The following is a 114,336-nucleotide window of genomic DNA, read 5'->3' on the forward strand; positions in this document are numbered from 1 at the left end:
GCTCGAGGCCGACATCGTGGTCAGCGCAACGGGTCTGAAGGTGCAGATGCTCGGCGGCGCGGACCTCGAGGTGGACGGCGAGACGCTCGCCACCCGGGATCTGGTGGCCTACAAGGGCGCACTGCTGGGCAATGTGCCGAACATGATGATCGTGCTCGGCTACACCAACGCCTCCTGGACCCTCAAGGCCGACCTGGCCGCGGAGTACTTCTGCCGCCTGCTGAACCACATGCGCGACAACGGTTTCAGCGAAGTGGTCGCGGTGCCCGAGGAGGGCGACCGGTCCGAGGCGTCGCTCATGGGCGGCGCGCTGACCTCCGGCTACATCCAGCGCGGTGACGGCGTCATGCCGCGTCAGGGCACCCGGGGGCCGTGGCTGGTGATCAACAACTACTTCCGCGACCGCGCCATGCTGCGCAAGGCTCCGCTGGAGGACGGTGTGCTGCGGTTCCGTCGCGGCGCCCGCAAGGCGGCTCCGGTCGCGGCCGAAACCCGTTCGGCCTGATCGGATTCCGGATCTCGAACCCGGCCGTGCAGGGTGCGGCCGGGTTCGTTGTTTTCCGGGGACGAGGGAGGTGGCCTAGACCGGCTGGAAGCCGCTGCCCACGCCCTTGCCGGCGTCGACCGCGGCGCGCACGGTGTCGAACGCGACGGCGATGACGGGGGAGTGCAGCGGATTGTTGGCGTCGGTGCAGCTGAACCGGAGATTGCGGGTGTCGCTGATCAGCGGCGCGGAGATCATGCCGACCAGCCTGTCACCGATGGTGACCGGCGCGCCCGAATCGCCGTAGCTGGAGCAGGCCTGCTCCAGCAGCCCCACCGGGCTCGACGTCCACACCACGCCACAGGCGTGCCCGCTGGTCCGGCCGTTCTGGCACACCACGCTCCAGGCGGGCGGCGTCGGCGCGAACCCGGCGATGGTGGTGCCGTCGAACGAGCGCAGCGGGGTGACCGCGGCCGGATCGAATTCGATGACCGCGTAGTCGAGTTGCGCGTCCGCGGCGCGGACCACCCCGACCACCCCGGCGTCGGGGAACTGCTCGCCGTGCACCGGCGTACCGGCCTCGGCGCAGTGTCCGGCGGTGAAGCCGACCAGTCGCCCGGCGGCGTCGTAGCCGATGGTGGTCAGGCTGCACTTGGCGGTGTGCCCGCCCTGGCCCAGCACCAGGCCCGAGCCGCCGCCCAGCGCGGCCTCGGTGTCACCCGGCGCGGCCTGTGCGGCCGGGACGGTCGACAGCCCGCAGGCCACGGCCACCGCCGCCGGTGCGATCCAGCGCTTCACCTGCATTGACCGACCCACCTATCCACCATTCGACTCGACGCGTATTGCTCCACGGTAGCCCGCGGGTTCAGCGCAGCCAGATCGGGCGCTGTGCGGCGAAGGGATCGGACTGGACGTGCGGCGCGTCCGACCAGATCATGGTTTCGCGCCGGTCGCGAGTGTAGCGGGGCCAGTCGGCGCCCGGGTCGGCGTTGCTGATGAACGCGACCCACGCCCGGTGTATGGCGTCGGCCAGCGCCTGCGGCGGATGCTCGCCGGCCACCGCGGTCACGCCCTGGGCCTTCAGCAGGTCGAAGGCGAACGGGACGTCGAGGCAGTGAAAGGACATGCCCTGGAACTCGGAGGCGTTCGAGGTCCAGGTGAACTCGTAGAGCCAGGTGGGTTGCCCGTGGCCCGCCCGCATCTCGGCCACCCGGTAGGACGGCATCCGGATCACGGCATCGCTCTGGGCCTGTCCCGCAAGCTGATCCGCCGACAGCCCCGGGTAGGCGAGGTGCCAGTCGGCGGCGCGGGAGGCGTCGAAACCGAGCGCGCCCAGGGCGCCGGGCAGCGTGGTGTCGGTGACCGGCGGCCGTTCCCCGGTCAGCGGCGCGGCATTGAATTCGTGGGCGGTGAAGCCGAGCATGAGTGGAACATCCTGGTCCGCACCGGATTTCAGCACCTCGCCGCTGGTGGCCGGGATGAGCGTGCCGTCCGCCCACGGGGCGAGGCCGAGCAGGGTGGCGGCCGTGCTGTCGGGTCCGGGCATGCGCAGCTTGTCCTCGAGGTCCTGCAACCCGGACTTGCTCAGGTCCCGCAGCGCGGCGGCGGTGGCGGGCAGGCCGGTGCGCTTGGTGAACAGGGCCGACATGGCCAGCGCGGTGGCGCGATCATTGGGCTGGGTGACCGCGCCGGACTCCGAAATACCCGCGCGGAAAAGACCTTTCGCGGACGGGGTGTTCATGAGCGCCCACACCGCGCCGCCGCCCGCCGACTGGCCCGCGATCGTCACCTTCCCCGGATCCCCGCCGAACGCGGCGATATTGTCGCGCACCCAGGCCAGCGCGGCGATCCAATCCAGCACGCCCCGATTGTCGGGGGCATCGTCGAGATGCAGGAAGCCTTCGATGCCCAGGCGGTACCCGACCGACACCAGCACCACGCCGTCGCGATTGAACGCCGCGCCGTCGTACCAGGGGCTGGCCGGGCTGCCCGCCACGAACCCGCCGCCGTGAATCCACACCAGCACAGGCAGTTTCGCGTCCGGATCCGGCTTCGGGGTGAACACGTTCACCGTGAGGATGTCATCTCCGGGAATCGACGGCTCCGGAATCGCGGTCACCTCGGACAACTGCTTGACCTGAGCGGTCGGACCGTACCTGGTGCAGTCCCGGGCCTCGGCCCACGCGGCGGCGGGCACCGGCGCGGCGAACCGCAGCGCGCCCACCGGCGGCTGCGCGAACGGGATGCCGAGGAAGGCGGCGCCGGTCTCCCGCCGCACCCCGCGCACCGCTCCCGCCGCGGTGGTCACGACCACCGTCTCCTTCCGCTTCTCGGACTCCGACGTCCCGCGCGCGCACGCCGCCGTGAAGGCCAGCGCCCCCGCTCCCAGCAGCAGAGTTCGTCGTCCGATCCGTTCCACGCCCATGCCAACCCCTGATCCCGAATTAACGTCAACACTTGAAGTATTTATCTGACACCCGGCCGCCCGCTGCGACTGGAACCCGGTCGCGCCGCCGGCGAGCCCGGCCGCCTCCCGGTAGCCATGACCGGCCCGGCTGCGTCTGCGGCGCCCGCGGCTGCCGGGTCACCTTCGCGGGCCCCGAGGCCGTCCTCGATTCCGCCGGCATCACGTCTCTACTCCACGACGAGAGCCTGCAAGCCGCCCAGTCCGAACTCCTCGCCCTGCTGAGACAGTCCGAACCCCAAGCACTCTCGGCAATGGACGCCGCCGCCACCGCCCTCGGCACGGCCATCCTCTCGATCACCGCCCTCCTCGACATCGACGAAGTCGTCCTCGGCGGCCTGCTGGCGGAGTCTGCGTGTCGCTGAAGATTCGCGGTGAACCGACGCCGAGTGGTGATTCGATGGCGGAATGGACCTGCGCCAGGATCTGAGCGGTACTGTCGACGGACTCATGCCGGAGTTGAAGGCACTGCTCGGGCACTTGGTGGAGATACCGTCCATCGCGTTTCCGGACTATCCGAAGGAGAATGTCCAGCGGGCGCACGATCTGATCGCCGAGGAGTTGCGGAAGTCTGGCGTGGGGGAGATTCGGGTGCTGGATCTGCCCGATACCTCGCCGGTCGTCTACGGACGGATCCCGGCTCCGGAGGGCGCGCCGACCGTCCTGCTGTACGGGCATTACGACGTGCAGCCCGCGGGGGACGAAAGTCTCTGGAACACACCGCCGTTCACAGCCATCGAGCAGGACGGGGCGATCTACGGACGGGGCGCGGCGGACTGTAAGGCCAATGTGGTGGCCCATATCGGGGCGTTGCGGGCGTTCGGGGGTAAGCCGCCGGTCGGGGTGACGGTGGTGATCGAGGGGCAGGAGGAGTACGGGTCGGTCTTCGACGACTATCCGGCCGGGCTCATGCTCGGCGTCGAGGATTCCGAATGCAATATGCACGGGTTCAACGAGCGGGTGCTGCTGAGCGAGTTGCGGAATGTGGCGCTGGCCGAGGCCGAGTTCTTCCAGCTCTTCGCCGACAGGATGCGCCGATGAGCGACACCGCGACCATCGAGGACGCTCCGAAGCCCGTGCGGCACAAGAAGAAGCGCGGCTTCCCGTCCACGTACACGATCCTGGCCGGGGTCACCCTCGCGGTGTGGCTGGCGGCCTTCGTGATTCCGCCGGGCGCCTACGACGTGGACGCGCAGGGCCGCCCGATCGCGGGCTCCTATCACCGCATCGCGGACGCCAAGGAGTTCTCGGCGCGCATCCGGGACTTGTTCCTGGCTCCGGTCAACGGGCTCTACGGCATTCAGGACGCGAAGACCTCGCAGGTCGCCCCGGACCTGAGCGGTTCGCTCTACGGCGCGGCCGCGGTGTTCCTGTTCGTGCTGGCGGTGGGCGCGTTCATCACCGTCGCCTTCGCCACCGGCGCGCTGGACAGCGGGATCGGACGCCTGGCGTTCAAGCTCCGCAACCGGTCGATCCTGCTGATCGTGGGCATCATGGTGGTGTTCGCGATCGCCGGCACCATCGAGGGATTCGCCGAGGAGACCCTGGGCTTCTACGCCCTGCTGGTCCCGTTGACCCTGGCCCTGGGCTATGACCGCATGACCGCGGTGGTCACCGGTGGTATCGCGCTGGCCAAGGTGCGCTACGACCGGTACGTGAAGTTCATCGTTCCGCTGATGGCCATTCTGTTCGTGCTGATCGGTGTGTTCCTGGCGATCGCCGCGTGGCTCGGCTAGCCGGTGCGGGGCTCGACGCCGGTGAACTGGGCCCAGCACTGCCGCAGGTAGAACTCCATATCGACGGCCGGGTCGATGAGCCACCGCGATTGCAGACCGTCGGACAGGGCCATGAACGCGGTCGCCATCACCTGGGGGTCGACGGCGGTCGGGACCTTGCCGTCGCGTTGCAAACCGCGGATCAGCTCGGCGAAGGCGGCGGTGCCCAGTTCGTAGTGCAGCCGCATGTATTCGTGCGCGGGATGGTTGGGGTCCGCGGCCGCGGCCTGCATGTGGGTGAAGAGTTCGATGAGCCCGGGGACCTGGGTGTTGTGTCGGATGAGCCGGATCAGCGCCTCGGGCGTGGCCTCGCCCAGATTGGCCGCGTCGACCTGATCCCGCTTGAGCAGCACCGCGACGAACAGTTCCTCCTTGGAACCGAAGTAGTGCAGCAGTCCGCTCTGGCTCAGCCCGACGGCCTCGGCCAGTTCGGCCACCGAGGTCGCGAGGAAGCCGCGTTCCGCGATGGTCTTCAGGGCGGCTTCGAGGATCTGCTCCCGCCGTTCGATGCCCTTTCCGTAGGGTCCGCGTTTCGCCACCGGTCGAGTCTAAGCGGATTGTGAGAGTTCCTTGTCCGTCAAAACCGTGAGTAGTACGGTTTTCGCCATGCGCTTACGCCGCCGCACCCTCGCACTGGCCGTCGTGGCCGCCACCGCCGGTCTCACCCTCACCAGCGCCCCCGCCTTCGCGCGGCCGGAGCCGCCCACGCACATCGCGCCGCTCGGACCCGACTTCCTCTGGGGCGTCGCGGCGTCGGGCTTCCAGTCCGAAGGCCATGCGCCGGACAGCAATTGGTCGCGCTACGCCGCCTCCGGGAAGACCGAGGACACCTACCGCGACTCGATCGACTTCTACGACCGGTTCGAATCCGATATCCAGCTCGCCAGGCAATTGGGCGTGAAGGTGTACCGCATCGGCATCGAATGGGCGCGCGTCCAACCCCAGCCCGGGGTGTGGGACGAGGACGGACTTCGCTTCTACGACAAGGTGATCGGCGCGATCGAGGCCGCCGGCATGCGGCCCATGCTGACCATCGACCACTGGGTGTATCCGGGCTGGGAGGCCGACCGCGGCGGCTGGAATCGCCCCGGCATGGTGGACGACTGGATGGCGAACGCGCGGACGGTGGTGGATCGCTACGCCTCCGGCAACCCGCTGTGGGTGACCTTCAACGAACCGGCCATGTACATGATCAACGAGGTCCGGCTGGGCATCCTGCCCGCGACCTCGGTGCCGATCATGCAGGATCGAATCGCGCAGGCGCACAACGCCATCTACGACTACATCCACCAGGTGCAGCCGGGCGCCATGGTCACCAGCAATGTCGCCTACCTCCCGACCGCCGAGGACCTGGTGAACGGCCCGCTGCTCGGCAGGATCGCGGCCAAGCTCGACTACATCGGGATCGACTACTACTACGGGGTGTCCCCGGACGCCATGACCTCGGGTTCGCTCTCGGAGATGTGGAAGAACCCGCTGCAGGCCGACGGCATCTACTACGCGCTGGACCACTATTCGCGCGCGTACCCCGGCAAGCCGCTCTACATCGTGGAGAACGGTATGCCCACCGAGGACGGCAAGCCCCGCGCCGACGGGTACACCCGCGCCGACGACCTGCGCGACACCGTCTACTGGGTCCAGCGCGCCAAAGCCGACGGCATGAACGTGATCGGCTACAACTACTGGAGCCTCACCGACAACTACGAATGGGGCTCCTACACACCGCGATTCGGCCTGTACACCGTCGATGTGAAGACCGACCCGGCGCTCACCCGGCGTCCGACCGATGCGGTTCCGGCCTATACCGAGATCACCGGCGCGGGCGGCGTCCCCGCCGGTTACCACCCGACCCGCGACCCCAAGACGTGCTCGCTGGTCGACGCCCCGTCCAGCTGCGCCGATCCGGTGACGCTGCCGCACTGACCACCCGGCGGTTCGCCGGATCGGCCGCGGGACACCCGCGCCCGCGCATCGGGTGTCGTCCCGGCGCGGCCGATCCGGCGAGCGACTCCCGCTCAGCGCAGCGCCGGAATGACCTCACGCTCGAACAGCTCCAGACCCGAAGTGTCATAGGCGGTTTCGGGGAAGTAGTGGATCGAGTAGCCCAGCCCCAGATCCTTGACCTGCGAGAGCCGTTCGACGATCTGCTCCGGCGTGCCGACGGCGGGGGAGTTGCGGAACAGATCCTTGACGTGCTGGGCCGCGCCCTCCACGCCGACGAACGGGGCCAGGCGGGACTCCAGCTGCGCCAGCCGGTCCTCGACCTCGGCCTCCGTCGCGCCGACCAGCGTATTGAAGTTGGAGCTGCGGGTGATGGCGTCGAAATCCGTTCCGACCGCGGCACAATGGCCGCGCAGCAGCTCCGACTTCTGCGCGAAGGTCTCCGTGTCGCCCGCGAAGTTGGTGTACCGCGCGTACTTCGCCGCGATTCGCAGCGTCACCTTCTCGCCGCCGCCGGCGACCCAGATCGGAATCCCGCCCTCCTGCACGGGAAGCGGCCGCACGATCGCGCCGTCCACCTGGTAGTGCTTGCCGTCGAGGGTCGCCTTACCCGTCGTCCAGGCCTGCCTGAAGATCTGCACACCTTCGTCGAGCCGCCCCAATCGCTCACCGGCGGAGGGGAATCCGTACCCGTAGGCGCGCCATTCGTGCTCGTACCAGCCGCCGCCGATGCCCATCTCCACGCGACCGCCGGAGATGAGGTCCACGGTGGCGGCGACCTTGGCCAGGTAGGCCGGGTTCCGGTAGCTGATGGCGGTGCACATCTGCCCCAGCCGGATGCGCGAGGTGCTGGCGGCCAGCGCCGACATCAGCGTCCACGCCTCGTGGGTGGCCTCCTCGGTGGGCACGGGGACGGTGTGGAAGTGGTCGTAGACCCACAGCGATTCCCAGGCGTCCCCGGAATCCGCGCGCGTGGCCAGGTCCCGCATCACTCCCCAGTGCGCGCCCGGGTCGATGCCGACCAGGTCGAGCCGCCAGCCCTGCGGGATGAAGATGCCGAAGCGCACGAGATGTCTCCTCTGTTCGAATCCGGTCCGATCGAATCGATTCCGGCATCCACTGTTCCCGTCGCCCCGCCCGGCGGCAACCGTTCTGCACAGCCCGCGCCGAACTACGGTGCGCCGCCGTCCGGGCCGGCGATATCGGCCGGGTCCAGCACTTTCTGCAGCGCGGTCGCGACGGTCTCGAGTTCGCGCGCGTCCAGCTTCTCCCCGAAGCGCCGTTCGATGCCCGCGAGATAGTGCGGCGCCGACTCCCGGAATCTCCGCCGGCCCTCGTCGGTGATGGCCACGAACGCCGAGCGTCCGTCGTCGGGATTGGCTTCGCGCCGGACCAGCCCCTGCGCCTCCATCTCGGTCACCAGCCTGCTGACCCGGGTGCGGCTGAGCACCACCCGCTCGCCCAGGTCGCTCATCCGGAGCCGGTGCGGCGCATCGAGTTCCAGCAGGACGTCGTACCAGCTCAGCGGCAGCCCGGTGGTGCGGCGCAGTTCGGCGTCGAGCTCGGGCACGAGCAGGGCGTGGACTTGGAGCAGGGCGGCCCAGGCGTGCACGGCCGGATGGGATCGGGAGGACACCGCCCCATCCTAACCGGTTGCGTGCGCGCGCACCTAAGTAGTAGCGTGCACACGCACACAAATTTCCATGAAAGGAACCCCCATGACCGCACTCATCACCCGCGAGGAACTCGCCCAGGAGATCGCCGCCGGAACCGTCACCGTGCTCGACGCCCTCGGCGGCACGTACTACGCCAAGGCGCATCTGCCCGGGGCGCTCGCGCTGATCGAGGCCGATGTGGAAACCGAAGCGCCGCGCCTGCTTCCGGATCGCGACGCCGCCATCGTCACCTACTGCTCGAACGCGGCCTGCCCCAATAGCCAGAACGTGGCGACCAAGCTGGAACGGCTCGGCTACACCAATATCCGCAAGTACCGCGACGGCATTCAGGACTGGACCGAAGCGGGCCTGCCCGTCGAAGGCTGAGCGGCCCTCGGGTATTCAGTCCTTGACGGTGATCGACAGCCGGGGCCGGGTGGCGTTGTCGGGGGAGACCCGCTCCCAGACCGCGTCCAGCATCGGGGCCAGCAGCAGCTCGCCGAACTGGCGCAGCAGCACGGCGACGATCTGGTCCGACTCCGGCTTGTCGGTCGAGGCCAGGCCCGCGGCGCGGAGTCCGGCGACCTCGCTGCGGGTCAGTTCGACCACCGCGTCCAGCAGGTGGATGCGGGTCTCGGACGGCTCGAGCAGCGACCGGCGGATGTAGTTCACCACGGCGGGGTTGGCGTGCAGCATGTTCCGCACCGCTTCGTCGCGGGCGGAGGCGACCTCGGCGTGGGTGCCGGTCGGCGGGATCGAGGCGACGGCCTGTGCGAAGTATTCGACGACCAGTTTGTCGACCGCGTCGCGCAGGCCGTCCTTGGTCTTGAAATGGTGCTGAACCAGCCCGAGGGTCACGCCGGCCTCGGCCGCGACCGCGCGCAGTGACACCCGGGAGTCGCCGTACTGGGCGAACAGGTCCATGGCGGCATTGCGGATGCGGGCCTTGGCGGTCAGGTCCTCGTTGGTGGCTCGTGGGTTCAGCATCGCCCCTCAACTTAGCGGTTCCAGGCCGTGTACCCGGCAATTGATGTGATTGACCGGTTCACGGTACAACTGTATCGTTCGCGATATGGAGGAACCAACGCTGCGGCCTCTGGCCGGAGTCGAAGTCGTGTCCCTGGCGGTCAACCTGCCCGGTCCGCTCGCCGCCGCGCGGCTGGCCGAGCTGGGCGCGCAGGTGATCAAGGTCGAGCCGCCGACCGGTGACCCGCTGGCCGCCGCCGCGCCGCCGTGGTACGAGCACCTGGTCGCGAACCAGCAGGTCGTCACCCTCGACGTGAAGCAGGACGCCGACCGCGCCAAGCTCGACGAGCTGCTGGCCACCGCCGACCTGCTCATCACCTCCATGCGCCCCTCCGCCCTGGCCCGCCTCGGGCTGGCGCAACCGCAGCAACGCTTCCCGGAGCTCTCGCTCATCGAGATCATCGGCCACGCCGACGAGCCCGAGGTCCCCGGCCACGACCTGAATTACCAAGCGGTGCACGGCACTCTGACCCCGCCGCACATGCCGAAGGTCCCGATCGCCGACATGCTCGGCGCGGAGCGCGCGGTCTCCACCGCCCTGGCCGCCCTGGTGCGCCGGGCGACAACCGGTGCGGGACAGCCGTATCGGGTCGCTCTGGAAGAAGCCGCGGCCCGTGCGGGCGACGCCGTGCGCTACCGCCTCATGGGCGACGGCGCGGTACTGGGCGGCGCGTTCCCCGGCTACGGCATCTACGAGTGCGCCGACGGCCACGTCGCGCTGGGCGCGGTGGAGCCGCACTTCTTCCTGGGCGCGCTGGCCACCTTCGGCGCCGACGGGACCCACGAGGCCTTCCGGAAGGCGTTCGCCGACCAGACCATCGCCGAGCTCGAGACCATCGCGGCTCGGGAGGACCTGCCGCTCAACGGCATCCGACGCAACAACGGAGAGTGACACCGATGTCCGAACTGTTCCCCGACTACCGGCCCACCTGGGAGACCGATCAGCACCGCGAGCTGCGCAAGCACGCCGCGGAGTTCTTCCGCAAGGAGGCCGTGCCGAACCGCGAGCGCTGGACCGCGCAGCACATGGTCGACCGCGAGTTCTGGAACAAGGCCGGGGCCGCGGGCCTGCTCGGCCTGGACCTGCCGGAGGAATTCGGCGGCGCGGGCGGCGATTACGGCATGCAGGCCATCGTCCAGGAGGAGCTGGTCTACGCCCACGACAACGGGTTCGGCTTCTCCGTGCACTCGCCGATCGTGTCGCACTACATCCACAACTACGGCAATGACGAGCAGCGCGCGAAGTGGCTGCCGGGCATCATCAGCGGCGACCTGGTGCTGGCCATCGCCATGACCGAGCCGGGCACCGGATCGGACCTGCAGTCGGTGCGCACCACCGCGATCCGCGAGGGCGACCACTACGTCATCAATGGCTCGAAGACGTTCATCTCCAACGCGACCCACTGCGATCTGCTGGTGATCGTGGCCAAGACCGACCCGTCCAAGGGCGCGGCCGGTGTCTCGCTCATCGTGGCCGAGACCAAGGATCTGCCGGGCTTCGAGCGCGGGCGGGTGCTGGAGAAGTTGGGCCAGCACGCGCAGGACACCCGCGAGCTGTTCTTCTCCGACATGCGCGTTCCGGTGGCGAACCTGCTGGGCGCGCAGGAAGGTCTGGGCTTCTACCAGCTCATGGAGCAGCTGGCCCGGGAGCGGCTGATCATCGCGAGCCTGTGTTCGGCGCTGGCCGAGGCCGCGGTGCTGGAAGCCCTGCGCTACTCCAAGGAGCGTGAGGCGTTCGGCCGCCCGATCGGCAAGTTCCAGCACAACGCCTTCACCCTGGCCGAGGTCAAGACCGAAGCGCTGGCCATCAAGACGCTGGTGGACTACGCGATCCAGCAGTACATCGACGGCAAGAACGACCCGTCGACCGCGTCCATGGCCAAGCTGTTCGCCGCGGAGACCTGCGACAAGGTGGTCGACCGCTGTCTGCAGCTGTTCGGCGGCTACGGCTACATGATGGAGTACCCGATCGCGAACATGTACACGGGTTCTCGCGTGAACCGCATCTACGGCGGCACCAGCGAGATCATGAAGGAGATCATCTCCCGCTCGCTGTGAGGCGGGGCCCGGCGGCGGGCGGTTGGGGGGGCCGCCGCCGGGGTATCCGGGCTCAGGCCGGGCGGGACCGGCTCACGATGGCCAGGCATGCCGCGCAGGCGGCGGCGAGGACGCCGAACATGGCGGGGTAGCCGACGCCGATGCCGTTGTGGCAGACCGCCATCAGGGCCGGGACGCCGAAGCCGAGGTAGCTGACCGCGTAGAACACCGCGGTCAGTCCGGCCAGGTCGTCGGGACGGGCCATGCGCTCGATCTCCAGCAGGCCCGCGACCAGCCCGCTGCCGAATCCCATGCCCAGGGCGACGGCGGTCAGGACGGTCAGCCACAGGGTGAGGGTGGCGGAAGCGGCTGCGGCGAGCAGCATTCCGAGGATGACCAGGCTCAGGGCCAGCATCGGCAGGCGCAGCGAGCCGGGGCGATCGATCTTGCGCGCCACCGACTGGATGCCGAAACCACAGCCGAGGGTGATCACCGTGATCAAGGCGGAGAACGCGATCGGGGCGTCGTGCACCTTGGGCATCATGAGCGTCGGCATGATGGCGTACGCCGCCGCCGACGAGGTGAACAGCCACAGGCACACCGGCAGCGCGATGGTCCGGAAGCGGTGATGCGCACCGACCGGGACCTTCAGATCGTCGAGAAGCCGCCCCGGATTCACCTGCGGCGCGATGGTTTCCGGCGCGCGGAACAGCAGCACCGCGGCCGCGCCGCACAGCGCCACATTGATCAGATAGGCGAGCGAGTCCGGCCACGGACCCCACTGCGCCAGCACGCCCGCCACACCCGCGCCGACGCCGAAGCCGCCGGTGAGGCTCATGGCCGAACGGCGCGCCCCGGTGCCTGCGGCGGTGTCGGCGGTGAACGGCGGCTGCGACAGCTCCTTGAGCCAGCTGCTGCCCACCGCCATGGCCAGGCCCAGCGCGATGCCGCACAGCACCCGGCCCGCGGAAAGCATGGGGACCGAATGGGATCCGAAAGCCAGCAGCGTCGAGCCGGTGGCCGCGATGAACGGTGCGGGCCGCATGAGCGGGCGGCGGCCGTAGCGGTCCGACAGCGGGCCGCCGATGAGCAGGGCGGGCACGATGCCCAGCACGTATTCGAACAGCAGCAGGTCGACGGTGGTGACGGGCAGTCCGTCGCGCTTGTACATGACCAGCAGGGGCGTGAATTCGTTGCCGCCCCAGGCGATCGCGAAGATGGCCGTCGCGACGCCGAGCCACGCCGTCGGGTGGGTGCCCAATCGATCGGCGCGGGTGTGGAGGCTGGTCAGGGTCGCCATCACAGGCCCCTCGGGGTGACGCCGTGCACGTCGGTGAGGTGTTCGGCGAGGGCCTCGGCGAATCCGGCGCCGTCGGCGGCGTCGATCAGATCCGCGAGGCGGGTGTGCTGCTCGATGATGCGGTGCGGGTTGGTCTCGCCGCGTCGCAGCGCGACGCTGTTCATCCGGCGCTGCCGTTCGCGCAGGGAGTCGTAGAAGCCGATGAGCAGCGGGTTGTCCGCGGCCACCACGTATTCGCGATGGAAGTCGGCGTCGGCGATGGCGAATTCCTCGAGGTCGCCGGCGTCGGCGAGTTCGCGCTGGCGGTCCAGGGATTCGCGCAGCCGGGGAATCAGGCCCGCGCGGGCGATGCGGGTGAGCGCGTCCACCGCACCGGTTTCCACGACGTAGCGGGCGTGGATCACATGGTCGGCCTCGTGCGAGGGGACGGGCACCACGAGGGCGCCGCGCTTGGGATAGAGCCGCATCCAGCCCTCGGTCTCGAGCCGCAGGAAGGCCTCGCGGACGGGGGTGCGGGAGGTGCCCAGTTCCCCGGCCATCTCGTTCTCGCTGACCAGCTCCCCGCCGGGGAGGTCGCCGCTGAGTATGCGTTCCTTGATTTCGCGGTAGGCCCGCTCGGCGGCGGAGAAAGTCTTGGACACGACTTGCATACTAGAGGGGTCGTGGGATGATTTGCCTGGATGTGGCGGGTTTCACGGGCCGGGATGAAAGAGTTGCGCGGTAACCCTCTCACGCGGAATGATTCACCTTGTTGGCAGTACGTCAGTAAGTTGCCATTAACTTCTGGGACGAGGAGGTCCGCATGGCGAACGATGCCCCCGCGCTGAACGAGGTCGTGAACGGCGGTCTGGAGTTCACGATTCCGATCGCGCACAAGATGGGGGTGCGGGCCGAGGAGGTGCGCCCCGGGTTCGCGGCCACCACGGTCCCCATCGAGGGCAACGGCAATCACTTCGGCGTCATGTACGCCGGTGTGCTGTTCACGGTCGCGGAGATCCTGGGCGGCGCGATCGCCATCTCCAGCTTCGACACCGCCAAGTACTTCCCGCTGGTGAAGGACCTGCACGTGTTCTTCCGGAAGCCCGCCGCCACCGATGTGCGCGCCGAGGCGTCGCTGTCGGAGGAGGAGATCGCGCGGATCACCGAGGAGGCCGACGCCAAGGGCAAGGCCGACTTCACCCTGACGGCGAAGGTGACCGACGCCAACGGTGTGGTCGTCGCCGAGACCCAAGGGCTGTACCAGCTGCGCGCCCACGGCAAGTAGGCCGCGACAAACGACCGAGCCCCGGGAATCGCTCCCGGGGCTCGGTCGTTGTCGGCCGTCGATCAGGCGACGATGATCCAGCCCTTGCAGCCGGTGCCCATGCTGCCCGGCCAGTCCGAGCCCGACACCTCGAACGGGATGGCGCCCGGCATCGGGGTGCCCAGGTCGACGGTGGTGGTGACCGCGCCGTAGGTGTCGGGCAGCGGGGTGCGCGTCCCGGCCATGTCGATCTTGGCGTCGTCGGTGAAGTTGCTGGAGGTGGTGATCTCCAGCGTGGTGGGTGTGAACGAGTGCGCCAACAGCGTGGTCTGGCCGCACTGGCCCTTGGCGTAGTCGAGCGTGATCTTCTGCGGCGTGGCGTCGGCGGCGGCCGGCGCGGCCAGCGCACCGGACAGGGCACACGCGGTTGCCGCCAGGGTGATGCGGCGGACGTAGACGGTCTTCACGAACAAAACCCCTTTCCTGTGGTCACAGCTGTGGATTCCCCCTGATCGATCGACGACGATCATGCCGTGACCGCGCCCCCGGCACGCGGCGGACGCGCGGAAGAATCCGGGCGAGTCCGCGGGGTCACGTGTTTCGGATGTGCAGGCGCAGCGGCAGGGTGCGATGGCGGCGCACGAAGATGCTCGGAAACCACTGCGGCGGGGCGTCTTCGACGAGGGTGAACGCGGTGGTGCGTTCCAGCAGGGCGGTGAGCGCGGCGGTGGCCTCCAGCTTGGCCAGCGCCGAGCCGACGCAGAAGTGGATGCCGCGCCCGAAGGCGAGATTGTTGGCGCTGCTGCGGCGGTCCAGGTCGAGGGTGTCCGGATCGTCGAAGCGGGCGGGGTCGCGATTGGCGGCGCCCCACTGCAACAGCAGGTGGCTGCCCGCGGGAATCTCGATGCCGCCCAGCGCGGTATCGGTGGTGACGTGCCGATGATGGCCTCGGAAGGGCGATTCCAGGCGCAGCGCCTCGTCCAGGAAGGCGGGCAGCAGGGCGGGTTCGGCGCGCAGCTCGTCCTGGAGGTCGGGGCGGGCGGCCAGCAGCCGGGCGGCATTGGCGATGAGGCCCGCCGTGGATTCGCCGCCCGCGCCGACCAGTTGGACCAGGATCAGCACGGCCACCACATCGGTGATCTCCCCGGCCGCGCAGGCGCGGGCCAGCACGCCGAGCAGGTCGTCGCCCGGGTTGCGCTGGGCGGCCGCGAATTCGGTGTGCAGGTAGCCGGTGAGTTCGGTGGCGGCGGTGACCAGGTGCACGAAACGGTCCGAGTCGACCACGCCGCCCAGCATCTCGGTGCTGTCGTAGGCCCAGGTGAGCAGTTGCGGCACCGCGGCGTCGGGGAGTCCGATGATGTCGGCGACGAGCGCCAGGGGGAGGCGGTCGGCCATGCCGGTCGCCCAGTCGATGCGATCGCCGTGCAGTTCCTCGGTCCACAGCCGGTCCACCAGTTCGGTGACAGTGGGGCCGAGGCCGCGAATCCGCTTGGCCAGCAAGGGTTGCACAAGTTTGCGCTGGGCCTGGTGGCTGGGGTCGTCGGCGGTGGCGAGGACGTGGACGGCCTGGCCGCCGCCGTCCATGTCGAAGGTGACGGGCGGCTGCCCCTCCTGCCGCAGGAGTGCGCCGGTGAGGTTCGAGGAGAAGTCGTCGCCTCGATTCACGGCCTCGGTCACCAGATCCCACGACGTCACCAGGTAGAAGTCGGTGCCCGGGATGCGGTAGACAGGGGATTGCTCGCGCAGCCGCCGGTACAGCGCGTAGGGGTCGTCGATGTGCGCGGGATCGAAGACGTCGAGCGCATCGGGTGAGGTGCGGGTCATGGGGCCACCGTCGTCCCGACCTGAATCGAGTGTCAACAAGCGTCTCGCGGTGAGACGGATCCGCCGTGCGGACCCGCCCGTACGCAGGAGTTTTCCCGGCTTCGTGAGACTTCGGACCCCCGTCTGGACCGGCCGACTAGTATCGAACGACTACGCGACAGCGCTTGCTGGCCCAGGAGGCTCGGGTGATCGTGCGTGAACAGGGGTGGATGAGGCGGGGATCCGGCGCGGTGTTCGCGGCGGTGGCGCTACTGGTGGTGATCTTCGCGGTGAACGGCCCGGTGGCGCGGGCCTCTGCGGGACCCGCCCCGGACACGGTCACCATCGATAGTGGTGCGTTGCACGGTGTCTCGACCCCGTCGTATCGCCTGTTCAATGGAATCCCTTACGCCGCACCACCGGTCGGTGCGCTGCGCTGGCGGCCGCCCGAGCCGGTCGTGCCGTGGCCCGGAGTTCGTGAGGCCCGCGACGCGGGCCCGAACTGCGCCCAGCCGACCGGGTTGGGCGGCCTGCGCACCACCGTCGAGGACTGCCTGTACCTCAATGTCTGGACGCCGCCGACGCTCCCGGCCGACGGCCGCGCCCTGCCCGTCATGGTGTGGATTCACGGCGGCAGCCTGCAGACCGGCACCGGAAGCATGTACGGCGCGGCCCCTGTGGTCTCCCAACCCGACGGGGACGTCATCGTCGTCACCATCAACTACCGGCTCGGGCTGTTCGGCTTCCTGGCCGCCTCGGCCCTGGACGACGGTTCCGGTTCCGGCGACTACGGCCTCATGGACCAGCAGGCCGCCCTGCGCTGGGTCCACCGCAATATCGCCGCGTTCGGCGGCGACCCCGATCGGGTCACCCTGGACGGCGAATCGGCTGGCGGCGTCTCGATCTGCGCCCACATGGCCACCCCGTCCTCCACGCCCCTCTTTCACGCCGCCATCCTCCAGAGCGGCCCCTGCGCGAGCCGATCCCTCCTCGACGCGGAGGCAGAAGGCGACGCCTGGGCCGCCGCCGCGGGCTGCCCCGCCACCGACGACGCGACCTGCCTCCGCAACCTCTCACCCGACATCCTGGTCGACCGCGGCCCCGACGACACCAACGTCGTCCACGGCAACGCCTACCTCCCCGAAAGCCCCCTGGCTCTCCTCAAATCCGGTGGCATGTCCCATATCCCCACGTTCGTCGGTTCCAACCATGACGAGGTGGCCCTCTGGGTCTGGATCAAATACGGCATCCCCCTCGGCCCCGCCATGACCCCCGCCGACTACCCTCGCCTCCTCGCCGCCAAGATCCCCGACCTGACCCCACCCCACATCGACCGGGTAATCAGCGAATATCCCCTCACCGACTTTTCCCAGCCCGCGTTGGCCCTCACCCGCGCCTGGACAGACCAACTCGTCTGCAAACTCATCTCCCAGGTCGCCGACCTCTCCCGCCAAAACCCCACCTACGTCTACGAATTCGACGACCGCACCGCCCTGGCCCCACCCAGCACCTTCCCCATGGGCGCCTACCACGCCGCCGAACTGCCCTCTCTCTTCGACCTGGTCCAAGCCGGCTTCGCACTCGACGGCGTCATGACCCCACCCCAACGCCGCCTCCAATCCGACATCCGCCGCTACTGGACCCGCTTCATCAACACCGGCGCCCCCGACCCGGCCGGCCTCCCCGCCATCCCCCGATACGCCCCGACAGCACCCACCTTCCTCTCCCTCCGCCCCGCCGGAAACCAGTTCTCCGACACCTTCACCACCGACCACCGCTGCGCCTTCTGGAACGATCTGATCGGGTAACCGCCGATCGAACGACGGTGTCGGAAGGCCGGTCAGGTGGAGTGGGCCAGGGCCTTGTACAGCCAGTCGTGGGCGCGGCCGATCGTGACTCGTGGGCCGAGGAGTTGGTCTGTCAGAGACCAATAGCGGTGAATTCGGGGGTCGGAGTCGGTGGCGTCGAGCAGGAGGTGCTCGCGGAATTGCCGGGTGTCGCGTTCGCCGCGGGCGGTGGCGTGGGCGGTGACGAATCGGTCGAGCTCGTTGCCGGAGCGCGGGGGAATGCCGTCGGCTACGAGGGGAACGACGTCGACCATGATCTCGCCCATCTCGTGGTACAGGGCCCGCGGGTCGCGGATCAGGTCGGGGCGATTTCGCCAATATTGGTGCCGGACAGCGTTGTTCAGGTCGATATCGGTGGCGAGGGCGGCCAGTTCGGCGTAGGCGACGACCTCGTCGACGGATGGTTCGGTGGGCGGCTCGGGGACGTTCCAGCACACCCAGCCGTCGCTGTCGCACCGCGGAATCGGCGTGAGAATGCGGTGCCAGAAGCGGATGAGACACTCGTGCAACGCATTACCGTCCTGTGCCGCGGCCAGCAATGCCAGCCGTTCGGAGCGTTGTGCCGGGGCGGCTGCCTCCATGGCTCGTACGGATGCGCGACGCCAAGCCAGCGACCTGAATTCGATATCGAGCTTTGCGCTTTCGGCGGCGATGGCCTCTTCCATCGATTGTCCTCCGTGCAGCACGCCGGTGATCGAGTCCAACCCGAGTCCGAGCGCCCGTAACCGCCGCACCAGCAGGAGCCGTTCGGTCGCACTCTCGGCGTCGAACATTCGATGCCCGCCGCCGCTGCGCTGGGATTCGAGAATGCCTTCGTCGCAGTAGAACCGGATCGTGCGCACCGACAGCCCCGAGTCGCGCGCCAATTCCCCGATGCTCATGCGCGCAGCGGGCTTTGTGTCGTCCGTCACAAGCTGTTGAACCTCCACCCCACTGGAGCTTTTAGCGTACTGGCACTGCTGTTCGGATCTATGTCGTCACATCGAGGAGAGTGTTTCGTGGCCAGTACCCAGGAAGAAATCGTCACCGGGATCGCGGAGATCGTCGAAGAGGTGACGGGAATCGATGCGTCCGAGGTGACGATCGAGAAGTCCTTTGTCGAAGACCTGGAAATCGATTCGCTGTCGCAGGTGGAGATCGCGGTCCAGCTGGAGGACAGGTACGACGTGAAGGTCCCCGACGAGGACCTCGCGAGCCTGCGGACCGTCGGTGACGCGGTCGCGTACGTCCAGAAGATGGAGGCCGAGAAGCCGCAGCTCGCCGCCGAAATGGAGGCGAAATACAAGGAAGGCCAGGCGAATTGAGCGTAATTCGCCACTGATCTGACCGCGGGCGTTCGGTGTCGCAGCCGATCGAGTCGTCTGCGGCACCGAACCGTCACGCGGTCTTCGACCCCGAACTACGCGTTACCGGTGCACACCACGTCGCTGACCGCCGTCGCTGACAGGTCGGCCGAGCCGACATTGGCCAGCATCGCCTGCGGGTAGATCTCGGCGAGGCTGTTGTAGGCGTCGCGCAGAGCGGAGGCGCGGTCGGGGCCCGTGCCGGTGCCGACTGCCAGGTAGTCGCTGTTGTCATTGCGGTAGACGAGCGCGCCACAACCGTTGGCCCACGTCACCATGATCCGGCAGTCAGCGGTGCCGCCCTCGGCGCAGTCCGCGATCGCGGCGGCCTGCGCCTCCGCCGCGCTGGGCGCGTTGACGCTTCGGCCGTAAGCCCACTCGTCATGGCTGAACGCGATCGCCCCGTACAGCCCCGCCGCATCGGCCGTACCGGCACAGATCGCCGACCCCGCCGCAAGACCGACCGCCGCCACCGCGACAACGGCCTTACCCATGAAACTCATCTAATTCATTCCCTCTTCGCACATGTACAGACACGGACCCGACAACCGCATCGGATCCTTCGGATCGGAGAATCATGTCCGATCACCCTCGAATTCGCCCAATGCATATCGCGCATCACAACGTCTACTGCGGAATCCCCATTACCTACATGGCAGCGCCGGATTCCGGCATCGAAATGATGAGTCTGCCGCCATTGGTCAAGCGCAAACGCGGCGCGGGACCGGCTTTCGGGGGACCACCCGCGTTTCGGCCGCTCGGTGCAGCCCTCGAGGCGTCAGAAGCCGAGGAAGGTGCGGACGGGGCCGGTGAGGATGCCTGAGATGAGGGCGTCCATGGCGGCGGGGTCGGCGGCGGTGGTGGGGACGGTTCGGGAGTCGCAACCCGGGTGGGCGGCGGGGTTTTCGGCTTGTTGCCGGAGCCAGGCGAGGGCGGCGGGAGCGCCCAGGAACCATTCGCCGGTGTGGGCGGAGGCGGGCATGGCGAGTTGTTCTCGACGGTAGGTGACGGGGGTGCCGGCGGCGCAGTAGGTGGAGACAAGGGTGTCCATGCTGGTGATGAGGCTGCCCTCGTCATCTATGGCGTTGTAGATGTAGAGGGGGGTGGTGGGGGCGGTGGCGCCCAGGGTGCGTTCCTCGAGGGCGGCGCTGATGGCGGGGTCGGTGAGGATCTGCTCGATGGGTTCGGTGAGGAACTGGTTGGCGTCGAAGCCGAGGCTGGACATCATGTTCTGGGGTGTGCAGTTGTCCGCGGCGTCCGCGATCTTCTGTTTCCCGGCGGGGGTGAGGTAGCGGTTCATGGCGGCGGTGAACACGGGGGAATCCTGCATGACTCCCATCAGCGCGATGGGGAGCAGGCCGCCGCCGACGGGCGTGCCGTTCATGGCGAGCATCGCGGCACGAGGATCGGCGACCGGTGCGCCGGCTGCCGTCCCGACCAGATTCAGTTCGGGCGCGTACCGCGGCTGTTCCTGTGCGGCCCAAGCACTCGCGATACCACCACCGGAGTAGCCCCATAGGAGCGCCGGGGTGCTGGGTCCCGACAGGGCGGCCGGTTCGAACGCCTCGACGGCCCGAATGCCGTCCAGGACGGCGTAACCGGGCTCCTTCGGCGTCGAGTAGTGGTTGTCGACGCCACCGAAGTCCGGCACCGAGACCGCCCAGCCGCGAGCCAGCCCGGCGGCGATCATCGCGGTCTCACCGGACATCGTGGTCAATTGCAGCGGACCGGATTTCGACGGATCGATCCAGGGGACATGCCCCTGGAACAATGCCTGGGAGGGCTGGCACTGCGGCGCGATCGCGTCGGTCATGTTCTGGAACGACAGCAGTGCCGTCGGCCAAGTCGTGTTCGCGGTCTTCAGCACCGTCGTCACCGCGGCATAGGGCTGGCCGTTCGCCGCGGTGGTCCGATACAACAACTGCCACGCTTGGACCGGCCACGGGACCAACTGTGAATAGGTGGCCTGGATCGGCCGCACACGGAGGATCGTCCCGGGTTGTTGCGTCGCGTAATCCGCGGGCGGCGTGAAGAAGGAGTCCTCGCTATTGGGTACCGCCGACGCCGGGGCCGCCATGACGCTCGTGGCCCCCACCAAGGCTGCGATCGCTATCGCCACTCGCGCGAATCGCGTGAAAAATGTTGTCCGGTAACGATATTTACGTCTCGACGACATCGGCCACCTCCCCTTCGGCGCTCGAACTGTAACAGGTTTCAATTCGAACGGGGTTGCTGTTCGCGAGCGTTTCGAAGGGACTGTCGGACGAGTACATTCGAGGAGTGACGCTCGGTATGGGGGAGCCGTTGGCGGGCGCGCGATTGCGGGCCGCGATCCGGGAAGCGCATGCCGAGGCGATGCGGGAGGTGGCGGCGGCGGAGCCGGGGGAGCCCGCGGTGCCCCGGGATCTGATCGAATTACTGGCGTTGCAGCGGCGGGTGGCCGTGATCGCCGAGCAGTTGGACGCCGAATCGGTGGCTCTGCGGGTGCGACGCGAGGACGATTGGGGATGGGATCGACTTCGGAGGGAAGGTAGTTCGATGAGTGTCAGTCTGGCCAAGGGCGGGAATGTCTCGCTGTCGAAGCAGGCGCCGAATCTGACGAAGGTTGCGGTGGGGCTGGGGTGGGATGTGCGCAGCACCACCGGGGCCGATTTCGACTTGGACGCCAGCGCCATGGCGTGCGGGCCGAACCAGCGCGTGGTGTCGGACAAGCACTTCGTGTTCTACAACAACCTGCGTTCGCCCGAGGGGACCATCGAGCACACGGGCGACAACCTGACCGGTGCGGGGGAGGGCGACGACGAGGTGATCAATGTGGACTTGGCGGCCATGCCGCCCTCGATCACGAATATCTTCTTCCCCGTGTCGATTTACGACGCCGAGGCCCGGCGGCAGGCGTTCGGGCAGGTCCGGAACGCGTACATCCGGGTGGTGGACGCGGTCACGGGGACGGAACTGGCCCGGTTCGATCTAACCGAGGACGCCTCCACCGAGACGGCGATGGTGTTCGGGGAGTTGTACCGGCACGGCGCGGAATGGAAGTTCCGGGCCATCGGTCAGGGGTATGCGTCCGGATTGGGCGGGATCGCACGGGATTACGGCGTCAACGTCTGACCCTGCTTCAGGCCGGAGTCCGGTAGCAGCGTGACCACGCGGGCTCGCGGACCCAGGCGGAGCCCCACGCGGATGGCCGCGACCACATTCGCGCCGGAGGAGTTCCCGGCGCGCAGGCCCTCCTCGCGGGCCAGCCGGTGAGCCATGGCCTCGGCGTCGGGACTGGAGACCGGCGCCACCTCGTCGACCAGGGTCGGATCCCACAGGGGCGGTGGATAACCCAGCCCGATGCCCTCGATCCGATGCCGGCCGGGCGGGCCGCCGGACAGCACGGGCGACTCGGCGGGCTCCACCGCCACGACCTGAATCCGCCGCTGTTTGTGATAGCGAAGCAGCGCGGCGCTGCCGCGGAGTGCGGCGGCACTGCCGACCGCCTGAACGAACGCGTCCACGCGGCACTCGGTCTGCGCCCAGATCTCCTGCCCCAGACCGTGATAGCCGGTGATGGCGTCGGTGTTGTTCAGGTGATCGGGCCAGAAGGTGCCGGGCTCCCGGCTTGCCCGCTCGGCCGCGGCCGTGGAGTCGACCAGCCGCAGCCGATACCCCTTGGCCGCGCACACCAGCCCGAGCGCGGAACCGCTACTGCCGCGCGCGTATTCGACCACCGTGTCACCCGGTTGCAGCCGCCCGTCCCGCTCCGCCACCGCGATCATGGCCTGGGCGGCGCGATCCTTCATGCTGCCGGACGGGTTCTGCCCTTCGAGCTTCACCAGGATCTCCGCGCACCCCGCGGGCGTCACCCGGTGCAACCGCACCAGCGGAGTATTGCCGATCGCCGCCAAGACGTTGTCGCCGATGAACATGATCCGCGCCGACCCTTCCCGGGCCCCCGACTGGGCTCAGGTTCGATTGTCCGGCAGCGGGGCGGGCTCGCGGGCCGGATCGGCGCAGGTTCGGCCCGCGTCGAGGATTCGGTGCGCGCTGAAGGTTCAGTGCGCGAGCGGCGCGCCGAGCACCGGCAGCGGCTGCGGCCGCTTGGCGACCCGCTGGTCACCGGAGGAGATCCCGCGCAACCGCCGCATGGCCCACGGCCCCAGCGCGGTTGCCGCCCACTCGAGTTCGGCCGCCATCGACCGCAGTAGCCCCCGCTCGGGCAGCGCGGGGATGAGCGGGCGGGTCCAGGTGTCGTCGGAGCCCGGCAGCCGCAGCGCCTCGGCCATGGCCTCGGCGATGCGCTGATGCCCGAGCGGGCTGGCGTGCAGCCGGTCGGGACTCCACAGCCGCGGATCGGTGACGACGGCGTGATGCCCGGTCTCGGCGACCAGGACCCCGTGCCGCCGAGCCGCCGCCCGCAACCGCTCGTTGAGGATCGACACCCGCCCGCGCAGCGGCCGCGCCAGCGGAATCGTCTCGGCGACATCGGGAAAGGTCAGGGTGGCCACGACCGCGCCGGTCGCGGTGAGCGCGGCGAACATCGCCTCGACATCCGCGACGATGGCGTCCGGATCGAAGGCGGGACGCAGCAGGTCGTTCATACCCGCGAGCACAGTCGCCAGATCGGGCCGCAACGACAGGGCCGCATCCAGCTGGTCGGCCCGGATCTGCCCGGCCAGCTTCCCGCGCACCGCCAGATTGGCGTACGACAGGCCCGGATTGGAGGCGGCCAGTCGCTCGGCCAGCCGATCCGCCCAGCCCCGCAGGCCGGTCCGGTCGTCGCCGTCGCCGACGCCCTCGGTCTGGCTGTCGCCGAGTGCGACGTAACGGGTGTAGGTGCCATCGGTCATGGCGGATCGGCCTTTCGGTGACTGTCCGTGGATCATCCCAGGGAATCGGCGGCCACGGCAGCCGCCGCGAACACGTTCACGCACCCGCCGCCTGGTGTTCGGCCGCCGCTGCCTCCCGTTCGATTTGCGCGACGGCCTCGGCCTGGATCCGCGCGAACTGGGCGGCCATCGCCTCGGCCAGCGCCTGGGCGCCCGAGAGCGGGCGGACCATCACCGTGAATTCATCGATCTTGCCGTCCGCGTCGAAGTGCAGGAAGTCGCACCCGGTGATGCGCTTGCCCGCGACCGTGGTCTCGAAGACCAGCGCGTGATCGGCGGCGTCCGGCGCACCGATCTCCTTCACGTACCGGAAGTCCTCGAACACCCGCAGAACCCCGCGCAGAATGGCCGCGGTGATGGCCTTACCCGGGTAGGGCTTGAAGGCGACCGGGCTGGTGAAGACGACATTGTCGGCGAGCAGCGCTTCGATGGCCGCGGCATCACGGGCCTCGACGGCCTGACGGAACCGCTCCGCCTCTCCGTGCTTGTGCATGATCCCCTCACATCCAGGTAGTCAAATCATTGCCTATATCTTCGAACGGTAGCGCTAAGCCGCAGCAACTGTCCAGAGTCCATATAGACAATTAGTTCACTATCGAGCTCCAGGCCGGATGTGGAGACGACGACGGCCCGATCCCACACGGAACCGGGCCGTCGCGGCGGACGCGCTACTTGCCGATCACGCCGTACTGGGTCAGCAACTCGCCGTCTCGTTGTTGCCGAGCCGCTTTGCCACCCCGCGCCACAGCAGCTCCGGCCCGGGCAGGTCGATCGGATCGCCGTCGCGCAGCCGGGTCATGGCTGTCAGCAGCGTGCGGATGTCGTAGGTGGAGTTGAACACCTCCGGCACAGTCGCCGGGCTTGTCGGCGAACAGCGCGTACACCCAGACCATGATCTGATCCTTGGGCTGCTGCTTGAAGTGCGGCCCTTGGGGATCGGTCTGGAAAACGGTGTGCGCCTAGGCCGTGTACTTGTAGAACCCCTCGCCGGTGGCGATGCCGAGCTTGCCCTTATCGATGTAGTTGTCCTTGAGCCACTGCGCGATTCGCTGCCCGGTGGCGTCGCCGCTCATCAGGATGTTGTAGGGCGTGGTGAGCCCGATGATGTCGAGGATCTGGAACGGCCCGGCCGGAGCGCCGGTGCCGATGCGCCAGGTCTTGTCCACCGCCTCGGGCTCCGCGTAGCCGCCCTCGGCGAGGTTCATGGCCGCGTTGAGCAGCGGCACCAGCAGTGAATTGAGGACGTAGCCGGCCTTCTCCTTGTGCAGTTCGATGGGCACCATGCCGATGGCGGAGGCGAAGTCCACGACCGCCCGGTAGACGTCCGGATCGGTGTCGTCGGTGCCCATGATCTCGGCGGTGTTGAAGTGCCACACCTGATTCGCGAAGTGCAACGCCAGGAACCGGTTGGGCCGGCCGGTGAAATCCTTGATGGCGCTGGGTAGCAGGGTGGAGGAGTTGGTGGCGAAGATGGTGCGCTCGGGGGCGAGCTTGCCCAGCTTCTCGTAGATCTCCTGCTTGAGCGAGAGCACCTCCGGAACCGCCTCGATCACCAGGTCCGCCTCCGAAACCGCCGCGCCCAGATCGGAACTCAGCGCGATGCCCGCCGCGGTCGCCTCGGCCTTGCCGTCGCCCGCGCCGGGCACCTGCTCGCGGTAGGTGGCGGCCAGCTTGTCGAAGCGCCCGCGGGCCGCGGTCAGCGCCGCGTCGTCGATGTCGTATCCGGTGACGTCGAAGCCGCGGAACGCGGTCTGGAACGCGATCTGGGAACCCAGCACACCGGTGCCGAGCACGGTGACCTTGCGGATCTCGATGCCCATTGTCATTGCCTCCCTGTGGATGTGAAGAATCCGGCGATTATCTGTGCGATCTGCGCCCGCAGATCCGCCATGGCGTCGTGCCCGGGATGCGCGCCGGTGGACGGCCGGGCCAACGCCAGATGCAGCACCGCGAAGATGCTGCGACCGGCTACTCGCGCCTGCTCCTCGACCTGTGGTGACCCCGTCGCGCCGGAGTCGGCGACGAGCCGTTCGGCGATCATGGATTCCAGCCGGGCCACCAGGGCCAGGCCCTCGGAGCGGTACTTGTCGGTGGGTGAGCCGAACAGCAGTTCACGCTGATAGACGATGGTGTTCTCGGGCCGTTGCGCGGCGGTCCGCAGCAGCGGGCCCAGCATCTCGTACACCGCCGCGACGGTATCGGCCTGCGCGCGAGCCTGATCCGCGCCGGCCTCCAGCGCCGTGCGCAGCTCCTCGTTGTAAACCATCAGCAACAGTTCGCCTTTGGTGGCCGCGTAGCGGAACAGCGTGCCCGCCGCGATATCGGCGCGATCGGAGATCTGCTGGGTGGTGACCCGGTCGAAGCCCTGCTCGGCAAACAGGGTCGCGGCCGCCTCGAAGATTCTGGACTGTTTGTCGTGCATCTTGCGTTGCCGTCGTCCGACGTGCGCCGATATTGCCGTTGTGGCCATCGGACACCTCCAACCCTGCCTGCGTAACTGAGTGGACTCAAAAATGAGCGTACTCCTAGCTACTGAATCCGCAAACCTGCCCCGACCGGCCGGGCGTATGTTGTGGGCATGGCCACGCACCTCACCCACTGGGGCGTTCTCGAAGCGGACAGTGACGGCGAACGGCTGACCGCGGTCCGCCCGTGGCGCGCGGACCCCGAACCCACTCCGCTCATCGAGAATGTCGCCTCGGCCCAGCATCATCCGGCCCGCATCGACCAGCCCTATGTGCGGCGCGGCTGGCTGGAACACGGCCCCGGGCCCGGACCGCGCGGCACGGAGGAGTTCGTGCCGGTCTCGTGGGACACCGCGCTGGATCTGCTGGCCGGTGAATTGTCCAGGGTGTACCGGGAATTCGGTGCCGGCGCGGTCTACGGCGGCTCCTACGGCTGGGCCAGCGCGGGCCGATTCCATCACGCGCAGAGCCAGATTCACCGATTTCTCAACTGCCTCGGCGGCTACGTCTCGCACCGCAACAGCTACAGCCTGGGCGCGTCGACGGTGTTGCTGCCGCACATCCTCGCCGATATGGGCACCATCATGTCCCGGGCCACCACCAAGTCGGTGCTGGCCGAGCACTCGAAGCTGATCGTCTCCTTCGGCGGTCTGTCCCCGAAGAACGTGGTGGTCTCGCCCGGCGGGGTCTCCAAGCACAACGGCCGCGGCTGGATCGAGACCGCGCACGCCAACGGCTGCCGCTTCGTCACCATCGGCCCGCTGCGCGACGACAGCCCGGCCGAGGCCCACGCCGAATGGATCGCGTCCCGGCCGGGCAGCGATGCCGCGCTGATGCTCGCGCTGGCCCATGTACTGGACGCGGAAGGGTTGGCGGACAACGCTTTCCTGGACCGCTACACCGTCGGCTATGACCGCTTCCGGGACTATGTGCGCGGCGCGGAGGACGGCATCGCCAAGGACCCGGACTGGGCCGAGCCCATCACCGGCGTTCCCGCGGACCGGATTCGCGACCTCGCCCGCGCGATGGCGGCCACCCGCACCCTGGTCACGGTGAGCTGGTCGCTGCAGCGGGCCCGCTACGGGGAGCAGCCGCTGTGGCTGGGCGTGGTGCTGGCCGCCATGCTCGGCCAGATCGGTCTGCCCGGAGGCGGATTCGGCCACGGCTACGGTTCGGCCGGGAATGTCGGTCTGGCCGTGCGGGTCACGTCCCCGCCGAAACTGCCGCAGGGGCGCAACGCGGTTCCCGACTTCATCCCCGTCGCGCGCATCGCGGACATGCTGCTGAACCCGGGCGAGCCGTACGAGTACAACGGCGAGCATCGCACGTATCCCGCCATCCGCCTGGTCTATTGGGCCGGTGGCAACCCCTTCCACCACCACCAGGACCTGGCCCGGCTGCGCACCGCCTTCGGCCGGCCGGACACCGTGGTGGTGCACGATCCGTTCTGGTCGGCCACAGCCCGGCACGCCGACATCGTGCTGCCCTCGACCATGACCATCGAACGCGACGATTACGGCTCGGGCGAGGGCGACCGCTACCTGTTCCCGATGCCCGCCCTGACCCGGCCGCACGCGCAGGCCCGCGACGACTACTGGATGTTCGGTGAACTGGCCGAAAGGCTCGGCGTCGGTAAGGAATTCACCGAGGGGCGCACGGATCGGGAATGGCTGCGCCACCTCTACGACGAGTGGCGCGACCGATTGAGCGCCCGCGGCCACGAGGTGCCCGACTACGACACCTTCTGGTCCGGGGAATCCCTGGACCTGCCGCTCGAAGCCGAGGAGCACATCGCCTTCGCCGACTTCCGCGCCGACCCGGACGCTCACCCGCTGCACACCCCCAGCGGGCGGATCGAGATCTTCTCCGAGACCATCGCGGGCTTCGGCTACGACGAATGCCCCGGCCACCCGGTGTGGCTCGAACCGGACGAATGGCTGGGCGGCCCGCTGGCCGCCCGGTTCCCGATTCAATTGGTGGCCAACCAGCCTCGCACCAAATTGCACAGTCAGCTCGATATCGGCGCGCACAGCCAGTCCTCGAAGATCCAGGGCCGCGAACCGGTCCGGCTGCACCCGGACGACGCGGCCGCGCGCGGTCTCGCCGCGGGTGACATCGTCCGGATATTCAACGACCGCGGCAGCTGCCTGGCCGGGCTGGAGATCAGCGATTCGGTGCGCCCGGGCGTCGCGCAGCTGTCCACCGGCGCCTGGTACGACCCCGACCCGGCCGACGCGACCTTCTGCCGCCACGGAAACCCCAACGCGGTCACCCGGGATCGCGGCACGTCCCGTCTGAGCCAAGGGTGCACGGGCCAGCTGTCCCTGGTGGAGATCGAGCGCTACGCCGACCCGCTCCCACCCCTGACCGTCACCGGCCCGCCCGCCATCGGCAACCTCTGAAGGCCGCGCGGCCGCAGGTCATCTCCCCGCGCCGCCGTGCGCGACGAGCGCCTCGATGACCGTGCGCGCAGCGTTCGACGGGGTCCGCGCGGCCGCGTGACCGACGCACAGACGCCACGGCAGCGGAGACGGCCGGTAGTCGGCGAACGGGACGCCGGGGGAGAGCCGCGCGACCGACAGCGGGATGAGCGCGACCCCGAAATCCTTGGCCGCCAACTCCAGTGCGAACGCTTGATCGGCCACCTCGATGACCGGGTAGCGGCCCGGGAACAGCTCGTCGGCGATGGTGCGGATGCCCCAGCCCGGCGGGAAGTCGATGAACCGCACCCCGTGCAGATCGGCGGCGTGGAACGGGCGGCCCGCCAGCGGATGCCCGGGAGCGGTGCACAGCACCAGCGTCTCCTCGGCGATGAGATGGGTGGTGAGGCCGGGGAATTCGTCGCTCATGCCCGCGAGCAGCGCCAGTTCGAGCGAATTGTCCAGCAGCCCGGCCACATTGCCGGCCATTCCGGAGATGCTCTGGCGCATCCGCAGGGTCACCTCCGGATACTGCCGGTGCAGTGCGGCGATGATGCCCGCCAGGTCGATATTGTGGATGTTCATCAGATTGCCGACGACCACCTCGCCGCGGATCTCCCCGCGGGCGGCGTCGATGGCGTCCACGATGTCGCCGCGGGCGCGCAGCAGGGTGCGGGCGGGCGCGACCATGGCCCGGCCCGCGACGGTCGGTTCGAGGGTGCGCGGGGTGCGGTCGAACAGGCGCACCCCGAGTTCGCGCTCGAGTTTGGCGACGCTGGTGGAGACCGCCGACTGCACCAGGTTGAGGTGGCGGGCCGCGGCGGTGAAGGACCGGTGGTCGCAGCAGGCCAGGAAACATTCGATCTGACGCAGCTCCATGGGCCGAGCCTAGTCCTGCCATCTATTCGATAGATAGCAGTATCGAAAACCATCGCTTTTGTAGATTGAAATCCCCGCCCACCATGAAGCGGTGATGGTTTCCACGCTCCGCGCCGCAGCGCCCGCACCGATCGCGCCCGAGACGTCCCCGACGCTGACCCGGACGACGGTGCTGGTGTTCGCGGTGACCGCGGGCTCCTCGGCCGCGGGCAACTACTACCTGCAACCGCTGCTGCACCAGGTCGCCGGCGACCTGCGGGTGTCCACCGCGAGTGCGGCGCTGCTGGTGAGCGCGGCCCAGATCGGCTATCTGTGCGGCCTGGCGTTCCTGGTCCCGCTCGGTGACTTCCTGCGCCGCCACCGCATGGTGCCGGTGCTGCTGCTGGCCTCGGTCGCGGCCCTGCTGGTGTCGGCGTTCGCGCCGAACTACGCGGTGCTCGTCGCGGGAGTGGTGGCCACCGGCGTGGCGGCCTCGGCGGCGCAGGTGGTGGTGCCGTGGGCCTCGGCGCTGGCCGATCCGGCGCGGCGCGGGCAGGTGGTCGGCACGGTGATGAGCGGCCTGCTGCTGGGAATCCTGTTGTCGCGGGTGCTGTCCGGGGCGGTCGCGCAGCTGGGCGGCTGGCGCGCGGTGCTGCTGGTGGCGGCCGGACTGCAGGTGGTGATGGCGATCAGCGTGTACCTGCTCGCGCCCGCCACCCCGCGCGCGGCGACCGGCGAGAGCTATCCGCGGGTGCTGGTGTCGATCCTGGGTCTGATCCGCCGCCACGCGGTGTTGCGGCAGCGCATGCTGCTCGGCTTCATCCTGATGGGGAGCTTCTCGCTGGTGTGGACCGCGCTGGCGTTCCAGCTGTCCGGCTCGGGCGGAAGTTCGTACCACTACGGCGAATTCGTGATCGGTCTGTTCGGTCTGGCGGGTGTGGTCGGGGCGTTGGGCGCGCCCGTGGTGGGCCGGCTGGCCGACCGCGGGCATTTGCGCCGCGTCACCACGCTGACCTGGCTGGTGCTGCTGGCCAGTTGGGTGCTGGTGGTGTGGGGCGGGCACAACGTGGTGGCGTTGATCGCCGCGCTGGTGGTCTTCGACTTCGGTATCCAGGGTGCGCATCTGACCAACCAGTCGGCCATCTACACCTTGGATCCGGCCGCGCGCAGCCGCCTGACCACCGCCTACATGGTCACCTATTTCCTCGGCGGCGTGACCGGATCGGTGACCGCCGGGGCCGCGTTCGAGGCGGGCGGCTGGGCCCGGGTGTGCGAGATCGGCGTGGCCGCCACGGTGGCCGGTCTGGTGCTGTGGGCGGTGTTCGCACTCCGCCCACAGCACCGCCGGACTCAGACCGCCATGGCCTCCGGCAGCTGACCCGCCAGCGCGATCGCCTCGGCCAGCAGGTCCGCCGTCGACAGCAACTGCCGCTCGGTGTGCTCGGAGGTGATGAAGAAGCGCAGCCGCTCCTTGCCCACCGGCACCGCCGGGGCCGAGATGGCCCCGGCGTACACGCCCTGGCGCAGCAGGTGCGCGGACACGAACCCGGCCCGCATCTCGCCCGGCACGATCACCGGCACGATCGGCGTGCCCTGGGACTCACCGAGATCCAGCCCCCGCTCCCGCAGCGCGGTGTCGAACAGCCGGGCGTTGTGCCACAGCCGGGCCACCCGATCCGGTTCGGCCGCGAGCACATCCAGCCCGGCCAGCGCCGCCGCGATGGCGGACGGCGCGGGCGCACCGGTCAGCATGGCCACGCCCGGCGCACTGGATTTCATCGCCGCGATCAGATCGGCGTCGGCGGCGATGAACCCGCCGACGCTGCCCAGCGACTTGGACAGCGTGCCCATCCAGATGTCGACCTCGGCCCCGGCCATGCCGTAGTGCTCGCGGATGCCGTGCCCGGCCGCGCCGAACACGCCGAGCGAGTGGGCCTCGTCCACCATGACGGCGCAGTCGAATTCGCGGGCCACGGCGGCCAGTTCGGCCACCCGGCCGACGGTGCCGTCCATCGAGTAGTGGCCTTCCAGCACCACCAGCGCCCGATCGAACCCGGACCGCGACATCTTCAGCACCGACCGCAGCGAGTCGGGATCGTTGTGCCGGAAGTTGATCCGGCGGCAGCCCGCCCACTGCGTGCCCGAGACCACGCTGCCGTGGATCAGGCTGTCGCAGAACGCGACATCGCCCTCGCGCAGCAGGAAGCCGATGACGCCCGCGTTGGTGAGGTAGCCGCTGGTGGTCACCATGGCGTCGCCCACGTCGTACATTCCGGCGAGCCGCTGCTCCAGTTCGCCGTAGAGCGGGATCTCGCCGGACACGATCCGGCTGGCCGAGGCAGACGCGCCGTACCGGTCGAGGGCCTGCTGGGCCGCCCGCACCACCCGCGGGTGGCTGGACAGTCCCAGGTAGTTGTAGGCGCTGAAGTTCACCAGGTCGGTGTCCATGGCCCGGATGACGGTGTCGTTCGGGCTGTTCCGCGGCAGGAACAGCGGATTCGGCATGCCCGACTGCTCGCTGATGGCCGCGATGGCCGCCCGTTTGGCGACGGCCGCCGCGACCTCCGGATGGTCGGCGAACTGGCGACCCGGCCCGCGTGGGGCGCGGGCCGGACCGGTCCGCCCAGAGAGGGGAGCCGGCGTGGCGGGCGCGGTGTGCCGGACCGTGGTGGCCGGGCCGGGTACTCCCGACTCCTTGGTCGCGTTGCCCGCCAGCAGCTTCCGTGCCAGGTCCCGTGCGGAATCGCTCATGCCGACACCGCCCCGGCGTTCGCGCCGACCAGCATCTCGGCGGCGCGCGCCCCCGCGAGCTGGAGGGTGAACGACCGCCCGACCTTCATCGACAGCAGGTCCACGCCCAGCGTCTTGCCCACCAGCGCACCGAATTCCACCGCCATCAGCGAGTCCAGGCCCAGTTCGGGCACCGGGATCGTGAGGTCGATGGAATCGGCGTCGACGCCCATCACCACGGCCAGTTGCTCGGCCAGCATGTGCGCCACCACGTCGGCCCGCTTCTGCTCGTCGAGTTCGCGCAGCGCCGACACCAGCTGCGAGGCCGCCGAATTGTCCTGCGCCGCGGCGGCGATCAGCTCGGCGGTGCGGCCGGTCATGGCGTACCAGGACACCGTGGAGGCCACCGTCGACCAGTTGATCGGGATGATCGACGCCTGGTGATGGATGCCCAGTTCCAGGGCCTTCTCCAGGTATTCGACGCCCTCGTCCATGTCGATCGGGTCGAATCCGGCGGTGCGCAGGTAGCGGGACACGTAGTCGTCGTCGGCCATGCCGCCGCCGGACATGTGCCCCCAGCCGACCGCCAGCGCCGTGCCGCCGTCGCGGACCACCAGGTCGGCCGTGGCATCGAGCGCGAGATTGGCCGCGGTGTAGGCGTATTGGCCGATGCTGCCGAAGATGGTGCTGCCGGAGGAGAACAACACGAACATGTCGAGCTCGGCTCCGGCGGCGGCCAGCCCGTGCCGCAGCGCGATCACGCCCTCCGCCTTGGGCCGGTACACCTTGGCCAGGCTGTCCCGGTCCATGTCGGCGACCCGCTTGTCGTCGAGCGTGCCCGCGGTGTGGAAGACGCCGCGCAACGGGTGCTCGGCGGAATGGGCCCGCGCCACCACGGCTTCCATGGCGTCGATGTCGGTGACGTCCACCAGTTCCTCGGTGACCTCGACGCCCTGCGCCCGCCAGCGCGCCAGCTGGGCGCGGGCGGCGTCGGTGGTCGGGCCGCCCCGGCCCAGCAGGGTCAGGTGGCGTGCGCCCAGCCCGGCCAGCCAGCGCCCGACGGCGAGGCCGAACGCGCCGAACCCGCCGGTGATCAGGTACCGGGCCGCCGGATCCACGGTGACCGCCGCGATCAGCGGACGCACCTGCGGCGCTTCGGATTCCAGGCTCACCGCGATCCGGCCGAGCTGTGCCGAACGGGCCACGTCCTCGAAGGCCCGGGCCACGTCGGCGGTGTCGTACACCTCGAACGGCAGGTACCGGTAGTGGCCCGCCGCCAGCTTCTCCTGTACGCCGCGCACCAGATCGCTGGTGGCCGACCGCTTGATCGCCAGCATGCGGTCCAGGTCGAAGGAGTGGTAGGAGAGGTTCTTGTCGAAGTACGCCAGGTCGAGCACGCCGCCGCCGTAGATGTCGGCCTTGCCGATCTCCACGATGCGCCCGAACTCGGCCACCGCCTTGAAGTTCTGCCGCAGGATCTCCCCGGGCGCGGTGCTGATCACCACGTCCGCGCCGCGGCCCGAGGTGAGGCCCAGGACGTCGTCGGCGAAGTTCAGCGACCGCGAGTCCAGTGCGTGGTCGGCGCCCTGTTCGAGCACGTAGGCCCGGCGCTCGTCACTGCTGGCGGTGCCGATCACCGTGGCCCCGTACAGCTTCGCGACCTGCACCGCGGCCGACCCGACACCACCCGCCGCGCCGTGCACCAGCACCACCTCGCCCTTGCGCACCCGCGCCAGTTCGAGCAGCGAGTGCTCGGCGGTGGCGAACGCGACGGTGCTGGTGCACGCGCCGGGCTCGGTGTCGGCCGGGACCCGGGTGACCAGGTCGGCCTCGGTGGTGTGGAAGCGGGAGATCATGCCCTTGGACGTCACGAACACCCGGTCGCCGACCGCGAGATCGTCGACGCCCGCACCGGTCCGGACGACGACGGCGTCGGCCTCCATCCCGGGCTCGGTGCCGTAGAAGGTGCCCGCCATCTCGCGCTCACCGAGCACCCCGATGACCTTGAGCGGGTCCTTGTAGCCGAGACCGACCGCCAGGATGCGCACCTCGACCTCGCCCGCCCCGGGCGCGCGGCGTTCGCAGCGCCGCCACGCCAGCCGCGACAGCACCCGCGACTTGGGCAGCTCCAGCCGGAAGTTCGCCTCCGGATCGGTGAGCGGCTCAGCCCGGTCCAGGCCCTCGATGCGCTCGGGCAGGGTGGCCGCGACCACCGTCACCCAGCGCAACCCGTTGCGCAGCACCACTTCATCGGAGTGGTCGTAGGTGAACGCGCCCGGCACTGCCAGCTCCGCCGCCAGGTCGGCCTCGGTCACCTCCGGATCCACGTCGATGAGCCGCCAGCGCAGCCGCGGCTGCTCGTTGAGCAGCACCCGGCGGGCGCCGGCCAGCGCGGCGTGCGCCGGATCGGGGACCGCGTCCTCGTCGGGGTGCGCGAAGGCCCGCTCGGTGACCAGGGAGACGTGTACGGAACCGTCACCGGTCATGGGGATTTCCTCGCCGCGCTGCTCGAGCCAGTCCTCGAGGAAGCCCTCGACGGTGACCGCGATGCGGCGCAGTGTCCACAGCGCGTCGAGGTCGGCGTACTCGTGGCCCGCGACCAGCACGATGTGCGTGCGTTCGACGCCGTTCAGCGCCACGATCCGCTGGAGCCGCTCGCGCACGACGGATTCCAGGTCCGCGCGGCCCGGATCACCCACGGCGAGCACCTCGCCGTGGGCCGTGGCGCCCGCGATGGATGTGGCCCGCGCTCCCGCCTCGGCGGCGAAGTCGACGGCCAGCGTGTACGCGGTGTCGGGGGTGGGCAGGGCGGTGGTGTCCACCGGTTCCCGCATGTCCCAGCGGTCCTCGTAGAAGTAGTCCGTGAGCCGTTGCAGCGCACCACGATCGGGGTTGATGTCGCCCAGCCGCAGGCCCAGGATCCGCATGACGATGTTCTCCTCATCGTCGAGCAGGTCGTAGTCGCAGGTGAGCTCGTCGGCGGTCCGTTCGCCGCCGGCGCTGTTGAGGCGGGCCACCACGGTCACCCGCTCCGGGATGGGCGCGAACACCCGCACGCCTGCGACGGCGACCGGAACCAGCGCTCCCCGTCCGGCGTTCGGCGCGGCGGCGAGGACCGCTCCGAAGCACTGCACGGCCGCGTCGACGACCGCCGGGTGGGCGAGGTGCCCGCTGTCGCGGGCGATGGTTCCGTCCAGGGTGGCGACCACGGTATTGCCGCTCACCCGCAGCGCGGTGGCGCGGCGGAAGTCCGGGCCGTAGTCGAGGCCGCGGGCGGCGAAGGCGGTGTAGTAGGCGTCGGGGTCGATGGCGGCCATCTCCTCGAGCACCGGCAGCTCGGCCTTGGACGGCTCGTAGACGCCCTCGACCAGGCGGCCGGTGGCGTTGACCGTCCAGGCGTCGCCCGCCGCGTCGCGGGAGCGAATGCTGAAGCGCCGCGTGGATTCCTCCACCTGTAGTTCCACCACCGGGGCCATGCCCTCGTCCACCACCAGCGGCGCGAGGAACCGGACGTCCTCGACGGCGACCCGGGTGGACTCGGTGCGCAGCGCCGCCGCGCTCAGGGCCGCGTCCAGATACGCCGCGCCCGGCAGGATGCGGGAGCCGCCCACCACATGGTCGGCCAGCCACGGCATGTCGCCGACGCTGAGCTGGACGCGCCACGCGGTGTTCGGGTGCTCCGGTACGGGGTCGCCGAGCATGCGGTACATGCCGGGCGTGCCGTACTTGAGCCGCTGCATCCCGCTCAGTTCGACGCGCAGCCGGGTGCGCTGCCACGGGTAGCGCGGCAGGTCCACATGCCGGGTGACCAGATCGCCGAAGAGGGCGTCGATGTCGAGCACGCCCGCCGCGTACAGCCCGGCCAGGGTCTGCCGGACGCTCTCGGCGTCGTCCTGCTTGCGGTTGAGGGTGGCGACGGTGGTGCCGGTTTCGTTCGCGCCGATCAGGATCTCGCGAATGTTGGCGCCCAGCACCGGGTGCGGTCCGACCTCCAGGAACACCCGGCTGCCCGCGCCCACCAGTTCGGTGATGGCGTCGGCGAAGCGGACGGGCTGCCGCACATTGGCGCACCAGTAGGCCGCGTCCCAGTCGCCCGCGGTCACCCGGGCGCCGGTCACGGTGGACCACAGCGGGATACGCGGCTCGGCGAGGCTCAGCCCGGCCAGGGCGGCGGTCAGCTCGTCGAGGATGGGGTCCATCAGGTAGCTGTGATACGGCACCTCGACCTGGAGCCGGCGCGCGAAAACGCCTTGTTCGGTGAGGGATTCGGCGATCTCGTCGAGCCGCTGCTCGTTGCCCGCGAGGGTGACCGCGCTCGGGCTGTTGATCGCGGCGATGCTGACCAGCTCGTCGCCGTCGATCAGCTCCAGCGCGGCGGCGGGGGGCAGACCGACCGCGAGCATGCCGCCCGAACCGGCCGTGGTGGCCTGTAGCCGGGCGCGATGGAAGCTGACCAGCAGCGCGTCCCGCAGCGACAGCATCCCGGTGACGTAGGCCGCCGACACCTCGCCGACACTGTGGCCGACCACCGCGGCGGGCCGGATGCCCAGCTCCTCGAGCAGGGCGACCAGGGCGACCTGGATCAGGAAGTTGGCGGGCTGGGCGACCGCGGTCGAGGTGACCCGCGACTGCTCCTCGGGCCGCAGCAGCTCCTCGACGATCGACCAGCCCGAGATCTCCCGGAACACTGCGTCGACCCGCTCGGCCTCGGCGGCGAAAACGCCACCGGTGGTGAGCAGTTGACGGCCCATGGCCCACCACTGCGGACCCATGCCGGTGAACACGAACACCGGTTCGGGCGCCTTGCGGGCGATCACCTTGGCGGTGCGGCCCTCGCCGCCCGCGAAGTCGATCAGCGCCCGCACCAGCTCGGCGTCGTCACCGAAGGTGAGGCCCGCGCGCACGCCGTGATGGTGCCGCCGGGTCCACGCCGCCTCGGCCAGCCGGGCGGGTTCGGCTCCGGCGGCGATGAGCTCGGCGTAGCCGCGAGCCAGTTCGCGCGCGGCGGTGTCGGTGCGCGCCGAAATCGGCAGCACGCCATGGTGTCTGGGCTCCCGCTCCGGCGTGTCCGCCGCGACGTACTCCTGGAGGATGACGTGCGCGTTGGTGCCGCCGTAGCCGAATCCGTTGACCGCGACCGTCATTCGGGTCTCCGGATCGACCGGCTGCGCCTCCACCTGCAGAGCCAGACCCAGCTCGTCGAACGGGATCTCCGGGTTCGGCTCGTTCAGCCAGCCCTGCGGCGCGATGGTGCGGTGGGTGATGGCCAGCGCCGACTTGATGACGCTCGCGATGCCCGAGGCGGCCTCGGTGTGCCCGAGCTGCCCCTTGACCGAGCCCACGCCCAGCGGCGTGGTCCGGCCCTCGACCTGCCCGTAGGCGCGTCCGATGGCCCGCAGTTCCAACGGGTCGCCGACCGGGGTGCCGGTGCCGTGCGCCTCCACGTAGGTGACCTCGTGCGGCGCGATGCCCGCCCGTTCGGTGACCGACTTGGCCAGGGCCTCCTGCAGATCCGCGTTGGGGACGGTGATGGCGGTGGTGCGCCCGTCCTGATTGGATCCGGTGGCCTTGACCACCGCGTAGATCCGGTCTCCGGCGCGCTCGGCGTCCTCGAGCCGCTTGAGCACCACCATGCCCGAGCCCTCACCGCGGCCGTAGCCGTCGGCGGCGGCGTCGAAGGGCTTGCTGCGGCCGTCGGCGGCCAGGAAGCCGCCCTTGCACATGGAGACGAACACCTCCGGCTGCAGCAGCATGGTGACGCCGCCCGCCAGCGCCACCTCGCAGTCGCCGTTGGCCAGCGCCTGGCAGGCCAGGTGGAAGGCCACCAGCGACGACGAGCAGGCGGTGTCGACGGTGAGCGCGGGGCCGATCATATTGAGCGCGTACGCGATCCGGTTGGACAGCATGGTGTACGACGCGCCCGCCGCGGTGTGCATGTCCACCCACGGCAGCGCCGCGTTGGTGTTGGACACCGCCATCTGGTCCAGCGTGAAGGCCCCGACGTAGACGCCGATCGGCGCGCCCGCGGCCTGTCCGGCGATGCCCGCGTCGTCGAGCGCCTCCCAGGCCACCTCGAGGACGAGCCGCTGCTGCGGGTCCATGGCGGCGGCCTCGCGCGGCGAGATGCCGAAGAAGTCGGGGTCGAAGGCCCACGGGTCGCCGGTCATGAAGGCGGCCCGTTTGGTGTACATACGTCCCGGCGTGCGTTTGTCCGGGTCGTAATACCGGCGGTAGTCCCACCGGTCGGACGGGATCTCCACGACCCCGTCGCCCTTGTTGATGATGAAGTCCCAGAACGACTCCGGGGAATCGATGCCGCCGGCATAGCGGCACCCGATTCCGACAATGGCAAGGTCAGACACTGCATCTCCTCGGAAAACAGAACGAACCTGGTGATCCCCCCCGAGGGCGCGCGGCGGCGGCCCGATCGTGTTCCGCGATCGGGCTCCCCTCCGAGTCATGTCAGCCCGCGGTCACGCCCGCCGGCCGCAGCATGAAATTCAATTCCGGACCCTTACTCCCGATTCGGGTTCCGGCGAGCCGCGCGAAGTCCATCGCCTGGTAGTAGCCGACGTTGGCGTCCTTGCAGATGCCGCACAGGGCTCGCCCGTGGGCCTCGGACTCGGCGATGAGCCAGCGGGTCAATGCCCGGCCGATGCCCGAACGCGGGACCGTGGGGTCCGCGCCCAGGTAGACCATGTAGTTGTGCGGCTCGGCGGGGGCGGAGCCGGCGATGGCGGCGTCCACCTCGATACCCCGGCGGGTGGCCGCCGGGCCCATGGCCCACAACAGCTGTGGACCCGAAATCGCTTCCCGCCAAGCGGTATTGCGGAAGCGGTCGGGAATCCACAGCAACGCGCCGACGATCACGCCGTCGATCTCCGCGACGATGGCCGCCTCGGCGGGCAGGTAGCGGTGCCGGACGAGGACGCGCAGCATGCCCGGCGTGCGTCGCGCGCGCACCTCCGGATCGGGGAAAACGTAGTCCTCGATCGGATCGTCGGACTCGAAGGCCAGGGCGATGACCCGGACGATGTCCTCGATGTCGGATTCGGTGGCGCGGCGAATGGTCGGTGTACCCGACTGAACCAAAACTGTCCCTTACGTTTTCGTGCCCGCCAGCGCCCGACTTCGATGACGGTCAGTCCTTCGTCCTACTACTCGACGGTAACCTGAACGGCTACTGATCGGTAATGTACCCAACAGTTACTGAACATGCGACCGATTCACTTTGTGGCATAAAACGATTCGCCGGGAGATGGCCAAGCGCCTCCGTATGCCCTAAGGTTCGCGCGCACACAGTGCCACGCGCGAAACAGATATGGGTTCGTTTCATCCGGGTGTCGGGCCGAACCCATAGAGTGGAGAACGTGGCCGCACTTCTCACCCAAGGGCAGACCGGTGAACTGGGCGTCTCGGACATCACCGTGACGGTGCATTTCAGCGCGGGAGTCGATCTCGCCGCGCTGCTCCTGACCGATCGCGGTGCCGTACGTGACGATACCGACCTGATCTTCTACAACCAGCCCACCGGCCCCGGCATCCAGCTGGTGCCCGGGCAGCACGCCGTCGCCGTGAACCTGAGCGCCGTGCCGCCGGGCGTGGCCCATATTCGCATCGTGGCCAGCCTCGACGACCGCGACAGCCGCTTCGGCGACCATCCCGCCCCGCACATCGGCATCGCCGACGATCGCGGAAACCCGCTGTACGAGTACGTGATCGACGGCCTCGGCAACGAGACCACGGTGGCGGCCGTGGACCTGGACCGCGGCGACGACGGCTGGTACGCCCGCGCGGTCGGCTTCGGCCACCCCCGCGGCTTCGCGGCGCTGGTCGCGGATCACGGTGTGTCCATCAGCAATTCGCCGCACACGGCCCGCCCCGCCGCCCCGGCGATCGCGCCGGTCATGAAGTCCGGCGACACGGTGGCCCTACGGCGGCAGGGCCAGGACCTGAGCTTCGTCAAGATGGGCCTGGGCTGGGATCCCGTGCACGTGCAGCACAAATGGGGTTCGCGGCCGGTCGAGATCGACCTCGACGCCTCGGCCCTGGTCTACGCCGGGCACGATCTGATCGACGCCGCCTACTACGGCCAGCTCGTCACCAAGGACGGCGCCATCCGGCACTCCGGCGACAATCTCACCGGTGAGGGCAAGGGCGACGACGAGACCATCACCGTGGACCTGACCCGGATCGGCCCGCAGGTCACCACCATCGTCTTCGTCATCACCTCCTACGCGGGCCACACCTTCGAGCGGGTCCGGAACGCGTTCTGGCGCTTGACCGACGGCACCACCAGCACCGAGCTCACCCGGTCCAATCTGAGCTCGGGCGGCGCGCACACCGGCATGGTGGTGGCCAAGGTGCATCGCGAGGACGGCATCTGGAAGGTGTCGGCGCTGGGGCATCCGATCGAGGCCGGGCACCCGGTCGAAGCGGCCTCCCAGGTGGTCGGATTCCTGTGAGCGGGTTCAGTCCACGGTGATGAACCGGCCCAGCTGCGGCACCGCCTCGCCCGGGTGCTTGGCCTGGAAGCCCTCGCCGATGGCCTGCAGTTTCCATTCGCCGCCCGAGCGGAACACCTTCGCCATGGCGATGGCCGTGAACGGCATGCCGCCCGCCAGCGCGTAGCGGGCCAGCTCGGCCTGCGTGGTGTCGTCCACCAGCCGGCAGTAGGCATTGCTGACCTGCTCGAAGGTGTGGCCCTGGTAGGAGGTGACGATGAACAGCAGCGTATTCACATGGCGCGGAATGCGACTCAGGTCGACCAGGATCACCTCGTCGTCCCCGGCCGCGCCCTCGCCGGTGAGATTGTCGCCGGAGTGCCGGATGGACCCGTCCTTCGAGATCAGCTGACCGTAGTAGGCGACGTCCACCAGGTGCCGGTCGGCGAACATGGCCACCCAGGCGTCCAGGTCGATGTTCGCCGCGCGGCGGCCGAACAGTCCGCCCTGTTTGGCCGGGTCCCAGCCCAGGCCCATGCGGATGCGGGTCAGCGCGACTCCGCCCTCCTTGCGCAGCGTGACGCGTTGCCCCTTGGACAGATTCACCGGCTTGGCGCCCGAGAGCCCGCCCTCGGTGGGCTGCTGCGGCGGATAGGGCGGCGGAGGCGGCGGCTGGGTGCGGTCGGCCGGCGTCGGCGGGACCGGGGGCGGAGCGATCGGCGGCGGGTAGGCCGACGGCGGCGGTGGGGGAGCGACGGGTATCGGGGCGGGCCGCGGCGCGTCCTCGACCGTCACGCCGTGATCGCGGACCAGGGCGGCGAACCCGCCCGCGTATCCCTGTCCGACCGCCCGCACCTTCCAGGCGCCGTAGCGCCGGTACAGCTCGACCGCGATGACGATGGACTCGCTCTGCAGGTCCTCGATCTTGTACTCGTACAGCGCGTTCCCGCCCGGGTCGGAGACCACCGCGACCGGCGGGGCGATCCGCCCGAAGGTGGCCCCGGTCCCGTCGAGGGTGATGACGGCCCGGATCTGGGTGATCTCGGCGGGCACCTGCGCCAAGGAGACCGCCAGGTCGGCGGGCGGTCCGGCCACGCCGTTGCGCAGCCGCACCCCCGGACCGGTCGGCTGGTTGTAGAACACGAAGTCGTTGTCCGAGCGCACTTTCCCCTGCTCGGTCACCAGCAGCGCGGACAATTCGGCGGTGGCCGCGACGCGGACGGAGACCACCACCTCCGCCGCGGCCAGTGCGCCGTTCTGACCCTTCACGAGTGTTGTGGACAAGGCCGATCCTCCCGTATCGAAAACGCCCACCTGCCACTCTAGGAGACGGGTCGGCCCTCAGCAGGCGAGCTGGTCGGCCAGATCCAGGAAATCCACGGCATTGATATCGAACTCGGCGGAGAACTCGGCATCGGCGAGCGCGGGGTCGCCGTATTCGAGCGGCCGGGCCACGAACGCGGTCCGGAAACCGAGCTCGCCCGCGGCCCGGATGTCGTACTTGTGGCTGGCCACCATCATGATCTCCGACGGCTCCAGGCCCAGGTAGCGGGCGGCCAGGCCGTAGGTGCGCGGATCCGGCTTGAAGGCGCCCACCATCTCGGCCGCGAAGACGGCGTGCCAGGGCAGGTCACCGTGGCGCGTAATCTCCACCACCGCACTGACATCGGCATTGGACAGGGTCGCGAGAGTGAACTTCGTGCGCAGGCGGCGCAGGCCGGGGACCGTATCGGGCCACGGATCCAGACGCGCCCAGGCGCGGGCCAGTTCGTCGCGGGCGGCGAGCTTCAGATCGATGCCCTCGGCCGCGAGCAGCGGGTCGAGGGTCTTGCGGTAGATCGACGCCACGCTCACCCACCCGCTGTCCGCGGGCTGCCGCGAGGTCTCCGTGAAATAGGCCGCGCGCCAGTCGTTCACGAACTTTCCCCAGTCCTGGTCCGGGCTCAGCTCCCCGGCGGCCGCGACGGCGGCCCGCGCGATGGTCGAATGGAAGTCGGTGGCCGTTCCCTGGACATCGAACAGCAGTGCTCTAGGCCTCATCGCGTTCACGGCGAAAGCCTACGAGATCGGTTCTAGGCTGGCGGGCATGGAGATCGGTCGGGCCAGCAGAACAGCCTTGGCGACCGCGTACGCGCGCGCCTACCACCAGCTCTCGGGCGAACCACGGGTCTTCACCGATCCCCTGGCGGCGCGGATCGCGGGCGTCACCGCCGAGCGGATCGCCGATCTCGACACCGCGACCCTGGACCGGCCCGGCGGTCCGGACCCCCGGCAACGGATCCGGCGCTACTTCCTCGCCGCCCGGGCTCGATTCGCCGAGGACGTGGTGGCGAGCGCGGTCGCGGCGGGAACCGAGCAGGTGGTGATTCTCGGCGCGGGGCTCGACACCTTCGGATACCGCAATCCGTATCCGGGACTGCGCGTGTTCGAGGTCGATCACCCGGATACCCAGACCTGGAAGCGCGACCGGCTCGCGCAGGCCGGGATCGACATTCCCGAGTCGCTCGCTTTCGTGCCCGTCGACTTCGAAACCGACACGCTGGCAGCGGGTTTGGCCGCCGCCGGATTCGACAGCGAGCGGTCCGCGGTGTTCGTCTGGCTCGGGGTGGTGATGTACCTGACCCGGCCCGCCATCGAGGACACCCTGCGGTTCATCGCCGGACAAGGACGGCCGGTGCACCTGGTCCTCGACTACCTGAGCAGCGGCACCACCGACGAGGAACGCGCGTCGGTCCGCGAGCGCGCCGCCCGGATCGCCGCCATCAGCGAGCCCTGGCTCAGCTACTTCGAGCACGAGGACATCGAGGCGCTGCTGCGGTCCTGCGGCTTCGACATCGTCGAGGCGCGGCCGCTGGCGGAGCTGTTCACCGACTACCTCGGCGAGCCGCTCGCGGGCCTGCCCGCCCGGAACCGGCCCGCGCCGCTGCTGTACGCCGCGGCCGGGGCGTGAGCCGCCGCGCTCACCCGTTTGCCCGGCATTTGCACTGGTAGCCCCGGTGTGGTGGCGCTCGACCGATGTATTGCCCGATCAGCTTCGGACCGGTATTCAGTTCGCTCGGGTGGGAACGCGAGTCGAGGCTTGAAGGTAGGAACCGGTGACCGTCGATCTTCCCGCGGCACGCCGGGCGCCGGGTCCCGGCGGCCGAAGACGGGTCCAGACGCTGCCGCGTCTGCTGGCCGCCGCGGTCGAGAGCAGACCGGACGGCATCGCCCTGTGCGCGGGCGGACACTCGCTCACCTATGCCCGGCTCGACGCGTACTCCACCCGGGTGGCCCGTCTGCTCATCGCCCGCGGACTCGGTCCCGGCGACCGCGTGGTGCTGGCGCTGCCGCGTTCGGTCGAGGCCGTCGTCGCGGTCTGGGCGGTCGCCAAATCCGGGGCGGCCTTCGTGCCCGTCGACCCCGCCTACCCGCCGGACCGGGTCGCGCACATGCTCGCCGACGCGGGCGCGGCCTGCGGGCTCACCCTCACCGCCACCCGTGAGCGGCTCGGCGACGGGCTCGACTGGCTCGAACTCGATGCCCCGGACTGCCGCGCGGAACTGGCCGATCTCTCGGCCGAACCGCTGCACTACACCGACCGCACCCGCCGAGTGCACGGCGATGACATCGCCTACGTCGTCTACACCTCCGGTTCGACGGGCCGCCCCAAGGGCGTCGCGGTCACCCACACCGGATTGGCCGGGCTCTGCGGCGAACTCACCCGCCGCTTCCGGGTCGCCCCGGATTCCCGCACCCTGCACTTCGCGTCGCCCAGCTTCGACGCGGCCGTCCTGGAACTCCTGCTGGCCGTCGGCTCGGCGGCCACGATGGTCGTCGCGCCCGCCGACTGCTACGGCGGCGGTGAACTCGCGGAGCTGCTGCGGGCCGAGCGGGTGACGCACGCTTTCCTCACCCCGGCCGCGCTGGCCGGGATCGATGCCTCGAATTTGCCGGACCTCGCGGTAGTGGTGGCGGGCGGTGAGGAATGCCCGCCGGATCTGGTGGCCCGCTGGTCACCGGGGCGCGGGTTCTTCAATCTGTACGGACCCACCGAGACCACCGTCGCCGCGACCATCAGCGACCCGCTCAGCAGCGCCGACACCGTCACCATCGGCGGACCGATTCCCGGCGTGACCGCCCTGGTGCTCGACGCCCGGCTGCGGCCGGTGCCGACCGCCGTGGCCGGTGAGCTCTACCTGGCCGGGCCGGGGCTCGCACGCGGGTATCACCGGCGGCCCGGACTGACCGCCGCGAGCTTCGTGCCGCACCCGAACGGTAAGGGGGAACGCATCTATCGCACCGGAGACATGGTGCGGTGGGTGCTCGATCGTGACGGGGCGCCGGGTCTGCAATACCTGGGGCGCAACGACTCCCAGGTGCAGATCCGCGGCATCCGGGTGGAGCTGGACGAGGTCGACGCGGTGCTGTTCGCCCACGAATCCGTCGCCTTCGCGACCACGCTGGTGCGCCGGCTGCCCAGTGGCGTCGACGGGGCCGTGTCGTACGTGGTGCCCGTCCCCGGAGCCGATATCGATGCCGCCGCGCTGACCGACCATGTGCGGCAACAGCTTCCGCGCCACGCGGTGCCGGCCGCCATCACGGTGCTCGACGGCATTCCGCTGACCCCGTCCGGGAAGCTGGATCGCGACGCGCTGCCCGAACCGGTATTCGCCGCCCGGCCGTACCGGCGGGCCCTGACCGCGACCGAGCGGGAGGTGGCCGCGGCCTTCACGGAGCTGCTCGGTGTCGCGCGCGTGGGTGCGGTCGACGACTTCTTCGACCTCGGCGGAAACTCCTTGCTCGCTACGAGATTGGCGGGACGACTCGGGGCCGGGCGGGCCGTCCGGGTGCCTGTGCTGCTGGTGTTCGAGCATTCGACGGTCGCCGCTCTGGCGGCGGTCATCGACGGGCTCGGCACCGGCGACCGGCCCGCACCGACCGCGCGGCCGCGGCACGGGACGCGGGCTCCGCTGTCGCTCGCGCAGCAGCGCATGTGGTTCCTGGCGCGCTTGGATCCGGAGTCCGCGGCCTACAACATTCCGTTCGCGCTGCGCCTGACCGGGGAACTCGACGTGGCCGCGCTCGCGTGGGCCCTGCGGGACCTGGTCGAACGGCACGAGGCACTGCGGACCGTCTATCCCGAGGACGGTGGCGACGGGTACCAGGACATCCGCCCGGCGGACGCGGTGCCGATCGACCCGGCCGCGGCCGACGTGACCGAGTCCGGGGTGCGGAGCGAACTGATCGCCTTGGCGGGCACGAGATTCGACGTCACCGCCGAGGTTCCGCTGCGGCTGCGGCTGTTCCGGGTCACGGAGCGGGACCACGTGCTCGGGGTGGTCATCCACCATCTGGCCGCCGACGGCTTCTCCATGGTCCCTTTGACCCGCGACCTCATGACCGCCTACGCCGCCCGCACCCGGGGCGTCGTCCCGGACTGGACGCCGCTGCCGGTGCGCTACGCCGACTACGCCGTCTGGCAGCGCGAATTACTGGGTGCGGCCGATGATCCCGGCTCATTGCACGCCGAACAGCTCGGTCACTGGCGGACCGCGCTCGCGGGGTTGCCGCCCCTGCTGGACCTGCCCGTCGACCGTCCCCGCCCGGCGGTCGCCTCGCATCGTGGTGCGGCACTGCACTTCCGGGTGGACGCTACCCTGCATCGGACTCTGGCGGAGCTGGCCCGCGCCCGGGGCGTCTCGCTGTTCATGGTGGTGCACGCCGCGCTCGCGGTCGTCCTGGCGCGGCTGGCCGGGGTGGACGACGTGGCCGTGGGCGCGCCCGTGGCCGGCCGTGGGGAACCCGAACTCGACGATGTCGTGGGCATGTTCGTCAATACGCTGGTCCTGCGCACCCGCATCGACCCGGCCGAGCGCTTCGCCGATCTGCTGGACCGGGTGCGTGACACCGACCTGGCCGCCTTCGCGCACGCCGAGCTGCCCTTCGAACGGCTGGTGGCCGCACTGGACCCACCCCGCACGCAGGCCCATCACCCGGTGTTCCAGGTGGCGCTGTCGTTCCAGAACTTCGGAGATCAGGTGCTGCGGCTGCCCGGGCTCACCGTCACCGGAATCGATCTCGGTGAGGCTGTGTCACCGCTGGATCTCCAGCTCACCGTGGTGCCGCGGCAGCAGGCCGAAGGTCCCGCGGGACTGCACTGTTCGTGGCGATACGCCACCGACCTGTTCGACGAGAGCACTATCGTCCGGCTCGGCGGGCGGGTTTCCGCCGTGCTGGCCGCCATCGCCGCCGATCCGCACGCGACCGTCGGCGACCTGCCCTGCACCGATCCGGCCGAACTCGCGGCCCTGCCGACGACGGGTCCGCGGCGCGAGGTGTCGCAGACCTTTCTGTTCAGCGGCTTCACCGATCGGGCGGCGCGCACTCCCGAAGCGGTGGCCGTGACCGGTGACGGCATGGCGCTGACGTACGGCGAACTCTTCGAGCGGTCGAACCGGTTGGCGCGCACGCTGATCGCCTCGGGTGTCGGACCCGGAACCGTGGTCGGCGCGGACGTGCGGCCCGGACCCGATCTCGTGATCTGCCTCTACGCCATCGTGCAGGCGGGCGGCGCGTACCTGCCGATCGACCCCGACCAGCCCGCCGAACGCACCGCCGACATGCTCGCCGCGGCGGAGCCCGTCTGCGTCGTCACCGCCGATCTCGTGAATGCCCCTGAGCTGGAGAATTTCTCGCCCGCACCGGTCACGGACGCCGACCGGTCGCGGCCACTGCGTGAACAGGATCTCGCGTACCTGCTCTTCACCTCCGGGTCCACGGGCCGTCCGAAAGGCGTTGGCATCTCGCACGCCGCCATCGCCAACCACATCGCCTTCCTCACCACCGAATACGGTCTGTCCGAACGCGATACCTACATCCAGCTGGTGCCGAGCACCTTCGACGCCTCCCTCATCGGCTACACCGCCCCGCTCGCCGTGGGCGGTCACCTGGTGATCCCGTCGCCCGCCCGCCGCACAGATCCGGACCATCTGGCCGACCTGCTGATCCGGCACCGGGTGACGGCTTTCCTCACGGTGCCGTCCCTGCTGCGGGCGCTGCTGGAGTTCGCGCCCGACGGCGCGCTGTCCGGCCTGCGGGTGGTGTGCGTCGGCGGCGAGCCCCTGCCCGCCGAGCTGATCGCGCAGTTCCGGGCCGCGAGCCCGGCCCGGTTGCACAACCTCTACGGGCCCACCGAGGCGACGATCTCCATCACCGGCGCCGACGTCACCGACCACGACGGCGGCCCGATCTCCATCGGTGCGCCGCACTGGAATTCCCGCGCCTACGTGCTCGACGCCCGACTGCATTCGGTGCCGCCGGGTACACCCGGGGAACTGTACGTCGCGGGCGCGCAGCTCGCCCGCGGTTACCTCGGCCGCCCCGCGGGTACCGCCGGCCGCTTCGTCACCGACCCCTTCGGCGGTGCGGGGGAGCGCATGTACCGCACCGGTGACCTGGTCCGTCGCACCCGCGATGGGGGACTGGAATACCTGGGCCGCACCGACTTCCAGCTCAAACTGCGGGGTCAAAGGCTGGAGCCGGGGGAGGTGGAGGCCGCGCTGCGCGCCCATCCGGAGGTGGCCGAAGCCGTGGTCGCTATCCGCCGGGACCGGCTCGTCGGATACCTGCGCGCCGTCACCGGTAGCACGCCGTCCCCGGACGAAGTTCTGGCCGCGGCCCGAAAGCGGCTGCCCGGCTACATGATTCCCTCGGACCTCGTCATTCTGGACGCCTTCCCGCTCGGCTCGACGGGCAAGCTGGACCGTGCCGCTCTCCCCGACCCGGAACCGTCGTCGCGGGCTTACACCGCGCCGGAAACGGCCGACGAGCATGCGGTCGCGGACGTCTTCGGCGCCGAACTGTGTGTCGAGCGGGTCGGACGCGACGACGACTTCTTCGCCCTGGGCGGAAACTCCTTGTCCGCCATCCGGGTTCGTGCCGCCCTGGCCGGCCGTCTCGGCCTTCCGGTGCCCCTCACGGACCTGTTCGCCCACCCGCGCGTCCGCGACCTGGCCGCCGCGCTCCGAGCGGAAACAACCGTGGCCGGCGGCGGACCGGACCCGGTGGCGGACGCCGTGCTGGATCCGCGGATCACCGCGGCCGGTCTCGCCCCCCGGCGTCCGGGTTCGCGGTCGGCGGTACTGCTCACCGGCGCAACGGGTTTCCTCGGCGGCTTCCTGCTCCGGGAGCTGCTCGAACGAACCTCCGCCCTCGTCCACTGCCTCACCCGTGCGCCCGGTGTATCCGAGGCCCGCCGCCGCATCGTCGCCAATGCCGACCGATTCGGCATCGACCTCGTCCCGCATCTGGATCGAATAGTGCCTGTCCCAGGTGATCTCGCGCAGCCCGGCCTCGGCCTGAGCGCGAACGAGTTCGCCGGCCTGGCCGAGCGGATAGACGCGATCTACCACAATGGCGCGCTGGTCAACCACCTCGAACCGTATGCCCGCATGCGCGCCGCCAATGTCACCGGCACCGCCGAGATCCTCCGGCTGGCCGCCACCCACGCCACACCGGTCCACTTCATCTCGACGGCCTCGATCTCGAACGGCCCGCTCCCGGACGGCGTGCCCGGCTATATCGCCACGAAATGGGTGGGAGAACAGCTGGTTCGAGCCGCCGCCGAGCGTGGTGTGCCGGTCCGCGTCTACCGCCCCGGCCTCATCACCGGCGATTCCCGGTGCGGCGCGGCCGGGGCCGACGACGCGTGGTGGACGATGCTGCGCGCCATGCTGGTCCTCGGTCTCGCCCCCGAGCTGCCCGATGCGGAGGTCGCCATGGTGCCCGTCGATCAGGTCGCCGCCGCGATCGTCTCCGCGGCCCGGAAACCGGCCGAACCCGGTGACGTCGAGACCGTCACCCTGCTGCCCGTCCGGACGGTGTCCCTCGCCACCGTGCGAGACGAAGTCCTCTATCACGGTTACCGTCTCGCCCCGGTGGCTCCGGCGGACTTCGCCGCGGCCCTGCTCACAGCGGCCGAACGGCCGGAGGCCGACGCCCGTCTGATGCGCGCCGCCGCCCTCAGCGTCAACTATTCGGCCGAGGTCACCGGAATGGCCGCGCGCGATCCCCACTCGGCCTGTCCCGGAGTCGATCGCCCCATCCTGGCCCGCTATCTCGACTACTACGTGAAGACCGGTTTCCTGCCCCCGCCGTCCTAGAAGTACCAGGTCACGGCTCTGTGCTGTGACGTAGCGCGCTATACAAGTGACTAGGTTGTTAATAATGTGCCATTGACAACTGGCACATTGAATGGCGATGCTGTGCCCATGAGGACGAGGTCAATGGCGACCTTCCCGCCGACGGCGGTCCCCACCCGGGCGGCGACGCGGACGCGACTCGCGGCCGCGGCGTCGGTGGTGGGGCTACGCCAGGTCAATGGGTGGTTGCCGAACAATCGAATCGGGATCGAGGCCGGGCGCGCACTCATCGCCGCGATCATGGCGGCGGGCGGCCCCACCCCGGCGGGGACCGCGGTCACCCCGGTGCGCTCCGGCGGCGTGCGCGGCGAATGGGTCCGGGCCGCCGGTGTACGGCACGGCGATCGGGCCATCTACTACCTGCACGGCAGCGGCTACGTGGTGTGCTCGGCCAAGACCCACCGCGGACTCGCGGCCCGGCTGTCCAAGGCCACCGGGCTGCCGGTGTTCGTGCTGGACTACCGGCTCGCGCCCGAGCATCCGTTCCCCGCGGCCGCCGACGACGCCGCGGCGGGCTACCGGTGGCTGCTCGAACACGGGTATCGCGCAGGCGATCTGGTGATCGGCGGCGACTCGGCGGGCTGTCACCTGACCCTGGACCTGCTGCTGCAGAACGCGATCGACGGCACCGCGCAGCCCGCGGGCGCCTTCATGTTCTCGCCGCTCATGGATCCCACCCTGACCCTCGCCGAACGCCGCGACCGGGTGCTGCCCGATCCCATGGCCCCGGCCCGCACCGGGCGGCGGCTCATCGAGCTGTACACCGCCGCCGAGCCCGGGGATTCGCCGCGGCTGAAGCTGACCATTCCGGCCGGCACCGTGCTGCCGCCGCTGTTCGTGCAGGCCAGTGCGGGGGAGATGCTCGCCGACGACGCCCGCCACCTGCGCGACATGGCCGCCGCGGCCGGCGTGCCGTGCGAACTGGAACTGTGGCCCGGGCGCATCCATGTCTTCCAGGCCCTGCCGCTGCTGGTGCCCGAGGCCGGGCCCGCCCTGCGGCGCGCCGCCGGGTTCGTGACCTCGGCACTGGCGCAATCGGATTCGACTCCAAGAAAGCGGGTGGGCTGACATGTGGCCGATCGACGAGGTGATCTTCGCACTGGGCGGCAAGCGCCGCTCCCAGCGCGCCAAGGCCGTGGTGACCGGCGCGGGCAGCGGGATCGGGCGCGCGTTCGCGCTCGAGATCGCCGCGCGCGGCGGTGAGGTCGTGTGCGCGGACATCGACAAGGACCGCGCCGACGAGACCGTGCGGCTCATCGAGCGCACCCACGGACGCACGGCGCACGCGGTGTTCTGCGATGTGTCCCGGCGCGCGGACGTGGAGAGCCTGGCCCTGCACGCGGAACTGCTGTTCGGCGGCGCGCCCACCCTGGTGATCAATAACGCGGGTGTCGGCATCGGTGGAAAGCCGGTGGGCGACATCGGTTTCGGCGACTGGGAATGGGCGCTCGGCATCAACCTGTGGGGGGTCGTGCACGGCTGCGAGATCTTCGCACCCCAGCTGCGCGCGGCCGGCCGCGGCGGCATCATCAATGTGGCCTCGGCCGCGGGCTTCGCGGCCGCGCCCGGCATGGCCGCCTACAACGTATCCAAGGCGGCGGTGGTGTCGCTGTCGGAGACCATGGCCGCCGAGCTGGCGGGCAGCGGGGTCGCGGTGACCGCGCTGTGCCCGACCTTCGTGCGCACCAATGTGGTGACCGACGGCCGGATCACCTCGGGGTCCTCCCGCTTGGCGGACGGGCTGATGCGCTGGACCGGGTTCTCGCCCGAGTCGGTGGCCCGCACCACCCTCGACGCCCACGACCGGGGCGCGCTGTACGTGCTGCCGCAGCTGGACGCCCGCGTGGTCTGGCACCTCAAACGGCACTTCCCGGCCCTCTACACCCAAGCCCTCGGCGTCCTGAATCGCGTCCTGCCGCAGCAGGATGCGGCGGCGACCGGCACGAATCTTCAGAAGACAGGAGTCTGACATGTCTGCGAAAACCATCTCGTTCGACTTCGACAACATGCTGGCCAAGATCAAGTCCAAGCAGTGGGCGCTGGCCGACATCGATTGGGACGCACCGGGCGCCGAGCTCATCGACCCGGCCCTGCACGCCAAGCTGAAGCCGTTCATGGCCGATCTCATGTGGATCGAGAACGTCGGCGCGCGCGGCTTCGCGGCCATGGCCAAGAAGGCCCCGACCCCCGCGCTGGCCGAGATCTACCGCTACTTCCACGCCGAGGAACAGCGGCACGCCAATGCCGAACTGGCCCTCATGCGCCGCTGGGGCATGCTCGAGGCCGACGAGATCCCCGAGCCCAATATCAATGTCAAGCTGGTCATCGACTTCCTGGACAAGTACTCCGACGGCATGTCGCTGTCCTTCCTGGGCACCGTCATCCCCATGCTGGAGGTGGCCCTCGACGGCGCGCTGATCAAGTTCGTCACCGACGAGATCGCCGACCCGGTCGCCCAGGAGGTCTTCAAGAAGATCAACAATGACGAATCCCGGCATCTGGCCACCGATTACGCGGTCATGGAGCTGCTCGGCCACGCCAGCGCCCGCAAGCTGGCCATCGACCTGGTGGGCGGCTGGATCAAGCCGTCGCTGTTCATCGGGCTGCTCAGCTACATCCCGCTGCTGAACAAGATGCGCGACAATATCGTCGAGATGGGCGTGAGCGAGGAGAAGCTCTACGTCGCCATGGCCCGCTTCAAGCAGGTCGGCGAGCGCGCCCCGATCGTGAACCGGCTGCCCATGTACCGGATCGTGAAGATGCACTCCGACTGGGTCGTCAACCGCGACAACCCGTATCACCTGTTCGCGGACGCCATGGTCAAGGTCACCGGGGCCATCCCCGACCGCCTGCTGCCCACGCAGCCGACCTGGTCCAAGGAACTCACCTACGAGCCCGTCGCATGAGCGCCGTGAGCAAGCCACTGGACGTGGCGATCATCGGAGCCGGATTCGCGGGCATCGGCGCGGCCATTCGGCTGCGGCAGAAAGGGATCGGCGACTTCGCGGTCTTCGAGCGCGGCGACCGGGTGGGCGGCACCTGGCGCGACAACACCTATCCGGGCGCGGCCTGCGACATTCCGTCGCGGCTGTACTCCTACAGCTTCGCCCCGAACCCGAACTGGTCGCGGACCTACTCCGGCAGCGCCGAGATCCTCGGCTACATCGACACCATGGTCGCGGATTCGGGCATCGCCCCGCACATCCGCTTCGGGCACACCGTGACCGGCATCGTGTTCGACGACGAGACCGGGCTGTGGACGCTGTCGTTCGGCGCCGGGCGGCGAAAAGTGCGGGCGCGCACCGTGATCCTCGCCTCCGGTCCGCTGTCCAACGCCGGGTTCCCGGATATCGCCGGCATCGACGACTACGCGGGCCACAAGATCCACAGCGCCCGCTGGGATCACGACTACGACTTCACCGGCAAGAAGGTGGCCGTGGTCGGCACCGGCGCCAGCGCCGTGCAGATCATCCCGGAGCTGGTGAAACAGGCCGCCTCGGTGAAGGTCTTCCAGCGCACGCCAGGCTGGGTGCTACCGCGGGTCAACCGGCGCACCAACGGCCTCACCAAACAGGTGTACCGGCAGCTGCCGGTCACCCAGTCGCTGGCCCGGGAAGCCTGGTTCTGGGGCCACGAGTCGGTGGCGCTGGGCGTGGTGTGGAATACGCCGCTGACCCGGGTCGTCGAATCGGTCGCCTTGATGCACCTGCGTTCCCAGGTGCGTGATCCGTGGCTGCGGCGGCAGCTCACCCCCGATTTCCGGGCCGGCTGCAAGCGGCTGTTGATGAGCAGCGAGTACTACCCTGCCCTGCAGGCCGACAATTGCAAGCTCATCACCTGGCCGATCGCGGAACTGTCGGCGACCGGCATCCGCACCGCCGAGGGCATCGAGCACCGCTTCGACTGCATCGTGTTCGCCACCGGGTTCGAGGTGTCCAAGCAGGGCTCGCCGATTCCGGTGACCGGGCGCGGCGGCCGGGTGCTGGCCGACGAATGGCGCGGCGGCGCATACGCGTTCAAGAGCGTCACGGTGGCCGGGTACCCCAATCTGTTCCTCACCTTCGGGCCGAACTCGGGGCCGGGCCACAATTCGGCGCTGGTCTACATGGAGGCGCAGATCGAATACCTCACCGACGCCATCAAGATCGTGCTCGACCGCGGGCTGCGCACGCTCGAGGCCCGGCAGGATCGGCAGGACCGCTACAACCGCGGCCTGCAGCGCCGGTTGACCGCCACCACCTGGAACTCCGGGTGCAGCAGCTGGTATCTCACCGAGGACGGGTTCAACGCCACCATGTACCCGGGATTCGGCAGCCAGTACGCTCGGCAGCTGGCCAGGGTGGATCTGGCGGATTTCCACCTGCGCTAGTGTTCAGAACGGCTGCGCCGATGTTCCGGCGGAGCCAGGGGGTCGCCGGCGGAAGGGACGGGAACAGGACGAATGGCGGAGTACCGCATCGACGATCTCGCCCAGGCCGCCGGCACCACGACGCGCAATGTGCGCGCCTATCAGGAGAAGGGGCTGCTGCCCACGCCCACCCGCCGCAGCGGGCGCGCGCTCATCTACGACGACACCCACCTGGCCCGGCTGCGCATCATCGACGCGCTGCTGCAACGCGGGTTCACCATCGCCCACATCGCCGACTTCATCACCAGCTGGGAGACCGGCAAGGATCTCACCGAGATCCTCGGGTTGCAGAGCGCGGTCACCGACACCTGGGGCAAAGCCGAAGAGCCGTTGGCGATCCCGCGCGAACTGGTGGACACCTTCTTCGGCGACACCGAGGAGCACCAGGTCGACTCCGACCAGCTGGCCCGGCTCGAACAGCTCGGCATGGTGCGGCTGCGCGACGACACCGTCGAGCTCACCCGGCCCGAACTGCTCGGCATCTTCGCCGATCTCAGCTCCTACGGACTCCGGTTGCCCGAACTCATCGATCTGCACAGCGCCATCGCCGAGCGGCTCGAAGCCGTCGCCCGGCTCATGGTGGTGGCGGCCAAGGACCACATCGTGGCCGCGCACGGGCCCGGCTGGATGCCCGAGACCGACGCCGAGATCGCCGAGACCGCCGGGATGCTCAAGCATTTCCGCGAACTCGGGACCCGCTCGGCGCGCGACAGCCTCGACCAAGCCCTCGACAAGGTGCTGCAGGCCGAACTCGGCGAGTACCTGGAAGCGGCTGCCCGCCGCCACGCGAAGGAGTGATCAGCGCAGGGCGGCGCGGGCTCCGGCCGCCTCGAGCTTGATCCGGGCGGCCTCGGCGGCGTCCTTGTCGACCTTCTCCAGCACCGCCTTCGGCGCGGCCTCGACCAGGTCCTTGGCCTCCTTGAGACCCAGCCCCGGGATGATCTCCCGCATGGCCTTGATGACCTGAATCTTCTTGTCCCCGAAGGATTCCAGGACGAGATCGAATTCGTCCTGTTCGTCGGCCGCCTCCGCGGGAGCCGAATCCGCGGCGACTTGGACGGCCACCGGGGGCGCGGCGCTGACGCCGAACTCCTCCTCGAACGCCTTCAGGAACTCCGAAAGTTCCAGCAGCGTCATCCCTTTGAACACGTCGAGCAATTCGACGACGGTCATCTTGGCCATGATGTAACCCCTTGCAACGCTGACCAGGCGATACAAGTAATTCTAAGCGGAAGGAACCGCCAAGGTCATCAGATATTCGCGCTCCCCGCGTGTCAGCGGGCGTGGCGCGCCGTCGGCGATGGCGACCAGGGTGGAAGTCGCGTAGAGATAAAGGAATTCGCCGTCGCGCACCTCGTGCCGCAGGGTGAACGAGGTGGTGCCGAGCTTCTCCACCGCGGAGGTGACGGTCACCGGCGCGGCCCGGAAGACCAGCGGCATGCGGTAGCTCAGCCGCTGACCCGCCACCACCACGCGCCACGGACCGCCGTCGGAGTCGTAGCGGTCCAGCAGATCCGCGCGCGCCTCGTCGAGGTACTGGGCGAAGACCACATTGTTGAGATGCTGCTGCGCGTCCATATCGGTGCGGCGCAACTGGATGTCGTAGGTGTGCATCAGGCCCCCAGATCCTTCAGGAGCACGCGCTGGTCCTCGGGCAGCGCACGGGACCGCTGGGTCTCCTGGTCGAAGGCGACCATCGTGCACACCGCCGTCGAATACACCACGTCGTCGTCGCGGATCTCCTGCTCCAACACGAACGAGGAGGTGCCGACCCGGCTCACCCAGGTCTCGATCCGCACCGGATCGGGCCGGTACCGCAGCGGCGTCAGATAGTCGATATCCATCTGCGCGACCACGTTCGCCCCGCCGAACCCCTTCTTCCAGAACAGATCGATCCGGGATTCCTCGAGGTAGCGCAAATGCGCGGCATTGTGCACGTGCCCGTCGGCGTCCATATCGGACCACCGCAGCGGGCACTGGAAAAGGTGTCGGGCCACCCCGCATTCATATCAAGCGGGCGGGGCCGGCAACCTCGCGGCCATCGCCGCCATGGCCGAATCTGCAAGAGTCGTGTCGTTGACGCCGTCGCCCGCGGGTCGCAGGCTGAGGGCATGCGGGTGGTGCTGATCGTGGTGTTCGACGGGTTCCAGCTGACCGATCTGGCCGGCCCCGCGGACGTCTTCTCCGGCGCCGCCGCCCTGCTCGGCGACGGTGGCGGCTACCGGGTCGAACTGGCCGCGGCGCAGGCCGGTCCGGTGCGGTCCTCGTGCGGCATCGAGGTGACCGCGCGGCACGGGCTCGACACCTGGACCGGGCCGCTGGACCTGCTGCTGGTGGTCGGCGGGCTGGCCTTCTGGGCGGCGTCCGGCGACGCCGAACTGGTGGCGGGGATCCGCCGGGTGGCCGCGGTGGCCGACCGGGTGGGCTCGGTCTGCTCGGGCACCTTCCTGCTGGCCCGCGCCGGACTGCTGGACGGCCGCCGCGCCACCACGCACTGGGCGGGCGGTGAGCTCCTGGCCCAGCAGTTCCCGGCCATCACCACCGAACCCGACCGCATCTATGTGCGCGACGGCCCGATCTGGACCTCGGCCGGGGTGACCGCGGGCATCGACCTGGCCCTGGCCATCGTGGCCGCCGACCACGGACCCGAACTGGCCCGCGAGGTGGCGCGCTGGATGGTGGTGTACCTGCACCGGCCCGGCGGGCAGAGCCAGTTCAGCGCGCCGCTCACCGGCAACCCGCCCCGGCGCGATCCGCTGCGCGAACTCCAGGTGTGGATGGAGGAGCATCCGGCCGCGGACCTGTCGCTGCCCGCGCTGGCCCTGCGGGTCGGCATGAGCACGCGGCACTTCTCGCGCGTCTTCGCCGGCGAGACCGGGACCACGCCCGCCCGCTATGTGGAGCGAGTGCGGATCGCCGCCGCCCGGCGCCTGCTCGAGACCACCGACCAGCCCATGGACCGGGTCGCCGCCGCGGTCGGACTGGGCAGCCCCGAGACCCTGTACCGAATCTTCCACCGACACCTGGGCATTCCCCCGGGCGAGTACCGCGCCCGATTCAAGAACTCCGAAGGAGAGCGTGTCTCATGACATTCCAGATCGCCATCGTGCTCTATCCCGGCATGACCGTACTCGACGTGGTCGGACCCTACGAGGTGCTGCGCGGCATCCCCGACAGCGAGATCCGTTTCGTCGCCGGGGAAGTCGGCCCGGTGGTGGCCGACAGCGGGGTGCTGGCGCTGGGCGCGACCCACACCTTCGCCGAGACGCCCGCACCCGATCTGGTGCTCGTCGGCGGCGGGGAACAGGGCACCACCGGGGCCATGGCCGACCGGGAGCTCATCGACTGGCTGCGGGCGGTGCACCCGAAGACGCAGTGGACCACCTCGGTCTGCACCGGATCGCTGATCCTGGCCGCCGCCGACATCCTGCGTGGTCAGCCCGCCACCACCCACTGGCTCGGCCAGCCCGCGCTCGCGCCCTTCGGCGCCGAATCGCGTCCGCACGACCGCATCGTGCACAGCGGCAAGATCGTCACCGCCGCGGGCGTTTCCGCCGGCATCGACCTCGGGCTGTGGCTGGTCGGCCGGATCGCGGGGGAGGAGCGGGCGCAGATGACCCAGCTCTACATCGAGTACGACCCGCACCCGCCGTACGACACCGGCCACCCCGACAAGGCGAGCGCCGACCTGCTGCGCAAGACGCGCCTGCTCGCCACCAAACGCTCGGCCAAGCCGCGGGTACCGCTGGAGGTGGCCACCGCCCTCTGGCGTCTGACCCTCAACCGCATACGGGATCGGGCCGCCGCCACACGCTGAATTCCCGTACCGTCGGAAGGGTGACCGAGCTGCTCGGCGATCACTTCTTCGCCAATCCGCATGCGTACTACCGGCTTTGGCGCGAGGACGGGCCGGTGCTGCGGGTGCGGTTCGGGGACGGCGTGGAACGCTGGCTCGTCATCGGCTACGAGGAGGCCCGCGCCGCGCTCGCGGATCCGCGGCTGCGCAAGGACATCGACCTCCTCGAATCGGTGATCGCCCGCAAGCGCACCGGGCCCTGGGAAGGGCCCCGCACCCACGACGGGCTGCGGCACATGCTCAATGCCGACCCGCCCGACCACACCCGGTTGCGGCGGGCGGTCTCGCAGGCGTTCACCGCGCGGCGGGTGGCGGCGCTGCAACCGGTCATCGAGCGGACGGCGCGAGAACTGCTGGACGCCATGGCCGATCACGACGAGGTGGATCTGCTGCGGGCCTTCGCCGTGCCGCTGCCGGTCGCGATCATCTGCCACCTGCTGGATGTGGACATCGAGGACCAGGGCACCTTCCGGGAATGGACCAAGGCGCTGGTCGGCACCCTGGAACCCGGCGTGGACCCGGCCCGGGCGCACGGCGAGATGGTGGCCTTCCTGCGGAACCTGCTGCGGCGCAAGCGGGCCGAGCCGGGCGAGGACCTGCTCTCGGCGCTGGTCACCGACGCCGACGCCCGCCTCGACGAGGGCGAACTGATCGGGATGGCGCTGCTGCTCCTGGTCGCCGGGCACGAGACCACGGTGAACCTGATCGGCAACGGCATGCTGGCGCTGCTGCGCGACCGGCCCTGGCTGGACCGGCTGTGCGCGGCGCCGGAACTGATCCCCGCCGCCGTCGAGGAGTTCCTGCGCTTCGACGGGCCCGTCGACCTGGCCACCCTGCGGTTCACCGCCGAGCCGATCACGGTGGGCGACAGCGTCATTCCCGCGGGCGAGCTGGTGCTGGTGGCTCTGGCCGCGGGCAACCGGGACCCGCGCCACTTCACCGACCCGCACCGCCTGGACCCGCCGGCCGAGCACGTCGCGCACCTGGGCTTCGGTCACGGCGTCCACTACTGCGTCGGCGCGCCGTTGGCCCGGCTCGAGGCCCGGGTCGCGTTCACCCAGCTGCTGGACCGGTTCCCGGACATCGAACTGGCCGTGCGCGATTCGGAGCTGCGCTGGCATCCGAACCCGGTGATCCGCGGCCTGAAGCGACTGCCGGTGCGGCTGCGGAAGTGAATCCCGCGCTCGCGGGGTGGCTAGCTCAGCGTCTTCAACGCCGCGCCGTCGTACGGCTTCAGCTCGTCGAGCCGCCCCGCCAAGACCTTGGCCGCCCACTCCGGGTCCTGGAGCAGGGCTCGGCCGACGGCGACCAGATCGAATTCGTCACGCTCCAGCCGATCGAGCAGGTTGTCGAGGCTGCCGAGTTCGGCGCCCACACCGGCGAACGCGCGCAGGAACTCGCCGTCGAGGCCGACCGAACCGACGGTGATGGTTGTCTTGCCGGTGAGTTTCTTGGTCCAGCCGGCCAGGTTCAGGTCCGAGTCCTCGAATTCCGGCAGCCAGTAGCGGCGGGTGGAGGCATGGAAGGCGTCGACGCCGGCCGCGGCGAGCGGGGTCAGGATGGCTTCCAGCTCCTGCGGGGTCTCGGCGAGCCGCGCGTCGTAGGCGTCCTGCTTCCACTGCGAGTAGCGGAGGATGATCGGGAATTCGGGCGAGACGACCTCCCGGACCGCCGCCACGATCTCGGCCGCGAACTTGGTCCGGGCCACGGCATCGCCGCCGTAAGCGTCGGTGCGTCGGTTCGTGCGTGCCCACAGGAACTGGTCGAGCAGATAGCCGTGAGCGCCGTGCAGTTCGACGCCGTCGAAGCCGATGCGTTCGGCGGCCGCGGCGGCCTCGGCGAATGCGCCGATGACGTCGTCCAGATCTTGTCGGGTCATCGCGTTCCCGGCGCCCTCGGTGCCGTCGACGCGGATACCGGATGGGCCGACGGCGGGAGCCTCGGTGAAGGGTCCGTCACCCTGGTTGCGGACCATGCCGATGTGCCACAGCTGCGGCACGATCGTGCCGCCCGCGGCGTGCACGTCCGCGGCCACCTTCGCCCACCCGGCCAGCTGCTCCTCACCGTGGAAGCGCGGTACCCGATCGCTCTGACCGGCCGAATCGTGGCCGACATAGGTTCCTTCGGTGACGATCAGTCCGACGCCGGCGGCGGCGCGGCGGGCGTAATAGGAGCGCACATCGTCCCCGGGAACGCCGCCGGGGGAGAACATGCGCGTCATCGGCGCCATCACGATGCGGTTCGGAACGGTCAGCCCGTTCAGCGTGACGGGCCGAGACAGAACCTGAGCCGTGCGGGCGGCTTCGGACGCGGTGACGGTCACGGGACACTCCTCATGGTTACTTGCCAACCTAGATGGTTGAGAACTTCAAGCATTGTCGCCAACGCTAGTGGTGAATATTTGAGGTAGTCAAGTTTTTGTGGATAGGCTGATCCATATGGCAGAAGGTCCCCGCGTCGACACCACTCAGCTCATGGAGTTGCTCTCGGTGTCACTCGGCGCCTACTACGGAGACTTCACCCTCGCCGCGGCGAGCGAGAACCTCACCGCGATCCAGGGCAAGGCGCTGACCGTGCTGCGCCGCGGCCCGATCGCGATGCGCGCCCTGGCCGAGTACATGGCCTGCGACGCCTCCAACGTGACCGGCATCACCGACCGGCTCGAGAAGCGCGGTCTCGTCCGTCGCGAGGCCAGCGCATCGGACCGGCGCGTCACGAACCTCATCATCACCGTCGAGGGCGAGCGGGTCGCCGACGCCATCCGGGCGAAGATGCACACCACCCGGGAGGCCCTGGACAGCCTCGACGCCGAGGACCGGGACCGCTTGTACGCCTTGCTGAAACGGGTCTTCGTCGCCCGCCCCGCCGCTCGGCAGGAGTGACCTGCGCCGGCACGCGTGAGTGCTGAGACGGCACGGGTGAGCGCTGAGACGGCGCCGCCTCGGCGGAGGGACAGTGCCGTGTCAGCGATGAATTTCGGTCGGCCGCGAGGTCTATATCTCTGAACGGACGTTCGAATCATTCATCGAGTCAAAAGAGTTGATCTTTCATGACCGTATTCGCCATCTACGGGGCCACCGGTCACACCGGCCGCCTCGTCGCCGCCGATCTCATCGCACGGGGGAAGGACGTCGTGGTGTCCGGGCGCGATCCGGAAGCCCTGGCCGCCCTGGGGCATTCGCGGGTCATGCCCGCCGCGCTCGACGACCCGGCGGCGCTGCGGGCGCTGGCCGAGGCCGCCGACGTGATCATCCACTGCGCGGGGCCCTTCGCCGCCACCGGACTACCCGTGGCCACCGCCGCCGTCGAGGGAGGCTGCCACTACGTCGATCACGCGGTGGAGGTGCACCACGTGAAGCGGCTGTTCGACGACTTCACCGAACCCGCGCAGCGGGCCGGGATCACCATACTGCCGAGCGTGAGTTTCTATGGGGGACTGGGGGATCTGCTCGCCGGGGCCGTCGCGCGCTCGGCATCGGGCATCGACCGGATCACCGTGGCCTACCACGTCACCAACTGGATGATGACCCACGGCGCGGTGGAGACCGCGCGACTGCTGTTCGCCGACACCGACCGCATCGGCTACGAGGACGGGCAGCCTCGATACGGATTCGTGGAACCGCGGCAGGCGATCTTCGCGTTCCCGCCACCGGTGGGGCCGCGGCCCATGATCGCGCCGGTGCCGTTCCCCGAGGCCGTCACCGTGCCCCGGCACACCCGCACGAAAGCGGTTGAGGCGCAACTGACCGCGCACACCTTCGCCGAGGATCAGGCCTTCGCCAGCGAGCAGGTCGATCCGGCCGCCCGCGCCGACAGCCGATTCATGATCGCCGCCCAGGTGCTCGCGTCCAGTGGCTCGGTGTCCGGGACCCTGACCGGGCGGGACCTGTGGTCGGCGGCCGCGCTGGCCTCGGTGGAGGCGGCGGTGCGACTCACCGAGGGCGCCGTCAAGAGCGGAGTCGCCAGTCCCGCCGAGGCTTTCGAGGCCGCCGGCTTCCTGCGGGATCTCGCCGCGCGCGGGGCCTTCGAACTCCGGTTGCCGGAACAAGCGTGAGGAGCACGACCATGGAACCGATTCTCGTCACCGGCGCGGCCGGAGGCAGTCAGGGCGGCACCGGCCGTCGCGTCGCCGAGACCCTGGTACGCGCGGGTCTGCCGGTGCGCGCCTTCGTGCACCGCGACGACGGCCGCGCGGCCGAGCTGAAGGACCTGGGCGCGGAGGTGGTCACGGGCGATCTGCGCGAGATCGGCGCCGTGACACCCGCTCTCCAGGGCGTGCGCCGGGCGTACTTCACCTACCCGGTGACCGCCGGAATGCTCGACGCCACCGCGGTTCTCGCGGCCGTCGGGAAGCAGGCCGGGCTGGAGCGGGTGGTCGCCACCTCCCAGCTCGGCTCCGATCCGCAGGCGGGCACCCCGCACATGCGGCGGCACTGGGTGGCCGAACAGATCCTCGATAATGCCGCGATCGGCGCGGTGCACCTGCGGGCCGCGGTGTTCTTCGAGAACCTGCGGGTGGCCATCGGAGACCGGGGTGAACTGGCGCTGCCGCTCGGCTCGCCCGACACCGTCCTGCCGCTCATCGCGGGCGCGGACGTGGCGGGCGTCGGGGCCGGGTTGCTGCGCACCGAGGGCCCGGTGGATCCGGTGCTGTGGCTGGCCGGGGAGATCATGACCGTCGGCGAGGCCGCCGAAATACTCGGCGTCCCTTACCGGAACGTGGATCCGGCCGAATGGTCCGCATGGGCCATGACGGTGTACCGCGACGATGTGGCCGTGGAACACCTGACCCATCTGTGGACCATGTTCGCGGCCATCGGCTCCGGGCACGAGCTGTTCCGCGTCACCGAATCCATCGAGCGCTTCACCGGGCGGCCGCCGATCACCCTGCGGGAGTTCACCGCCGGGGCCTGAGGCCGGTCAGGCCAGCCAGCGTCCGTGCCGCAGCACCCGGCGCAGGCCCAGCTGGTCGTCGAGCACCACGGCGTCGGCGTACATGCCGGGACGCAGGTCGCCGACGTCGTCGAGACCCGCCGCGTCCGCGGGGGTCGAGGTGACGGCGGCGACCGCGTCGCGGAGCGGGATGCCGCAGTCGCGGACCGCCCAGCGCAGGCAGTGCAGCAGCGTCGCGGTGCCGCCCGCCAGCGAACCGCCCGGCACCCGGGCCACCCCGTCGGTGACGGTGACCGGGCGCGGTCCCAGCCGGTACTGGCCGTCGGGCATGCCCGCGGCCTGGGTGGCATCGGTGACCAGCACCACCCGGTCGGGGGCGGTGGCGAAAACGAGTGCGCCGAAACCGGGGTCGACGTGCACGCCGTCACCGATCACCTCCACGAACGCCTGCCGCTGAGCCGCCGCCACCAGGCCCGCCGCTACCGGGCCGGGCGCGCGGTGATGCAGCAGCGGCATGCCGTTGGCGAGATGGGTGACCAGGGTGCCGCAGCCCTGCGGGCTCAGCGCCGCCCGGAAGCGGGCGAAACTCGAATCACTGTGCCCGACCGCCACCACCACGCCGCTGTCGGCCAATTGTTTGGCGGCGGTGTCGAATCCGGGACGTTCGGGGGCCAGGGTCATGACCCGCAGCTGACCGTCGGCGGCATGCAGGAGACGGTCGATGAGCTCCGGGTCCGGATCGGTCAGATAGCCGAGATCGTGTGCGCCGCAGCGGGTCCGCGACAGAAAAGGGCCCTCGATGTGAACGCCCGCGATCACCCCGTTCGCGGCGAGCCGGCGCAGCATGGCCGCCTGCGCCACCATGGTGTCGGGAGCGGCGGTCACGATGCTGGCGAGCACACTGGTCGAGCCGCGCCGATGATGGAACGCCGCGGCCTCCTCGGCCTCGGCCGCGTCCTCGGTGTCGAAGCGATACCCGAAACCGCCGTGCGTGTGGATGTCCACCAGACCCGGCACCACCGTGCCCGCGTAGACCGGCGGCAATTCCCGGTGCGTGGTGGCCCATTCGGTGGCCGGCCGGACCGCGGCCACCCGCTCACCCCGCACGGTGATCACGCCGTCCTCGAGCACGCCCGCGCGGGTCACCACGCGGCCGCGCAGTTCCAGGCCGCGCCGCCCGCTCGCCAGACCCGTTGCCGCGTCAGCCATCACGCCACACCCATCAGCTCAGAATGACCGATCGCGGGACGGTGCGCGGGTGTTCGGTCCTGTCGATTTCCTGTTCAAACGAATCACATTCGGGCGGCCGCCGCGTTAGATTCGAGAGATACCAATAGTTCGTCCCGAAAATTGCTCTCTCAGCACCAATTTCGATTCAGCAGACGGCGAATTGAGGGGCGCCGTCTGCCCCTGCACCCACTGAATCGGGCGCCACCCGATTCAGCGGGGGCGCAGCACCACCAGGCCCGGGACCGTCGTCAGATACTGGGTCAGCGGAGTGTCGACGACCTGCTCGTTCGCGGCCAGCGAGGACGCGTTGCGGAACATCGGCCCATTCGGGGTGTCGATGAAAATACCCACGTGGGTGACGTCCAGGCCCGCGGCATCGGTGTACGCGCCCAGGAAATCGCCGGTGCGCAGATTGCCGATCACCGTATTGTCGACCGCCGCGGCCGGAACATAGGTGATGTCACGGTCCACCACCGGCAGGCCGGGAAGATAGTTGCCGCCATCGGCTTTCGCGTTCAGATGCTTGGTCACGGTGACCGCGGCGGGTGTGAGGCCGCGCGTGATATCGGTGGCGGCGATGCGGTTCACCGCCGCCCAATCGGTGAAGAAATGCTTGCGGCCGGCGAATTCCACCCGCGAATCCGCGTAGCGGGTGGCCACCAGGTTCTGCACGAACTGGGCGCGGTCGGCCGAACGGCTCAGCGCGTCCACGTAGTCGAGATAGGTGAAGCAGTCGACCCGCCGGAAGTCGACCACCAGCTGCTCGGCCCGGGTGGCCGAGCCGATCAGCATGTTCGCCCCGTAAGGGGTGCCGAGGAAGCGGCCGGACAGTTGCGCGATCGCGTCGGTCCGGGCGCCCGGGATCGAGTTGCGCAGCGCGAGCAGCTCGTCCAGCTGCCGGGAGGTGGACTCGTCCAGAGCCGGTTCGGCCGGCGCGGCCAGAGCCGGTTCGGCCGGCGCGGCCAGGGCCTGCGACGGCGGCAGCGCCAACGCCGAAACCAGCGTGACCAGCATCAGCAGTAGCCGGGTCAGTGTGCGCACGAGCCCTCCCTCGGAACGAGACTGCCCCCGACGCTACCCCAGCAGACCGCCCAGCAGGCCACCCTGCTGTCCGGCTTCCTGCCCGCCGCCGGTCCCGCCGATGAATCCGCCCGGCGGCAGCTCCGACGGCTGCACGATCACGAAACCGCGACCCGAGAACGAGAGCGTGAGGCCCTCACCGGTGCTGCGACCGATCAAGCGGGCGAAACCCATGGAGTCGTTGCGCTTGATCCCGGTCTGCAGACTCGACGACCAGGCCACCGCCGCCTGCGGGTCGGCATAGGTCGGCTGATCGACATTCAGCACCACCGGCTGACCGTGCGTGGTGATGGCGATCCGGCCGCGACCGGAGAACACGCAGTTGAAGAACCCGGCATTGCTGGCGAAACCGGCCGCGCCCTGCACCCGCTGGATGTTGTAGGACAGCGAGGAATCGAAGGCCAGCACGTTCGCGCCGTTGATGGTCAGCCCGTCGGTGCCGTCCAGATCCACGACGTGCACATCGGCGGCGGCATTGGCCAGGAACAGATCCCCGCGCCCCTGCACCTGCATGAGCGGCACGCCCTCACCGGTCAGCCGCTGCTGGATGGCCCGCCCGATCCCGCCGGACCCGAGCGCCTTGAATCGCAGATCACCCTGATAGGCCACCATCGACCCGGCCCGCGCCAGCGTCTCCCCGTCCACCGCGACGCGAATCATCTTGCCGCCCTGCTTCTGGATGCCGAAACCGCTGACCTCGGCGTGTTGCGGATTGAACAGCTCGCTCTGCACGGGCGGAACTCCTTGTGATGCGGGTGTATTCGGAACAGGGGCCGCGGGCGGATACGCGGGCGGTGAGAAGGCCTGCGGGGCAGCGGGCATCGGCTGCGGAGGCGGTGGCACCGGCTGCTGGTAGGGCTGCGGCGGCGCCGGCTGCTGATAGGACGGGGCGGGCACCGGCTGCTGGTGGGGCTGCGCGGGCATGGTGGGCGGCGGCATCTGCTGCGGCGCCGGGTTGGGCTGCGTCGGCAGGTAGCCCGCGGCCTGGGGCGACGCCGCGAAACTGGTCGGCGGGGGAGCCTGTGCGGGTTCCGGTTCGTCGTCGATATTGACGCCGAAGGCCGCGGCGAGACCCGCGAGCCCGTCGTCGTACCCCTGGCCGACGGCGCGCACCTTCCAGCCGTCCCCGCGCCGGTAGATCTCGACGCACACCACGGCGGCCTCGCTGGTCAGGCCGTTCATGGGGAATGTCAGTGTGCCCGCGTCGGATCCGATGGTGGCGGTCAGCGAGCCCGCCGCCCCGGCGAAGGTGGCGGGGCCGCTGCCGTCGAGGCTGGCGGTGATGGCGATCTTGTCCACGTCGGCGGGCAGCGCGGCGGTGATCACGTCGACCATGTCGCCCGCGCCGCGGCCGTGCCGGTACACCACGCCCGGACCCACCGGCTGGTTGAAGAAGATGAAGTCACCGTCGGATCTGACCCGTCCGTCCGCGCCCAGCAGCAGCGCGGACACATCCACTGCGACGGAACAGGTCACGGTGACCGTCATCCGGTCGGCGGGCGCGGGCCGGTTCTCGCCGCGCGCGAGGGCGGTCACCGGTGGCCTCCGCGGTGGGCGCAGACCCGTTCGGGCGATAGACGATTCACGGCTACCAGTGTGTCGAAACTTGGCCGCCAGGGCTATCCGGGGTTTCCCCGAGCTGGCGCGTCGCACGGTGTGGTGGCCGACGGGACGCCGCGGCGGCGGCGAGTCCTCACGCCCGGGGCGGTTCCTGACTCTCGTGCCGCTGCCGCCGGCGATAGTTGCGCATGGACACCTGGGAGCCGCAGCCGGGACTGCAGTACAGCCCTGCTCCATTGCGGGTGCGGTCGAAGAAACCGAAGTGGCACGGGGGGTTCCGGCACGCCTTGATGCGCCCCCAGTCGCTGCTCTGGGCGAAGGTCGTCACCGCGGCCAGGACGGTTCCGAACACCCCCTCCACCCCCGCCTGCGGCGATGCCAGTTCGACACCGCCGGCCGTCACCACCGTCGCCAGCGGGTAGAGCGAGCCCGCGCGCCGCAGGTGCCGCTCGGCATGTCGCAGCGGCTCACCCAGGCTCTCCTCATCACCCGAGTGCGCGAGCAGGACGGTCACCAGGGCATCGCGCAGTTCGCGCGCGGTCGCGGCATCGGCATCGGTCGCCACGGTGTCACCGCCGAACTCCTCGTACTCCGCCAGCCACGCCGCGAACGAGTCTCCGTCCCCGAACAATTCCCGCCGGCCGGACCCGTCAGCGCGCGTGTTCACGAACGTCAGCACGGTCTCCACCGCCGGTGTGACGGTGCGCGGACTGAGTCTGGGAGATCCGGCTGCCGCACTGCTCATGCTCTCACCCTACCTCAGGAGGAAGAGGCACTAACCCGTCTAACAGGCAACCTGGTGCGGAAAGCAGATTGACTTGTTGTGCTCTAACTCGTTACGGTCGCAACATGACGAATAGGCAGACCCACCCCCGAACTTGGCTCATCACCGGCGCGACATCCGGCATCGGCCGCGAACTGACGCTGCAGGCGCTCGAGAACGGCGACGTCGTCTCGGCGCTCGCCCGTGACACCGCCGCCCTGGATGAATTGGCCGAAACGCACGGCGAGCGATTGCTTCTCATCGCGGCGGACGTGCGTGATGAGCAGGCTGTGCGGGCGGCGGTGGAGCGCACGCTCGCACGGTTCGGCCGTATCGACGTGGTGGCCAACAACGCCGGCTACGGACTGTTCGGAGCTGTCGAGGAGGCCTCCGACGCGCAGATCCGAGCCGTGTTCGACACCAACGTCTTCGGGGTGCTCAATGTGCTTCGCGCGACGCTGCCGGTGCTGCGCGCACAGCGATCGGGGCACATCCTGCAGGGCTCGTCCATCTACGGGCAGTCCGCCCATCCGGGTGTGGGGCTGCTGGCCGCGACCAAGCACGCGGTCGAGGGATTGTCGGAGGCGCTGGTAGCCGAGGTCGCACCGCTCGGCATCACGGTCACGATCGTTCAGCCCGGGCTGACCGCGACACCCTTCCTGGCCAACCTCGATGTCGCGGACGGCCTGGCCGACTACGACCAGACCGTCCGCGAGGTTCGGAAAGGCATCGGAGAGTTGCCGGAATCCGCGTTCTCCTCCGCGGCGCGGATCGCCGCGGGCATCCGGACCGCGGTCGACAGCCCGAATCCTCCGCTGCGCCTGGCCCTCGGCGCCTCCGGCGCCACGGATATGCGCGCCGCGTTGGAGGCCCGCATCACGGACCTGGACGGCTGGCAGAGCGTGACCGTCGCCGTCGACAGGTAATCGCAGGTCCCCGGCGGCCTGATCTGCGCATGCCCGAGGTGCGTCGTCAGGCCGCGCGGTCGGTGCGCTCCGTGTGGTCCGGGTGCGGCAGGTCGGCTTCGTACTGGGCGCGGTGCAGCGCGCAGCGGTATTTCGGGCCCGGCTTGATGTAGGCGGGGTCCAGCCGCTGGGTGAAGCTGAGGTTGTCACGCCGCCAGCAATCGATGCACATCGGCTCGGTCATGGCGTCCTCCTCTGTCATCGCTTCCGCGAAGGGTATGCGGGAGAGGGATTCCCACTCACGGCCTGTTTCGGATATAGGTCCGGGCACTCTTGCGTAACGGATGCGGCCGGTTTGCCGACCGGTCGGTTGCTTAATGGGTGTCACGGGCGCGCCGCACGGACGCGATCAGGCATCCCGCGATCACCGCGTACACGACGACGTAACAGTTCAACAGGATCGGGGAGATCGGCCACGACGGCGGGAACAGGAACCAGCCGACCACCACCCAGGTGTCGGTCCAGTGGTAGGCCCACGCGCCGGTCGCCACATACACGGCGCCGGCCGCCGTCCACCAGCGCGGGTCCGACACGGCCCGATGCACCAGGTAGACGAACAGCGGCAGGAACCACACCCAGTGGTGATTCCAGGAGAACGGCGACACCACGCACGAGGTCAGGCCCGCGAGCGTGACGGTCAGCAGCTTCTCGCCGCGCCCATAGAGTTCCGCCGCGAGCAGCAGCCCACCGACCGCCACCGGCGCGGCCAGCAGCAGCCACAGCCATTGCGGCACTTGGCCACCCGTCAGGTGCGCGATCGTGCCGCGCAGGGACTGGTTGGCGGGCTGGGAATCCGGGGCGATCCGGTCGGACTGGAAGAAGGTGCGGGTCCAGTACTGCCGGGAATCCGAGGGCAGCACCGCCTCGGCGAGCCCGATCGTGAAGACGAAGGTCGCCGCGGCCATCACCGCCGCCGCCCACTGCCGCAGCACCACGAACTGCGCCACGAAATACAGCGGCACCAACTTGATCCCGGCGGCCAGCCCGACCCCGACACCGCGTATCCGGCTGTTCGGCGGGCGCGAGAAGTCCCACAGGATCAAGGCCATCAGCACCAGGTTGATCTGGCCGTAGTAGAGGGTGGTGCGCACCGGCTCCAGGAACATGCAGGTGGCCGTGAGCAGCGCGCTCAGCCCGGCCAGCTGCCAGGTCAGGCGGTAGCCGAGCACCCGCCAGCACAACAGGACGCACGCGTAGAGCACGCCAATGTTCAGTGCCAGCCAGGTATTCGTGACGTACGCCCACGGGATGGCCAGCATCGGCAGGAAACTCAGGGTGGAGAACGGGGTGTAGGTGAAGGACAGCCCGCGATGGGTGGTCTCGGTGTAGAGAGGATGCCCGTTGTAGATCTTCCAGGCGCCGTCGCGATAGACGTGCACATCGAAACCGCCGGCCAGGAAGCCCACCTGGTCCAGCCAGGGGTCGACGGTGGTGAAGATCAGGGCCAGGGACAGCGCCGCGCCACAGGCCAGCACCCACGCCGTCGTCCGATTCCACGGCCGCGGTGGCGCACCGGAATCACTCGCCACCGCTTGGTCTTTCGACTCGACCGCACCGTCTTCTGTTTCAGCACCGATCAACACCCAACCCACCTCAGATGTTCGATACCCCCTCCCGGATGGCCTGAACCCTACCGGCAGGGTTTGATGGTTTCGTCACACGACGGTCCCGCCCGGCGAACGCTGTCGTTTCCCCGCGCCCCAGTGGTTGAAGACCAGGTTCAGCACGAAGACCACGATCACCGCCGAGGTGATCGGGCTGCCCGCGATCATCTGGAAGTCGGTGGGGAACTGCTTGTAGATGTTCGGGGCGACCGCGGGCAGCAGCGCCACCGACAGGGTGACCGCGATGATGAGCATATTGCTGGTCCCCTCGAACTGGACCTTGTGCAGAATGCGCAGACCGACCGCGGTGACCATGGCGAACATGACGGTGGCCGCCCCGCCGACCACCGGACCCGGCAGGGCCGCGACCACGCTGCCCACCTTCGGCACCAGGCCCAGCGCGACCAGCATGCCGCCGCAGGCCGCCACCACCCAGCGGCTGCGCACCCCGGTCAGGCCGACCAGGCCGACGTTCTCGGCGAAGGCGGTGTCGGGAAAGGAGTTCATGAAGCCGGCCAGCACCGCGGAGAAGCCGTCGGCGGCCAGGCCGCGCGCCAGATCGGGCGGTTCGAGCTGCTTGTCGACCATCTCGGCGACGGCGACCATATCGGCGGTGGACTCGGTGAAGGTCACCAGCATGACCACGCACATGGAGATGATCGCGCCCAGATGGAACTCGGGCGCGCCGAAGATGAACGGCCGGGACACGGCGAACCAGCCCGCCGACCCCACCCCGGACATGTCCACCAGATGCATGGGCACCGCGACCAGCGTGCCGATCGCGACACTGAGCAGCACCGCCAGCTGACTGATCAGACCGCGGCCGAACCGGTGGATCACCACGATCAGCGCGATCACCAGCCCGGCCAGCGCGATGTGCGAGATCTGGCCGTAGTCGGCGGCTTTCGGGTCGTCCCCGGCGATCAGCCCGGCATCCGCGCCGATCAGCGACAACCCGATCACGCAGATCACACAGCCCGACACCAGCGGCGGAAAGAAGCGCACCACCATGGCGAAGAAGCGGGCGATGATCAAACCGAACACGCCCGACACCAGGATCGCGCCGTACACGGTCGGCAGCCCGGCCTCGCCGCCACCGAACTCCTGCGCGATCAGGATCATGGGCGAGACCACGGTGAAGGTCGCGCCCGCGACCACCGGCAGCCGCACACCCAGGATGCGGCCGATGCCGACCGCCTGAATGATGGTGACGATGCCCGAGACGAGCAGATCGGCGTTGACCAGCAGGGCGATGGTGTGGGCGGGCAGCTTCAGCGCCCCGCCGACGAGCAGCGGCACCGCGACCGCGCCCGCGTACATGATCGCCAGATGTTGCAGGCCCAGCAGGAACAGCTTGGGTGGCGGTGGTATCTCGTCGACCGGGTGACGGGCCTTGACGAGTCCGGTGGCGGCATCGATTTCGGATTTACGGGAGGGGCGCACTTTTGCGAGAAAGCGCATTTGCATGACAAGCCTCCTGGAACACGTGGATCACCGGCCGGGGGAGGCCGCGACCACGAACCGAATGATGGCGCAGGAAATACCGGGTCCGCAGCGGATTGTTCGATTGTCCAGCCGGTTCGGCGTGGCTCCCGGCCGCCTTCGTATTTTCCTACAGAATCACACGATCAGTGGCGTCCCGTGTTGACCGAATATCCCGCCGGACGTAGGTTCAGGCCACATAACCCGTGGTCACAGACAGGAGGCGAGCGGATGTCCACCAACTCCGATCTGCGTCGCCTGGCTCATCGCACGGTGTGGGTGCCCGGGCGCGTCGCCCACGGCTGCTGAGCCGTCTTTCTCGACGAGCGGAATTGATCCGCCGACACTGGATAGTGCACTCCACGACGAAAGCGGCCGGCAATGGCAATTTTCATGACGGTGAACGGAAAATCGACACCGATTTCTCCCGCGGCGACGCACACCACCCTGCTGGACTTTCTCCGGGAGCACGGACTCACCGGATGCAAGGAAGGCTGTGCGGAGGGTGAATGCGGCGCGTGCTCGGTCCTGGTGGCCCGGCCGGGCCGGATCGAGCCGACCGAATGGGTGGCGGTCAACGCCTGCCTGACCCCGGCCGTCGCGCTGGAGGGGCAGGAGGTCGTCACCGCGGAGGGGCTGGGCACCGCGGCCGCGCCGCATCCGGTGCAGCGGGAGCTGGCGGTGCGCGGCGGCTCGCAATGCGGTTACTGCACACCGGGATTCGTGTGCAGCATGGCCGCCGAGTACTACCGGCCGGATCGGACGGCCACCGACGAGGTGTGCGCGCACGGCGAGTCCGGGCCCAATGGCTTCGATCTGCACGCGCTGAGCGGGAACCTGTGCCGCTGCACCGGCTACCGGCCGATCCGCGACGCCGCCTACGCGGTCGGCGCACCGGCCGGTGATGACGCCCTGGCCCGGCGGCGGGAAGCCGGCGCGCCGGAACCGGCGGCGACCGACTTCAGTTCTGATGGGCGGCGATTCGTGCGGCCCGCGTCCCTGGCCCAAGCGCTGCGGCTGCTGCGCGACCATCCGGCCGCCACCGTGCTCGCGGGCAATACCGACCTGGGGGTGGAGGCGAATATCCGTGGGTGGCGGGCGGATTACACGCTGGCCGTCGACCGGCTCCCCGAACTGCGGGAGCTGGTGATCGGCGCGGACCGGATCGAGCTCGGCGCGGCGCTGACCCTCACCGAGCTCGAACGCGGGCTCGCCGGACGGGTGCCGCTGCTGTCGGAGTTGTTCCCGCAGTTCGCGTCCCGTCTCATCCGCAACGCCGCCACCCTGGGCGGCAACCTCGGCACCGGATCGCCGATCGGCGACGCGCCGCCGGTCCTGCTGGCCCTGGAAGCCTCGGTGGTGCTCGCGGATGCCGAGGGGGAGCGGGAGGTCGCGCTGGCCGACTACTTCACCGGCTACCGGAGTTCCGTGCGGCGGCCCGGGGAGCTCATCCGTTCCGTGCGTGTCCCGCTGCCGCTCGCGCCGGTGGCCGCCTTCCACAAGATCGCCAAGCGCCGGTTCGACGATATCTCCAGTGTGGCAGTGGCTTTCGCGCTCGATATCGACGACGGTATGGTGCGCCGGGCCCGCATCGGGCTGGGCGGCGTGGCCGCGACACCCGTGCGCGCCTACGCGACCGAGGCGGCCCTCGAAGGGCTGCCCTGGACGGAGGCCGCCATCGCCGCGGCCGCGGACATCCTGCGCGGCGAAGGCACACCGCTCGACGATCACCGCGCCAGCGCGCGATATCGCAGCGCCATGCTGGGCGAGAGCCTGCGAAAACTGTTCGCCGACACCACCGAGGGGGTGCTGTCATGAGTCACCTGTCGCAACGACCGGACAACCCGGTGGTGGGGATCGCGCTCCCGCACGAGAGCGCCGCGTTGCACGTCACCGGGACCGCGCTCTACACCGACGACCTGGTGTACCGCACCAAGGACGTGCTGCACGCGTACCCGGTGCAGGTCCCGCACGCGCACGCGCGGATCACCGCCCTGCGCACCGAGCCCGCGCTGCGAGTGCCCGGTGTGGTGCGGGTGCTCACCGCCGCCGACGTGCCCGGCGTCAACGACGCGGGCGTCAAGCACGACGAGCCCCTGTTCCCCGACGAGGTCTGCTTCCACGGGCACGCCGTGTGCTGGGTGCTGGGGGAGTCCTTGGAGGCCGCGCGGCTGGGGGCTGCCGCGGTGGAGGTCGACGTCGAACCGCTGCCGTCGATCATCACCATCGCGGAGGCCGAGGCTGCCGGGAGCTTCCAGGGCGTGCAGCCCGAAGTCCGGTGTGGCGACCTGGAATCCGGTTTCGCCGCCTCGGCGCACATCTTCTCCGGGGAGCTCACGTTCTCCGACCAGGAACACTTCTACCTCGAAACCCATGCCGCCCTGGCGCAGGTCGACGAGGCCGGGCAGGTGTTCGTGCAGTCGAGCACCCAGCATCCCTCCGAGACCCAGGAGATCGTGGCCCACGTGCTCGGGCTGCACAATCACGAGGTGACCGTCCAATGCCTGCGCATGGGCGGCGGATTCGGCGGCAAGGAGATGCAGCCGCACGGCTTCGCGGCCATCGCCGCGCTCGGCGCGACCCTCACCGGACGCCCGGTCCGGGTGCGGCTCAACCGGACCCAGGATCTGACCATGTCCGGCAAGCGGCACGGCTTCCACGCGCGCTGGCGGGCCGGGTTCGACGCCGACGGGCGCGTGCTGGCCCTCGACGCCACGCTGACCTCGGACGGCGGCTGGAGCCTGGACCTGTCGCAGCCGGTCCTGGCTCGCGCGCTGTGCCACGTCGACAATCTGTACTCGATTCCCAACGCGCGCTTCCGCGGTCGCATCGCCAAGACCAACAAGCCGTCCAATACCGCCTTCCGCGGGTTCGGCGGCCCGCAGGGCATGCTGGTCATGGAGGACCTGCTCGGGCGGTGCGCGCCGTTGCTCGGCCTGGATCCACGAGAACTGCGCCGCCGCAACTTCTATCGTCCCGGGCAGTCCACGCCCTACGGACAGGAGGTGCGGCACGCCGAGCGCATCACCGAGACCTGGGATCAGGTGCTGGCCAACGGTGAGGTCGACTCCCGCACACGGGAGATCGCGGCCTTCAACGCGTCGCATCGGCACGTGAAGCGCGGCCTGGCGGTCACCGGCGTCAAGTTCGGCATCTCCTTCAACATGACGGCCTTCAACCAGGCCGGGGCGCTGGTGCTGATCTACAAGGACGGGTCGGTGCTGATCAACCACGGCGGCACCGAGATGGGGCAGGGCCTGCACACCAAGATGCTGCAGGTGGCCGCCACCACGCTGGGCATCCCGCTGGACAAGGTGCGGCTGGCGCCGACGCGAACGGACAAGGTGCCCAACACCTCCGCGACGGCCGCCAGTTCCGGCGCCGACCTCAACGGCGCGGCGGTGAAGAACGCCTGCGAGCAGCTGCTGGAGCGGCTGACCCGGGTGGCGGCGACGCGGCTGGGCGTCAACGCCTCCGATGTCCGCATCGCCGACGGCGTCGCCCGCGCCCTCGGAGCCGGTATCGAGGCGGTCCCGTGGGACGACCTGGTGCGCACCGCCTACCTGCAGCGGGTCCAGTTGTCGGCGGCCGGTTTCTATCGCACCGAGGGCCTGCACTGGGACGCCGAGACCATGCACGGGTCGCCGTTCAAGTACTTCGCCTACGGGGCCGCGGCCACCGAGGTGGAGGTGGACGGGTTCACCGGCGCGTACCGGGTCCGCCGGGTCGACATCGTCCACGACGTCGGCGACAGCTTGTCCCCGCTAGTCGACATCGGCCAGATCGAGGGCGGTTTCGTGCAGGGCGCGGGCTGGCTGACCCTCGAGGACATCCGCTGGGACACCGGCGACGGACCCGACCGCGGCCGGCTGCTGACCCAGGCCGCCAGCACCTACAAGCTGCCGAGCTTCTCGGAGATGCCCGAGGAGTTCAATGTCAGCCTGCTGGCCCACGCGCACGAGGAGGGCGTGGTGTACGGGTCCAAGGCGGTGGGGGAGCCGCCGCTCATGCTGGCGTTCTCGGTGCGCGAGGCGCTGCGGCAGGCGGCCGCCGCCTTCGGGCCGGAGGGCGTGAGCGTGGAACTCGCGGCCCCCGCCACCCCGGAGGCCGTGTACTGGGCACTCGACGCCGCCCGTAGCATCGGCGAATCCGGCGTGGAGACAGGCGAATTCGCCGCCGAGGAAAGTGTGCCCGCCGGTGCCTGACCTGACCTGGGTGACGGCCGTCGCGCGTCTGCGCGAACGCCGGGAACCCGGTGTGCTGGTCACCGTGGCGACGGTGCGCGGCCACGCGCCCCGCCGCGCGGGCGCGAAAATGGTGGTGGGGCAGAGCGATACCTGGGGTTCGATCGGCGGCGGCAATGTCGAGGCCGTCGCCGTCGAACGCGCCCGTGAGCTGATCGCCCACCTGCCCACGGAACCCGAACTGATGGACTTCGCCCTCAACGACAAGGTCGTCAACCAGCACGGCGTGCAGTGTTGCGGCGGCACGGTCACCGTCCTGCTCGAACCGCTGCCGGTACCCCCGGCCGTCGCGATCTTCGGGGTCGGCCACGTGGGGCTGGAACTGGCCCGCATCCTGGCCCGCCACGAACTGGATCTGCATCTGATCGATACCCGGCCGGACATGCTCGCCGCCGGGCGGCTCGCGGCCCTGGACGACGCCATCGCCGTGATCCACACCCACCACGTCGCATTGCTGCCCGAGGAGGTGCTGGGCCAGCTGCCGCCCGGTACGCACATCCTGATCATGACCCACGACCACGCGGAGGACGTCGCGCTCTGTGACGCCGCCCTGCGCACCGACGGGCTGGGCACCATCGGGCTGATCGGATCCCCGGCCAAATGGGCGCGCTTCACCAAGCGGCTCACCGCCGAGGGTGGTCACCCGCCGGAAGCGTTGGCGCGCATCAAGACTCCGATCGGGCTGGCCGCCATCACCGGCAAGGAGCCCGCGGTCATCGCCGTCAGTGTGGCGGCGGATCTGTTGCGCGCCTTCGAATCCGGCGCGATGAACTGACCCCGGAGGCGGTCGCCGGCGGGCGCGCGGATCTCCCGGGCCGGTGTCCATCGACCAGCAGCGTGTGCAGGCCGCCGCGGGTGCCCCGCCCGCCGCGACCGCGGGGACCCACCGGATCGGCCAGTGTGAATCCCGCCGTCACCAGCGGCCGCACCTGCACCCGACGCTGATGGGACTGCTCCTCGGCCGAACACAGCAAGCGCGATCCCCAGGGTGAGGGGCCCAGGGCGGTGGTGTCGTCATCGGGCGTTCTCGCAGCGTACGCGGTTTCCCGGGCAATCCGGGACCCGCCTGCACCCGTCAGTGGGTGGCGGCGAGCTCGACGCTGTGGGTGCCCGCGCGACGGCCGGAGAAGACACAGTCGGCCAGCGACAGACCGCTCACGTAGGAGTTCGAGCACACGCCCACCGCCGCCCGGCCCGCCGCGAACAGACCCGGGATCGCCGCGCCGGATTCGGTGCGGACCGCACCGGTCTCCTCGTCCACCACCAGGCCGCCGAGGGTCAGCATTGGCATCGGATAGGTGAGCCGCGCTGTGAACGAGATGTCCAGCAGCGTGAAGGGTCCCGAGTGCAGCGGGCGGCGCAGATCGTCGGGCTTGCCCATCGGATCGGGCAGCGACTGCTCGATGGCGCGATTGTGCGCGTCCACGGTCTGGCGCAGCGCCGCCGGTTCGATCCCGGCGCGGGCGGCGACCTCCTCCACGGTCCGGCCGCTCACGCTGCCGACCCGCAGCAGCCGCTCGGCCTGCATGCGCTGGAACCACACCGACTGCTCGGGCAGCTGACGGCGCGCCTCGGTGAGCAGCCGGGCATCGGCCAGCAGCCAGGCCCTGTTCCCGGGACTGGTCGCGATGGCCGCGCCCAGCGCCGCGCCGTAGCGGGATTCGTCGATCATGCGCTTCCCGTTGGCATCCACGGCGATCGCACCGAAGAAGCCGCTCGGCGGGGCGATGAACCGCCAGGTCGACAGCACGTTCATGCGATCGGTGGCCGCGCCCGCGGCCTGGGCCATGGCGATGCCGCTGCCGTCGTCACCGGCGGTGCCCAGCGGCAGGCCCTCGGCCCAGGGGTAGTCGGGGGCGTGCCGCTTGACCATGTCTCCATTGGCGATGAAGCCGCCGGTGGTCAGAATGACGCCCGAGCGCGCCTGAATGCGCACGGGCACACCGTAACGGCGCTCGATCCGGGCCAGCAGCGCTTGCACGGCCTTGCGCAGACCCTGGTGGTAGACACCGGGTTTCGCGGAGATCTTGGCCAGCGCCGCGAACCGCCGTCGCACGGCTTCGGGAGCCCCGGCGATCGTGGTGGCCTCGATACCGACCACCCGGCCGTCCTCGATCACGAGACTTGTTGCCCTGGTACCGGTCTGGACCCGCACGCCGTGCTTCGCGGCCGACTCGGCCAGCGGCCCGAACAGCTTCTTGCCCGACACCCCGCGTCCGTGCGCGCGATGCCCGCGCTGCCGCGGCTTCGCCAAATCCCGGAAGCCGCCGGAGTTCTCGCTGCCCGAGTAGTACAGGTAGTAGTCGTCGGTGGGGTAGGAGGTCTTGAACGGGCACAGCGACGCCTCGAACGGAACCCCGTGTCCGGTCAGCCAATCGATGAGCGCGGGCGATTCCTCGCAGAAGCGGCGCAGCGTCTGCTCGCTCACCGTGTCGCCGACCTCGGCCCGCAGATAGGAGAGCATGTTCTCGACGTCGTCCTCGACCCCGGCGGCCTTCTGTACCCAAGTTCCGCCGCCCGCGTACACGATGCCGCCCGACAACGCGGTCGCCCCGCCGCCCAGGTAGCGGTCCAGCGCGAGGACGTCCGCCCCGGACTCCCGCGCGGCCAGTGCCGCCGCGACACCCGCGCCGCCGTATCCGACGACCACCACATCGGCCGAAGAGTCCCAGGTCCGCATCGTTGCGACCACCTTCTCGAGTGAGGAAATACCCAGCGCCGAGAACTATAACTTGTTCTAGTTCGGTGGGTGGTTCGCGGCGAGCCGGTCGCGGCTGACTGAAATGCCGGTTACCGTCGGACGGGTGGCCAGCAAGTCAGCCGCCCCGGCGATCGAGCTGCCGGTCGGCGAACACACGGTGCGCGTGTCCAATCCGGATCGGGTCTACTTCCCCGAGACCGGAGCCACCAAACTGGATCTGGTCCGGTACTACCTCAGCGTCGGCGACGGCATCGTCAACGCGCTGCGCGACCGGCCCTGCATGCTGCACCGCTTCCCGAAGGGCCTGCCCGGCGGCAAGGTCCACCAGAAGCGGCTGCCCGGCGGCGCGCCCGACTGGATCCCCACCGTTCAGCTCTATTTCCCCCGCTACGGACGCACGGCCGACGAACTCTGCGTGGAGAAGCTCGCCGACGTGATCTGGGCGGTGCAGATGTCGACCGTCGAGTTCCACCCCTGGAACTCCCGGCGCTTCGACACCGAACTCCCCGACGAATGGCGCATCGACCTGGACCCCATGCCCGACTGCCCGTGGTCGCGCGTGCGGCGGGTGGCCGGGGTGGTGCACGAGGCGCTCGACGAGCTCGGCGCGGTCGGCTGGCCGAAGACCTCCGGCGGCAAGGGATTACACGTCTACGTCCGGATCGCGCCCGAGTACGGCTTCCAGGATGTGCGCCGGGCCGCGCTGGCCTTCGCCCGCGAGGTGGAGCGCCGCGCGCCCGCCGACATCACCACGGCGTGGTGGCGCAAGGACCGCGATCCGGCACACCTGTTCGTCGACTACAACCAGAACGCGCGCGACCACACCATCGCCGCCGCCTACTCGGTGCGCGGCGTCCCCGAGGCGACGGTCTCGACCCCGGTGCGCTGGAACGAGATTCCCGACATTCACCCCGGCGACTTCACCATGAAGACCGTTCCCGCCCGCTACGCCGACCTCGGTGATCTGCACGCCGGCATCGACGAGGCGGTCTTCGACCTCGCGCCGCTGCTGGAGTGGGCCGACCGCGACAAGATCGACGTCGACCTCGACGAGGACGCCGGCGACTAGAGCTCGTCGGTGCTGATCAGCCCGTCGCGGATGGCGCGGGCGACCAGCGCGGCCTTGGTCGGGGCGGAGCGGCCCACCGCGGCGTACTTGGCGCGGATGCGTTCCAGGTGAGTGTTGACCGTGCCCGGCGTGATGTAGAGCTGGTGGGCCACCAGGGCTTTGGATTCGGTCTGGAACCAGGCGAGCAGGACCTCGCGTTCGCGCTGGGACAGTTTCGGGCGGTCGTCGCCGTCGGTGCTCATGGCCCGGGCCATGGTCGGGCTGAGGTAGGGGCGCACCTCGGCGGCGGCGTGCAGGGCGGCGATCAGGTGTTCGCGGCCTTCGGTTTTCGACAGGTAGGTGACCGCGCCCAGATCCAGGCAGTCGCGGACCAGGTGGGGTTCGGTGTGCTGCGAGTAGACGACCACGCGGTGGCCGCGCGCGCAGATGGTGGCCAGCGCGTTCAGATCCGGTGCGCGCTGGTCGAATTGGAGATCCAGGACGATGGCGTCCAGGTCGCCGCGATCGGGGCCGGTGGCGGCCAGGAAGGCCGCCGGGTCGGCGTGGTCCGCGGTCACCTCGAGGCGTGGTTCGGCGGCGGCGCACCAGCCGCGCACGCCGTCGCGGATCAGCGGGTGGTCGTCGACGATGGCGATGCGGATCATCGGGCGGTCTCCAGCTCGAAGCGGTGATGCAGTCGCGCCCACAGCAATTCGCCCGCGGTGACGACCTCGGTGTGCACGGCGCCGGTGGGATCGGCGGCCGCGGTGGACAGGGCGGACAGGCGGTCGACGGTATCGGCCGGGCAGTCGCCGAGCGCGCTGACCGTGCAGCCGGTCGCGTCGGTGGTCACCACCACGCGAGCCCGGGAACGACTGGCGTCCAGCATGATCCGGGCCGCGGCCACCAGGTGCCCGCGCACCGGGTCCGGCAGCTCGCGGCCCGGTTCGGGACGAGCCTCGGCTTCGACGGTGACCGCGACCCCGCGCCGCTCCGCCGCGTCGATGCCGCCGCGCAGGTCGGCCAGCAGCGGATGGCCCAGGCCGTCCTGCTGGGTGAACAGGCGGCGCAGGCGCGCGTACTCGGTGCGCGCGGCCGCCCGCACCGCGGGCTCGGAGGGGTCGAGGGTGCCGTCGGCCAAACCCCGCAGCAGCGGCGTGAATTCGCTCAGCAGTTCACGGTAGCGGCGCAGGCATTCCTGTTCGGTCATGTGGCCGACCGCGTCGGCGGTGCGGTGCCGCAGGCGTTCCCGGTGCAGGGCGGCGGCGTCGCGGGCCACGCGGTCGAGGGTCGCGGCGAAGCGGGCGGTGAGGAACTGGAGGAAGAAGATGGCCGCGGTGTGATAGCCCAGCACCCGCAGGCTGTCCAGGCCCGGCGCCCGGACCAGGACCAGCGCGCACACCAGCACCCACCAGGCGGTCAGCGCGGTCGGTGACAGTCGCGGCGACAGCCGGAAGCCGAGCGCGACCACGGCCCAGCCGGACGCGCCGATCGACCAGTTCGCGCCCGCCAGGACGGCATCCGCGGGCAGCAGGGCGATCAGGGTCAGCGAGGCCGCGATCGCGAGGGCCATGAGCGCGAGCGTCGCCGATTCCCGGCGACGTGGGATCAGCGCGGCCAGCGCGCAACCCACGTTCACCGCCACCAGCGCCGCATCGACCGCCGCCGGGGGCGTCGCCGCCGCCTCGGTGAGGGTGGACTGCAACAGGGTGTCGGCGACCGCGATGCCGACGATGCCGTACCCGAAACTGCGGCCCAGCCGATCGATGCCCGCGGCCGGGGCGTCGAACGAGTGCTCCTCGGCGGCACCGGGTTCGGTGGTCGGCCAGTGCAGCCGCACCCGCGTCCCGTGGCCGGGGCGGCTGGTGACCTCGGCGTCGCCGCCGACGGCCCGCATGCGCTCGACGATCGAATGGCGGATGCCGTATCGGTCTTCGCCGGGCACGCCGTCGAAGCCGGCGCCGTCATCGGTGATCACCAGCGCGCCCGGCCCGGCGCTGATGTCGACGGTCGAGGCGCGGGCGTGGCGATCGACATTGGTGAGCGCCTCCCGGACGGCGGCCGTCACCGTCCACGCGAGGGTGCCGCGCACAGGCAGCGGGCCCGGGGTGCGCAGGGTGAGGGACGTCGAACAGCCGTTGCTCACCTCCCGCAGCGGGACCGACAGGTCGGCCCGGGTGTCGTCGCCGGGCAACGGAATCCCCGAGTCCAGCACGGCCAGATCGCGGGCGGCCTGCCGGGCGACGCGGTCCCGATCCCCGGCCGCGCCCTGCCCGACCATCAGCAGCGTGGCCGCGGCGGTGTCGTGCATGACGGCCCACTGCTCGTGTTCGTAGCGGCGGCGCGCGGCCGCCACCTCACTCGCGATCCGGGCGTCGGCGGCGGCGGTCACGGTCTGGTCGTGCACGGTGGCCGCGCCCAGCACCACCCGGCGCACGCCCACCGCCAGCAGCCACTCCACCAGCAGGTAGGCGACGGTCAGATCGGACAGGAAGTTCCAGGGGGTGAGGCCCGGCGTGGCGCGATTGGCGTAGTAGAGCAGCAGCAGGACGAGACCGGTCACCGCCGCCGACACCCGCACCCGCTCCGCGATTCCGACCGAGATCACCGTTGCCGCCACGACCTTCACGTCGATGAGGTCTCCGGTCCCGATCCCGGACGCGGCCACACTGGTCGTGCCCAGAAGGTAGATGGCCACCACCGCGACATCGGCCGCGGTCCACCCGGGCCCGAGCCGGCGCCCCCACAGCCGGCTCGCGGACCACACCGCCAGCCCCAGCGTGACCGCCTGTCCCAGCCCCGGCTCGACCGCCCCACTCGCCAGGTGAACCACCGTCAGCAGCAGGCAGGCGGCGTGCCGGAACCGGATGGCCAGCCACGTCGCCTCCTGCGCGACCGCGGCGTGGGTCGGGTCGGCTTCGCGCAGCACCCGGTCACGGTACCGAACCGGATTCGGCCCAGCATCCCATCCCTTCCGGGGGCACGGGTGTCCGTCGAACACCCGACAGACAGACCCGTCCGACTACGGAATCGTGGAGGGCGCGGCAAGGGGTGCGAGGGTCCGTACCGCTGCCGCGGCCGCGGCCGTTGGCGGGCGGGGAGTCAACGGCCGCCGGGTCACCCGGGCCGGCGCGCGCGGAAGGTGACTACGCTTCAGGGTAGGAGCGCGCGCGCGGAGCGCAGAGCGCGGCGCGCGCGGCCCGGGCGCTCGCTCGCGATCGTCTGGTGGCGGTGGTCGCGCCCGATCATCGGCTCGCGGGTTGATCGGTGGTCGACCTGCGCACCCTGTCCACGGAAGTGTTCGTGGACTTGCCGGCCGGCACGGCGGGACGCATCCAATCCGACCAAGCCTTCGCCGCCGCCGGTCACGATCGTGACGTCGCTTTCGAGGTGACCACGGCCGACTACATCACCCGGCTCGTCGGACCGGGCCTCGCCGTCGCGATGCTGCCCGCCGCCTATGCGCCGCAACTGAGCGGTGTAGTCACCGTGGAGGTCGCCGACGCGCCGCCCCGCGTCGAGTACGTCATCTGGAACCGCGCTGGCAGCACGCCCGCGGCGACAGCCTTCCTCAACCTTGCTTCCCAAGGGCGGGCGTCCGGTGGCCGGTGCGATGCGCGCAAGCCCGCTCTTTCAAGGCCGGGTTAGCGCATCGAGGTTTTGGGGCGGCCAGGGTTGCGGGGTGGGCGGCGTTGCTGCTCGATGTATTGCTTGATGATCGATAGTGGTGCGCCGCCGCAGGATGCGGCGAGGTAGCTGGGGCTCCAGAGGTGTCCGTTCAGGTGGTGGCGATTCGCACGGCCGGTGAATTCGTAGTGCAAGCGGCGGGCGGAGACGCCTTTGAGGCTGTTCACGAGTTTGCTGATCGGGACTTTGGGCGGGTATTCGATCAAGAGGTGGATGTGGTCGTCCTCGCCGTTGAACTCGATCAGCTCGGCTTCGAAGTCGGTGCAGACCCCCCGCATCACCTGTTCACACCTGGTCAGCATGGCGTCGTCGAGGACTCCGCGACGGTACCTGGTAACAAAGACCAAGTGGACGTGGAGCGCGGATACTACTGATCTGCCACGCCTGTATTCGGGTTCGGAAATCATAGGCCAATGATATGCTGGGCGAGTTGGCCTGAATGCTTCACGACCTACTCGAGGGAGGTGAATCGCCGTGTCGATCGTGCAACGTGCCTATCCGTCCGCGGATCTGGTGGAGGTGCTGGACATGCATTTGGGGCACGCGCGCTACCTCTACAACCTCGGGCTGGAACAGCGCGGCTACCATGTCAAAGGCCAGGCGTTCGGGCTGAACGCCGCCCAGCAGCAACGCGAATTGGCCGATGCCCGCAAGGAATTCGAGTGGCTGCGAGCGGGTTCGTCCTCGGTTCAGCAGGCCGCTCTCCGCGATCTGGATCGCGCGTTCAGGAACTTTTTCGACCGTCGTGCCGGCTACCCGAATTTCAAGAAACGCCATCGTGGGCGCCAGAGTTTCGTGGTGCGCGATGTGGTCGTGCGTCGGTTGAACAGGCGCTGGGGCGAGATAGCGATTCCGAAATCGGCGATCCGGCTGCGGTTCCGGGTCACGGTCGCCTGGGATCGGATCGCCGCCGCTAAATCGGCGCGAGTCACGTTCGGCAACGGAGTCTGGCACGTGTCGTTCGTAACGGTCCCATCGGGGAAAAACGTTGCGGGGAACGACGCCGTCCTGGGTGTCGATCGGGGCGTGGCCAACTCCATCGCCACCAGCGATGGTGAATTCTCCACCGCGCCTGGATTATCGGAAGCCCAGCAGCGCCGCGCGAAATCGCTGCAGCGCAAGCTGGCGCGCCAGCAACGCGGCTCGCGGGCTCGGGAGGAAACCAAGCGTCAGCTGGGCAGGCTGCGTCTGGTCGATCGTCGTCGCAAGACCGATTGGGTGGAGCAGACCACCACGCGGCTCGTTCGCACCTACGACGGGTTCGCCCTGGAGAAGCTGCCGATCAAGAACATGGTCAAAAAGCCCGCGCCCAAGCCGGACCCTGATCAACCGGGCGGGTATTTGTCCAACGGTCGTGCGGCCAAGCGTGGTCTGGCGCGGGGGATCATGTCCTCGTGCTGGGGCGAGTTCGCGCGCAGGCTGGGTGATAAATCAACCGTGGTGTTCGTGCCCGCGGCGAACACTTCCCGCACATGTGTGCCGTGCGGCCATATTTCGGCCGGAAACCGTCAGAGCCAAGCGGTATTCCGGTGTGAGAACTGCGGCCATGAAGCGCATGCCGATACCAACGCGGCAATCAATATCCGAGATCGAGCATTCTCAGAACCCGAGGACATCGGGGGATCGGGTGTGGAAGTCTCCTCCACGGGAGCAGCACCAACCAGTGGGTTAATCGCAAGAAACACCCCACTCCCTCTTGCTCGAGAGGGAATCCCGGCCTTTCAAAGCCGGGAGGATGTCAATACGCTTCTCAGTAGGAGCGGGGAAGCGGAGTAGCCGAGCTGAGGCGACACACCGGCGCAGGAGGCGCGGGATGGAGTGGTTCAGCGCACCGGAATACTGGCTCGCGCGACAGGTGCTGACGCGCGGGGTGGCGTTCGTCTATGTGATCGCCTTCGTGTCGGCCGCACGGCAGTTCCGGGCGCTGCTCGGCGAACACGGCATGCTGCCCATACCGCGCTGGGTCGCGCGGCGGTCGTTCCGGGCGACGCCGAGCATCTTCCACCTCTATTACTCCGACCGGTTCTTCGCGGCCGTGGCCTGGGGCGGCGCGGCGGTCGCGGCGGCGCTGGTGTGCGGGGCCGCGGATCTGCTGCCGCTGTGGGCGGCCATGGTGGTGTGGCTGCTGCTGTGGGTCCTCTACCTGTCGATCGTGAACGTGGGGCAGGTCTGGTACTCGTTCGGCTGGGAGTCGCTGCTGCTGGAGGCCGGGTTCCTGGCCGTGTTCCTCGGCAACGACCGGGTCGCGCCGCCGGTGCTGGTGCTGTGGCTGGCGCGCTGGCTGGTGTTCCGGGTGGAATTCGGGGCCGGGTTGATCAAGATGCGCGGCGATCGGTGCTGGCGGGATCTGACCTGCCTGTACTACCACCACGAGACCCAGCCGATGCCCGGTCCGCTGAGCTGGTTCTTCCACAATCTGCCCCGGCCGCTGCATCGGGTCGAGGTGGCGGCCAATCATGTGGCCCAATTGGTGGTGCCGTTCGGGCTTTTCGCGCCGCAGCCGGTGGCGAGCATCGCGGCGACGATCATCATCGTCACCCAGACCTGGCTGGTGCTGTCCGGGAACTTCGCGTGGCTCAACTGGCTGACCATCGTCCTGGCGTGGTCGGCGATCTCGAATTCCGCCGCGGCGCTGGTGTTCCCGGTGTCGACGCCGGCCGATCTCGCGGAGTCTCCGCTCTGGTTCACGGTGCTGGTGTTCGCGTTCACCGCTGTCACGCTGACGCTCAGCTACCTGCCGGTCCGCAATATGCTGTCGCATCGCCAGCGAATGAACGAGTCCTACAACCCATTCCACCTGATCAACACCTTCGGCGCGTTCGGTGTCATCGACCGCATCCGCTACGAGGTGGTCATCGAGGGCACCGACGAGGCGGTCCTCACCCGCCATACCCGGTGGCGCGAATACGAATTCAAGGGCCAGCCCGGCGATCCGCACCGCATGCCGCGCCAGTTCGCCCCGTACCACCTGCGCCTGGACTGGCTGCTGTGGTTCGCCGCCCACTCCTCCGCGTACGCGCGACCGTGGTTCGAGGGCTTCCTGCGCCGCCTGCTGCGCAACGACCGCGACACCCTGCGCCTGGTGCGCCGCAACCCGTTCCCGGACGACCCGCCCCGGCACGTCCGGGCGCTGCTCTACGAGTACCGCTTCACCGGACCGCGGGAACTGCTCGAAACCCGGGCCTGGTGGGTCCGCGACGTGGTCGGCTCGTACGTGCCGCCGCTGTGACCACGGGCTCCTCACCCAGCTCGGCACGCAGTTCACGGCGACGGTCCGTGCCGACGCCGCGGCGATCGCGATAGGTGAGCGCGCCCTCCATCGCCCAGAGCATCTCCAGGTCGAGCCCCTTCACATCGGCCGCGCGCATCCGGCGGTAGGCCTCGACGGGACCGATGGCGGCGAGGTCGTCGAGCGTGGTCACGTCCGCGTGGGCCAGCATGGCGGCCGCCGCGGCCCCGAGCTCGTAGCCGCGGTCGCGCCACACGCGAATCCTCAGATGGGTTTCGCCGCGGACGGTTTCGGCTTCCTGCCAGATGGCTGGGCGCAGCAGGTCGGGGTCGACGGGGCGTTCCTGCCGCGAAAGCACGTGCGCGCGAGCCCGACCGGCCACGCTCACCATCGGCCGGAAGCGGCGGAAGATCTGGATCTCACCGTCGTAGCCCCGGTCGGACGGGCCGAGGTAGGTGTAGTCGGTGCCGTACGGTCCGGACGCGTCCAGACTCATGGCGCTCAGCGCCCAGGCGCGGGCTTCGTCGGGACTCGACGGGGTGAGCGCGACCAGCCCCTGACTGCGGGTGACGCGGCCGCGATGCCGCCGGTGGCGGTACCGGCTCCACCAGCCCTCCAGGGCAGCCGGTTCCAAGGTCCGGTCCAGCCCGAAGGTCTGCCATCGCACGGTGCCCTCCGGCTTCGACAACGGCAACCGCCGCTTCAGTTGTCCCGCGATCCGATCATCGAACGGCGTGCACCAGCCCGGCACCAGGAGGATCGGATCGGGCGGCTCGGCATCGAAGGGATTCGGGGTGAGGAAGGCCCGATCGATGAGCACGACCGTCCCCGGGCGAGCCTGATACGACAGCCCCCACAGCAGTCGGCCCAGCAGCCGCGAACCGTGATCGTCCGACAGCACGTGCCAGGTCTCGTGAAACCGGTTGGTACTGAACCGCGCATGCGTCCCGGGCCGCAATGTGATCACCGTGTGGGTACGACCGGGCGACCGCACCACATGCCGGTGCAGTTTGAGGCCGTCGGTGACGGATCGGGCGGTACCCGTGCGCTGCTGCTTCATCGGTCTTATGACGCCACAGCGGTGCGGCCCGGATCAACCGGATTTCGACGGGGTCGGTTTGTTGCGCTTCGGCCACCGTGTGGAGGCGCAGTGGCAACTATTCGGCGAATACTGTGGAGCGTTGCCTAGCGTGCTTGATATGACGCCGTCGAAGAACGAGCAGGCTCCGTCCGACGATCCCGGTTCCGATCCCCAGCCCACCCGTGGCAAACTCTCCAGGCGCTCGATCCTGGGTGGCTTCGCGGCCGCGGGCGTCGGCGCCGCCGCGGTCCCGTTCCTCGCCGGGTGCGACAAGTCCTCCGGTGACAGCCCTCCCGGCTACGGGACCGGCATCAACGAGGGGTTCGACGGCAAGATCGAACTCGACGTCCGTGATTCCACGCCGGATTGGAAGCCGTTCGAGCTGAGGAAGGCCCCCGACGGCGCGCCCAATGTGCTGGTGGTGTTGTACGACGACACCGGCCTGGCCTCGTGGTCGCCCTACGGCGGTCGCATCAATATGCCGACCCTGCAGAAGCTGGCCGACAACGGGCTCACCTATACCCAGTGGCACACCACCGCCCTGTGCTCGCCCACCCGCTCCACCATGCTGACCGGCCGCAATCACCACGTGAACCGTTTCGCGTCGATCACCGAGGCCGCCAATGGATTCCCCGGCGCGGCGGGTCGTCTGCCCGCGCAGTGCGCGACGGTCGGTCAAGTGCTGCAGGACAACGGCTACAGCACCTTCTGGGTCGGCAAGGACCACAACGTGCCCGAGGAGGACATCTCCCCGGGCGGCAACAAGTCCGAGTGGCCGACGCAGATGGGCTTCGACCGCTTCTACGGATTCCTCGGCGGCGAGACCAACAACTGGTATCCGGACCTGGTGGAGGACAACCGGTTCATCGAACAGCCCTACGGCCCCGAGCAGGGCTACCACCTGTCCAAGGATCTGGCCGACAACGCCATCAAGATGCTGCGTGACCAGCGCTCGAGCAACCCGTCCAAGCCCTGGTACCTGTGGTTCTGCCCGGGCGCCAATCACGCGCCGCACCACAGCCCCACCGAGTACGCCGAGAAGTACCGGGGCAAGTTCGACGACGGCTACGAGGCCTATCGCGAATGGGTGCTCGCCCGCATGATCGACAAGGGCATCATGCCCGCGGGCACCGCGCTGACCCCGCTCAATCCGCTGCCGAAAGACGTTGCGGTGGACGCGGACGCGGTGCGCCCGTGGGCGTCGCTCAATGCCGACGAGAAGCGGCTGTTCTCCCGCATGGCCGAGGTGTTCGCCGGGTTCTCCGAGTACACCGACGCGCAGGTCGGGAGGATCGTCGAATACCTCGAACAGACCGGCCAGATGGACAACACCGTCATCTTCTACTGCGCCGACAACGGCGCCTCCGGGGAAGGCTCCCCGAACGGCTCGGTCAACGAGAACAAATTCTTCAACGGCTACCCCGACGACTTCGCCGAGAACATGCGGTACATCGACCGGCTCGGCACCCCCGACACCTACAACCACTATCCGACCGGCTGGGCCGTGGCCTTCTCCACCCCGTTCCAGATGTTCAAACGCTACGCACAGTACTCCGGCGGCACCTGTGATCCGCTGATCATCCACTGGCCCAAGGGAATCAAGGCTAAGGGGCAGATCCGCCACCAGTACCACCACTGCGTCGACATCGTGCCCACCATCCTCGACGTCACCGGTGTCTCGATGCCCGAGCGGTACCGCGGCGTCGAGCAGTACCCGATCAACGGCGTATCCATGCGATACACCTTCGACGACGCCGACGCCGCGACGAAGAAGCAGCGCCAGTACTACGCGATGCTCGGCACCCGCGGCATCTGGGAGCACGGCTGGAAGGCCTCGGCGGTGCACGCCGCGATCAGCGGGAAGGGCCATTTCGATCAGGACACGTGGGAGCTCTACCACGTCGACGAGGACCGCTCCGAGTCCAAGAACCTGGCCGACCAGCACCCGGACAAGCTGAAAGAGCTGATCAACGTGTGGAACGAGGAGGCGAAGGACAACTATGTCCTGCCGCTCGACGATCGCACCGCTGTCCAGCAACTCGGTGTCGAGCGTCCCCAGGCCGAACCGCCGCGCGACCGATACGTCTACTACCCCGGCACCTCACCGGTTCCCGAGGGTGTCGCGGTCAATATTCGCGGCAAGTCCTACAAGATCCTCGCGGGCGTCGACCTCGCACCGGACGCGCAAGGGGTCATCTTCGCGCACGGTTCGCGTTTCGGCGGGCACGCTCTGTTCATCAAGGACGGCACCCTGCATTACGTCTACAACTTCCTCGGCATCGCGCCCGAACAGGACTTCGTCGCCGCGTCGCCACTGACCCCGGGCAAACACACCCTCGGCATGGAATTCGCCCGTGAGGGCGCGGGCCCGAACGGCGAATCCCTCGGCGCCACAACGCTCTACATCGACGGTCAGCCCGTCAACAAGGGTCCGATGCGTGCCCAGACCGGCAAGTTCACCCTCGCCGGTGACGGACTGTGTGTGGGCTACGACAGCGGGGACAGTGTGTCCCTCCAGTATCGGACCCCCGGCACCTTCACCGGGGGAACCATCCGGAACGTCACCATCGACGTGGGCAAGGAGTCCTACACCGACCTGCAGAAGGAGGCGGCAGCGGCGCTCGAGCGCAACTAGCCGCCCCCTCGGTCACGCGGTGACGCCGGCGCTGCCGTTCTCCAGGTGACCCGCGAAGTGCCTGCGCCAGTTGCCGTTTCCGGACGCGGTCAGGGTCAGGTCGTACCAGCCCTGGTCGAGCGGGGCGGTGAAGTCGCGGGTGGCTCCCGCGTCGACGGTGCTGCGGGAGCCGCCGACATCGATCGTCGCCGCCGCGGAACCGGAATTGCGCACGGTGACAACGAAAGTCGGACTGGACGCGGTGCCGCCGATGGCCGCCGTGGCGGTCAGTCCGGCGTCGCCGTCGCCCGCGGCCTCGGCGAGGAAGCCGTTGGGCGCGTGGACGGCGAAGTCGTAGGAGCCGTTCACCGGGAAGCGCTCCTCGGCGGTCGCGCCAGGCGCGACGACTGTCTGCCGGATCGAATTGCTCTGGTAGGCAAAGGATTGGAAGGACATGGGGACCGAGCCCTGATTGCCGAGGCGGATGGACGCGTTCGCGCCGGAGACCTCGATCCAGGCCAGCGGCTGGTAGGGGAGTGGACGGGCCTTGGCGCGTCCGGGCTCCTGGACGGGCATCTGCTGACCCGCCGGCGACGGCGGGACCGGCTTGGGCAGGTTCTTCTGCCCGGCGGCGCGGGCGCGTTCGGCATTGGCGTCGGGCAGCGTCGGGATGCTGGTATCGCGGCGGCTGAAATCGAAGCAGCTGGTGAGGTCACCGCAGACGTCGCGCCGCCAGGCGGAGATATTGGGTTCGGCGACGCCGGTCCAGGCTTCGAGGAAGCGCAGCACCGACGTGTGGTCGAACACCTGGGAATTCACGTATCCGCCGCGGCTCCACGGGGAGATGACCAGCATGGGGACGCGCGGGCCGAGGCCGATGGGCGCGTTGCCGCTCAGCCCCGAGGCCGCCTTGGTGATCAGGTTGCCGATGCTCGCCGACCCCGAGCTCGACCCCAGCGTCGCCGAGCCGGAGCTCAGGTCGCCGCCGATATCGCCCGCCGCGGGCAGGATCTCGTCGAGGGTGCCGGGCGGCGCGGTCGGGGGCACCATGTGGTCGAAGAAGCCGTCGTTCTCGTCGTAGTTGACCAGCAGGACGGTGGACTCCCACAGTTTCGGGTTGTCCCACAACGCTGTCAGGACGCGCTGGATGTAGGCGGCGCCGTCGGCCGGGCGGTAGGCCGGGTGCTCGGAGTAGCCGGCGGGCGCGACGACCCAGGACACCTGGGGCAGGTTTCCGCTGGCACAGTCCGAGATGAACTGCTGCAGAACGTAATCGATATTGCTGCCGTCGACGCCGGCCGGCGGGGGCGTCATGCCGCCCGCGGTCACCATGGCGCGGTCGGCCAGCTGCCGGACGGCGGGATCAGCGGATTTCGCGGCATTGTGGTAGTTCTGGAACAGCCACAGCGGGTTGTCGCCGTAGTCCGCGAGGAACGGGCCGCCGCTGTGCGAGTCGGCGTACACCTGCCACGAAATCCCGGCCTGCTGCAGGCGTTCCGGATAGGTGGTCCAGTGGAAGGCGGGCCGATAGTCCGGCGGATTGGCCACCGCGGGTCCGCCCGCGCGCCCGCCCGGGTCGATGGTGCCGGTCCAGTGGTAGAGCCGGTTCGGGGTGGTCGGGCCCTGGATCGAGCAGAAGTAGTGGTCGCAGATGGTGAACGCGGACGCCAGCGCGCGATGGAACGGGATGTCGGCCTCGGTGAAATAGCCCATCGTCATCTTGGACTTGGCCGCGATCCACGAGTGGTACGCGCCGTCGGCCCACGCCACGTGGGTGGTGTTCCAGTCGTGCGCGAGATCGCCCATGTCCTGGCCGTCCACGCGGGTGGTGTCCACATGCCAGGGCAGCAGGAATCCGGTGCTGCTGAACGCGTCCGGCTGCTGGAAGGCGTTCCGTTCCCCGCCACCGCCCGACCCGCTGCTGCTTCCGGTGCCGGACCCGCTGCCGCTGCCGCTGGCCGAACCGCTGGCGCTGCCGGTGCCCGCCGACCCACTGCCCAGGTCGGTGCCGGGCCCGCCGGCCAGCACCGCGTCCATGGCGGCCTGCAGCACGGGGTTGTAGCCGCCCGCGGGCAGGCGCACGGCGCGCTTGTCACCGAAACCGCGGACGCCGCTCATGGTTCCGAAGTAGTGGTCGAAGGACCGGTTCTCCTGCATCAGGATCACCACGTGCTGCACCTGATCGAGGCTGCCCGAGCGGCCCGGTTCCGCCAGCGCCTCCGCCATGCCCTCCGGCAGACCGGCCACCCCCGCCGCACCCGCCGCGCCGGCGGCGAGCATGCCGCCCAGCACCTTCCGCCGATTCGCCGTTCCGAACCCACGCCCCATCAGGAATCTCCATTCAGCATGTCGGTCAACACTTCCGACTCACGTCCCGTCGAGGTCTCGGGGACGCGCCGAAGGATGCTATGGCACCGCCGTGATCGCGCGGAAACACTGATTTCGGGCTGATTGACAAGTGCTGGTTGTCGATGGCGAATCGGCCCGCAGAAGTTGGCCAGCTGATCATCTTCGGGTCATGCGGGGGTGTCAGGGTGGCCGGGTGGGTATGCAGACACAGCCGCGGCCGGTGCGCGTCGTGCGCTGGTTCCACGCGCTGTGCGACGGGTTGGTCGCGCTGGTGCCGGGTCGGCTGCGCCGCTTCGTGGCCCCCACCTTCGTCGGCTATCTGCTGGTGAGCGCCTTCACCTTCGGCGTGGACCTGCTGCTGCTCACCGCGCTGCACGCGGTGGCGCCGCTACCGGTCGCGGTGACCGTCGCCTATTGCGCCGCTTTCGGATTGAGCTACCTGCTGAACCGGGTCCTGAACTTCGAATCGCATGCCGCGGTCGGCCCCCAGCTGGCCCGCTACCTGGTGGTGGTGGTCGTGAACTACCTCGCGTTCATCCTCGGCGTGACGAGCGGCGTCGCGGCACTGGGCGTCGACTACCGGATCGCCCGCGTCGTGGGCAGTCTCGGCGAGGGGCTGTTCATGTACGCGTCCATGCGCTGGATCGTCTTCCGGGCCAAGACCGCTCCGTAGCGGTTCAGAGGAAGGTGCCGCAGGTGGGCCAGGCGCCCGGACCCTGCCGGGCGAGGACGCGTTCGGCGACGCGGATCTGCTCCTCCCGGGTGGCATCGGCCGGATTCCCCCTGCCGCCGTATGCCCGCCATGTGCTGGGACTGAATTGCAGGCCGCCGTAGTACCCGTTTCCGGTGTCGGCGGTCCAGTCCCCGCCCGCCTCGCACTCGACCACGGCGTCCCAGTCGTGCCGGGGCCGGGCCTCCGCGGTGGCGGATACTGCGCAGGTCAATGCCGTGAAACCTAATGCGAAAGCGAGGGTGCGAGCGGGTCTTCGAAACTCGTGCTGTCCGATCATGGCGTATCTCCGCCCTGGTAGACGAACGCGCGGGCAACAATCAGACGATGGTAACTGAAGATTCGCTCATTATTGGAATGTGAAGTCCGCGGGATCCGGTTCGGCCAGCATCGACTCCATGGTGGCGCGGTCGAACGGCAGCAGGTCGATGCTGCCGCCCTCGGTGAAATACCAGGAGTTGCAGCCGGTGTTCCACACCGTCGGGCCCATGGCCTCGGCCACCTCGGACTCGAAGCGGTCGGTCGCCTCCGCGGTGACCTCGACGGTGTCGAATTCGCCCGCGCTCCACCGCTGGATCCAGCGGGTGATGTAGCGCGCGGTCACCTCGGCGGCGTGGTGCAGCGGGATCGAGCCGGTGGGGGAGTGCGGGCCCAGCACGGTGAACAGGTTGGGGAAGCCCGGGATCGCGGTCATGCGGTAGGCGCGCGGTCCCTTTGCCCAGGCGTCGTCGATCGAGACGCCGTCGCGGCCGGTCAGATTCATCGGCCGCATGTAGTCGTGGGCGCGGAAGCCGGTGGCCAGCACGATCACGTCGACATCGTGGTGGCGGCCGTCGGCGGTGCGGATGCCGGTCGGGGTCACGGCGTCGATGCCCGTGGTGACCAGCTCGGCATTGCGGGCGCGCAGGGCCCGGTAGTAGGTCCCCGACAGCACCTGGCGCTTGCACAGCGGCTCGTAATCGGGGGTGAGCCGCTCGCGCAGACCCGGTTCCAGGACCTGGGTGCGCAGGCTCAGGCGGGCGTACTCCTGCACCGCGCGCCGCCGCCAGCTCGGGCGGGTGACCACGTCGGTGAACAGCCGCGCGCCGGTCATCCCCGCTTGGTAGAGCGCGCGATTCACCTGTGGCAGCCGCTTGAGCGCCGCGCCGACCAGTGCGGGCTGCGGGATCTGCATGGGCGCCCAGATCACCCACTGCGGGCTGCGCACGAAGTGGGTGATGCTCGCGGCCTTCGGCTGCAGCGCCGAAACCACCTGGACGCCGGTCGATCCCGTGCCGAGCACCGCGATCCGCTTGCCGTCGGTCTCTATCGTGTCGTCCCAGCGTGCGGTGTGCACGATCGGGCCGGTGAACTCGGGCAGACCCGGGATGTCGGGCACGGCGGGATGATGCAGCACGCCGGTGGCGGCGATGACGAAATCGGCGGTGTGGCTGCTGCCGTCGGCCGTCTCGACGCGCCACGCGGAGCCGGAGAAGGTCGCGGCGACCACCTCCGCGTTCACCCGCAGGTGCGGCCGCAGGCCGTACCGCTCCACCACGTCGGCGAGGTACCCCTGGATCTCCGGGCCCGGCGCGAAGATGTGCGACCAGTCCGGCTTCGGCGCGAACCCGAACTGGTACAGCTGCGAGGGCACGTCGCAGGTCAGGCCCGGATAGCGGTTCCAATGCCACACCCCGCCGACGTCGGATCCCTTCTCGAGGATCGTGAAGTCGTGGAAACCCTTGCGCTGCAGGGTGATAGCGGTGGCGATTCCGGACACGCCGGCGCCGATGATCACGATCCGAGGCTGCCGCGGCGCGCCCATCCCCAACCTCCTTGTTGGATACCCGAAGAACTCAAATACTGACGGTATTTGGAATCGCCGGGTAAGTCAATCGGCGGGACGGGCGCCCTCGGTCAGGCCAGCAGTCTGGCGCGCAGCGCGTCGATCGTGGCCTGATCGAGGCCCAGACCCTCGCGGACGTAGCGGTCGACGCTGCCGTAGAGACGGTCCACCTCGGCGAAGGCCGCCTCCAGCCACGACAGTTCCACCGCGGTCGGATCGCCGGTCACCGTGTTGGTGGCCAGATAGTCGGCGTTCACCACGTCCCGGGGCACACCGAGAAGGGTGAGCAGCACCGCGGTGGCCCAGCCGGTGCGATCCTTGCCCGCGGTGCAGTGGTACACCGTCGCACCACCGGTATTCGCGGCGATCGACCGGAACAGGGTCGCGAAGGCGACGTCGGAGCCGTGGAAGTTGACCATGAACGGGTACCCGATCGATTGGCCCATATCGGAGGAGCCGTGCAGCAGGCCGTCGATCACGGCGCGGGTCAGGGTGATCGGCGGGAACTCGTGGAACGCGATGCCGCTGTCGAAGCTGACCACGTCGGCCACCTTGTACTGCGCGCCCGTCGGCACCCGGTCGGGCGCGCTGCCGCGCTCGGAACCGTTGCGCAGATCCACATCCAGGGTCACCCCGGCGGTGGCCAGCGTGGCCAGGTCGGCGTCGGTGAGCCCGGACAGCCGGTTGGAGCGGAAGGCCACGCCCGTGCGGATCGTGTGCCCGTCGGCGGTGCGGTAGCCGCCGATATCGCGGAAGTTGCGCGCGCCCGCGAGCCGGATGGCGGTGGAGGCGGGCGCGGGCAGGGCCGAGACCGGGTCGTCGACCGCGGCCGAGCCCGACCCGGCCGAACCCGAGGAGCCGAGACCGCCCGAGCCGGAACCGGATCCGGAGGCGATATCGCTGGGCTGCGCCGTCGCGGGAGACACGCCCAGGGCCGCGCCGAGGGTGATCAGGCCGGCGAGCGCGACCGCCGCGACGTCGAGACGGGGCTGGGTGCGAGAAGACATGGGGGACCTGCTTGCTGTGCGGGGAGAACGGGGATTCGGGTCCGTCAGGACTGTTTGATCGAGTACGAGCCGGTCGCGGTCCCGGTCAGCTGCCAGCCACCCGGCACCTGGGTGAGGGTGAGGTCGGAAACATTGGCGGACTGCAGGTTCGGGCGCGCGGCACCGGGGTACCAGGCTTCCACACGACCGGTTCCCGTGCCACTGAAACCGGCGGCGGTGACGCTCGACAGGGCGCCGGGCACGGCGCGCGGGTACGCGCGCGACAACGGCCGGGCGTACCCGGCCGCCTGGCCCTGCGACGCGCCCGAGGGGCAGGCGATCCGGTTGAGATTGCCTTGCGGCTTGCCGGTATTGCCGTCGCGTACCGCGTGCGGATCCCCGCACGCCTGCTTCCACGACCACCAGGTGCCGCCCACCCGGTTGGCGTCGAGCTGATCGATGAACCGATCCACCTTGGGCGCATCGGAACCCGGGTCGCCGAACCAGCCCCATTCGCCGGTCCACAGCGGCGCACGGTATTTGGCGGCAGCGTCGAGCCCTATCTTGAAGCCCAGCTCGATGCTCGGGAAGGCGTTCACGACATTGATCGATTCGCTGTACAGGTGCGGCGAGAACACCGCCAGCGGATCGGTGATGTAGTGCGCGGGCGGCGTGGCGTCGATGCCGAGCGCCGACCAGATCGCGCTGGGCTCGAAGATGGCCAGGTGCGGCGCGCTGCCCCGCTCGGCCTGCCGGATGGCGGCGATGACCCGCTGGTAGTACCTGCCGAGCTGATCCGCGGCCGAGAACGGGTCGCGCAGACCGGGATTGGGCTCGTTCAGCAGGTCGTACCCGGCGATGGCGGGTTCGTCCTTGAACTCCGCGGCCAGCTTGGCCCAGGTGTTCACCAGATGTCCCTGGATGCCCTGGGTGTCGTCGTAGAAGTTCTGGAAGGCGCGGGCCACCGCGGGCGCGGTCTCGCGGACCCCGCCGAAATTGCAGGTGGTCCAGCCGTCGGTGAGGGTCGCCCAGGCGGGCGCGCCGTCCCAGCCGATGCCGGGCTTCATGAAGATCGGGCACCCTTGCCCCTGGGGTGAGCCCACCGCCTTGCCCCACGCGTCCTGGTGCATGTCCAGCACGGTGTAGATGCCGTTGGCCTTGGCATCGTCGACGGCGGTGTGGATGCGGGCCAGGTAGGCCTGGTCGAACGCGCCGGGCGTGGGCTCGAGCGCGGACCAGGCCAGGTTCAGCCGGACTACATTGAAACCGAGCGCCGCCATCTGCTCGAAGTCGGTGCGATCCAGCGGCGCGACGGTCGGCAGCGGCTGGTCGTTCTGCGCATAGTCGTTGAGCTGGTTGACATTCGCGCCGCGCAGCAGCACCGTGCGGCCGGTGACATCGGTGATGGCCCCGTTCGACACGGTGAGCTGGGGCAGGGTCCAGCCGCCCGGTTCGGCCGCCGCGGGCTGGGCCCCGAGAGCGGTGCACACGAGCGCCGTCGCGACGGCCAGGATCCGACCTCGATTCAACATGCCGAAAACCTAACGGCTCCCGCTGCGGCCATGGAAACACCTGTTAGCGGCAGATTCACTTGATCGGCTTGTGAATGTTCGTCCAGTTCCTGTCCCACTGAACGAGACCCATTGGACTGTTTCCTGTGCGGTTCCCGCCGGTTCATTCGCCCCGCGTAGATCTGTCGGCGATCAACACGCGATTAGGAGTGAGTCAGTTGTCAGTTTCATGGCGTCGTACCGCCGTCGTCGTCGCGCTCAGCGCCGGGCTGTTCGCGAGCCCGCTGCTCGGAAACATCGCCGGCGGTGAGCTGTCGGCGCTGCCCGTCGCCGCCGCCAAGCCCAGCACCGCTGTCGCCGACGCGCCGCGCCTGGGCAGCGTCGACAATTTCCGCGACGTCGCCGGAACCGGCGCGGGCTACGACGCGCAGGGCAGCCACCACGTCAACAAGGGCGTCTTCTACCGTTCGAACGCGCTCGCCGCCAACGACGCCGACCTCGCCACCCTGAACGGCCTGCACCTGACGGCCGTGTACGACCTGCGCACCGGCGGCGAGATCGCCACCAAGCCGGATCGCGTTCCGGCCGGCGCCTCCTACACCAATATCTCCATCCTGAGCGGCGACGTCTCCGGCGGCATGGGGAACCTCACCAGCCCCGCGGCCGCCCGCGAAGCCATGCGGGCCCTCAACCGCCAGTTCGTCACCGGGGCCTTCGAACGCGCCCGCTTCGCGGAGCTGCTGACCCAGCTCGCCGACCAGCAGGGCCCGGCCGTATTCCATTGCACCGCGGGCAAGGATCGCACCGGCTGGACGTCCTACCTGCTGCTCAGCCTCGCGGGCGTCGACCAGCAGACCATCATGAACGATTACCTGCTCACCAACGAGTACTCGGCCAAGTCCATCGCCGCCACGCTCGCGCAGATCACCGCCGCCAAGGGCGCCGCCGCGGCCGCCATCTACCAGCCGTTGCTGGGCGTGGAGGCGAGCTTCCTGCAGGCCGGCGTCGACCAGCTCGTGGCCGACTACGGCTCGGTCGACAAGTACCTGAAGGACGGCCTGGGCCTGAAGGGGCAGACCATCGAGCAGCTGAAGCACAAGCTGATCCAGAAGTAGCCCATTCCTTCCGGTTGGTTCTGAAAGCTCCTCCGAGGCAGCGGCTTTCGACCGTGAGCTTCCTCACGGCGAACGGGCCGCCCTCGGAGGACACAGCTTTACAGCCGGTCATCGGAATGCCATCGGCCCGACACCGCCCCGGCACCACCGGCGCGAAAACTGTTCTTCGCACCCGGCGCCGGTCGTCGAGCCTCCACTTCGCCCGGTGTCCGCTCTCGACGCGACCCTCCGTTCATGCCTTCGCGTCGGCCACGGACCGCGGACACCTCGGCGCCGGGTGCGCCCCCACCGCGCGTCCGGAGGTACCGATGTTCGAATCGTGCTGTTCCCCTCACGAATCGGCGCACCTGCTGCGCTCCCGCTACGGCCTACCGGTGCAGCTCTACGCCGACCGTCCGCTGATCACCGTCGGCGCGGCGGTCGAGGCCCTGACGGTGCCCGAACCCCTCGGCCGCCGGGTGCTCCCGCGCCTGGACTGGTTGCCGTCGGCTCCCGTCATCGCCGACCCGCGCGATCGGCGCTGGACCTTCCTGGTGACCCCGCCCCTCCCCAATCACCCTGTGCCCCAGCGACTCCGACTCTTCCTCCAGTCTCACGCGGTGACTGTTCCCGAGCGCGGCAGCCGGATCCTGTTGCCCGCCGACGATCGGCCTTCCGGCTGGCACTGGGCGAACGAACCCGAACCGGGCCGGTTGCGTCTGCCCCACCGCGCCATGGTGCTGGCCGCCCTCCGGCTGTCCATCCTGGAGCGCCCCGACCGCCTGCCGGCCTGACCGCCCGCGCCGAGCGTCCTGCGATCATGTACCGATGAGTAACTGGCTGGAGACGTCCGGCGGCGACACCGACCGCCCCCTCGCCCACCCGGTACCCGGCGTTCGCGAGGTGCGCTTCGGCCTCGCCGAGCTGCGCGCCGACGACGAGCGGCCGGGCGGGTGGCTGCTGAGCGTCAACGGCATCGCCCAGTCCTACGTCGATCTCGACGATCCGACGTACCTCGAGCTCGAGTACATGCGCTACCTGGGCTATGTGGTCGATTCCCTGGAGCCCGCCGGCGCCCCACTGGACACGGTGCACATCGGCGGCGGAGGCGGCACCTTCGCGCGCTACCTCTCGGCGGTCCGCCCCGGTTCCCGGCACCTGGTCATCGAAGCCGACGAGGCGCTGGCCCGCTTCGTCGACGAACGCCTGGGCCTGCGCTCGGTCCCCGGCGTGGAACTGCGCATCGGTGACGGATCGACCGAGATCGCCACCCTCCCCACGGATTTCGCGCACCTCGTGGTGGCCGATGCCTTCGAGGGCCTGCGTATGGCCGCGGGGATCACCGGCCCCGCGTTCACCGCCGAAGTGGCCCGAGTCCTCCGGCCCGACGGGGTCTACCTGCTGAATCTGGTGGGTGCTCGAATCCACCTGGACGACATCCACTCGACCTTCCCCTACCGCGCGCTGCTCGACGGGGACGTCTTCGCGGGCTACCAGGGCAACCGGGTCCTGGCCGCGAGCCGAGTGCCGCTGCCCCTCGATGCGCTGTACCGCCAAGCGGAACGGGCCTTCCCGCCGGTTCGCGTCGCGGCCGAAGGACCCGAAACCCGTCCCTAGCGGCGCTGGTCGGTGAGACGGGCAGTAATCAGTGTCGGCACCGTCGATCGCCGGGGGCTCAGTCCGGAATCGACGGTGCCAACTGGAAAGCGGGCTCCGTCCCGGGTCACAGTCCGGTGCGGAGCCCGCCGCTGTCGAGCATTACGCCCGCGCCGAAAACGCTAGGAGGCAAGGCATCTGAAGTGAAATCAATCTTTCGGGTGTACTCACAACCTCGAGTTGTGATTGCCCGGGACCAGCCGGTCAGAGGTGGGGCGGCACCGTGCAATCCGCGAAATCGGGTTCCTGCAGGAGCTTGACCAGCTCCGGGTGGGTGTCGCGGATGCCGCGAGCCACCTCGACGAACGACCGCACCAGCGCCGACTCGTGCGCGCCGCGCCAGCCGACCGCCACCTCATTGGGCGGGACGTCCGCGATCGGAAGTAGATGCACGCCGGGAAATGGGATCCAGCGCGCGCAGGCGACGGTGAGGACGACACCGACCCCGGTGGCGACCTTGTGCAGCTCCTCGAGCAGCGAGTTCGAGCGCGATACCACCTGGGCCGGGGATCCGCCGCGAAAGGCGTCCAACTCCCAGAACGCATTCCACACCGGATCGGTGGTGGCGGCCCCGAGCAGCGGCTCGTCGAGCAACTCGTGCGCGAAGACCTCGGCGCGCCCGGCCAGCCGATGACCCGTGGGCACCATGACCATCAGCGGTTCGGCGAACAGCGGCTCGAAGTCGACCCCCGCGTCGACGAACGGGCGGCGCGCGAAGGCCACATCCACCGAGCCCGTGGCGAGCCCCGCTGAGGGGTCCTCGTAGGTGAAATGCCGCAACTCCACGGTGATCCCCGGGTGGCGGTGACGGAAGGCCGACAGGATCGGCTCGGTCAGGGTCAGGGCCGCGCCCTCCAACGCGCCCAGGACCAGTCTGTCCTGCTCGCCGCGGTGCACCGACCGCGCCCGCTCGATCGCGACGTCCAGTCCGGTGAGCGCGCTGCGGACATCTTGCAGGAAGACCGCGCCGGCGGCGGTCAGCTCGACATTGCGGGTGGTCCGGGAAAACAACACCACGTCCATCGCATGCTCGAGTTGCTTGATCTGAGTGCTCAAGCCCTGCTGAGAGACATGCAGTCGCTGCGCGGCGCGAGTGAAGCTCAGCTCCTCCGCTACCGCGATGAAGTATTGCAACTGGCGGGTGTGGACTTCCATGAGGCGCAGTCTAGGTCGATCGGCGATGCGAACCGAACTCTATCGAGGAACCGGCCGCGCATTGACAAATCGCCCTTGTGAATTGCTCATGAACAATGATTTCTCTTCGCTTCCGGGGTGTTCTAGCGTTTTCGAGGGGCTTTTAGCTCGGGCGAGTGCGGCGACAGGAAACGATGATGAATTGGACTGCCCTGGTGGGTTCTCTCTATTCGGCGCAGTACACCGCGGCGGAGCGTCTCGCGGAACCCGGATTGTCGATGCCCCCCAATCCGCCCGCGTCCGTGGAGGCCGTCGCGGCCGCCGAGCAGCGCCTCGGGGTGTGGTTCGACGCCGAGTTCCGCCAGTTCCTGCTGACCTGCGACGGGTGGTCGCGCTACGGGACGGTTCAGCTCTTCGGTGTCGGTGATTTCGCCGCCGGGGAGAAGTGGCGCCGCGATTCGGCCTGCGCGCAACGGTACTTCGATACCGGGGCGTCGGGCACGCTCATCGTGCCCGAAGGGTATCGCCTGGTCCTCGTCGGCAAGACCCTCGCGGCCCAGCGGTTCATCATGATGCTGTTCCCGACCGGACCGGGCATCGGACCGGCCGCCTGCTGGGACTGCATGGCCGGCATCGACCTCCGCTACCCGAGCTTCGGGGTATGGGCCGAGTTCGAGGCGTCCGCGATCTCCTACGCCCTGGACGAGGAGATCGCGGACCGCCGCTGCCCACAGTGAGCGGCGCGGGCAGCGGACGGATCGCGGATCAGGCCAGCAGTTTGGCGCGCAGCGCGTCGATGGTGGTCTGATCCAGGCCCAGCCCGTCGCGCACGTACTTGTCGACGCTGCCGTAGAGCCGGTCGACCTCGTCGAAAGCGGCCTCCAGCCACGACAATTCGACCGCCTTCGCGTCGCCGAGCTGTTTGTTGCTGGCCAGGAAGTCGGCGTTCACCACATCCCGGGGCACGCCCAGCACGGTGAGCAGGACGGCGGTCGCCCAGCCGGTGCGGTCCTTGCCGGAGGTGCAGTGGTACACCGTCGCGCCGCCGCTGTTTCCGGCGATCGAGCGCAGCAGGGCGCCGAATGCGACGTCCGAGCCGTGGAAATCGACCATGAAGGGGTACTGGATCGACATCTTGAGATCGGACGAGCCGTTGATCAAGCCGTCGATCACGGCGCGCCCCAGCGTGATCACCGGGAACTCGTGGAACGAGATGCCGCTGTCGAAGCTGACCACGTCGGCGACCTTGTACTGGGCCCCCGTCGGCACCCGGTCCGGCGCGCCGCTGCGCTCGGAGCCGTTGCGCAGGTCCACGTCCAGCGTCACGCCCGCGGTGTTCAGCTTGGCCAGATCGGCGTCGGTGAGCTTGTCCAGGCCGTTCGACCGGTAGACCAGGCCCGTGCGGATGGTACGTCCATCCGTGGTGCGGTAGCCGCCGATATCGCGGAAGTTGGTGGCGCCGTCGAGCCGGATCGCCGTCGTGGCGGGCGCCGGCAGGGTGGACACCGGGTCGTTCGCCGCCGCGGAGCCGGAACCCGCCGATCCCGACGACCCGAAACTGCCCGAGCCGGATCCGGAGGAGACATCCGCGGGCTGCGCCGTCGCGGCGGCCGCGCCGAGGGCGGGGCCGAGCGCGATCAGGCCGGCGAGGGCGATGGTCGTGATGTCGGCCCGGCGGGCCCGACGTGGGGACATGTCTACCTACTTACTGTGGGAATTCGGGGGCGTCTGTTTCTGCACGAGAAACCTAGCGGCACAAACGATCCGGGCGGAAACAGAAGTTCCGGAGTCATTGACAAGGCAGGGTTGTCAATGACTCCGAAATTAGGATTTAAGTTCTCCGCGATAGTGCTCTAGCGTTTCCCGGCGTGAGCGGAAGCTCGAATTCTTCACGGGCTCACCGGTAATCGGTTCCGTGTTTCTCCGGAACTGTTGGAAGGAATCATGCGTAAAACATCGAATATTGCCGCCGGAATCGCGGCGACCGCGTTGGTGATATCCGGAGCGGGAATCGCCCTCGGTTCCGCGACCGCTACCGCCGATGCCACCCAGTCGGGTTGCGTCCAGCACCAGCACGTGGACTACAACCCGGGTATCAGCAGCGTCTGGATCACCCACACCTATGACAAGTCCATCAGCGTCACCTCCGCGGCGGTCGGCACCCTGGTGACCTACAAGGTCGTGGTCGGGACCACCAGCATCGGCAATCCCTACATCAACTCGATCACCGACTATCCGCCGCCGGGTTTCGACAAGCCGGTCAAGGCCGTCGTCACCGCCTACCACTTCGGTCAGGGCGAGCAGCCCGCCGACGTGACGCCCGAGCCGAACAACGGTGGCTGGAGCGTCAACAGCACCGGCTGGTTCGTCAACTCCGGCAACCCGGTCACCGCCGAATTCACCTACAAGGTGCCCGCGTCCGTCTCCGACGGCCAGCAGGTGATGAGTGGCGGCATCAGCGTCGGCGGCACCGTCGGCTCCGGTTCCGACCAGCCGAACATGAGCGTCTGCTTCACCGGCCGCGGCGCGAATCCCGGTGAGGCGCTGCTCGGCAGCCTCGACCAGGGCGGTCTCGGTTCCTCGCAGAACCAGCTCAGCTCGACCGGTTCGGTCACCGACACCATCACCAATGTGATCCGGCGCCTGATCGGCAGCTGATCGGCATTGGTCCGATTCTCCTGGGCCGTGGTGCGCGCGCGGCGGCCACGGCCCAGGACCTCTCCACCCTCGTTCCAAGGAGCAAGTCGTGTCGCCCAGGCGGAGTTTGGCGTCGCTGATCGTGTCGTGCGGTGTGGCCGCGGCCCTGTTCCAGGTCGCGCCGGGCGCGCTGCAGGTCTCCCGGGCCGAGACCGGAGCCCATCTGGATCACATCGATCGCGCGGGGCAACGCCAGCAGATGGCCTACGTGTATTCGGCTGCCATGCAACGGGTGATCCCGCTGCAGGTACTGGCCGCCGCCGACGCGACCACCCCGAGCCCGACGCTGTATCTGCTCAACGGCGCCAGCGGTGGCACCGACGTCACCAACTGGTACAGCAGAACCGACATCGTCTCGTTCTTCTGGAACAAGCGCGTGAACGTGGTGACACCGGTCGGCGGTGAGTTCTCCTATTACACCGACTGGCAGCGCGACGATCCGGCTCTGGGCCGCAACCGCTGGGAGACCTTCCTGACCCGGGAGCTGCCGCCGATCATCGACGCCACCCTGCACACTTCGCGCGTCAATGCGATTGCGGGCGTGTCCATGTCGGCCACCTCGGCGCTGGATCTCGTGTCCGCCGCGCCGACGGTGTACTCCGCGGTCGCGGCCTACAGCGGCTGCGCCTCCACCTCCGACCCGGCCGGTCGCGCCTACATCCGGCTGGTGCTGGGCCGCGGTGACGGCAACCCCGCGAACATGTGGGGGACCGACGACGATCCGGCCTGGCGCGCCCACGACATGGTCCTCAACGCGGACACCCTGCGCGGTAAGGCGATCTACCTCTCCAGCGGCACCGGGCTGTCCGGTCCGGCCGAGGAGCTCGCCGGGCATTCCGCCCCGGACGAGATCGCGACCAAAGCGGGACAGATGGTGGTGGGCGGCATGATCGAGGCCGCCACCAACTCCTGCACCCACCGCCTCGCCGATCGGCTGCGCGAACTGGACATTCCCGCCCAGGTCGACCTCCGGCCCGTCGGAACCCACACCTGGCACTACTGGCAGGACGACCTGCACAAATCCTGGCCCCTTCTCGCTTCCGCGCTCGGCACGGAATAGCCCGGGGCCGCGCCCAGAAGCACGTCGAGCAAGAGAGCATGGAAAAGACAGTGAGACACAGGAACGGCCGGATCGGATGGATGGCCCGATCAGTGGCCGCGGCGGCCGCCGTGGTGGCCGGATGCACGCTGGGCACCACGGCCCCTCCGGCGATCGCCGCGCCCGCCGCCTTTTCGCCGGTGCACGTGGACGGTTCGCAATTCGTGGACTCCTCCGGGCGGGTGATGCTGCTGCACGGCGTCAACAGCGTCGACAAGGAACCGCCCTACTTCGCACCGGGAACCACCCTCTCCGCGCACGACGCCGAACTGTTGTCCCGGCACGGGTTCAACACCGTGCGGCTCGGCGTGAACTTCGACGGGCTCATGCCCACCAAGGGCGTGGTCGACACCGCCTACCTGGATCGGGTCGCCGGGGTCGTGGACACCTTGGCGCAGTACGGGATTCACACCGTGCTCGACAATCACCAGGACGGATTGTCGCGGATCTGGAACGGCAACGGCTTCCCCGAATGGGCGATCCATGCCCGGCCCGCCGCCGGTGAGAACAATCCCGGATTCCCGATGTTCTATCTGATGCCGAGCATGAACGCCGGCTGGGACGAGCTCTGGAACAACACCTACGGCGTCGTCGACTATCTCGGCCAGGCGCTCGGCGCCCTCGCGGACAAGATGAACGGCCACCCGGGCGCGATGGGCATCGAACTGCTCAACGAGCCCTGGCCGGGCTCGGCGTTCCTGTCGTGCTTCCCCAACGGCTGCGCGGGATTCGACGCCAAGTACCAGGGCGTCATGCAGAAGCTGACCGACGCAGTGCGCGGCGGCAACGGTGACATCACGGTGTTCTGGGAGCCCAACGTCACCTGGAACGAGACCATGCCCACCAACCTGGGCAAGAATCCGCCGATCAGCGCGCCCGGCATCGCCTTCGCCCCGCACGACTACTGCGTACCCAGCCAGCTGGCCACCTACAGCGGCCTGCCGACCTTCCTGCGCGGGCTGTGCCCGTTGCAGCAGGGCAAGACCTGGGGCAATATCGACGCCTTCACCCATCGCACCGGAATCCCCACGTTGGTCACCGAATTCGGTGACGGCGACGCGTCGGTGCTGAGCAACACCCTGATCAATGCCGACGACCGATTCATCGGCTGGCAGTACTGGCGGTACAGCGGCGGCGACCCCTTCACCGGCGACATCGGCAGCCAGCTGGTCCGCACCTATCCGCAGGCCACCTCCGGCACCCCCGGCCGGATGATCTTCGACACCGGTTCCGGCGACTTCGCCTACCGCTACACCCCGCGCTCCACCGGCAAGCCGACCGAGATCTACGTCTCGGATCTGCACTACCCCAACGGTTATCAGGTGCGAGTCGACGGCGGCACGGTGACCTCGGCTCCCGGGGCGCGTGTGGTGACCGTCGAGGCGAACGCCTCGACACCGGTGTCGGTGTACATCAATCGGCCCGGCTCCAAGGGCGCGACCGTGCCCGACGGTCCGGTCGGGACCGGCTCCGCATCCGGCTCGGCCTCGGGCTCGGCCAGCGGTTCGGGCGGGTCGGGCTCGGCCTCCGGCTCGGGCTCTTAGAGAAAGGAATCCACCATGACACTTCGATTCACGGCAGGGGCCACCGCCGCCACGGCTCTCGGGCTCGGCGCCCTGACCCTGTTCGGCGCCGGGTCCGCCATGGCCGCCCCCGGCACGGCCACCTGGACCGACAACGGCACCGTCTACAACCGCACGGTCAGCAACACCACGCCGTCGGTGGGTGAGAAGATCACGGTCACCACGAAATTCGAGCGGACCAACGCCACCGATGAGCAGCTCAACTGGCTCAAGGACTGGCACCCGGCCTGCCTGACCTACGTCACCGACTCCGCCAAGGTCATCGACTCCGCCGGAACCCACGGTGTCGAGCCCTTCCTGGAGATCAAGCCCGATTTCATCGCCGGCGACTTCATGGCCACCAGCTACAAGGTGATCATCAAGAAGCACCTGGGTGACGTGCAGCCCGCTACCTTCAGCGCTCAGTACACCGTGGGAGCCGACTGCGACAAGGGCGTCGCGATGACCACCGGCGTCGAGTACCTGTCCAGCCTCGGCCACCATGCCAACTTCAAGACCCAGGGTCCCTCGATCACCGTCGGCGGCACGCCCGGCGGCGGCCCCGGTGGCACCGGCAGCGCCGACGCGCTCCCCGGCGGCCTCGGCTCGCTCCTGAGCGGGTTCGGCTCCAGCCGCTAGCACCGCGAATTCCACTGGCACAGGCCCGGAACCATCAGGTTCCGGGCCTGTGTGCGTTGCCGTCGTGACCGCACGCGAAAAAGCGGCGCCGAGTCGTTGTCGACTCGGCGCCGCTTCTGGTCATCGCGCCCGGGGAACGGGGTGGATTACGACAGGCTCCCGGCGGAACCGCTGAGCAGCTTCTTGATCAGCTCCGAAACGAGCGCGTCCACAAGGTAATTGGCCAGGGAACCCATGTTGTCCTTCTCCTTCAGATTATTCCGAATGAGCTTCCGCTCACCCGGAAAACGTTATGGCACAAAGGAAAAGAACAGAAATCAATTGTTGGGGATGATCGACAACTCGAAATTGTGGATTCAGGAGGACAACGCGGCGACGGGGGCGCCCCGGCGGTGCGGCGTCTCCAGGCGGGCGATGAGATCCGGATTGGCGGCGCGCACCCGCCGGGCCACGTCGATGAAGGACCGGACCAGCGGGGTCTGGTGCGTGATGCGCCAGCAGACGGCGACCTCGTTGCGGGGTGCGTCGCTCACCGGAATGACGCGGACGCCGGGGAATCGGATCCAGCCCGCGCAGGGCACCGTCATCGCGATGCCCGCGCCGGTCGCGACCTGATGCAGCTCCTCGAGCAGGGTCTTCACCGGGAGAACGGTCGGGGCCGCATGCCCGTCGCGGTGAGATTCCAGCCGCCAGAACGCATTCCACACCGGGTCGGTGGGTCCCGACGCGAGGATCGGATCGTCCAGCAGCTCCGCGGCCGAGATCTCGGCGCGGTCGGCGAGGCGATGATGCGCCGGCAGCAGCGCCACCAGCGGCTGGGAGAACAGCGGTTCGAACTGCAGCCCGGCGTCCACGAACGGCCGGCGCACGATGGCCACGTCCACCAGCCCGTTCGCCAGCCCGGCGGAGGGCGTGTCGTAGGTGAAGTGACTCAATTCCACGGTCACGTCGGGATGGCGTTCGCGGAACGCGGCCAGGATCGGCTCGGTGAGCGTCAGCGCGGCGCCCTCGAGGCAGCCCAGCACCAGGCGATCGTGCTCGCCGCGGTGGACCGCCCGGGCCTCCTCGGCTCCGAAACTCAAGCTGGCCAAAGAATCTCGCACATGCCGCAGGAACGCCGCGCCGGCCGCGGTGAGCTGCACCTGCCGGGTGGTCCGGGTGAACAGCGCGACATCCATCTCGTGCTCGAGTTGCTTGATCTGGGTGCTCAGCCCCTGCTGTGAAACGTGCAGTCGCTGGGCGGCCCGAGTGAAACTCAATTCCTCCGCCACGGCAATGAAGTACTGCAACTGCCGAGTATGGACTTCCATGCGCCGAAGTCTATGCTGGTCAGGCATCTGAAGAGTGGCTTTTTCGGAAACTGTACCAACCGGTAGCAATTCTGCGGCAGCCTTGCGGATCCCCGCTCGCGGGCGCGAGTCCCGTGCCTGACGATGCCGCGATCGGTGCCGCGGCCAGGCCGGCGCGCCGCGTGTGGCCGTGTCGTGGGGTGCGGGATGGAACTCGCGGCGAACGGTCATTCGGCTGCGAATCCGGGTGCGGGTGAGGCCATTTGGTACGCCGGTGTTCCAGCCGTGGGGCGTTCGTGGCGGGAGGCATTTCCGATCGGGGAGGCGTGGGACCGGACGGGGGAGCGCGACAGTTATCGCAAGGTTGCTAGATGATTGCGGTGCGGTTCGACGAGATCGTCGGCTAACCCTGTGAATTGGGCAAAGCGGACGTCCCGGCCGAGGTCGGCAGGGACTGCGGAATGTGTGCGCGAGGCGGGACTTGAACCCGCACGTCCTAGGACACCAGAACCTAAATCTGGCGCGTATGCCAATTTCGCCACTCGCGCTAACGGTACGACCGTCCAAACTTTACCGGGTCCAACTGAGATCGCGAAGCATCGGGGACGTGTGGCGTACTGGTCGGTAACCTCACCTGCGATTATAACGATTTGATAAACACCAATGTGAGGGAGACTCACGTTTCCTACATCGGCGTAACCGAGCTCACCAGCGGCTTCAAACATGAGGGAGGGTCATGTTTCTGAATATTCTGGTACGGACGTACATAAATACTCGGCGGTAAACGCCTGGTCGGCGGGTCAAACATGAGGAGATCCTCATGATTTTGTGCGATCCTCGGCATCTACCAGGGCCTGCGGGCCGGAGGGATACCTGCGCACCGTGAGCGCGGTCCAGTTCTGTGGAGACGGGCCGCCAGGAGAAGGAAGTCGAACGTCTTGACGATCAACGAGAGCACCGGGACCGGATCGAAGTCCAGGGCGGCGGGGAAGTCACGGGAGAGCGGGATCAGGTCGTCGCTGCTGGACCGGTTGCTGGGGGGCGCGCCGTACGCGCTCGCCTTCGGCGGCCAGGGCGCGCAGTGGCTCACCGAGCTGGAGGAGATCGGGCGCGACTCCGCGCTCGAGCCCGAACTGACCGCGCTGGTCAACGAGGCCGCCGCCGCGCTGGAACCGATTGCGGCGCAGCTGCTCGTGGTCCGGCCGGTCGGGTTCGACCCCATCGCATGGATGCTGGAAGAAGAGATCGCCGACCCGGAGCAGGGGGAGGTCTCGGGAGCGCCGTCAGCGCAGGTGTTGCGCTCCGCCGCCGTCTCCATGCCGGGTGTGTTCCTGACCCAGATCGCCGCGCTGCGCGCGCTGCGCCTGCAGGGCCTCGACATCGCCGCGCACGCGCCCGCCGCCGTCGTCGGCCACTCCCAGGGCCGCCTCGCCGCCACCGCCGCCGAGGCTCACGGGCAGCGGGACGCCGAACTGCTGGCCATCGCCCAGTTGATCGGCGCCGCCGCCGGTCTGGTCGCGCGCCGCCGCGGTCTGCTGCCGATCGGTGAGAAGTCCCCGATGGTCGCCGTCTCCAATGTCGACCCCGAGGCCCTGAAAGCCGTTGTCGTCGAGGTCATGGCCGGTGTCGCGCTGGAGAAGGCCGCCGTGCTGTCCATCCGCAACGGCCGCCGCCGTGCCGTGCTCAGCGGCCCGGTCGCCCAGCTCGACCGCGTCCGTCAGCGGGCCGCCGAGATCAATGCCGAGCAGGCCGCCGAGCGCGACGCCAAGAAGCGCGGCGGCGCGGTGTTCGCCCCCGTCTTCGAGGACATCCCGGTCGAGGTGGCCTTCCACCACCCGGCGCTGGCGGAGACCGTCGACCTGGTCAAGGGCTGGGCCCAGCAGTGCGGCCTGGACGCCGACCTGGCCGCCACCCTCACCCAGGAAGTGCTGGTCGACCCGATCGACTGGGTCGCCATCGTGGACGACACCGTCGCCAAGGGCACGCAGTGGATCCTGGACCTCGGCCCCGGCGACCTGCTGACCCGCCTCACCGCGGGCTCGCTCAAGGGCACCGGCGTCGGCGTGCTCGCCGCCTCCACCCGCCCGGGCCAGCGCAGCCTGTTCACCCCCGGCGCGGCCCCCGAAGTCGCCTCGGCCTGGAGCGAATTCGCGCCCAAGCCGATCCGCCTGCCCAACGGCCGCGTCGTGGTGGAGACCTCCTTCACCCGCCTCACCGGTCGTTCCCCGATCCTGCTGGCGGGCATGACCCCCACCACGGTCGACGCGAAAATCGTTGCGGCCGCGGCCAATGCGGGCCACTGGGCCGAGCTGGCCGGTGGCGGTCAGGTCACCGAGCAGATCTTCGCCGACCGCGTCGAGGAGCTGAAGAGCCTGCTGCAGCCGGGTCGCGCGGTGCAGTTCAACTCGCTGTTCCTGGACCCCTACCTGTGGAAGCTGCAGCTGGGCGGCAAGCGCATCGTGCAGAAGGCCCGCACCGCGGGTGCGCCTCTGGACGGCGTCATCGTCACCGCCGGCATCCCGGAACTCGAAGAGGCCGTGGCCCTCATCGAGGAACTGTCCGAGGTCGGCATCACGCACGTGGCGTTCAAGCCCGGCACCGTGGCGCAGATCCGCGCCGTGCTGCGCATCGCCGACGCGGTCCCCGGCTACCCGGTGATCATGCACATCGAGGGCGGCAAGGCCGGCGGTCACCACTCCTGGGAAGACCTCGACGACCTGCTCCTCGACACCTACGCCGAGCTGCGCGGCCGCGACAATGTCGTGGTCTGTGTCGGCGGCGGCATCGGCACGCCCGAGCGCGCCACCGAATACCTCACCGGCGTCTGGGCCGAGCAGCACGGCTACCCGGCCATGCCGCTGGACGGCGTCCTGGTCGGCACCGCCGCCATGGCGACCCTCGAGGCCACCACCGCCCCCGAGGTGAAGCAGCTGCTGGTCGACACCCCCGGCACCCCCGACTGGGTCGGCGCGGGCACTGCGGTCGGCGGGATGGCTTCCGGCCGTAGCCAATTGGGCGCGGACATCCACGAGATCGACAACGCCGCCTCCCGCACCGGCCGCCTGCTGGACGAGGTCGCCGGTGACGCCGACGCCGTGGCCGCGCGCCGCGCCGAGATCATCGAGGCGCTCGACGGCACCGCCAAGCCGTACTTCGGCGACGTCGCCACCATGACCTACCTGGAGTGGCTGGAGCGCTACGTCGAGCTGGCCGTGGGCCTGGACCGCCGCAAGGACTTCGACTGCGGCGCCGACTTCGCCGACGCCATCGCCGACGCCACCCGCTCGGTCTGGCTCGACATCACCTGGCGCGACCGGTTCGCGGAGATGGTGCGCCGTACCGAATCCCGCCTCAACCCGGCCGACCGCGGCGAGATCGCCACCCTGTTCGCCGACGATGCCTTCGAGGCCCCGGTGCAGGCCATCTGCACCCTGAAGGCCGAATACCCGGCCGCCGCCGACACCGTGCTGCACCCGGCCGACGTGCCGTTCTTCGTGTCGCTGTGCAAGATTCCGGGCAAGCCGGTCAACTTCGTCCCGGTCGTGGACCAGGACGTGCGCCGTTGGTGGCGTTCGGATTCGCTGTGGCAGGCTCACGATGCCCGCTACACCGCCGACCAGGTCTGCGTCATCCCCGGCACCGTCGCCGTCGCGGGCATCACCCGCGTGGACGAGCCGGTCGGTGAACTCCTCGACCGCTTCGAGCAGGACGCCGCCTTCGCCCTGGTGCGCGCGGGCGTGGTCCCGGCCGCCGTGGACGGCCGCCGCCGCACCGAGGTCGCGGGCGGACTGCTCGACATCGTGCTGGCCGCACCGGATGTGCAGTGGGCCGGCCGCACCACCGTCAACCCCATCCACCGCCTCGGCGATCTGGACGAGTGGGTCATGAACGGCAAGGGCGCCAAGCACCCGCCGACCGGCGCCACCCTGTCGGCCACCGATGGCCCCGAGAGTGATTGCGCCTACCTGGAATTGGCGGTCCCGCTGCTGGGCAAGGACGCCGTCCGCATCCGCATGACCGTCCCGGTCTCCGTGTACAACGGTGGCGCGCCGGTCATCACCGAGGACGACGCCGAGGCCGCCATGTCGGCGCTGCTCGCGGTCGCCGCGGGTCAGTCGCTGCCCGAGGTGAAGGCGGTCGACGGCGCGCAGGTCGCGCACGTCAACCTGGCCTGGAGCCCGGACCTGATCGCCGACCACGCCGGTGTCACCGGCGCGGGCCTGCCGGACAGCCTGTCCACCCTCGGCCGCACCGCCCCCGACGTGCTCGTGGGCGCTTGCTGGCCCGCCGTTTTCGCGGTCCTGGGCGCGACCCGCACCGCGGACTCGCACTCCGTCATCGAGGGCATGCTGGACCTGGTCCACCTCGACCACCAGATCGAGCTGCTGGGCGCGCTGCCCGCCGAGCACGCCGTGCTCGCGGTCCGCGCCGAGTCCGCCGAGGTGCTCGACACCGACCTGGGCCGCGTCGTCGAGGTCAAGGTCACCGTCGGCGTCATGCGCGACCACGGCCTGGAGACCCCGGCCGTCGCGACACTGGTGGAGCGCTTCGCCATTCGCGGCCGCACCGGCCAGGCCGAGCTGTCCGACCCGCCGCGCGCCGCCGGCTCGCTGTCCGACGACGCCACCGACACCCCGCGTCGCCGCCGCCGCGACGTGGCCCTGGTCGCCCCACGCGCCATGGGCGCCTTCGCACACGTGTCGGGTGACTTCAACCCGATCCATACCTCCGAGAACGCCGCTCGCCTGGCCGGTCTGGGCACCCCGATCGTGCACGGCATGTGGCTCTCGGCCGCCGCCCAGCACGCCGTCTCGGCGATCGACCTGGGCGACAAGGTGCCGCCGCGCACCATCACCGCCTGGACCACCCGCTTCCTGGGCATGGTCCGCCTCGGCGCGCAGATCGACGTGCGCGTGGAACGCGTTGCGGTGGACCGCGGTTCGGAGATCATCGAGGTCTCCTGCCGGATCGACGGCAACCTGGTGATGACCGCCACCGGCCGCATCGCGCCGCCGAAGACGGTCTACGCCTTCCCGGGACAGGGCATTCAGGCCAAGGGGATGGGCCTGGACGCACGCACCCGGTCCAAGGCCGCCAAGGAGATCTGGGACCGCGCCGACAAGCACACCCGCGAGGCCCTCGGCTTCTCGATCCTGGCGGTCGTGCGCGACAACCCGACCTACCTCAAGGCGCGGGGCGTGGAATACCGCCACCCGCAGGGCGTGCTGCACCTGACCCAGTTCACCCAGGTGGCCATGGCCACCCTCGGTGTGGCCCAGGTCGCCGAGCTGCGCGAGGCGGGCGCCTTCATCGAGGGCGCGATGCTGGCGGGCCACTCCGTCGGTGAGTACAACGCCCTGGCCGCCGCGGCGGGCGTGCTGCCGCTGAACGCGGTGCTGGAGGTCGTGTTCCAGCGCGGTTCGGCC

General features: G+C 69.5%; 96 protein-coding genes, 1 tRNA gene and 1 pseudogene (2 of these 98 only partly in view). 47 read left to right on the forward strand and 51 right to left on the reverse strand.

The genetic code is table 11. The annotated features are described in order from the left end of the window. Positions 1–505: the end of a flavin-containing monooxygenase gene (locus ACQPYY_RS06545; protein ID WP_433593077.1), read on the forward strand. 998 nt of this gene lie to the left of the window's left edge; 505 of the gene's 1,503 nt are visible here — the last part of the coding sequence; the start codon falls outside the window, past its left edge; its stop codon occupies positions 503–505. A gap of 75 nt (positions 506–580) precedes the next feature. On the opposite strand, the gene ACQPYY_RS06550 is transcribed toward ACQPYY_RS06545, so the two are convergent. Next, a complete protein-coding gene (locus ACQPYY_RS06550; protein WP_379100529.1) occupies positions 581–1,288 on the reverse strand; it encodes a hypothetical protein in 708 nt (235 codons plus the stop codon). A 61-nt stretch (positions 1,289–1,349) separates the two neighbouring features. Next, on the reverse strand, positions 1,350–2,909 hold the full coding sequence (locus ACQPYY_RS06555; RefSeq protein WP_433593078.1) for a carboxylesterase/lipase family protein: 1,560 nt from the start codon (positions 2,907–2,909) through the stop codon (positions 1,350–1,352). Positions 2,910–2,941: 32 nt separating this feature from the next. Here ACQPYY_RS06555 and ACQPYY_RS06560 point away from each other — a divergent pair, with 32 nt between their 5' ends. The 3 genes from ACQPYY_RS06560 to ACQPYY_RS06570 are packed head-to-tail and all read left to right on the forward strand — an operon-like array spanning position 2,942 to position 4,684. Then, a complete protein-coding gene (locus ACQPYY_RS06560) occupies positions 2,942–3,313 on the forward strand; it encodes an ROK family protein (protein ID WP_433593079.1) in 372 nt (123 codons plus the stop codon). Positions 3,314–3,356: 43 nt separating this feature from the next. Then, positions 3,357–3,989, forward strand: coding sequence for a M20/M25/M40 family metallo-hydrolase (locus tag ACQPYY_RS06565; RefSeq protein WP_433593080.1), 633 nt, complete (start codon positions 3,357–3,359; stop codon positions 3,987–3,989). Next, complete coding sequence (locus ACQPYY_RS06570) at positions 3,986–4,684, forward strand: hypothetical protein (RefSeq protein ID WP_433593081.1); 699 nt, start codon at positions 3,986–3,988, stop codon at positions 4,682–4,684. The genes ACQPYY_RS06565 and ACQPYY_RS06570 overlap by 4 nt, the downstream gene beginning before the upstream one ends. On the opposite strand, the gene ACQPYY_RS06575 is transcribed toward ACQPYY_RS06570, so the two are convergent. After that, positions 4,681–5,262, reverse strand: a complete 582-nt coding sequence (locus ACQPYY_RS06575; protein WP_433593082.1) for a TetR/AcrR family transcriptional regulator — start codon at positions 5,260–5,262, stop codon at positions 4,681–4,683. The genes ACQPYY_RS06570 and ACQPYY_RS06575 overlap by 4 nt on opposite strands. A gap of 67 nt (positions 5,263–5,329) precedes the next feature. On the opposite strand from ACQPYY_RS06575, the gene ACQPYY_RS06580 reads away from it, so the two are divergent. After that, the gene (locus ACQPYY_RS06580) at positions 5,330–6,646 is read left to right on the forward strand and encodes a family 1 glycosylhydrolase (RefSeq protein WP_433594582.1); all 1,317 of its coding nucleotides are present in this window, start codon (positions 5,330–5,332) and stop codon (positions 6,644–6,646) included. A 92-nt stretch (positions 6,647–6,738) separates the two neighbouring features. Here the strand turns inward: ACQPYY_RS06580 and ACQPYY_RS06585 are convergent, their stop codons facing one another. Both ACQPYY_RS06585 and ACQPYY_RS06590 read right to left on the reverse strand, forming a co-directional pair. Beyond that, positions 6,739–7,731, reverse strand: a complete 993-nt coding sequence (locus tag ACQPYY_RS06585) for an LLM class F420-dependent oxidoreductase (RefSeq protein ID WP_433593083.1) — start codon at positions 7,729–7,731, stop codon at positions 6,739–6,741. Positions 7,732–7,835: 104 nt separating this feature from the next. Next, positions 7,836–8,300 carry a MarR family winged helix-turn-helix transcriptional regulator gene (locus ACQPYY_RS06590; protein WP_433593084.1) on the reverse strand — a complete coding sequence of 155 codons (465 nt, stop codon included), beginning with the start codon at positions 8,298–8,300 and terminating at the stop codon, positions 7,836–7,838. Between the two features lie 82 nt (positions 8,301–8,382). Between ACQPYY_RS06590 and ACQPYY_RS06595 the strand changes: the two genes are divergently transcribed. Next, the gene (locus ACQPYY_RS06595) at positions 8,383–8,706 is read left to right on the forward strand and encodes a rhodanese-like domain-containing protein (protein ID WP_433593085.1); all 324 of its coding nucleotides are present in this window, start codon (positions 8,383–8,385) and stop codon (positions 8,704–8,706) included. A gap of 15 nt (positions 8,707–8,721) precedes the next feature. Here ACQPYY_RS06595 and ACQPYY_RS06600 read toward each other — a convergent pair whose 3' ends face one another. Beyond that, positions 8,722–9,306, reverse strand: coding sequence for a TetR/AcrR family transcriptional regulator (locus ACQPYY_RS06600; RefSeq protein ID WP_379100547.1), 585 nt, complete (start codon positions 9,304–9,306; stop codon positions 8,722–8,724). 100 nt (positions 9,307–9,406) lie between these two features. On the opposite strand from ACQPYY_RS06600, the gene ACQPYY_RS06605 reads away from it, so the two are divergent. Then, positions 9,407–10,237, forward strand: a complete 831-nt coding sequence (locus ACQPYY_RS06605) for a CoA transferase (protein WP_433594583.1) — start codon at positions 9,407–9,409, stop codon at positions 10,235–10,237. A gap of 5 nt (positions 10,238–10,242) precedes the next feature. Further along, positions 10,243–11,403, forward strand: coding sequence for an acyl-CoA dehydrogenase family protein (locus ACQPYY_RS06610; protein WP_433593086.1), 1,161 nt, complete (start codon positions 10,243–10,245; stop codon positions 11,401–11,403). Between the two features lie 52 nt (positions 11,404–11,455). On the opposite strand, the gene ACQPYY_RS06615 is transcribed toward ACQPYY_RS06610, so the two are convergent. Continuing rightward, complete coding sequence (locus ACQPYY_RS06615; RefSeq protein WP_433593087.1) at positions 11,456–12,682, reverse strand: MFS transporter; 1,227 nt, start codon at positions 12,680–12,682, stop codon at positions 11,456–11,458. Continuing rightward, positions 12,682–13,332: a GntR family transcriptional regulator gene (locus tag ACQPYY_RS06620; protein WP_379100555.1), complete on the reverse strand. Its 651-nt coding sequence runs from the start codon at positions 13,330–13,332 to the stop codon at positions 12,682–12,684. Before ACQPYY_RS06620 ends, ACQPYY_RS06615 begins: the two co-directional genes overlap by 1 nt. 152 nt (positions 13,333–13,484) lie before the next feature. On the opposite strand from ACQPYY_RS06620, the gene ACQPYY_RS06625 reads away from it, so the two are divergent. Beyond that, positions 13,485–13,946, forward strand: a complete 462-nt coding sequence (locus ACQPYY_RS06625; RefSeq protein WP_357288401.1) for a PaaI family thioesterase — start codon at positions 13,485–13,487, stop codon at positions 13,944–13,946. A 62-nt stretch (positions 13,947–14,008) separates the two neighbouring features. Here ACQPYY_RS06625 and ACQPYY_RS06630 read toward each other — a convergent pair whose 3' ends face one another. Together ACQPYY_RS06630 and ACQPYY_RS06635 are read right to left on the reverse strand one after the other, a co-directional pair. Further along, positions 14,009–14,392, reverse strand: coding sequence for a hypothetical protein (locus ACQPYY_RS06630; protein ID WP_433593088.1), 384 nt, complete (start codon positions 14,390–14,392; stop codon positions 14,009–14,011). Between the two features lie 124 nt (positions 14,393–14,516). Continuing rightward, on the reverse strand, positions 14,517–15,749 hold the full coding sequence (locus tag ACQPYY_RS06635; RefSeq protein ID WP_433593089.1) for a cytochrome P450: 1,233 nt from the start codon (positions 15,747–15,749) through the stop codon (positions 14,517–14,519). Positions 15,750–15,958: 209 nt separating this feature from the next. Here ACQPYY_RS06635 and ACQPYY_RS06640 point away from each other — a divergent pair, with 209 nt between their 5' ends. Further along, the gene (locus ACQPYY_RS06640; RefSeq protein ID WP_433593090.1) at positions 15,959–17,536 is read left to right on the forward strand and encodes a carboxylesterase/lipase family protein; all 1,578 of its coding nucleotides are present in this window, start codon (positions 15,959–15,961) and stop codon (positions 17,534–17,536) included. A gap of 32 nt (positions 17,537–17,568) precedes the next feature. Here ACQPYY_RS06640 and ACQPYY_RS06645 read toward each other — a convergent pair whose 3' ends face one another. Then, positions 17,569–18,486 (reverse strand): MerR family transcriptional regulator, encoded by a 918-nt coding sequence (locus tag ACQPYY_RS06645; protein ID WP_433593091.1) that lies wholly within the window; start codon positions 18,484–18,486, stop codon positions 17,569–17,571. An 87-nt stretch (positions 18,487–18,573) separates the two neighbouring features. Here ACQPYY_RS06645 and acpM point away from each other — a divergent pair, with 87 nt between their 5' ends. After that, on the forward strand, positions 18,574–18,879 hold the full coding sequence (acpM, locus tag ACQPYY_RS06650) for a meromycolate extension acyl carrier protein AcpM (RefSeq protein ID WP_433593092.1): 306 nt from the start codon (positions 18,574–18,576) through the stop codon (positions 18,877–18,879). A 95-nt stretch (positions 18,880–18,974) separates the two neighbouring features. Here acpM and ACQPYY_RS06655 read toward each other — a convergent pair whose 3' ends face one another. After that, complete coding sequence (locus ACQPYY_RS06655; protein WP_379100567.1) at positions 18,975–19,421, reverse strand: DUF4189 domain-containing protein; 447 nt, start codon at positions 19,419–19,421, stop codon at positions 18,975–18,977. A gap of 275 nt (positions 19,422–19,696) precedes the next feature. Further along, positions 19,697–21,013, reverse strand: coding sequence for a lipase family protein (locus ACQPYY_RS06660; protein WP_433594584.1), 1,317 nt, complete (start codon positions 21,011–21,013; stop codon positions 19,697–19,699). A 443-nt stretch (positions 21,014–21,456) separates the two neighbouring features. Here ACQPYY_RS06660 and ACQPYY_RS06665 point away from each other — a divergent pair, with 443 nt between their 5' ends. Further along, complete coding sequence (locus ACQPYY_RS06665; protein ID WP_433594585.1) at positions 21,457–22,032, forward strand: TerD family protein; 576 nt, start codon at positions 21,457–21,459, stop codon at positions 22,030–22,032. Here the strand turns inward: ACQPYY_RS06665 and ACQPYY_RS06670 are convergent. The 7 genes and pseudogenes from ACQPYY_RS06670 to ACQPYY_RS06700 form a co-directional block, all read right to left on the reverse strand. After that, positions 22,014–22,835 carry a PLP-dependent cysteine synthase family protein gene (locus tag ACQPYY_RS06670; protein WP_433593093.1) on the reverse strand — a complete coding sequence of 274 codons (822 nt, stop codon included), beginning with the start codon at positions 22,833–22,835 and terminating at the stop codon, positions 22,014–22,016. The two genes, ACQPYY_RS06665 and ACQPYY_RS06670, sit on opposite strands and share 19 nt — an antisense overlap. Before the next feature lie 126 nt (positions 22,836–22,961). Further along, positions 22,962–23,756, reverse strand: a complete 795-nt coding sequence (locus ACQPYY_RS06675) for an SGNH/GDSL hydrolase family protein (protein ID WP_433593094.1) — start codon at positions 23,754–23,756, stop codon at positions 22,962–22,964. Positions 23,757–23,832: 76 nt separating this feature from the next. Beyond that, positions 23,833–24,288 carry a nuclear transport factor 2 family protein gene (locus ACQPYY_RS06680; RefSeq protein ID WP_379100575.1) on the reverse strand — a complete coding sequence of 152 codons (456 nt, stop codon included), beginning with the start codon at positions 24,286–24,288 and terminating at the stop codon, positions 23,833–23,835. Positions 24,289–24,489: 201 nt separating this feature from the next. After that, positions 24,490–24,636 carry a hypothetical protein gene (locus tag ACQPYY_RS06685; protein WP_433593095.1) on the reverse strand — a complete coding sequence of 49 codons (147 nt, stop codon included), beginning with the start codon at positions 24,634–24,636 and terminating at the stop codon, positions 24,490–24,492. Positions 24,637–24,655: 19 nt separating this feature from the next. Next, positions 24,656–24,718: pseudogene (locus ACQPYY_RS06690) on the reverse strand (hypothetical protein); the annotation flags it as partial. 36 nt (positions 24,719–24,754) lie between these two features. After that, positions 24,755–25,615, reverse strand: coding sequence for a 3-hydroxyacyl-CoA dehydrogenase (locus tag ACQPYY_RS06695; RefSeq protein ID WP_433594586.1), 861 nt, complete (start codon positions 25,613–25,615; stop codon positions 24,755–24,757). Positions 25,616–25,617: 2 nt separating this feature from the next. Beyond that, positions 25,618–26,265, reverse strand: coding sequence for a TetR/AcrR family transcriptional regulator (locus ACQPYY_RS06700; RefSeq protein ID WP_433593096.1), 648 nt, complete (start codon positions 26,263–26,265; stop codon positions 25,618–25,620). Between the two features lie 108 nt (positions 26,266–26,373). On the opposite strand from ACQPYY_RS06700, the gene ACQPYY_RS06705 reads away from it, so the two are divergent. After that, the gene (locus ACQPYY_RS06705; RefSeq protein ID WP_433593097.1) at positions 26,374–28,662 is read left to right on the forward strand and encodes a molybdopterin guanine dinucleotide-containing S/N-oxide reductase; all 2,289 of its coding nucleotides are present in this window, start codon (positions 26,374–26,376) and stop codon (positions 28,660–28,662) included. Positions 28,663–28,680: 18 nt separating this feature from the next. Here the strand turns inward: ACQPYY_RS06705 and ACQPYY_RS06710 are convergent, their stop codons facing one another. Continuing rightward, positions 28,681–29,559, reverse strand: a complete 879-nt coding sequence (locus tag ACQPYY_RS06710) for a LysR family transcriptional regulator (protein ID WP_433593098.1) — start codon at positions 29,557–29,559, stop codon at positions 28,681–28,683. A gap of 94 nt (positions 29,560–29,653) precedes the next feature. Between ACQPYY_RS06710 and ACQPYY_RS06715 the strand changes: the two genes are divergently transcribed. Beyond that, positions 29,654–30,916, forward strand: coding sequence for an MFS transporter (locus tag ACQPYY_RS06715; RefSeq protein ID WP_433593099.1), 1,263 nt, complete (start codon positions 29,654–29,656; stop codon positions 30,914–30,916). Here ACQPYY_RS06715 and ACQPYY_RS06720 read toward each other — a convergent pair. From ACQPYY_RS06720 to ACQPYY_RS06730, 3 genes are all read right to left on the reverse strand, one after another. Beyond that, positions 30,889–32,289, reverse strand: coding sequence for an aminotransferase class I/II-fold pyridoxal phosphate-dependent enzyme (locus tag ACQPYY_RS06720; RefSeq protein ID WP_433593100.1), 1,401 nt, complete (start codon positions 32,287–32,289; stop codon positions 30,889–30,891). The two genes, ACQPYY_RS06715 and ACQPYY_RS06720, sit on opposite strands and share 28 nt — an antisense overlap. Beyond that, entirely contained in the window at positions 32,286–38,630 is a 6,345-nt protein-coding gene (locus ACQPYY_RS06725) for a type I polyketide synthase (protein ID WP_433593101.1), read from the reverse strand. The genes ACQPYY_RS06720 and ACQPYY_RS06725 overlap by 4 nt, the downstream gene beginning before the upstream one ends. A gap of 100 nt (positions 38,631–38,730) precedes the next feature. Beyond that, positions 38,731–39,360, reverse strand: a complete 630-nt coding sequence (locus ACQPYY_RS06730; protein ID WP_379100592.1) for a GNAT family N-acetyltransferase — start codon at positions 39,358–39,360, stop codon at positions 38,731–38,733. Positions 39,361–39,638: 278 nt separating this feature from the next. Here ACQPYY_RS06730 and ACQPYY_RS06735 point away from each other — a divergent pair, with 278 nt between their 5' ends. Then, on the forward strand, positions 39,639–40,733 hold the full coding sequence (locus tag ACQPYY_RS06735) for a TerD family protein (RefSeq protein ID WP_433593102.1): 1,095 nt from the start codon (positions 39,639–39,641) through the stop codon (positions 40,731–40,733). A gap of 6 nt (positions 40,734–40,739) precedes the next feature. On the opposite strand, the gene ACQPYY_RS06740 is transcribed toward ACQPYY_RS06735, so the two are convergent. Continuing rightward, positions 40,740–41,996 (reverse strand): TerD family protein, encoded by a 1,257-nt coding sequence (locus ACQPYY_RS06740; RefSeq protein ID WP_433593103.1) that lies wholly within the window; start codon positions 41,994–41,996, stop codon positions 40,740–40,742. Positions 41,997–42,053: 57 nt separating this feature from the next. Then, the gene (locus tag ACQPYY_RS06745; RefSeq protein WP_433593104.1) at positions 42,054–42,752 is read right to left on the reverse strand and encodes a haloacid dehalogenase type II; all 699 of its coding nucleotides are present in this window, start codon (positions 42,750–42,752) and stop codon (positions 42,054–42,056) included. Between the two features lie 46 nt (positions 42,753–42,798). Between ACQPYY_RS06745 and ACQPYY_RS06750 the strand changes: the two genes are divergently transcribed. The 7 genes from ACQPYY_RS06750 to ACQPYY_RS06780 all read left to right on the forward strand — a co-directional run bounded on the left by ACQPYY_RS06750 (position 42,799) and on the right by ACQPYY_RS06780 (position 55,100). After that, positions 42,799–43,662, forward strand: a complete 864-nt coding sequence (locus tag ACQPYY_RS06750; RefSeq protein WP_433593105.1) for a class I SAM-dependent methyltransferase — start codon at positions 42,799–42,801, stop codon at positions 43,660–43,662. A 145-nt stretch (positions 43,663–43,807) separates the two neighbouring features. After that, the gene (locus tag ACQPYY_RS06755) at positions 43,808–49,855 is read left to right on the forward strand and encodes an amino acid adenylation domain-containing protein (RefSeq protein ID WP_433593106.1); all 6,048 of its coding nucleotides are present in this window, start codon (positions 43,808–43,810) and stop codon (positions 49,853–49,855) included. A gap of 108 nt (positions 49,856–49,963) precedes the next feature. Beyond that, the gene (locus tag ACQPYY_RS06760; protein WP_379100604.1) at positions 49,964–50,962 is read left to right on the forward strand and encodes an alpha/beta hydrolase; all 999 of its coding nucleotides are present in this window, start codon (positions 49,964–49,966) and stop codon (positions 50,960–50,962) included. A 1-nt stretch (position 50,963) separates the two neighbouring features. Continuing rightward, positions 50,964–51,863 carry an SDR family NAD(P)-dependent oxidoreductase gene (locus ACQPYY_RS06765; protein ID WP_433593107.1) on the forward strand — a complete coding sequence of 300 codons (900 nt, stop codon included), beginning with the start codon at positions 50,964–50,966 and terminating at the stop codon, positions 51,861–51,863. A gap of 16 nt (positions 51,864–51,879) precedes the next feature. After that, positions 51,880–52,800 (forward strand): ferritin-like domain-containing protein, encoded by a 921-nt coding sequence (locus tag ACQPYY_RS06770; RefSeq protein WP_433594587.1) that lies wholly within the window; start codon positions 51,880–51,882, stop codon positions 52,798–52,800. Further along, a complete protein-coding gene (locus ACQPYY_RS06775) occupies positions 52,797–54,263 on the forward strand; it encodes a flavin-containing monooxygenase (RefSeq protein WP_433593108.1) in 1,467 nt (488 codons plus the stop codon). The genes ACQPYY_RS06770 and ACQPYY_RS06775 overlap by 4 nt, the downstream gene beginning before the upstream one ends. A gap of 72 nt (positions 54,264–54,335) precedes the next feature. Beyond that, entirely contained in the window at positions 54,336–55,100 is a 765-nt protein-coding gene (locus ACQPYY_RS06780; protein WP_433593109.1) for a MerR family transcriptional regulator, read from the forward strand. Here ACQPYY_RS06780 and rplL read toward each other — a convergent pair whose 3' ends face one another. Genes rplL through ACQPYY_RS06795 form a run of 3 tightly spaced genes read right to left on the reverse strand, consistent with a single transcriptional unit; the run spans position 55,101 to position 56,299 of the window. After that, entirely contained in the window at positions 55,101–55,484 is a 384-nt protein-coding gene (gene rplL, locus ACQPYY_RS06785) for a 50S ribosomal protein L7/L12 (RefSeq protein WP_379100612.1), read from the reverse strand. Between the two features lie 42 nt (positions 55,485–55,526). Next, on the reverse strand, positions 55,527–55,916 hold the full coding sequence (locus tag ACQPYY_RS06790) for an acyl-CoA thioesterase (protein WP_379100614.1): 390 nt from the start codon (positions 55,914–55,916) through the stop codon (positions 55,527–55,529). Then, the gene (locus ACQPYY_RS06795; protein WP_379100616.1) at positions 55,916–56,299 is read right to left on the reverse strand and encodes an acyl-CoA thioesterase; all 384 of its coding nucleotides are present in this window, start codon (positions 56,297–56,299) and stop codon (positions 55,916–55,918) included. The genes ACQPYY_RS06790 and ACQPYY_RS06795 overlap by 1 nt, the downstream gene beginning before the upstream one ends. A 114-nt stretch (positions 56,300–56,413) precedes the next feature. Between ACQPYY_RS06795 and ACQPYY_RS06800 the strand changes: the two genes are divergently transcribed. The 3 genes from ACQPYY_RS06800 to ACQPYY_RS06810 are packed head-to-tail and all read left to right on the forward strand — an operon-like array spanning position 56,414 to position 59,333. Continuing rightward, a complete protein-coding gene (locus ACQPYY_RS06800; protein WP_379100618.1) occupies positions 56,414–57,391 on the forward strand; it encodes a GlxA family transcriptional regulator in 978 nt (325 codons plus the stop codon). Next, a complete protein-coding gene (locus tag ACQPYY_RS06805) occupies positions 57,388–58,119 on the forward strand; it encodes a DJ-1/PfpI family protein (RefSeq protein ID WP_433593110.1) in 732 nt (243 codons plus the stop codon). Before ACQPYY_RS06800 ends, ACQPYY_RS06805 begins: the two co-directional genes overlap by 4 nt. Before the next feature lie 20 nt (positions 58,120–58,139). Next, positions 58,140–59,333, forward strand: coding sequence for a cytochrome P450 family protein (locus tag ACQPYY_RS06810; RefSeq protein WP_433593111.1), 1,194 nt, complete (start codon positions 58,140–58,142; stop codon positions 59,331–59,333). Between the two features lie 20 nt (positions 59,334–59,353). Here ACQPYY_RS06810 and ACQPYY_RS06815 read toward each other — a convergent pair whose 3' ends face one another. Further along, the gene (locus ACQPYY_RS06815) at positions 59,354–60,481 is read right to left on the reverse strand and encodes an NADH:flavin oxidoreductase (RefSeq protein WP_433593112.1); all 1,128 of its coding nucleotides are present in this window, start codon (positions 60,479–60,481) and stop codon (positions 59,354–59,356) included. 115 nt (positions 60,482–60,596) lie between these two features. Here ACQPYY_RS06815 and ACQPYY_RS06820 point away from each other — a divergent pair, with 115 nt between their 5' ends. The 3 genes from ACQPYY_RS06820 to ACQPYY_RS06830 all read left to right on the forward strand — a co-directional run bounded on the left by ACQPYY_RS06820 (position 60,597) and on the right by ACQPYY_RS06830 (position 63,072). After that, the gene (locus ACQPYY_RS06820; protein ID WP_433593113.1) at positions 60,597–61,040 is read left to right on the forward strand and encodes a MarR family winged helix-turn-helix transcriptional regulator; all 444 of its coding nucleotides are present in this window, start codon (positions 60,597–60,599) and stop codon (positions 61,038–61,040) included. A gap of 167 nt (positions 61,041–61,207) precedes the next feature. Next, on the forward strand, positions 61,208–62,212 hold the full coding sequence (locus ACQPYY_RS06825) for a saccharopine dehydrogenase NADP-binding domain-containing protein (protein WP_433593114.1): 1,005 nt from the start codon (positions 61,208–61,210) through the stop codon (positions 62,210–62,212). An 11-nt stretch (positions 62,213–62,223) separates the two neighbouring features. Then, positions 62,224–63,072 (forward strand): NAD(P)H-binding protein, encoded by an 849-nt coding sequence (locus tag ACQPYY_RS06830; RefSeq protein ID WP_433593115.1) that lies wholly within the window; start codon positions 62,224–62,226, stop codon positions 63,070–63,072. 6 nt (positions 63,073–63,078) lie between these two features. Here the strand turns inward: ACQPYY_RS06830 and ACQPYY_RS06835 are convergent, their stop codons facing one another. From ACQPYY_RS06835 to ACQPYY_RS06850, 4 genes are all read right to left on the reverse strand, one after another. Then, positions 63,079–64,260, reverse strand: a complete 1,182-nt coding sequence (locus ACQPYY_RS06835; RefSeq protein WP_433593116.1) for an N-acetylglucosamine-6-phosphate deacetylase — start codon at positions 64,258–64,260, stop codon at positions 63,079–63,081. 231 nt (positions 64,261–64,491) lie between these two features. Then, the gene (locus ACQPYY_RS06840; RefSeq protein WP_433594588.1) at positions 64,492–65,295 is read right to left on the reverse strand and encodes a DUF1460 domain-containing protein; all 804 of its coding nucleotides are present in this window, start codon (positions 65,293–65,295) and stop codon (positions 64,492–64,494) included. Positions 65,296–65,355: 60 nt separating this feature from the next. Further along, positions 65,356–66,849, reverse strand: a complete 1,494-nt coding sequence (locus ACQPYY_RS06845; protein ID WP_433594589.1) for an AIM24 family protein — start codon at positions 66,847–66,849, stop codon at positions 65,356–65,358. A 205-nt stretch (positions 66,850–67,054) separates the two neighbouring features. Beyond that, on the reverse strand, positions 67,055–67,666 hold the full coding sequence (locus tag ACQPYY_RS06850) for a CGNR zinc finger domain-containing protein (RefSeq protein ID WP_433593117.1): 612 nt from the start codon (positions 67,664–67,666) through the stop codon (positions 67,055–67,057). 104 nt (positions 67,667–67,770) lie between these two features. Between ACQPYY_RS06850 and ACQPYY_RS06855 the strand changes: the two genes are divergently transcribed. Beyond that, positions 67,771–68,610 carry an SDR family NAD(P)-dependent oxidoreductase gene (locus tag ACQPYY_RS06855; protein ID WP_379100673.1) on the forward strand — a complete coding sequence of 280 codons (840 nt, stop codon included), beginning with the start codon at positions 67,771–67,773 and terminating at the stop codon, positions 68,608–68,610. A gap of 46 nt (positions 68,611–68,656) precedes the next feature. Here the strand turns inward: ACQPYY_RS06855 and ACQPYY_RS06860 are convergent, their stop codons facing one another. From ACQPYY_RS06860 to ACQPYY_RS06870, 3 genes are all read right to left on the reverse strand, one after another. Beyond that, positions 68,657–68,833, reverse strand: coding sequence for a hypothetical protein (locus ACQPYY_RS06860; protein WP_357287990.1), 177 nt, complete (start codon positions 68,831–68,833; stop codon positions 68,657–68,659). Positions 68,834–68,963: 130 nt separating this feature from the next. After that, complete coding sequence (locus ACQPYY_RS06865; RefSeq protein WP_433593118.1) at positions 68,964–70,178, reverse strand: glycosyltransferase 87 family protein; 1,215 nt, start codon at positions 70,176–70,178, stop codon at positions 68,964–68,966. A gap of 126 nt (positions 70,179–70,304) precedes the next feature. Next, positions 70,305–71,720 (reverse strand): nucleobase:cation symporter-2 family protein, encoded by a 1,416-nt coding sequence (locus tag ACQPYY_RS06870; protein ID WP_433593119.1) that lies wholly within the window; start codon positions 71,718–71,720, stop codon positions 70,305–70,307. Between the two features lie 408 nt (positions 71,721–72,128). Here ACQPYY_RS06870 and ACQPYY_RS06875 point away from each other — a divergent pair, with 408 nt between their 5' ends. The 3 genes from ACQPYY_RS06875 to xdhC are packed head-to-tail and all read left to right on the forward strand — an operon-like array spanning position 72,129 to position 76,754. Further along, entirely contained in the window at positions 72,129–73,553 is a 1,425-nt protein-coding gene (locus ACQPYY_RS06875; protein WP_433593120.1) for a xanthine dehydrogenase small subunit, read from the forward strand. Then, positions 73,550–75,940, forward strand: a complete 2,391-nt coding sequence (gene xdhB, locus ACQPYY_RS06880) for a xanthine dehydrogenase molybdopterin binding subunit (protein WP_433593121.1) — start codon at positions 73,550–73,552, stop codon at positions 75,938–75,940. The genes ACQPYY_RS06875 and xdhB overlap by 4 nt, the downstream gene beginning before the upstream one ends. Continuing rightward, on the forward strand, positions 75,933–76,754 hold the full coding sequence (xdhC, locus tag ACQPYY_RS06885) for a xanthine dehydrogenase accessory protein XdhC (RefSeq protein WP_433593122.1): 822 nt from the start codon (positions 75,933–75,935) through the stop codon (positions 76,752–76,754). The genes xdhB and xdhC overlap by 8 nt, the downstream gene beginning before the upstream one ends. 300 nt (positions 76,755–77,054) lie before the next feature. Here the strand turns inward: xdhC and ACQPYY_RS06890 are convergent, their stop codons facing one another. Next, the gene (locus ACQPYY_RS06890) at positions 77,055–78,659 is read right to left on the reverse strand and encodes an FAD-binding protein (RefSeq protein WP_433593123.1); all 1,605 of its coding nucleotides are present in this window, start codon (positions 78,657–78,659) and stop codon (positions 77,055–77,057) included. Positions 78,660–78,783: 124 nt separating this feature from the next. Here ACQPYY_RS06890 and ligD point away from each other — a divergent pair, with 124 nt between their 5' ends. Continuing rightward, positions 78,784–79,749 carry a non-homologous end-joining DNA ligase gene (ligD, locus tag ACQPYY_RS06895; RefSeq protein ID WP_433593124.1) on the forward strand — a complete coding sequence of 322 codons (966 nt, stop codon included), beginning with the start codon at positions 78,784–78,786 and terminating at the stop codon, positions 79,747–79,749. Here ligD and ACQPYY_RS06900 read toward each other — a convergent pair. After that, complete coding sequence (locus ACQPYY_RS06900) at positions 79,746–80,393, reverse strand: response regulator (protein ID WP_379100697.1); 648 nt, start codon at positions 80,391–80,393, stop codon at positions 79,746–79,748. The two genes, ligD and ACQPYY_RS06900, sit on opposite strands and share 4 nt — an antisense overlap. Beyond that, positions 80,390–82,657: a sensor histidine kinase gene (locus tag ACQPYY_RS06905; RefSeq protein WP_433593125.1), complete on the reverse strand. Its 2,268-nt coding sequence runs from the start codon at positions 82,655–82,657 to the stop codon at positions 80,390–80,392. Before ACQPYY_RS06905 ends, ACQPYY_RS06900 begins: the two co-directional genes overlap by 4 nt. 338 nt (positions 82,658–82,995) lie before the next feature. Between ACQPYY_RS06905 and ACQPYY_RS06910 the strand changes: the two genes are divergently transcribed. Then, positions 82,996–83,376, forward strand: a complete 381-nt coding sequence (locus ACQPYY_RS06910; RefSeq protein ID WP_357288018.1) for a LysR substrate-binding domain-containing protein — start codon at positions 82,996–82,998, stop codon at positions 83,374–83,376. Here ACQPYY_RS06910 and tnpA read toward each other — a convergent pair. Next, complete coding sequence (gene tnpA / locus ACQPYY_RS06915) at positions 83,373–83,822, reverse strand: IS200/IS605 family transposase (RefSeq protein WP_357288020.1); 450 nt, start codon at positions 83,820–83,822, stop codon at positions 83,373–83,375. The genes ACQPYY_RS06910 and tnpA overlap by 4 nt on opposite strands. A 67-nt stretch (positions 83,823–83,889) precedes the next feature. Here tnpA and ACQPYY_RS06920 point away from each other — a divergent pair, with 67 nt between their 5' ends. Next, complete coding sequence (locus ACQPYY_RS06920) at positions 83,890–85,191, forward strand: RNA-guided endonuclease InsQ/TnpB family protein (RefSeq protein ID WP_433593126.1); 1,302 nt, start codon at positions 83,890–83,892, stop codon at positions 85,189–85,191. A 37-nt stretch (positions 85,192–85,228) separates the two neighbouring features. Then, entirely contained in the window at positions 85,229–86,644 is a 1,416-nt protein-coding gene (locus tag ACQPYY_RS06925) for a lipase maturation factor family protein (protein ID WP_433593127.1), read from the forward strand. On the opposite strand, the gene ACQPYY_RS06930 is transcribed toward ACQPYY_RS06925, so the two are convergent. Next, entirely contained in the window at positions 86,565–87,704 is a 1,140-nt protein-coding gene (locus tag ACQPYY_RS06930; RefSeq protein WP_433593128.1) for a TfoX/Sxy family DNA transformation protein, read from the reverse strand. The two genes, ACQPYY_RS06925 and ACQPYY_RS06930, sit on opposite strands and share 80 nt — an antisense overlap. 139 nt (positions 87,705–87,843) lie before the next feature. Here ACQPYY_RS06930 and ACQPYY_RS06935 point away from each other — a divergent pair, with 139 nt between their 5' ends. After that, a complete protein-coding gene (locus ACQPYY_RS06935; RefSeq protein WP_433593129.1) occupies positions 87,844–90,360 on the forward strand; it encodes a sulfatase-like hydrolase/transferase in 2,517 nt (838 codons plus the stop codon). Positions 90,361–90,372: 12 nt separating this feature from the next. On the opposite strand, the gene ACQPYY_RS06940 is transcribed toward ACQPYY_RS06935, so the two are convergent. Continuing rightward, complete coding sequence (locus ACQPYY_RS06940; protein ID WP_433594590.1) at positions 90,373–92,565, reverse strand: phosphocholine-specific phospholipase C; 2,193 nt, start codon at positions 92,563–92,565, stop codon at positions 90,373–90,375. A gap of 322 nt (positions 92,566–92,887) precedes the next feature. On the opposite strand from ACQPYY_RS06940, the gene ACQPYY_RS06945 reads away from it, so the two are divergent. After that, on the forward strand, positions 92,888–93,361 hold the full coding sequence (locus ACQPYY_RS06945) for a GtrA family protein (RefSeq protein WP_433594591.1): 474 nt from the start codon (positions 92,888–92,890) through the stop codon (positions 93,359–93,361). A 4-nt stretch (positions 93,362–93,365) separates the two neighbouring features. Here the strand turns inward: ACQPYY_RS06945 and ACQPYY_RS06950 are convergent, their stop codons facing one another. The 4 genes from ACQPYY_RS06950 to ACQPYY_RS06965 all read right to left on the reverse strand — a co-directional run bounded on the left by ACQPYY_RS06950 (position 93,366) and on the right by ACQPYY_RS06965 (position 97,761). After that, positions 93,366–93,632 (reverse strand): transglycosylase family protein, encoded by a 267-nt coding sequence (locus ACQPYY_RS06950; protein WP_433593130.1) that lies wholly within the window; start codon positions 93,630–93,632, stop codon positions 93,366–93,368. A gap of 135 nt (positions 93,633–93,767) precedes the next feature. Continuing rightward, a complete protein-coding gene (locus tag ACQPYY_RS06955; RefSeq protein WP_433593131.1) occupies positions 93,768–95,222 on the reverse strand; it encodes a flavin-containing monooxygenase in 1,455 nt (484 codons plus the stop codon). 92 nt (positions 95,223–95,314) lie between these two features. Continuing rightward, the gene (locus tag ACQPYY_RS06960; protein ID WP_433593132.1) at positions 95,315–96,250 is read right to left on the reverse strand and encodes a tyrosine-protein phosphatase; all 936 of its coding nucleotides are present in this window, start codon (positions 96,248–96,250) and stop codon (positions 95,315–95,317) included. 44 nt (positions 96,251–96,294) lie between these two features. After that, positions 96,295–97,761: a glycoside hydrolase family 5 protein gene (locus tag ACQPYY_RS06965; RefSeq protein ID WP_433593133.1), complete on the reverse strand. Its 1,467-nt coding sequence runs from the start codon at positions 97,759–97,761 to the stop codon at positions 96,295–96,297. A gap of 188 nt (positions 97,762–97,949) precedes the next feature. On the opposite strand from ACQPYY_RS06965, the gene ACQPYY_RS06970 reads away from it, so the two are divergent. The 3 genes from ACQPYY_RS06970 to ACQPYY_RS06980 all read left to right on the forward strand — a co-directional run bounded on the left by ACQPYY_RS06970 (position 97,950) and on the right by ACQPYY_RS06980 (position 100,451). Beyond that, positions 97,950–98,855 carry a tyrosine-protein phosphatase gene (locus ACQPYY_RS06970; RefSeq protein ID WP_433593134.1) on the forward strand — a complete coding sequence of 302 codons (906 nt, stop codon included), beginning with the start codon at positions 97,950–97,952 and terminating at the stop codon, positions 98,853–98,855. 308 nt (positions 98,856–99,163) lie between these two features. Continuing rightward, positions 99,164–99,628 (forward strand): hypothetical protein, encoded by a 465-nt coding sequence (locus ACQPYY_RS06975; RefSeq protein ID WP_433593135.1) that lies wholly within the window; start codon positions 99,164–99,166, stop codon positions 99,626–99,628. A 34-nt stretch (positions 99,629–99,662) separates the two neighbouring features. After that, positions 99,663–100,451, forward strand: a complete 789-nt coding sequence (locus tag ACQPYY_RS06980; protein WP_433593136.1) for a spermidine synthase — start codon at positions 99,663–99,665, stop codon at positions 100,449–100,451. 243 nt (positions 100,452–100,694) lie between these two features. On the opposite strand, the gene ACQPYY_RS06985 is transcribed toward ACQPYY_RS06980, so the two are convergent. After that, a complete protein-coding gene (locus ACQPYY_RS06985; protein WP_433593137.1) occupies positions 100,695–101,645 on the reverse strand; it encodes a LysR family transcriptional regulator in 951 nt (316 codons plus the stop codon). A gap of 176 nt (positions 101,646–101,821) precedes the next feature. Here ACQPYY_RS06985 and ACQPYY_RS06990 point away from each other — a divergent pair, with 176 nt between their 5' ends. After that, positions 101,822–102,361: an SMI1/KNR4 family protein gene (locus ACQPYY_RS06990; protein ID WP_433593138.1), complete on the forward strand. Its 540-nt coding sequence runs from the start codon at positions 101,822–101,824 to the stop codon at positions 102,359–102,361. A gap of 28 nt (positions 102,362–102,389) precedes the next feature. Here the strand turns inward: ACQPYY_RS06990 and ACQPYY_RS06995 are convergent, their stop codons facing one another. Beyond that, entirely contained in the window at positions 102,390–103,319 is a 930-nt protein-coding gene (locus ACQPYY_RS06995; RefSeq protein WP_433593139.1) for a tyrosine-protein phosphatase, read from the reverse strand. Between the two features lie 249 nt (positions 103,320–103,568). On the opposite strand from ACQPYY_RS06995, the gene ACQPYY_RS07000 reads away from it, so the two are divergent. From ACQPYY_RS07000 to ACQPYY_RS07015, 4 genes are all read left to right on the forward strand, one after another. Further along, the gene (locus ACQPYY_RS07000) at positions 103,569–104,282 is read left to right on the forward strand and encodes a hypothetical protein (RefSeq protein WP_433593140.1); all 714 of its coding nucleotides are present in this window, start codon (positions 103,569–103,571) and stop codon (positions 104,280–104,282) included. Positions 104,283–104,370: 88 nt separating this feature from the next. Then, positions 104,371–105,381 carry an alpha/beta hydrolase gene (locus ACQPYY_RS07005; protein WP_433593141.1) on the forward strand — a complete coding sequence of 337 codons (1,011 nt, stop codon included), beginning with the start codon at positions 104,371–104,373 and terminating at the stop codon, positions 105,379–105,381. 80 nt (positions 105,382–105,461) lie between these two features. Beyond that, complete coding sequence (locus tag ACQPYY_RS07010) at positions 105,462–106,964, forward strand: cellulase family glycosylhydrolase (protein ID WP_433593142.1); 1,503 nt, start codon at positions 105,462–105,464, stop codon at positions 106,962–106,964. A 15-nt stretch (positions 106,965–106,979) separates the two neighbouring features. Next, positions 106,980–107,621 carry a hypothetical protein gene (locus ACQPYY_RS07015; protein WP_433593143.1) on the forward strand — a complete coding sequence of 214 codons (642 nt, stop codon included), beginning with the start codon at positions 106,980–106,982 and terminating at the stop codon, positions 107,619–107,621. Between the two features lie 356 nt (positions 107,622–107,977). Here the strand turns inward: ACQPYY_RS07015 and ACQPYY_RS07020 are convergent, their stop codons facing one another. Together ACQPYY_RS07020 and ACQPYY_RS07025 are read right to left on the reverse strand one after the other, a co-directional pair. Beyond that, entirely contained in the window at positions 107,978–108,931 is a 954-nt protein-coding gene (locus ACQPYY_RS07020; protein ID WP_433593144.1) for a LysR family transcriptional regulator, read from the reverse strand. Between the two features lie 445 nt (positions 108,932–109,376). Then, positions 109,377–109,458 (reverse strand) — tRNA-Leu (locus tag ACQPYY_RS07025). Between the two features lie 390 nt (positions 109,459–109,848). Here ACQPYY_RS07025 and ACQPYY_RS07030 point away from each other — a divergent pair. Then, positions 109,849–114,336: the 5' end (the start) of a fatty acid synthase subunit beta domain-containing protein gene (locus ACQPYY_RS07030; RefSeq protein WP_433593145.1), read on the forward strand. The gene runs 4,869 nt beyond the window's last position; the window shows 4,488 of its 9,357 coding nt (coding positions 1–4,488); it begins with the start codon at positions 109,849–109,851; its stop codon lies off the right edge, out of view.

Source organism: Nocardia sp. CA-145437 (genome assembly GCF_050956485.1).
In the GTDB taxonomy this organism is placed as follows: domain Bacteria; phylum Actinomycetota; class Actinomycetes; order Mycobacteriales; family Mycobacteriaceae; genus Nocardia.

Excerpts from the sequence above, each read along its gene's own strand:
- ACQPYY_RS06550 (WP_379100529.1), bottom strand. The coding sequence starts at position 1,288 with ATGCAGGTGAAGCGCTGGATCGCACCGGCGGCGGTGGCCGTGGCCTGC.
- ACQPYY_RS06555 (WP_433593078.1), bottom strand. The coding sequence starts at position 2,909 with ATGGGCGTGGAACGGATCGGACGACGAACTCTGCTGCTGGGAGCGGGG.
- ACQPYY_RS06565 (WP_433593080.1), top strand. The coding sequence starts at position 3,357 with ATGGACCTGCGCCAGGATCTGAGCGGTACTGTCGACGGACTCATGCCG.
- ACQPYY_RS06570 (WP_433593081.1), top strand. The coding sequence starts at position 3,986 with ATGAGCGACACCGCGACCATCGAGGACGCTCCGAAGCCCGTGCGGCAC.
- ACQPYY_RS06580 (WP_433594582.1), top strand. The coding sequence starts at position 5,330 with ATGCGCTTACGCCGCCGCACCCTCGCACTGGCCGTCGTGGCCGCCACC.
- ACQPYY_RS06595 (WP_433593085.1), top strand. The coding sequence starts at position 8,383 with ATGACCGCACTCATCACCCGCGAGGAACTCGCCCAGGAGATCGCCGCC.
- ACQPYY_RS06600 (WP_379100547.1), bottom strand. The coding sequence starts at position 9,306 with ATGCTGAACCCACGAGCCACCAACGAGGACCTGACCGCCAAGGCCCGC.
- ACQPYY_RS06610 (WP_433593086.1), top strand. The coding sequence starts at position 10,243 with ATGTCCGAACTGTTCCCCGACTACCGGCCCACCTGGGAGACCGATCAG.
- ACQPYY_RS06615 (WP_433593087.1), bottom strand. The coding sequence starts at position 12,682 with ATGGCGACCCTGACCAGCCTCCACACCCGCGCCGATCGATTGGGCACC.
- ACQPYY_RS06620 (WP_379100555.1), bottom strand. The coding sequence starts at position 13,332 with ATGCAAGTCGTGTCCAAGACTTTCTCCGCCGCCGAGCGGGCCTACCGC.
- ACQPYY_RS06625 (WP_357288401.1), top strand. The coding sequence starts at position 13,485 with ATGGCGAACGATGCCCCCGCGCTGAACGAGGTCGTGAACGGCGGTCTG.
- ACQPYY_RS06635 (WP_433593089.1), bottom strand. The coding sequence starts at position 15,749 with ATGACCCGCACCTCACCCGATGCGCTCGACGTCTTCGATCCCGCGCAC.
- ACQPYY_RS06640 (WP_433593090.1), top strand. The coding sequence starts at position 15,959 with ATGAGGCGGGGATCCGGCGCGGTGTTCGCGGCGGTGGCGCTACTGGTG.
- ACQPYY_RS06655 (WP_379100567.1), bottom strand. The coding sequence starts at position 19,421 with ATGAGTTTCATGGGTAAGGCCGTTGTCGCGGTGGCGGCGGTCGGTCTT.
- ACQPYY_RS06665 (WP_433594585.1), top strand. The coding sequence starts at position 21,457 with ATGAGTGTCAGTCTGGCCAAGGGCGGGAATGTCTCGCTGTCGAAGCAG.
- ACQPYY_RS06670 (WP_433593093.1), bottom strand. The coding sequence starts at position 22,835 with ATGTTCATCGGCGACAACGTCTTGGCGGCGATCGGCAATACTCCGCTG.
- ACQPYY_RS06675 (WP_433593094.1), bottom strand. The coding sequence starts at position 23,756 with ATGACCGATGGCACCTACACCCGTTACGTCGCACTCGGCGACAGCCAG.
- ACQPYY_RS06680 (WP_379100575.1), bottom strand. The coding sequence starts at position 24,288 with ATGCACAAGCACGGAGAGGCGGAGCGGTTCCGTCAGGCCGTCGAGGCC.
- ACQPYY_RS06695 (WP_433594586.1), bottom strand. The coding sequence starts at position 25,615 with ATGGGCATCGAGATCCGCAAGGTCACCGTGCTCGGCACCGGTGTGCTG.
- ACQPYY_RS06700 (WP_433593096.1), bottom strand. The coding sequence starts at position 26,265 with ATGGCCACAACGGCAATATCGGCGCACGTCGGACGACGGCAACGCAAG.
- ACQPYY_RS06705 (WP_433593097.1), top strand. The coding sequence starts at position 26,374 with ATGGCCACGCACCTCACCCACTGGGGCGTTCTCGAAGCGGACAGTGAC.
- ACQPYY_RS06710 (WP_433593098.1), bottom strand. The coding sequence starts at position 29,559 with ATGGAGCTGCGTCAGATCGAATGTTTCCTGGCCTGCTGCGACCACCGG.
- ACQPYY_RS06715 (WP_433593099.1), top strand. The coding sequence starts at position 29,654 with ATGGTTTCCACGCTCCGCGCCGCAGCGCCCGCACCGATCGCGCCCGAG.
- ACQPYY_RS06720 (WP_433593100.1), bottom strand. The coding sequence starts at position 32,289 with ATGAGCGATTCCGCACGGGACCTGGCACGGAAGCTGCTGGCGGGCAAC.
- ACQPYY_RS06745 (WP_433593104.1), bottom strand. The coding sequence starts at position 42,752 with ATGAGGCCTAGAGCACTGCTGTTCGATGTCCAGGGAACGGCCACCGAC.
- ACQPYY_RS06750 (WP_433593105.1), top strand. The coding sequence starts at position 42,799 with ATGGAGATCGGTCGGGCCAGCAGAACAGCCTTGGCGACCGCGTACGCG.
- ACQPYY_RS06760 (WP_379100604.1), top strand. The coding sequence starts at position 49,964 with ATGAGGACGAGGTCAATGGCGACCTTCCCGCCGACGGCGGTCCCCACC.
- ACQPYY_RS06765 (WP_433593107.1), top strand. The coding sequence starts at position 50,964 with ATGTGGCCGATCGACGAGGTGATCTTCGCACTGGGCGGCAAGCGCCGC.
- ACQPYY_RS06775 (WP_433593108.1), top strand. The coding sequence starts at position 52,797 with ATGAGCGCCGTGAGCAAGCCACTGGACGTGGCGATCATCGGAGCCGGA.
- ACQPYY_RS06780 (WP_433593109.1), top strand. The coding sequence starts at position 54,336 with ATGGCGGAGTACCGCATCGACGATCTCGCCCAGGCCGCCGGCACCACG.
- rplL (WP_379100612.1), bottom strand. The coding sequence starts at position 55,484 with ATGGCCAAGATGACCGTCGTCGAATTGCTCGACGTGTTCAAAGGGATG.
- ACQPYY_RS06790 (WP_379100614.1), bottom strand. The coding sequence starts at position 55,916 with ATGCACACCTACGACATCCAGTTGCGCCGCACCGATATGGACGCGCAG.
- ACQPYY_RS06800 (WP_379100618.1), top strand. The coding sequence starts at position 56,414 with ATGCGGGTGGTGCTGATCGTGGTGTTCGACGGGTTCCAGCTGACCGAT.
- ACQPYY_RS06805 (WP_433593110.1), top strand. The coding sequence starts at position 57,388 with ATGACATTCCAGATCGCCATCGTGCTCTATCCCGGCATGACCGTACTC.
- ACQPYY_RS06820 (WP_433593113.1), top strand. The coding sequence starts at position 60,597 with ATGGCAGAAGGTCCCCGCGTCGACACCACTCAGCTCATGGAGTTGCTC.
- ACQPYY_RS06825 (WP_433593114.1), top strand. The coding sequence starts at position 61,208 with ATGACCGTATTCGCCATCTACGGGGCCACCGGTCACACCGGCCGCCTC.
- ACQPYY_RS06830 (WP_433593115.1), top strand. The coding sequence starts at position 62,224 with ATGGAACCGATTCTCGTCACCGGCGCGGCCGGAGGCAGTCAGGGCGGC.
- ACQPYY_RS06835 (WP_433593116.1), bottom strand. The coding sequence starts at position 64,260 with ATGGCTGACGCGGCAACGGGTCTGGCGAGCGGGCGGCGCGGCCTGGAA.
- ACQPYY_RS06840 (WP_433594588.1), bottom strand. The coding sequence starts at position 65,295 with ATGCTGGTCACGCTGGTTTCGGCGTTGGCGCTGCCGCCGTCGCAGGCC.
- ACQPYY_RS06845 (WP_433594589.1), bottom strand. The coding sequence starts at position 66,849 with ATGACGGTCACCGTGACCTGTTCCGTCGCAGTGGATGTGTCCGCGCTG.
- ACQPYY_RS06850 (WP_433593117.1), bottom strand. The coding sequence starts at position 67,666 with ATGAGCAGTGCGGCAGCCGGATCTCCCAGACTCAGTCCGCGCACCGTC.
- ACQPYY_RS06855 (WP_379100673.1), top strand. The coding sequence starts at position 67,771 with ATGACGAATAGGCAGACCCACCCCCGAACTTGGCTCATCACCGGCGCG.
- ACQPYY_RS06860 (WP_357287990.1), bottom strand. The coding sequence starts at position 68,833 with ATGACCGAGCCGATGTGCATCGATTGCTGGCGGCGTGACAACCTCAGC.
- ACQPYY_RS06870 (WP_433593119.1), bottom strand. The coding sequence starts at position 71,720 with ATGCAAATGCGCTTTCTCGCAAAAGTGCGCCCCTCCCGTAAATCCGAA.
- ACQPYY_RS06875 (WP_433593120.1), top strand. The coding sequence starts at position 72,129 with ATGACGGTGAACGGAAAATCGACACCGATTTCTCCCGCGGCGACGCAC.
- xdhB (WP_433593121.1), top strand. The coding sequence starts at position 73,550 with ATGAGTCACCTGTCGCAACGACCGGACAACCCGGTGGTGGGGATCGCG.
- ACQPYY_RS06890 (WP_433593123.1), bottom strand. The coding sequence starts at position 78,659 with ATGCGGACCTGGGACTCTTCGGCCGATGTGGTGGTCGTCGGATACGGC.
- ACQPYY_RS06900 (WP_379100697.1), bottom strand. The coding sequence starts at position 80,393 with ATGATCCGCATCGCCATCGTCGACGACCACCCGCTGATCCGCGACGGC.
- tnpA (WP_357288020.1), bottom strand. The coding sequence starts at position 83,822 with ATGATTTCCGAACCCGAATACAGGCGTGGCAGATCAGTAGTATCCGCG.
- ACQPYY_RS06925 (WP_433593127.1), top strand. The coding sequence starts at position 85,229 with ATGGAGTGGTTCAGCGCACCGGAATACTGGCTCGCGCGACAGGTGCTG.
- ACQPYY_RS06930 (WP_433593128.1), bottom strand. The coding sequence starts at position 87,704 with ATGAAGCAGCAGCGCACGGGTACCGCCCGATCCGTCACCGACGGCCTC.
- ACQPYY_RS06935 (WP_433593129.1), top strand. The coding sequence starts at position 87,844 with ATGACGCCGTCGAAGAACGAGCAGGCTCCGTCCGACGATCCCGGTTCC.
- ACQPYY_RS06940 (WP_433594590.1), bottom strand. The coding sequence starts at position 92,565 with ATGGCGGAGGCGCTGGCGGAACCGGGCCGCTCGGGCAGCCTCGATCAG.
- ACQPYY_RS06945 (WP_433594591.1), top strand. The coding sequence starts at position 92,888 with ATGCAGACACAGCCGCGGCCGGTGCGCGTCGTGCGCTGGTTCCACGCG.
- ACQPYY_RS06955 (WP_433593131.1), bottom strand. The coding sequence starts at position 95,222 with ATGGGCGCGCCGCGGCAGCCTCGGATCGTGATCATCGGCGCCGGCGTG.
- ACQPYY_RS06960 (WP_433593132.1), bottom strand. The coding sequence starts at position 96,250 with ATGTCTTCTCGCACCCAGCCCCGTCTCGACGTCGCGGCGGTCGCGCTC.
- ACQPYY_RS06965 (WP_433593133.1), bottom strand. The coding sequence starts at position 97,761 with ATGTTGAATCGAGGTCGGATCCTGGCCGTCGCGACGGCGCTCGTGTGC.
- ACQPYY_RS06975 (WP_433593135.1), top strand. The coding sequence starts at position 99,164 with ATGTTCGAATCGTGCTGTTCCCCTCACGAATCGGCGCACCTGCTGCGC.
- ACQPYY_RS06980 (WP_433593136.1), top strand. The coding sequence starts at position 99,663 with ATGAGTAACTGGCTGGAGACGTCCGGCGGCGACACCGACCGCCCCCTC.
- ACQPYY_RS06985 (WP_433593137.1), bottom strand. The coding sequence starts at position 101,645 with ATGGAAGTCCACACCCGCCAGTTGCAATACTTCATCGCGGTAGCGGAG.
- ACQPYY_RS06990 (WP_433593138.1), top strand. The coding sequence starts at position 101,822 with ATGAATTGGACTGCCCTGGTGGGTTCTCTCTATTCGGCGCAGTACACC.
- ACQPYY_RS06995 (WP_433593139.1), bottom strand. The coding sequence starts at position 103,319 with ATGTCCCCACGTCGGGCCCGCCGGGCCGACATCACGACCATCGCCCTC.
- ACQPYY_RS07000 (WP_433593140.1), top strand. The coding sequence starts at position 103,569 with ATGCGTAAAACATCGAATATTGCCGCCGGAATCGCGGCGACCGCGTTG.
- ACQPYY_RS07010 (WP_433593142.1), top strand. The coding sequence starts at position 105,462 with ATGGCCCGATCAGTGGCCGCGGCGGCCGCCGTGGTGGCCGGATGCACG.
- ACQPYY_RS07015 (WP_433593143.1), top strand. The coding sequence starts at position 106,980 with ATGACACTTCGATTCACGGCAGGGGCCACCGCCGCCACGGCTCTCGGG.
- ACQPYY_RS07020 (WP_433593144.1), bottom strand. The coding sequence starts at position 108,931 with ATGGAAGTCCATACTCGGCAGTTGCAGTACTTCATTGCCGTGGCGGAG.